Source organism: Leifsonia sp. KNZ13-11D (genome assembly GCF_056754895.1).
On record NZ_JBPGWU010000001.1, the window covers coordinates 727,420 to 839,190 of the forward strand.

Consider the following 111,771-nt stretch of genomic DNA (forward strand, 5'->3'; position numbering starts at 1 on the left):
GGACCGCCAGGTGCACGACTGGTCCGACCAGAGCCAGGTCGACTGGGTCGATGGAGCCGGCATCGCGCTCATCCGGGGTCACGGACGGCTCGACGGGGAGAAGCGCGTCATCGTCACCGCCTCGGACGGGTCGGAGACCATACTGGGCGCCCGCGTGGCCGTCGTCGTCTCGACTGGATCGGATGCCGTGATCCCCGACACCCCGGGGCTGCGAGCCAGCGAACCGTGGACGAGCCGCGATGCGACGAGCGTGAAGACGGTTCCGAAGAGCCTCGTGATCATCGGGGGCGGTGTCGTCGCCTGCGAAATGGCGACCGCGTACGCGGGGTTCGGCTGCACCGTCACCCTCGTCTCGCGTCACGGACTGCTGAGAGGCATGGAACCGTTCGCCAGTGAGCTGCTCGCGACATCGCTGCGCGCGATGGGCGTGACGTTGTTGACGGATACGACCGTCAGCGGGGTGGGACGCGATGAGGATGGTGTGCGGGTCGAGACCGACGGCGGGACCGTCGTCGCCGACGAGATCCTCGTCGCCACGGGACGTCGGCCGCGCACGGAGGCGATCGGATTGGAGACGATCGGGCTGACGCCAGGGTCATGGCTCCCGACCGACGACACGATGCGGCTGCCCGGCTTCGAGTGGCTTTACGCGGTCGGCGACGTGACCCACCGCGCCCTCCTCACGCACCAGGGCAAGTACCAGGCGCGCATCGCGGGAGACGTCATCGCCGCGCGGGCAGCGGGGGAAGAGATCTTCGACGAGCCGTGGGGCGCGCATGTCGCGACGGCCGACCATGAAGCGGTGCCGCAGGTGACGTTCACCGAACCGGAGATCGCGTCCGTGGGACTCACGGAGGCGGCCGCCCGGGATGCCGGCTATCGCGTCAGCGTCGCCGACTACGACATGGGCTGGGTCGCGGGCGCCTCGGTGCGGGCCGACGGCTATGCGGGTCGGGCGCGGATGGTCGTCGACGACGACCGCCGCGTCGTGCTCGGGGTGACCCTCGTCGGCCCGGACGTCGGCGACATGCTGCACGCGGCGACGACGGCCGTGGTCGGCCAGGTGCCGATCGACCGGCTCTGGCATGCCGTTCCCTCGTATCCCACCGTGAGCGAGATCTGGCTCCGGCTGCTCGAGACATACCGCCTCAACCAGCGCACCGCAGCGCGACAGAAAGGATGATCAGCATGTACATGAAACTGGAGGTCGTGCTCCTCCCCGTATCGGACGTCGACAGAGCGAAGGCGTTCTATCAGTCGCTCGGCTGGCGCGAGGACGCCGATTTCTCCGTGCAGGACGGGTACCGCATCGTGCAGTTCACTCCACCGGAGTCGGAGGCCTCGATCATCTTCGGCACGGGGCTCACGGACGCCCCTCCCGGCTCGACGCAGGGGCTGCAGTTGACGGTGTACGACATCGACGAAGCGCGCGACGCCCTCATGAAAGCCGGCGTCTCCGTCTCTGAGCTCTGGCACGACTCGACGGGCATCTTCCACCACGCCGGTGAGCGCGAGCGCGTCAGCGGTCCGCACCCCGAACGCGCCGACTACTCCACGTTCGCCTCCTTCGAGGACCCAGATGGCAACGGCTGGATCCTGCAGGAGATCAAGAAGCGGCTGCCGGGACGATGAGCGAGAACGCGGTCGAGTCCGACCAGGAGCAGACCCACATCATCCTCGATCACCTCCGGCAGGCGGCCGAGGCGCACGGGGTGCACGAGGCGGTCGACCTGGGCGGCGTCTACGACCAGCAGTGGCCGGAGTGGTACGCCCAGCATATGTCCGAGACCCTGCGGGCGGCCGGTTACCGGCTCGTCCGGTCGACGTGAACGATGCCCGTTCCGGCACAGGTCGGAACGGGCATCGGATTCGCTCGGTCGTCCGAGACGCCTCAGAACATCCCGCCGCCGGCGCCGATGGTCTGCCCTGTGACCCAACGGCCGTCGTCGGAGACGAGGAACGCGACGATGTCGGCGATGTCCTCAGGATGACCGACCCGGCCGAGGGGAGTGGCGGCCACTTCGCCTTCGATCACCGCCGGTCCGGCGTCGAGCAGGGCCTGGGTGAGGACCGCGCCGGGCATGACACTGTTCACCGTGATACCGCGGTGCCCCACTTCGCGCGCATGAACGCGCACGAGGTGATCGACGGCGGCCTTACTGGCGGCGTAGACGCCCGTCCCGGCGCGCGGCATCACGGTCAGCCCGGCGGAGATGACGACGATCCTGCCGCCGTCCTGCAGCCGCAGCCCGCCCTCTCGGAGCGCGACGAAACCGGCGCGCGCGTTCGTCGCGAAGACAGCGTCGAACGCCTCGACGGTCGTCTCCGCGATCGTGCCGTGGGTGGTGTTCGCGGCATTGTTGACCAGGATGTCGATCCGCCCGAAGTGCGCTTCAGCCAGGTCGAACAGTCCGCGGAGTTGCGTCTCGTCGGAAATGTCGGCCTGCGCGGCGATGGCGTCCGCGCCGTTCTGCCGGATCGTGCGTACGACGTCTTCCGCGGCGGCGAGCTCACCCGGGTAGTAGTTGACCACGACGTTCACGCCTGCGCGGCCGAGGCGCTCGGCGATCGCGCGACCGATTCCGCGGGATGCTCCCGTGACGATCGCGACCTTCTTCTGCTGTTCCATTTTCGTTTTCCTTAGTTGCTCAGAGTGTGGAGAGGCGCGAGGACTGCCGACCAGCGCTCCAGCTGGACGAACAGGTTCTCGAGTGCGGCGTCGTGCGCAGGCAGCGGACGGAAGACGGTGAAGTCCTCGAAGTCGGCGAAGACGGAGAGCGCGACCTGCGAGCGCACGGTCGCCATCTGGAGCTCCGCCGCGATGAGCCGGAGGTGCTCCACCGCTCTCGTTCCCCCGACGCTGCCGTAGCTGACGAACCCGGCGGCCTTGTTGTTCCATTCGCCGTAGAGGTAGTCGATGGCGTTCTTCAGCACGCCGGAGGTGGAGTGGTTGTACTCCGGGGTCACGAAGATGTATCCGTCGTACTGGGCGATGGTTGCCGCCCACTCCTTCGTGTGGTCGTTCTCGTACTGTCCCATCGCCGGCGGGAGCGCCTCGTCGAAGTGGGGTAGGGGGTATTCGGCCAGGTCTACGAGTTCGTAGCTCGCGCCGCTGCGGGCACGTGCGTTCTGCAGTACCCAGTCGGCGACATCGGCGGCCCGGCGTCCGGGACGCGTGCTGCCGACGATGATGGCGATCTTCGTCATGGTGTTTCTCAATCGGTAATTTCGTGTGGGAATCCAGCGAGCGTTCGCTGTCATCGAGCCGAACAGCACGTCCTGGTGCTCGCATTCCGGCCCTCTCATCAGCACTTTCAGGTGCGTATGCACGCACTTTGAGGTGCCGTGGAAGCCCGTCTGTCTGTTCCGTGGAACACCGCCCGCCCGTCGTGCGTTGTCATGCCCGGAAGGGATGGATGATGTCCGAGGAGAATCTCACCGCCGACCTGGACCGCACGTGCATCATGACCGCCGCCTCGCACCACGTGATGCGCGACCTGCTGCAACGGATCGGCGACAAGTGGTCGATGCATGCGATCGTCGCGCTGGCTGGAGGCGTGCGCCGGTTCACCGAGCTGCAGCAGATCATCGATGGCATCTCCCATCGGATGCTCGCCGTGACGCTCCGATCGCTGGAGGCGGACGGTCTCGTGTCTCGGGAGGATCTCGGGGGGATGCCGCGACACGTCGAATACCGCCTCACGCCGCTCGGGATCAGCTTCATCGAGCCGATGCTGGGACTGATGTCGTGGGCCGACGAGCACCGGCACGAGATTGAGGCCAACCGGTCGACGCTTCGGGAAGCGGCCGCCGCGGCTTGACCTGTGCGGCGGACGTGCCATAGCCTCCTCTATGCAAACTAGTTTGTTCAGGCTGGTGCAGAGGGGATGACCGTGGCGGAGGCGGGAGACGAGCGCGCTCGTGTGCGGCGCAATTCAGGCGCTGGGGTGACGATCGACGATGTCGCGGCGGCGGCCGGCGTGAGCAAGACGACGGTCTCGCATGTCCTCTCCAGCAAGCGTCCGGTGTCGCCGAGCACCCGTCGGCACGTCGAGAAGGTCATGGAGGAGATGGGCTTCCGCCCCAATTTCTTCGCCCGGGCGCTGAACCGCAATCGGAGCAACACGATCGCGCTCGTCGCCCAGGACATCACCAACCCGTTCTATCCCGCGCTCGCCCGGGGGGTTCAGAAGGCGGTCAGCGACAGCGGGCATGTCGTGATGCTGTTCGACGGAGATTCAGGACCGGCCGCGGTCGAGACCTTCATCAAGGAGGCGATCCAGCGCCGCGTCGATGGCATCGTCGTGGCGGTGGCCGACATCGACGAGCAGATCGAGTCCGTTCTCGACGAGCGCATCCCGGTGGTCGCCGTCGGCTCCTCCATCTCGAATCTCGCCATCGACTGGGTGACCTCGGACGATGTCCGGCTCGCGGAGGACGCCGTGGATCGGTTCGTCGCCACGGGCCACCATCGGATAGCCACGATCACCGGGCCTCAGGACAAGGCCCCCGGCCGGCCGAGGCTTCAGGGCTTCCGTTCCGCCTACGCGCGGCACGGTCTTCCGTCGGCACCGGAGCTCATCGTGGAGGGGGACTGGACGCGGGCGAGCGGTTTCGCCTGCATGGGGACGCTGCTGAGTCTGGAGGAGCCGCCGACCGCCGTCTTCTGCGCGAACGACATGATGGCGATCGGAGCGATCGACGCGGTTCGGCGGTCGGGCCGTGCCGCCGGGGAGATCGCGATCATCGGAGTCGATGACATCGACGCGGCCAGCCTCGTCGACCCCGCACTGACGACGGTCCGCATCCCCGCTGAGGAGATCGGGCGAGCTGCCGGCGAGCTCCTGCTCTACCGGATCGAGAGCACGAACGCCGCCGCCACTCCGCGCCATCTCCTCATTCAACACACACTCGTGATCCGCGAGTCGGCCTAAGGAGCCGCGATGAACGGACGACCAGCGTCGCCCTCCAAGACCTCCGTCGCGGTCGTCGGGTCGGCGAATCTCGACATCGTCGTCGGCGCCGATCGCATCCCGCGGCCCGGCGAGACCGTCCTCGGGGGCACGATCGCCCAATTTCCAGGCGGTAAGGGTCTGAATCAGGCGGTGGCCGCGGCGCGCGTTGCCCCGACCGCTTTCGTCGGCGCCGTGGGGAGGGACGCCGCCGCCGGAACGATGACCGATGCGCTTGAGCGAGCCCGAATCGACCTCCGTCATCTGGAACGGGTGGAGACGGCGTCGGGAACGGCTTTCATCGTCGTGTCCCGGGACGGCGAGAACAGCATCGTCGTCGTACCGGGCGCGAACGCGCGCGTCGTTCCTCGGGATGTCGCACGGGCGCTCGATCGGCTGCGTCCCGACATCGTCGTGTGCCAGCTCGAGACGCCAGTGGACGCGGTCGTCGCGGCGGCGGAGTGGGCGGAGTCGCAGGGTCGGCGCTGGGTGTTCAACCCGAGCCCGCTGGACCAGTGGCTCGCACTCCCCGTCGATCATCCTCTGCGCGGGTTGCTCACGACCGCCGACCCGGTGATCGTCAACGCGGGTGAAGCGCGCGGCCTCCTCGCCGCTACGTCGATGCCCGTCACGGCGCTGGCGCTGCAGCTCGGTGCCATCGCCCGGTCCGTGATCGTCACGGACGGCTCCCGGGGCGCGCACGTCGTCGAGGCGCGGCGTCATCACATCGTCCCCGCAGACGCCGTGTCGGCGCCGGTGGATACGACCGGCGCCGGCGACAGTTTCGCCGGGACGGTGGCCGCAGCCCTTTCTCAGGGCGCAGATCTGGTCTCGGCCGCACGGCGCGCCTCGACTGCAGCGGCCGAGGTTGTGGCCACGCGCCGACAAGACCGTTGAGGCCGTAGCGCGGAATAGTCCACGTGTGTTAGCGTCGATCTACGCAAATCGGTTTGCATCAAATGCGCCGCTTCCGAGGCGGCTCGCCCCGCTCGCAAGATAGTTCGGGGGCCGGCAGCTTAGCATTCCTGAGCAAACCGGTTTAGTTTTATAGCCCAAGGGAGAAGACATGCACGACGTTCTGGACGCCAGAGACCTCGTTCCCGACGAAGCGCAGCAGCGCGCTCACTCGGGCTACGACATCGGCTCCCTCGAGGCCGACGCGCGGCGCGCAGCGTCGTCGAACGACTTCGCCGAGCTCGAGCGAATCGACCGTGATCTCGCGGAGTTGCCCCTCAGCCGCGAGTGGGCGTACGACGAGCCCGACGACGAAGCGGTCCTCGAAGCGATCGCAGTCCGAGCGCCGCAACTCCCGCTCGACGGCATCGAGCTCGGTGACCGTCTCGTCGGCGCCTGGCAAGGGCGCACGGTCGGCAACACGATGGGCAAGCCGGTTGAGGGACTGAGCCGTTCGGAGATCGAGACCTACCTGCGGGCGACCGGGGACTGGCCGCAGACAGGTTACGTCCGGCTGCTCGACCGCCGGCCGGCCGGTGTCGGCCCGCTCCATCCCGATGCCGCCGTGTCATCACTCGGGAACTTCACCGACGTTCCGCGGGACGACGACATCGACTGGACCATCCTCGGGCTCTTCATGATGGAGAAGTACGGCGACGCCATCACGACCGCGGACATCGCCCGTGAGTGGCTCGACCGCCTGCCGTTCACGCAGACTTTCACTGCAGAGCGCGCGGCATACCGGAACCTGATCCTCGGCAAGCGTGGGCGCGACGTCGCCACGTACCGCAACCCGTACCGGGAGTGGATCGGTGCTCTCATTCGGGCCGACATCTTCGGCTACCTCAATCCCGGCGACCCGGCGGCCGCCGCATCGGCGGCTCTCATCGATGCGCGCCTCAGCCATGTGAAGAACGGCGTCTACGGAGAGATGTGGGCAGCGGCTCTGGTGGCAGCGGCGCTCGCCACGGAGGACGCCCGCTTCGCGATCGAGACAGCGCTTGCAGTCGTGCCCGACCGGTCACGTCTCCGTCATGCGGTGCAGGGGATCCTCGACGTTCACTCGGCAGGCGGGGACCACATCGAGGCGTTGGACTGGATCGAGGCGGCGCTGGGTCACTACAACTGGGTCCACACCGTGAACAACGCGGCGATCATTGCTGCGGGCCTGCTCTGGGGAGGATCGTTCACCGAGGCCCTCGCAATCACGGTGGCCGCGGGCAATGACACCGACTCGAATGGGGCGACCGTCGGAAGCGTCTTCGGCGCCCTGCACGGAGCGGCGGCCATTCCTACCGAGCTCATCGGCACCACCCACATCCACGTGCGCAGCGCGGTGCGCGGCTTTGACCGCATCACCGTGACCGAACTCGCCGACCGGACCGACGCCCTCCTCACCCGGCTGGGACGACGCCAATGAGTCGGTTGCCTGTGATCATCGACACCGACCCGGGTATCGGCGCTCCCGGGAGCGTGCTCGACGACGGTCTCGCGATCGCCCTGGCCCTGGCGTCGCCGGAGCTCGAGGTGCTCGGCTGCACGATCGTGAACGGCAACGTCCCGACCGCGACGGGCGTCGAGTCTGCTCGCGGTCTGCTGCGTCGGCTGGGCCGGGAGGACGTGCCCGTCCTCGAAGGGGCCGCCGCACCTCTGCGTCGCCGCATGAGCGATGTCTGGCAGCGGTTCGGCATGCCGACGCCTGCCGCGACGCAGCCCTCTCCGAAGCCGGATGAGGATGAGGCGGAGGCTGTCGCCTGGATGCGCCGGCAGGTCGCCGCCCGTCCGGGCGAGGTCACGATCCTCGCGATCGGCCCGCTGACCAACCTCGCGCAGGCGATCCAGTCGGACCAGTCGTTCGCGCGCGATGTGCGCGAGATCATCCTCATGGCGGGCAACGCCACCGGGGATACCGGCGACGTCGACATCCGCGGCGACTTCAACGTGTTCGTCGACCCGGAGGCGGCGAGCGTCGTCCTCGGCTCCGCCGCCGGCATCCGCATCGTGGGCATCGATCAGACGCTGAGGACGACGCTCGATCTCGGGGATGTCTCTTGGCTGCGCGAGCAGAGCCGGGATGCGGCCGTCGACTGGATCGCCGACTGCGTCGAGGCGTGGATCACCGGGCAGTCCCGCGAGCATAGCGCCGTCGGCTCATCGGCGGTCTGCCACCTCCATGACCCGCTCGTCATCGCCGCAGCGATTGCGGACGGCATCTGCCGCTTCATCCCCGCGAGGGTCGAGACCGACATCGATGACGGTTCGCTCCGGATCATCCCATGGGCAGCGGACCAGCCTAGCTCGCGAATCCGCGTAGCCATCGATACCGACGTCGCCGCGTTCCGCGACCTTTTTCTGAACCGCCTGGCCGCCGTGCGCCGGGCCCCCACCTCTTCACTCACACCAAAGGAGGCATTGTGAAGAAATCCATCTGGCGCGCCCTCTCGGCCGCCATCGCCGCGACCGCCATCGCCGTCGCGCTTGCCGCGTGCAGTGGGAGCGGCGGCGGCGGCGGAAAAGTGCAACTGGAGATCTTCCAGAACAAGCCCGAGGCGATCGCGACGGTGAACGAGCTCATCAAGGACTTCGAGAAGTCCCACCCGAACATCACGGTGAAGCAGACCGCGGTTCAGGATGCCGTCACGGTCCTGAAGTCCCGGCTGGCGAAGGGCAACGTCCCGGACCTGATCGCGCTCAACGTCAGCGCCTACTACGACCTGGCCCAGAGTGGCATCCTCAAGGATCTGAGCACCACCACGGGCTACAAGGCCGTCGACGATAAGGCCGCGCTCGCGTACCTTCGCGAAGCGGGTCAGACGGACAAGGACCTCGCCGTGCCGTGGGCGACCAACGCGCAGATCGTCTTTTACAACGTCGATCAGTACGACAAGTACGGCCTCAAACCGCCGACGACCTGGGACCAGTTCCTCGCCAACGCGAAGACGATCAAGGACGCGGGCGGTGAGCCGTTCAACTTCGGCTGGAAGGACTCCTGGAACTCGATGATGCTCGTCAACTCCGTCGTCGCCTCGTCGAAGCCGACGGATCTGCTGCAGCAGCTGCAGAAGGGCACGACCACCTTCGAGACGCAGCCACAGTGGAAGCAAGCCACCAAGGCGATGCTGGAGCTCAAGGATTACGCTCAGCCGGACGCCTGGGGCACCGACTATGACAACGCGGTCGCCGGTTTCGCGGACGGCAACGGCACGATGCTCGTCAACGGCACGTGGGCGCTTCCAGCCATCACCAAGGCAAACCCGGACCTGAAGCTCGGCGCGTTCGTCATGCCGAATCCGGTCGCCGGGGATGCGACGAAGGTCCCCGCCGGTCCCGACTCCTACCTGTCCCTCTACAAGGATTCCGCACATCCGAAAGAGGCGGAGCAGTTCTTCGACTTCCTCATGAGCAAGCCGGCACAGCAGAAGTACGCCGACGAGCAGTACCTGTTCTCCGTTCGGAACGACGTGACGTCGAATGACGCGATCATGGCCGAGCTGAAGACGGCGTGGATCGACCCTGCCAAGACCACGACGTACTCCGACGGATACTTCGCCGGCGGCACGCAGTACCAGGCGCTCTGCCAGGAGTACCTCAAGTCGGGCGATCAGACGGCGTGGTTGAAGGCGATCGACAAGGACTTCGCGCAGTACGGGCTGAAGCCGGGCAAATGACCTCCCTGCGCTCTCACACGTCGGCTCCGGACGGACAGTCATCGGCCCGTCCGGAGCCGGCACGCCCGGCACCCCCCCGGACGGCGCGCAGACGCGTCGCGTTCGCGCCGCTCCTCATGGCGGGGCCGGCCGTGATCCTGTTCTTCGTGTTCCACACCCTGCCGGCTCTGCAGGGCGTGTTCTACAGCTTCACCGACAGCCGAGGCTACGGCAGCTCGAATTTTGTCGGGTTCGCCAACTACATCCGCCTCTTCACCGATGAAGACGTCCTGCACAGCTACCTGTTCACGCTGCAGTTCGCCGTCGTCGCCACCATCCTCGCGAACGTCATCAGCCTCCTGCTTGCGCTAGGGCTCAGCGCGGGAATCCGCTTCCGCTCGTTCATGCGGAGCGTCTACTTCCTACCCGGAGTGCTGTCCGTGATCGTGGTCAGTTACATCTTCAGCACGATCTTCTCGACCGGCGTACCGCAGATCGGGCAGGCGCTCGAGATCCCCTGGCTGTCCAGCAACATCCTCGGCGATGAGTCGACCGCGTGGATCGGCATCGTCATCGTCACCGTGTGGCAGGCCTGCGCGACGACCACGGTGATCTACATCGCGGGGCTCCAGACGGTCGACGCGGACGTCGTGGAGGCATCGGTTATGGACGGCGCGTCGGCCTGGCGCCGCTTCTGGTCGATCACGTTCCCGCTCATCGCTCCGTTCTTCACGATCAACATCGTCTTGAGCTTCAAGAACTTCATGCAGGTCTTCGACGAGATCGTGGCGTTGACCCAGGGCGGACCGGGATCGGCGACGCAGTCCATCTCCTACCTGATCTACAAGGCGGGGTTCTCCGGCGGTGAGTTCGGCTATCAGTCGGCCAACGCCGTCCTGTACTTCGTCGTCCTCGGCACGCTCGCCATCATCCAGTTGCGCGTGCTTCGTAGGAGAGAGGCGCTCGCATGAACCCGACTACGACCGGCAACCGCATCTCCCGCTGGCTGCTCACCGGACTTCTGGCGGTGGGCGCTCTGACGATCGCCGTGCCGATGTACTTCACCGTCGTCACCGCCCTGAAGACTCCGAGCGAGATGCGCGGGAACCTCTGGGCGCTTCCGCAGCACTGGCAGTGGAGCAATTTCGCGGATGCCATCCAGCTGACAGACTTCTTCCGCGCTCTCGGAAACAGCCTCCTCGTCACCGGCTTCTCTGTCGCCTTCGTCATCGTGACCAACTCGCTGGTGGGTTACGCGATCGCGAGGAACTTGCATAAGCGCCTGTATAAGGGGATATTCGTCTACTTCCTGACCGCCCTGTTCATTCCTTTCCCGATCGTCATGCTGCCGCTCGTGAAAGAGATGGCGGCGATCCACCTGGACAACCTCGTCGGCTTGATCATCCTGTATGTCGTCTACAACCTCTCTTTCAACGTACTTCTGTACGTCGGGTATCTCAGCACGATTCCCACCACGTTCGAGGAGGCGGCGATGCTGGACGGCGCAGGCCCGTGGACCACGTTCTGGCGGGTGATCTTCCCTCTGCTGGCCCCAGTCAACGCGACGGTCGCCATCCTCACCGGGCTGTGGGTCTGGAACGACTTCCTGCTTCCACTCGTGCTGCTCAGCGACCAGAACCAGTTCACTCTGCCGCTCGTGCAGAACGTCTTCCAGAGCCAGTTCACGACGCAATACAACCTGGCCTTCGCGTCGTATATCTTGGCGCTCACTCCGATGGTGCTGATCTATCTCGTGTTCCAGCGCTGGATCATAGGGGGTGTTATGCGCGGCGCCATCAAGTAGGACGCACCCGCCTCATCGCATCCTCAGGCGTCGATGACCAGGTCGTCGACGGGACGGGAGCAGCACAGCAGGATCTGCTGCGCGTCCGGGCGCTCGAGCGGTTCCGGCGAATACATTACCTCTCCGCTGAGGACGCCGGTGATGCACGTGTGGCAGACACCTGTCCGGCACGACCACCGCGTCGGCACATCGCAGGCCTCTGCGAAGTCCAGTAGAGAGGCGAACCGGTCCGACCAGTTCACGGTAAGTCCGCTGCGCGTGAAGGAGACGGACGGGCCGGTTCCCGGTTCGCCGAGCGGCGGGTGGACGGGTACGGCCGGCTTGGCTGCGATTCCCGGGGTCGACGCCGCCAGGGCGCTGAACAGTTCGGAGTGGATTCGGGCGGGCTCGACCCCGACCGAGCGGAGTTCGTCCGTCATGGCATCGATGAAGCCCGTCGGACCGCAGACGTACGCGCTGGCGTCGCCTGGCAGGCCGAGGAGTCGGAGCTGCGCGGCGTCCAGGTGGCCTCGAACCGTGCCAGGGGCATCGGCAGCGTCGCCTGCCGCGGCGCGCGTCACGTAGATGGTCGAGTGCGCCTCCGGCAGCGCGTCGAGGAGTGTCTGCACCTCTGAGGCGAGACCGTAGTCGGCGGCGGTCCGGGCGACATGCAGCCACCAGACCCGTCGCGAGCTGGCGCTCTTCGCCAGAGAGCCGAGCATCGCGAGAACGGGTGTGATTCCGATGCCTGCAGAGACGAGGATGATCGGTTCCGCCCCGTCGCCGAGCACAAACTCCCCGCGTGGGGCCGCGACGTCGAGCGTGGCACCCTGCGTCACATGATCGTGGAGGTACCTGCTCACCGTGCCGAATTCCTCGCGTTTCACGCTGATCCGGTAGCTGCGATCGTCGGGCCGGCCGGAGATCGAGTAGCTGCGCACCGTCGGAATGCCGTCCACCCGCACCCGGACGGTCAGGTACTGTCCGGGACGAGGATCCGGCAGCGTAGAGCCTGAGGCGTCCGACAGATACAGCGAGAGCACCGACGGAGTGACACGCTCGGTCCGGGTGACGGTGAACGGGTGGAACCCGCTCCACGCCGGCTCCACGCCTGCGTCGGGTCGGGGCGCTTCTGCTCCGGCGTCGGAGGCCGCGACGAGCTCGCGGAAGGACTGCTGCCACCCCGGGCTCATGGCGGGGACGTCGACGGCGAGCTTCAACATCGTCCGCGACCGGTCGGGAAGGTAGAGCAGGGCGTCGATGGCTGCGACCGTGAGCCGGTGCCGCCCGGTCTTCAGTTTGTAGATCGGCTCGCCCGCTTCGACCATCCCCTCCTCGATGACCCGGAAGTGGAACCCGGGACGGTGGTGAGAGACGAGGAGGGCCGCCATCTCGGGAACGCCCAGTCGCAGGCCCACGCGATAGCACGTGACGCGGGGTTGGGTGACTTCGAAGACGGCGCTGCCGATGCGATAGCGGTCGCCGATGCACACGCTGTCGTCGGGGAGGCCGTCCACCGTGAAGTTCTCGCCGAAGTTGCCGGGCACCAGATCGTCGCGACCGAGTTCCGTCGCCCAGTGACCATACGAGGCCTGCTGGTAGACCATGACCGCTCGCATCTCGCCACCGTGGCCGGCGAGGTCGCCCTGTCCGTCACCGTCGACGTCGAGCCGGCGGACGAGCCGGGGGCCGCTCACGGGCTGCTTGTAGATGCCGGTATGGACGGTCGTCCCGTTCCACGCGACGTCCTTGGGCAGTCCGACGTTGACGGAGAGCAGAGTGCCGACGGGCTGAAGGGGCGTCTGCATCATGGCTGGGCCCGCCGTATCTCCCGCCCCGGCATGGGTTCCGCCAACGCGAGCCGAGAATCCGGTGCGCCGAACGGGTCCGCGAAGTACTGGGTCTCGTGTGCGACCCGTCCCTCGGCGAACTCCATGATGGACACCGAGAAACTCGGTACTCCGTCGTAGCTGATGATGCATTCGCTCACCCACAACGATCCCTCGCCCTGGATGCGCAGGACCGTGAAGTGGCGCTGGGCCGGATGTCCACCGCGCTGGGCGGCGATCGTCGTGCGCCCCCGGAAGCGTTCGCCGGACTGGGGATAGTCGAGCACCGCATCATCGGCGTAGATCGCGTGCTCCGTGGTGATGTCGCCGAGCTCCGATGCTCTCCAGTGCTCTTCGATCGCTGCCGTGATCGAGTCCATCACGTCGTCCCTTCCCGGTGAAAGCCGTCGTGTCAAGCGTCAGGCTATGCCCGTCGGGCGGCGCATGTCACTGGCATGCTGACGGGGCGGTCGCATGCGCGGCCGCCCTCGTCAGCTGCTAGGCCCTCCCCAGGCCTGGGTCGCTCGGGTGTGGGCTGAGCGGTGTCACCGAGTCTTGTCGCCACGCGCGCAGCGGCATGGTGGCGAGCATTCGTTCGAGGGCGTCCGCGTCGGGCGCCGAGAAGATGCCCCAGCTGCGCCACTCGCCGGGTGTGAGCGGCGGACGCCACAGGCGCCGGAGGCTTCCGTTCTCGGCCAGCTGCGCAGAGCGGGCCGCTTCTCGCTCGCGCATGGCGGCGACCTCTTCGGGCGATGTACCGCCCGGGACGGTCGTGACCATCTCTACGAAGAACTCCATTGCGTCCTCCCTGCCGATCGGTCGCAGCCTACGCGCCGATCTTCGACACGTGGTACTGGCGGATGCGCCACGCGTCGCCGACCCGGGTGAGGGCCAGTGTCAGGTGCGTGGGGATGACCTCGCCCAACGGCAGAACGAAGTCGACGTCGACGAAGGCCAGCAGCGCGTCCTCACCGAACGAGCGGACCTCCTGCACGCGGTACTGCGGGTTCAGACCGACGGGCTGCTTGTCGTAGTAGGCGGCGACGCCGGGGCGGCCCACCGTGTGGCGCGGATCGAAGCCCTGGAAGACGGCGTCCTCGGTGAACAGTGAGGCGACCAGCTCCGGCTGGTGGTCCCGGATGCGCTCGGCCCAGGCGGTCAGTAGGCCCTCGAGGGCGGCGGTGTTTTCGGTCATCGTCAGTTCCCCGCGCTCTGTCCGCCGTCGATGTGCAGCCACTCGCCGGTCACGAACGGCGACTGCTCCAGGTAGAGCACGCCGCGCACGATGTCGTCGACGGTGCCCATCTGCTGCATCGGGTGCAGGGCGGCCATGAACTCGTGCGTCTCCTCGGCGTGCATCGGGGTCTTGATGATGCCGGGGGAGACGGCGTTCACCCGGATCCCGCGGCCCGCATACTCGACCGCGAGGGACTTCACCGCGGTGGCCAGGCCGCCCTTGGTCAGCGACGCGAGCGCAGACGGAACGTTGGAGTTCGCGTTCTCGAGCAGCGTCGTCGTGATGTTGACGACGTGGCCGGCGCCGCGCGGCAGCATGTCGGCGATGGCCTTCTGGGTGATGTGGAAGAAGCCGCCGAGATTGATCGCAAGGGCGGTGTCGTAGTCCTCCTGGGTGTACTCCGTGAACGGCTTCGCGATGAAGATGCCGGCGTTGTTCACCAGCGAGTCGACGCGACCGAACCGGCTGACCGCCGTCTCGATGATGCGAGCGGCGACCTCGGAGTCGGCGATGTCTCCGGCGACGGTGACGAGGTTCTCCTCATCACGCGGCTCGATCGAGCGAGAGTTTGCGACGACCGCGTAACCGAGGCCGAGGTAGCCCTCGACCAGACCAGCGCCGATGCCCTGCGATGCGCCGGTGATGACGGCGACCTTGCGTGTGTTCATGGGGTGTGGATCCTTACTAGATGGTCGGTCAACTATTGACCGATAACAGTTATAGACGACTGGTCGTATAATTGCAAGCATGGGACGCACATCAGACGCACGCGAGCGCATCCTCGCCGCAGGGGCCGAGCTGTTCGGACGCCGCTCGTACTCGAGCATCGGCGTCGCGGAGATCTGCGCCGCGGCCGGGGTGCCGAAGGGGAGCTTCTACTACTTCTTCCCCTCCAAGCAGGCTCTCGCGCTCGAAGTCGTCAATCGGCACTGGGACTGGCAGCGGGGGGTGTGGACCGGCATCCTGACGGCCGGAGATCCGATCGTCGAGCGGCTGCGGGCGCTGTTCGTCGCGACGGCCGCGATGCAGAGCGAGGCGCTCGCCGGGAGCGGGGCGGTGGTCGGCTGCCTGTTCGGCAACCTGGCGTTGGAGTTGAGCGCCGCCGACGACCCCGTACGGGACCGGCTGCAGGAGATCTTCGAGGAGCAGATCGACATCGTCGAGGCCGCCCTCATGGACGCCCGCGAGGAGGGGGAGCTGAGCGTCCCCGACCTCCGCGAGGCGGCCAAGGCGATCGTCGCGCAGATCGAGGGCCTGGTCCTCCTGGCCAAGCTGTACAACGACCCCGGGCAGCTCGACAGCCTCTGGCGCAACAGCATGCGCCTCCTCGGGCTGCCGGAGGAGCAGGCTTCGGCCGCCTGATCGCGCGTGGCGGCTCGGGGCCCGCTCGGAGGTCAGCCTCCGATGCCGGTCAAGGCGGTGGAGAGCTCCCAAAGACGCCTGGCGTTCTCGGGATCGAGCGCGTAGTCGGCGACGCCGCGCCGGACACCCGGGGTGAACGGCTCCGCTTGTTGCGCATCCTCGAAGTAGAGGCCGCTCACGCCCTCCACGAGGGGTGATGCCGCCAGCAGCACCGAGGTCGCCGCCCCTTGCTCCACCGTCTTCTCCGACACGCCGGTCTTTCCGGACGGGTCGAACGAGGCAGGCGGAGCCTCGATGTGCCGCCCGAGCCCGGTGCCCCAGATGCGGCCAGGGTTCAATGCGTTCACGGCGATCCCGTCCGCCGCCCACCGTCTGCTCGCCTCCACCGCGAAGAGGATGTTCGCCGTCTTCGACTGCGCGTAGGCCAGCCAGGGGTCGTACGGCTCGGCCGTGAAGTCCGGGTCGTCGAAGCGCACGGGGCCGTTGACGTGCCCGACCGAGCTGACGACGACGACGCGCGCGTCGCCTGCGGCTGCCAATGCGTCATGCAGGCCGACGGTCAGCGCGAAGTGGCCGAGGTGGTTGGTGGCGAACTGCAGTTCGCGGCCCTCCGGAGTCCGCTGCTCGGGTGTCGCCATGACGCCCGCGTTGTCGACCAGGATGTGGAGCGGTCCCTGCCACTCCGCCACGAACCGTCGAACGGATTCGAGGTCCGCGAGGTCCAGAACGGCAGCATGGACGGCCGGGTTCCCGGTGGATCGCGCGATCTCCTGCGCGGCCTTCTCCGCGGCGTCGCGTCGCCGTGCAGCGATGGTGACGTCGGCTCCCGCTGTGGCGAGTGCGCGGGCCGTCTCGTATCCCAGCCCTGCGGCGCCCCCGGTGACGATGGCTCGGCGGCCGCTCAGGTCGACGCCGGCGATGACGTCGTCCGCGGTGGACTGCGCATCGAACGGTGTGGTCACTCGTTCCGTCATGATGGTTCTCCTGTTCCGAGCCCTCAAACTTGACTCAGTGATATAAACGGAGTTGGGTCCGCTTAAATTCCACTGTAACCGGAGTCGGATCCGTTTGGCAAGGAGGGGTAGATGCCCGAAAAGATGCGCGCGGACGCGCGAGCGAATCAGAACCGACTCCTGGAAGTCGCGGCTGCCGCGTTCGCCACCGACGGGCCGGAGACGTCTCTCAAGGCGATCGCCGCCGAAGCCGGCGTGGGGATCGGCACGCTGTATCGCCGGTTCCCCTCGCGAGAGGACCTGATCGAAGCCGTCTACCGGAGTGAGACCGACCGGTTGGCGGACTCCGCCGAGCGCCTGGCCCAGGAGCGGTCACCGGTCGACGCCCTCCGAGCCTGGATGGAGGCCTTCGTCGACTACATGCTGACCAAGCGCGGGATGTCGGAGGCGCTCCCGGCCATCCTGGCGTCTCGCGAAGGACTCCGGGCTCACAGCCGCGACGCCCTGACGGCAGCGGTCAGGCGTCTGGTCGACGCGGGCCTCTCGTCAGGCGAACTCCGCTATGAGATCGACCCGGTCGACGTGCTGATGGCGCTCGGCGGCATAACCCTCATCACCGGACACGAGAACCAGCGGGAACTGGCCACACGGCTCATCGACCTTCTGCTCAGAGGACTGTTGGCCCACGGATGACCCGGAAGGCCACGGCAGCGCGGGCTCAGAGCGGCGCGGGTGTCAGATCCCGGTCGGTGTCGGATGCGCGGATGAGTGCGCGCAACTCGTCGGCCGGCACGTCCGCGCCGAAGGTTGGACGGCCCGGCTGCAGAAGGGCGCCGGCGGCGAGGGGCCCGGCGACGACCGGGTCGAAGCCCAGGTCGTCGATGAAGGTCGCGACCCGGTCGAGGTCGGCCGCCCGGTCGCCGGCGACCGCGATGGCCTTGCGTCCCGGCGCGCCGGCCGGGCGGCTCTCCTCCTCGAGGTCGTGGTATCCCATGTGGTTCAGGGCTTTCACGACGCGGGAGCCGGAGAGGAACTCCTGGACGATCTCGCTCGTGGAGGTCAGCGGGTCGTTCAGGTCGTCGCGGATGCCGTCGGTCTCCCACCAGTAGTTCATCGCGTCGATCACGAGCCGGCCGCGCAACTGCTCGACCGGGAGCTGGCGGTATTTCCCCAGCGGCAGGGCGAGGATCACGACGTCGGCGCCTTCGGCCGCCTCCTCGGGGCGTGTCGCCGTGGCGCCCGGGGCGAGGACGTCGATGGTGAGCGCGATGCGGTCGGGGTCGCCGGAACCGGCGATCAGCACACGATAGCCCGCCGCGAGGGCGAGTCTGGCGAGGACGGTGCCGACCTTGCCAGCCCCCAGGATTCCGACTGTGCGGATGCCGACAGTGCTGATGCCGGTTGTGTGGATGATGTCGTCCATGTCCGTCCCTCCTTCAGCGCCGGAACGCGGCGCCGGTCGCGGGCTTTGAAACCTCAGCCAGCAGGTCGCGTACCATCGGGATGACCTTCGTCCCGTAAAGCTCGACGGCCCGCATCCGGTCGCTGGCCCGCATGGCGCCGCCGGCGGTGTAGATGAGGTCGAAGCGGCCGACGTCGAGGGTGCGGATCGCGTCGGCCATTTTGCGGGCGACAGTCTCGGGCGAGCCGATGTAGAGGGAGCCGTGTGCGACATCCGCCTCGAACTCGTGCCGCTGCAGTGGCGGCCAGCCGCGCAGGGCGCCGATCCGGTCGCGGATCACCTTGTATCCGGGGTAGAACAGCTCCTTCGCCTCCTCGTCGGTCTCGGCGATGAACCCCGGGGAGTGCATCCCCACCGGGAGGGCCTCTGTGCCGAACTGCTCGGCCGCCCGGCGGTACAGGTCGATGTACGGCGTGAAGCGGGAGGGTGCGCCGCCGATGATCGCGAGCATGAGCCGGAACCCGTAGTGCGCGGTGCGCAGCACCGACTGCGGCGTGCCGCCGACGCCGACCCAGGTGCGGAGGCGCCCGGAGTCGGTCTTCGGGAACACGTCGGCCTCGTGCAGGGCCGCCCGGGTGGTTCCCTCCCAGCTGACCGGCTTCTCGTCGAGGAGTTTGTGGAAGAGGTCGATCTTCTCCTCGAAGAGGAGGTCGTAGTCCTTCAGGTCGTATCCGAACAGCGGGAACGACTCGGTGAAGGATCCGCGACCGAGGATGACCTCGGCCCGCCCGTTCGAGAGGGCGTCGACCGTCGCGAAGCGCTGGAAGACGCGCACGGGGTCGTCCGAGGACAGCACGGTCACCCCGGAGCCGAGCCGGATTTTCTCGGTCGCGGTGGCGATGCCGGCGAGCACCGTCTCCGGTGTCGAGATCGCGAACTCGGGGCGGTGGTGCTCGCCCACGGCGAAGGCGTCGACACCGATGTCGTCGGCGAGGATCGCCTCGTCCCGGGTGACGCGGATCGCCTCGGCGTGACTGGTGATCTCGCCCCGGTCGTCCCTGGGCAGGTCGCCGAAGGTGTCGAGGCCGAATTCGAGGCCGGTGATGTCGGTCATGGTGTTTCTCCTGTCGGAATGGATGATGAAGGGATGGTGGGGGAGGTCACTGCGCGGCGTTCGCCCGGGCGGTGACGATCTGGGCCGTGTGGCGGCCGGTGAGGCGCCAGTCGCCCGGGTCTTCGGCGATGAGCTCGCGGACGCGGGGGACGACCTGTTCGCCGAAGAGGCGGATGCTGCGCTCGCGGGCCTGCACCGGCAAGTGTCGGATGTCGTACTTCAGGTCGAACCGGGAGAGGTGGTTGATGCGCACGATCGCGGCCAGCTTCTGAGCCACGGTCTCGGGGGAGCCGACGTACAGCGCGCCCGTCGCGACCTCCTGTGCGTACCGCTCCGCGGTGGGCGGGTAGAACCCGCGCTCCTGGCTCAGCGCGGTGACGACCGGGCGCCAGTACTGCCAGTGCTCGTTCTTCGCCTCGTCGTCGGTCTCCGCGATGAGCCCGAGCGAGTGCTGTCCGATCGGCAGCTCCGGCTGCCCGAACTGGGCGAGGGCTCGCAGGTAGAGTTCGGCGTGGCCGGCGAACCGTTCGGGTCTGCCGCCGATGATCGCCATCATTAGGGGGAGGCCGTGCCGGGCGGCGCGGACGACGGAGTCGGGGCTGCCGCCGATGCCGATCCAGGTGGGGATGCCACCCTCTGGCATCCGCGGTCGCAGCCGCACCGACTCGAGAGGGGTGCGGTACCGGCCGGACCAGGTCACCCGGTCCTCGCGCATGAGGCGGAGGAAGAGGTCGAGCTTCTCGTCGAAGATGTTCTTGTACTCCGCGATGTCGTAGCCGAACAGCGGGAACGACTCGATCGCCGAGGCGCGGCCGAGCACGAGCTGCGCGCGTCCGCCGGAGATCCCGTCGACCGTGGCGAACTGCTGGTACAGCCGCACAGGGTCCTGTGTCGACAGCACCGTGACGGACGTGCCGAGCCGGATCGTGGACGTCGCCTGAGCGGCCGCCGCGAGCACCACGGGAGTGGCGGAGTCGACCATGTCCTCGCGGTAATGCTCGCCGACGCTGTAGACATCCAGGCCCACGGATTCGGCGAGCTGTGCCTCCTCGACCATCAGCCGCAACGTCTCGGCGTCCGACAGAACCCGTCCGCCGTCGGTCGCGACCTCCCCGAAGGAGTCCAATCCGAACTCGAGCTCTTCCATGTCGATCACGACCTCTCTCGCCGCCGGACCCTCCGGATTGACGTGTCAATGCTGTAACAATGGACTTGACGCGTCAATTCCCGGAGGAGACCAGATGAGCGAGGACAATCCGCGCCATGCGCCGACGCGGGAGCAACTCCGCAGCTGGCGCGACTACATCGAGACGGCCGAGGCGCTCCGCAACCGCCTGGGCAGCAGGCTGCAGAGCGAGTCGGAGCTGACCCCCGGCGACTACCAGGTGCTGCTCGCGCTGGCGGAGGCCGAGGACCGCACGCTCCGCTCCTCCGAGCTGGCGGACCTGATCGGCTGGGAGCGCAGCAGGCTCTCCCACCACCTTGGCCGCATGGAGAAACGTGGACTGATCAGCCGCCAGGCGTGCGCGGATGACGTCCACGGAATCGACGTGATCGCAACATACGCGGGCTTGGCGGCGTTCCGAGCCGGCTCCGTGCCCCATCTTCGCGCGGTGCGAGAACTGTTCCTCGACGCTCTCACGCCTGCCCAGCTGGCGGAGGTCGACGACGTGACCCGCGCGCTGCGCCGGCACTTGGGGTTGGAATCTCCTTTGGAACACTGAGCGCAAAGACCGAGTTCTAGAGATCCCGCCTTTATTTCGGTGTCCCGGCTACGTAAAGGGCAGTCGATCTCGCACGGGATAAGCCGCACGCAGGCGTCGGAGATCGACTGAACGGCGGACCGTGCACAAATGCCAGGTTGGACCTTGAGGAGCCGCCTACGGCGGCGCTCGACCTGCTGACTTGTTTGTCTTTCCGCCCGCCGATCGTAACTCGTTCCCGGTTCTCCGTTCCGGGCTTTCGCGGCATATCCTCTCTCCGCTTCGCTTCGCTTCGTTGCGGTATTCCACGGTCCCGGCACTGCGCCCCTCCCACTCGCTCTAGATCTCTCCGGCGGAAGGCAAACAAGAACGGGGGACAGGGGAGTGATTGTGATGCGGATATTCATCATCGACACCGGAAACATGGGTCCGGAACTGCAGGGTGGGCTGATCGGGGTGGTCGGGTCGGTCTTCCCGACCGCAGCGGAGAAGAAGGAGTGTGTGGAGACGGTGAGCCGGTGCGCGGGGGATGGGTGGGCGATAGCTGCTGACCCGCGCACGCTGATCGGCCGGCTGGCGGCATTGATCGCGGAGACGGCATGCGTGCCATTCGTGAATCTCGGCAAGCTGCGGGAGGCACAGGACCCTCTCGTCAGTGGTCCGGCGGACAATTGCCTCATCGGCTCAGGGGGGTGTCGGACATGGGATCGATTGAGTCCTACGAGACGGCAGCAGGCAGGCGATATCGAGTTCAGTACCGGACGCCTGATCATCGCAACACGATGAAGCGCGGCTTCGCGACGAAGCGCGCGGCGGAGCTCTTCCTCTCGTCGGTCAACGTCTCGCAAGCAAAGGGAGAGTGGGTTGACCCGACGAAAGCGAGAACGCCAGTTTCGCACGTCGCCGAAGAGTGGTTTCGTGCCCAGGTGCAGGTGAAACCGACGACTCGCTCGGGCTACCGATTTCACCTCGATAAGTACGTACTCCCGCGCTGGGGCAACACCCGATTGGTCGACGTGCGGCACAGCGACGTCCAGGCGTGGGTCGGGGAACTCTCGACCCACCTCGGCCCCTCAATGGTGCGGCAGATACATCTCGTCCTGGCGGGTGTCCTGAAGTACGCGATCCGTGATGGGCGCATCAGCCTCAACCCGTCCGACGGGATTCAGCTGCCAAGGCTGTCATCGCGCGGGCACGGTTATCTGACGCACGCGCAAGTGCGTGCACTGGCCACCGAGTGCGGTGATCAGGGTGATGTCGTCCTACTCCTCGCATACACGGGTCTCCGGTGGGGCGAGATGGCCGGACTCTTGATCAATCGCGTCGACTTCACTAAGCGGCGGCTAGACGTGGCCCGAGCGGTCTCCGAGCCACGGGGAGTGATCGTGTGGGGCACACCCAAGAGTCATGAACGGCGCTCCGTTCCCTTTCCCGACCTCCTCACAGTTCCGCTTGAAGCGCGGTGCGCCGGTCGGGACCCGGAGGAGCCAGTGTTCACGGGCGCCGACGGAGGTGTCCTCCGGGCAGGCAACTTCCGCAACCGCGTCTTCAATGCGGCCGTCGCCCGGTGCATGGAGAAGGACGATACGTTCCCGCGACTGACTCCCCACGACCTCAGACACACGGCCGCATCGCTCGCCGTCTCGGCCGGCGCGAACGTCAAATCCGTGCAACGGATGCTCGGACACGCGTCCGCCGCGATGACGCTCGACGTCTACGCGGACCTCTTCGACGATGACCTTGATGACGTTGCGAACGCACTCGATGCCCAAGCCGCGAAATCAGTTGTAGTCAAAATGTAGTCAAACGGCGACTTGACTGCCTCTACGGGCCCGACAAAAAACCCCCGGATTCCGCCTGGACCGGGGGTTTTTCTTGGTGGCTCCGACCGGCATCGATCCGGTGACCTTTCGATTTTCAGTCGAACGCTCTACCAACTGAGCTACAGAGCCAGAGGATGCTGAGGCATCCACCTAGACGGAAGCCCTTCCGTTCGGAAGGGCTTGTCGCCGTGGCGACCCTGACGGGACTTGAACCCGCGACCTCCGCCGTGACAGGGCGGCACGCTAACCAACTGCGCTACAGGGCCTTACTGTGTTGCTTTTTGAATTGTTCTGTATCGATATCTGCTGCTCATCGATACTAGTGGACGCCGTTGGACGTGACCCCAACGGGATTCGAACCCGTGCTACCGCCGTGAAAGGGCGGCGTCCTAGGCCGCTAAACGATGGGGCCGGATCGTCCCGAATCGCTTTCGCGCTCCGATGACCACCGACGAACAAGCATACGGAAAGCTCGCCGAGAATGCGAATCGCCTCCGGATCCCGGGCGGGTCGGGGGTTCGCGGCCGCCGCCGGGTTCGCGCAACGCCCCACGGAAATCCCGGCGCCGCCGTATGCGGACGCATAGTCTGCGGGCCAGGCGGTCCCCCCGGCCCGCTCGTGCGAACGCACGCCCCGAACCGGCATTGAGGCCACCGACCTGGGCTCACGGGCATCGCGTTGATAAAGTTGCGCGTGTTGGCCGTGTTACCGAAGTGACGGATGTGACTCCTGCCGACGCGAGAAGTGAGCGGGTCGAAAACACACATGAAACGCCAGACGACGAGCCGAACGGTTCCCCCGACCATCCCCGGCGGCCCCCGCCGGGCGGTTCGTGCTGCGCTGGCGGCCCTCGCTGTCGCCGCCGTCACGGCGGTGGGAGCCGTCGCCGCCCCGGCCTACGCCGACAACTACCCGTCATGGCAGGACGTGCAGAACGCCAAGGCGAACGAGTCGGCGGCCACTGCCCAGGTCGACCGCATCAACGGTCTGATCTCGTCGCTCAAGCAGGAGGTCGCGGACACGCAGGCCCTCGCGGTCAAGCGTGGGGCGGAGCTCGAGGTCGCCCAGACGAACTACGACACGGCGACGATGAAGGCGCTCGATCTGGAGTCGCAGGCGGTCGCGAGCCAGAAGAAGGCCGACGAAGCGAGCGAGCAGGCAGGCAAGCTGGCCGCCCAGCTCTACCGCACGGGTGGCCGCAACCTGACCGCCAACCTCTTCCTCAGCGGAAACAACGCGAGCACCACGAGCCCCGACAAGCTCCTCGCCGGCCTGGGCAGCATGTCGAAGCTCGTCGAGCAGTCCAACAAGGTCTATACCGACGCCAAGGCCGCTCAGAACACGGCGAAGTCCCTGTCGGCCCAGGCGGATGTGGCCAAGGCCGAGCGCGAGCGCCTGCGCGTCGTCGCCGAAGCGGCGATGCAGGCCGCGATCGAGGCGGCCAAGGCGGCGCAGGACAAGCTGGCCGAGCAGCAGAAGCAGATCGTCGTCATGCAGGCGCAGCTCGCCGCCCTCAAGGACACCACCGCGAAGACCGTCGCCGGCTACCAGGCCGGCGTGGCGGCCGCCGCAGCGGCCGCGGCCGCGCGCGGATCGGCCGGCCTCCCCGGCGGCTACGTCGGACCGCAGGGCTGGGCGGTGCCCGCCGCAGGCCCGATCACCGACGGCTTCGGCGCACGTCCGTCGCCGGGCGGCATCGGGAGCACCTACCACATGGGCATCGACATCGGCGCCTCGTGCAACTCGCCCATCTATGCTGCGCACGACGGTACGGTCATCTACGCCGGACCGAACGGCTCGTACGGCAACTTCGTGCTGGTCGACAACGGCGGCGGCGTCGACACCGGCTATGCGCACATCCGCGACGGCGGCATCCTCGTCGGCATCGGCCAGCATGTCGGCGCCGGTCAGCCCATCGCCCGCGTCGGCACCACCGGCGCATCCACCGGCTGCCACCTCCACTTCGAGGTGCGCATCAACGGGACGAAGATCGACGGCATCCCGTTCATGAGAGACAGGCAGGCACCCCTTGGCTAACGAGAACGAGAAGATCAGCCGGGTACGCCCGGGCCTCGCGATCGGCGCGGGCGTGATGGGCGCGGTCACCGCATCCATCGGCATCGTGACCCCGGCGCAGGCGGTCGACTACCCGTCGTGGAACGACGTGCAGCAGGCCAAGAACAACGTCGCGAACCAGCAGGCGATGATCGACAACATCACGAACCTCATCAGCGGTCTGCAGTCGAGCGTGGATGCGGCACGCATCGCCTCCGAGAAGGCGGCGGAAGCGTATTTCCAGGCGAAGGATGCGCTGACGGCTGCGACGGCGAAGGCCGACGATCTGCAGAAGCAGGCGACGGCCGCGGCCGAGAAGGCCAAGACCTCCAAGATGCGCGCAGGCCTCCTCGCCTCCCACCTGGCGAAGTCCGGCGGCGGCGACGTGACCACCGACCTCATGCTGAAAGGGGGCGGCTCCGGCTCCGCTGCCGACAAGCTGCTGTTCCAGCTCGGCACGATGAGCAAGCTGACGGAGCAGTCGAAGGCGGTCTACGACCAGGCCACCACGGACAAGAACACGGCCGACGCCCTCACCGCGCAGGCCAAGGCGGCCAAGACGGAGCGCGAGTCGCTCGCCGCCGAGGCCGACAAGGCGCTCGCCGCCGCGCAGTCGGCTCAGGCGCAGGCGCAGGCCGCACTGGCGACGCAGCAGCAGAAGTCGACGGAGCTCGTCGCGCAGCTCGCGACCCTCAAGAACACGTCTGCGCAGACCGAGGCCGCCTACCTCCAGGGCGAGCAGGTCAAGGCGCAGCAGGAGGCGGCCCGCAAGGCGCAGGAGGAGGCCCTCCGTCAGCAGCAGTTGCAGCAACAGCAGCAACAGCAGCAGCAGGCGTCCGCACCGAGACCGCCGGCGTCCTCCGGGGGCGGAGGCGGCGCGGCGCCCTCGGCTCCGGCGGCCCCGAACGGGAACGTCGTACAGACGGCCATCGCCTACGCCCGGGCGCAGCTCGGCAAGCCGTACATCTTCGGCGGCGAGGGCCCGGTCGGCTACGACTGCTCCGGTCTGACGATGAAGGCCTATGCGTACGCCGGCGTCTACATCGGCTCGCACTCGGTCAACAACCAGTACTACACCGCCGCGGGTCGCGGGCAGCTGGTGTCGTACAGCGCCAAGCAGGCGGGCGACCTGATCTTCTGGGGATCCGGTCCCGGCGACTTCTACCACGTGGGCATCTACATCGGCGGCGGCATGATGATCGCCGCTCCCACCGAGGGCGACGTCGTCAAGATCCAGTCCGTCTGGGGCTCCCCCTACCGCCTGGTCGCGCGCCCCAGCGCCTGAGTCCCGCCCTGTCGCGCCCCACCCGCGCCCGCCGTCGAGTACACGAAAACTGCACGCCATCCGACCGGTTGGCGTGCAGTTTTCGTGTACTCGACGGTGGGGGTGAGCCCGAGAGGGTCAGTGGGCCTCGGCGGCGAGCTTGGCGATCGCCTTCTGGACGAGAGCGTCGGCCTCGGCGGCGTCGCCCCAGCCCTCGATGTTGACGAACTTGCCCGGCTCCAGGTCCTTGTAGCGGGCGAAGAAGTGCTCGATCTCCTTGCGCGTCTGCTCCGGGATGTCGTTCACATCCTGGATGTGCTGCCAGCGCGGGTCCTTGTACGGCACGGCGATGATCTTCGCGTCGCCGCCGGCCTCGTCGCTCATGTTCAGGACGGCGACCGGGCGCACCTTCACGCCGACACCCGGGAAGACCGGGTACTCGAGCAGCACGAGCGCGTCCAGCGGGTCACCGTCGTCGCCCAGCGTGTTCTCGAAGAAGCCGTAATCGGTCGGGTACACGAAGCTGGTGAAGAGCACGCGGTCGAGGAAGACGCGACCGGTCTCGTGGTCTACCTCGTACTTGTTGCGGCTCCCCTTGGGGATCTCGATGACGACGTCGTATTCGGCCATGCCGTGCTCCTTTGTGGTCGTGATTCGGCACTAACGTTACTAGGTGCCCCTCCACGGTTCCGCGGCCCCGGACCGCCGCCCGCGGCTCACGCCCGCCATCGCCGACGCCCGCCGCGCCGTCCGCTCGGCGCTCGCCGCAGCGGCCGCGCTGCCGCCGGTCGACCCGCACGACGACCACGGTCCCGCCCGCCCCTCTCCGCTGACACCGGGCGCTCTCGTCCTCGTGGGTCTGAGTGGGGGAGCGGACTCCCTGGCTCTCGCCGCGGCGACGGCATTCGAGGCGCCGCGGGCAGGGTTCCGGGCCGGCGCCGTGGTGGTCGACCACGGCCTCCAGCCCGGGTCGGATGCGATCGCCGCGCGCGCCGCCGGGCAGGCGTCGGCGCTCGGGCTCGGCCCCGTGGTGGTCCGCCGGGTCGAGGTGGATGCGGTGGGCGGCCCGGAGGGGGCGGCGCGCGCCGCCCGGCACGCGGCGTTCGATGCCGCGCTCGCGGAGACGGGAGCAGAGCGCATCCTGCTCGCCCACACCCTCGACGACCAGGCCGAGACGGTGCTGCTCGGCCTCGCCCGCGGCTCCGGCCCGTCGAGCCTGCAGGGGATGCTGCCGGACACCGGCCGGCTGCTGCGTCCCTTCCTCGGGCTCCGCCGTGCACAGACCCGCGCGTTCTGCGCCGACAGTCGCCTGGAGCCGTGGGACGACCCCCACAACGACGACCCCTCTTACACGCGCGTGCGCGTGAGGAACGCGGTGCTGCCGGTGCTGGAGCGCGAGCTCGGCCCCGGCGTCGCCGAAGCGCTCGCGCGGACGGCCGAACAGCTGCGCGAGGACGACCAGGCCCTCGACGGCCTCGCCCTCGAGTGGGCGCAGGAGCTCGTGACCCAGGCCGACGACGGATCGGTCGCGCTGGACGTCCGCGGGCTCGCGTCGGATCCGGCCGCACTCCGCCAGCGGATCATCCGCCTCGTGGTCTCCGCGGAGTTCGGCGTCTCCCTCACACGGACCCACACGCTCGCCGTCGCCGCCCTCATCACCGACTGGCACGGGCAGGGACCGGTCGACCTGCCAGGCGTTAGAGTGGTCAGGCAGAACGGGCTGCTCACGTTTCACTCCACCACGTAAGGACAGCACCTCCCCCATGGAACTCACGGACGTTCAGGACGACCTCACCGAGATTCTGATCACCGAGGAGCAGATCCGCTCCCGCGTCGCCGAGCTCGCCCGCGAGGTCGAACGCGACTACGCGGGCAAGGACGTGCTGCTGATCGGCGTCCTGAAGGGCGCCGTGATGGTGATGGCCGACCTGTCCCGCGAGCTGCGCATCCCCGTCACCATGGACTGGATGGCCGTCAGCTCCTACGGCAGCGGAACGCAGTCGAGCGGCGTCGTCCGCATCCTGAAAGACCTGGACACCGACCTCAGCGGCAAGACCGTCCTCATCGTCGAGGACATCATCGACTCGGGCCTCACCCTGTCGTGGCTGCTGTCGAACCTGCGCAGCCGCGGGCCGGAGTCGATCGAGATCTTCGCGCTGCTGCGCAAGCCCGAGGCGGCGCGCGTCGAGATCGACGTGAAGTACGTTGGCTTCGACATCCCGAACCAGTTCGTGGTGGGCTACGGCCTCGACTACGACGAGCGCTACCGCACCCTGCGCGGGGTGGGCATCCTGGCGCCCGCCGTCTACAGCTGACGCGGCCCGCCGCACGCAGACCGCCCAGAGCGAACACGCAGGCGACCCACAGCGCCCAGGCGGTACTGTGGTCGCACCATGAACGTCAAGAAGATCTTCCGCGGCCCGATCCTGTACGTCGTGCTCGCGATCATCGCGGTGTGGATCGGCTCGAGCCTGATCACGATGTCGGGATTCAAGAGCGTCTCCACCCAGAAGGGCCTGGAATACCTCTCCGAGGACAAGGTGGCCAGCGCGAAGATCGTCGACGGTGAGAACCGCGTCGACCTGACGCTGAAGGAGCCGGACGGCAACCTCGGCGACCAGGTGCAGTTCTACTACGTGACGCCGCGCGGCGAGGATGTCGTGAAGGCGGTCGACGCCGCCGACCTCCCCAAGGGCTACGACGATGAGGTCCCGCAGCCGAACTGGTTCGTCAACATCCTCGGGTTCCTCATCCCGGCGCTGCTGATCGGCGTGTTCTTCTGGATCATGATCTCCGGCATGCAGGGCGGCGGCAACAAGGTCATGCAGTTCGGAAAGTCGCGGGCCAAGCTCGTGACCAAGGAGACGCCGAAGGTCACCTTCGACGACGTCGCCGGGTCCGATGAGGCGATCGAGGAGCTGCAGGAGATCAAGGACTTCCTGAAGGAGCCCGCCAAGTTCCAGGCGGTCGGCGCCCGCATCCCGAAGGGCGTGCTGCTGTACGGCCCTCCCGGAACGGGCAAGACCCTGCTCGCCCGGGCCGTCGCGGGTGAGGCCGGCGTTCCGTTCTACTCGATCTCCGGGTCGGACTTCGTCGAGATGTTCGTCGGTGTCGGCGCCAGCCGCGTGCGCGATCTGTTCCAGCAGGCGAAAGAGAACTCGCCCGCCATCATCTTCATCGACGAGATCGATGCGGTCGGCCGTCACCGCGGGGCCGGGCTCGGCGGCGGTCACGACGAGCGCGAGCAGACGCTGAACCAGCTCCTCGTGGAGATGGACGGCTTCGACCCGAAGACCAACGTCATCCTGATCGCGGCGACGAACCGCCCCGACATCCTCGACCCCGCGCTGCTGCGCCCGGGCCGCTTCGACCGCCAGATCGGCGTGGATGCGCCCGACATGCTCGGCCGCAAGAAGATCCTCGAGGTGCACGGCCGCGGCAAGCCCCTGGCCGCCTCCGTCGACCTCGAAGTGCTGGCCCGCAAGACGCCGGGCTTCACCGGAGCCGACCTGGCGAACGTCCTGAACGAGGCCGCTCTGCTGACCGCCCGCTCCAACGCGCAGCTGATCGACAACCGCGCACTGGACGAGGCCGTCGACCGCGTCATCGCCGGTCCGCAGAAGCGCACCCGGGTCATGAAGGACCAGGAGAAGCTGATCACCGCGTACCACGAAGGCGGCCACGCGCTCGCCGCCGCGGCGATGCGCCACACCGACCCCGTGACGAAGATCACCATCCTGCCGCGCGGTCGCGCCCTCGGGTACACCATGGTGTTGCCGCTGGAGGACAAGTACTCCGTCACACGCAACGAGCTGCTCGACCAGCTGGCCTACGCCATGGGCGGTCGCGTCGCCGAGGAGATCGTGTTCCACGACCCGACCACCGGCGCGTCGAACGACATCGAGAAGGCCACCTCCATCGCCCGCAAGATGGTCACCGAGTACGGCATGAGCGCCGACATCGGCTCGGTCAAGCTGGGCCAGGCGAACGGCGAGATGTTCCTCGGCCGCGACATGGGTCACCAGCGCGACTACTCCGAGCGGATCGCCGAGCGCGTCGACGCCGAGGTGCGTGCCCTCATCGAGAAGGCGCACGACGAGGCGTGGGAGGTGCTCAACGACAACCGCGCGACGCTCGACCGTCTGGCCGCCGCGCTTCTCGAGCACGAGACCCTCGACCACAACCAGATCGCCGAGATCTTCGCCGAGGTGAAGAAGCTGCCGGAGCGCCCGCAGTGGCTCTCCAGCGACAAGCGCCCCATCTCGGACGTGCCGCCCATCCCGTTCCCGAAGGCGCCGATCGACGCCGGGGCGGTGGACGGCGGAGTGGACTCCGAGCCTCCGGCGGCCAAGCCGAAGCGCTCGCCCGCCATCAAGCCGCGGCCGGCCACCGCCTAGGGCCGCCGCGCGCATGACCGGCATCGACCGTCCGCGCATCGAAGCGGCCGTCGCCGAGATCCTCGCCGCCATCGGCGAGGATCCGGCGCGTCCGGGGCTCGAGAGCACCCCGTCCCGGGTCGCCGACGCGTATGCGGAGTTCTTCGCCGGCATCGGACGTGATGCTGCCGCCGACCTCGGAGAGCCGGTCCCACTCGAAGAAGGGCGCACGGCCGAGACTGTGCTGCTGCGCGACATCGAGTTCCGCTCGATCTGCGAGCACCACCTGCTCCCGTTCCTCGGCGTCGCGCACGTCGCGTACCTGCCGGGCGACACGGTGGTCGGTCTGGGGCGCATCCCGCGCGTCATCGAGACGCTCGCTGCGCGCCCGACGCTGCAGGAGCGGCTGACCGAGCAGATCGCCGACACGATCGAGGAGGGCGCCGCCGCGCGCGGCGTGCTCGTGGTGCTCGACGCGGCGCACTCCTGCGTGACCGCTCGCGGGCCGCGCCAGACACGCAGCACGACGGTGACCGTCGCGGCACGCGGTGCGTTCGCCGAACCGACGGCGCGTGCGGAGCTGATGGCACTAATCGGGCGTGGCGTCGCGTGACCCTCATCATGGGCGTCCTCAACGTGACGCCGGACTCCTTCAGCGACGGCGGCCTCTGGCTCGAGCCGGACGCCGCCATCGAGCACGGCCTCGACCTGGTCGCACAGGGTGCGGACGTGGTGGATGTGGGGGGCGAGTCGACGCGTCCCGGCGCCGTGCGCGTGGACCCGGTCGAGGAGCAGAACCGAGTCGTCCCGGTCATCAAGGAGCTCGCGTCACGCGGGGTGCTCGTGAGCGTGGACACGCTCAACGCGTCGACGGCGCGGGCGGCCGTCGCGGCCGGCGCCGCGATCATCAACGACGTGTCCGGGGGACTGGCCGACGCCGGGATGCCGGACGTGGTGCTCGAGACGGGTGCGCAGTACGTCGTCATGCACTGGCGCGGCCGTCTCGACGCCGCCGATTCACGGGCCGTGTACCAGCACACCGTCGCCGAGGTGCGCAGTGAGCTGTCGGCCCGTGTCACCGACCTGATCGGACGCGGTGTCGACCCGGCCAAGCTCATCCTCGACCCGGGTATCGGCTTCTCGAAGAACGCCACCCACAACTGGCAGGTGCTCGCCGGGCTGCACGAGATCGAGACGCTCGGCTACCCGGTGCTGATCGGCGCATCGCGCAAGCGGTTCCTCGCCGCGCTGGTGCCGGAGGGTGCGCCACCCCAGCATCGGGACGTCCCGACAGCCGTCATCTCGGCGCTGGCCGCCCAGGCGGGCGCGTGGGCGGTGCGCGTGCACGACGTGCCGTCGACACGGATCGCCCTCGACGTGGTGCGGGCGTGGCAAGCTGGACGCGATGACTGACATCCACTCCCGGAGGGCCGATTCGATCGTCCTCACCGGCTTGCGCATCCGCGCGAACCACGGCGTCTTCGACTTCGAGCGCGCCGACGGGCAGGACTTCGTCGTCGACGTCACCGCGTGGCTCGACCTCTCGCCGGCCGCCGCCGGTGACGACCTGGCCGCGACCGTCCACTACGGCGAGCTGGCCGAGGAGGTCGTCGCGGCGGTGGAGCGCGACCCCGTCGATCTCATCGAGACCCTGGCCGAGCGGGTCGCCGCGACCGTGCTCGCGCACGAGCCGGTCGACGCCGTCGAGGTGACGGTGCACAAGCCGCAGGCGCCGATCAGCGTGCCCTTCGGGGATGTCGCGGTCCGCATCACGCGGAGTCGGCCGTGAACGCGGCGCCGATCGGCAAGCCGGTGCGGATGCGCGTCGGCGTGCCCGCCGTGCTCGCACTCGGGAGCAATCTCGGCGACCGCGCCGCGACCATCCAGGCCGCCGTCGATCTGCTGCGCGTGGAGCCGGGCGTCGACGTGCGCGCGGTCTCACGGCTGTACGAGACGCCGGCGCTCAGGCCCGACGGGATCGACGAGGAGGCGCCCGCGTACCTGAACGCGGTCGCCCTCGTGCACAGCCTGCTCGAACCCATCGGCCTGCTCGGCGTGGTCAACCGCGTCGAGGATGCGCTGGGCCGTGTCCGCGAGGAGCGCTGGGGCGACCGCACGATCGACATCGACATCGTCGACTATGACGGGATCGTGTCCGACGACGACCCGCGGATCGTCCTCCCGCACCCCCGGGCGCACGAGCGCGCCTTCGTGCTGGTGCCGTGGCTCGACGTCGACCCGGGGGCGCGTCTGGCGGGTCACGGGCCCGTCGCGGAGCTGGCCCGGCAGGCCGGCGATCCGGTCGAGCTGTGGGAGGACCGCTCGTGAACCGCACGCGCCCCGCCTCACTCATCGGACTCGCGGTTGTCGGTCTGGCGATCGGCTTCCTCGCGGAGCTCGCCGCCGCGTCGATGGGCGCCGCGATATTCATCCCGCCGCTGACGCTGCCGATCACACTGCTCGCGGTCGCAGTGATCGTCGTCGCCTTCGCGGTGCCCATCCGGCGCGCGGTGCGCGGACGCACCGTGCGGCGCATCGACCCGTTCCAGGCGACGCGCATCGTGGTTCTCGCGAAGGCGTGCAGCCTGAGCGGCGCCCTGCTCGTGGGCGCAGGCGTGGGCGTCGGCGCCTATCTGCTCACGCGGGATGTGCTGCCCGGCGGCAACGCCATCCTGCTGACCGCCCTCGCCACGGCCGGCGCGGTGGTCTTGCTCGTGGCCGGGCTGGTGGCCGAACTGTTCTGCACCCTCCCTCCCGGCGACGACGACGAGCGCACGGAGAACGTCCATGTCCGATCGGATTGATCTCGACGTCGGCGAATGGCGTCGCGTCTCGCCCAAATACGTACTCGTCGTCGTCGCCAGCACCGTGCTGACGGGCCTGGTGCTCTCCGCAGCGAGCCTGTTCCTGTGGCTGATCGGGGGGTGGAGCTTCGGCTGGCTGCTCCTCGCCGTCGTCGTGGTGGTGAGCGCCGTCGCGCTCGTGATCGCGCCCCGTCGCGCTCGCTCGATCGGGTACATCCTGCGCGGGGACGATCTGCTGTTCCGCCGCGGGATCATGTTCCAGCGGTTCGTCTCGGTGCCGTACGGACGGATGCAGCTGATCGACATCAACCGCGGGCCCGTGAGCAGGCTCCTCGGCCTGGCCGACCTCAAGTTCGTCACAGCCGCCGCCTCCACCGGCGTGATGGTGCCCGGGCTTCCGGAGGCGGACGCCGCCGAGCTGCGCGACCGGCTGGTCGAGCTGGCGGAGAGCAGACGGGCCGGACTGTGACCGCGCCCCAGCTCCCGGGGAACGGCTCCGCGCCGGCGCTGTCGCCGGCGGAGCGCGCAGCCGAGCGGTACACCGACGGCGAGTGGCACCGCCTCCACCCGGCGACGCCTGTGCTGCGCGGCGGGATCGTGTTTATCGCGGTGTTCGGCTTTGTGCTCTCCAACCTGCGCGAGCGGTTGATCAGCTTCTTCGTGGGCGCGCCGCAGTACGGAGGCGACCCGCTCGACGCGATCTACGATCACGGCTGGGAGGGCTGGGCGCTGCTCGGAGTGGCCGTTGTGCTGCTCGCCTGCCTCGGCGTGTTCTACCTGTCGTGGCGCATGCACAGTTTCCGCATCACCGGGGATGCGGTCGAGGTGCGCAGCGGCATGCTGTTCCGCACCCAGCGCAAGGCGCGGCTCGACCGCATCCAGGGAATCAACGTGGTGCGGCCGCTCCTCGCCCGGCTGGTCGGCGCGGCGAAGCTGGACATCTCCGTCGCCGGCCACGATGCGAACGTGCAGCTCGCCTACCTCGGGTCGTCCTTGGCGGACGGTCTGCGCGGCGACGTGCTGCGGCTCGCGTCGGGGGTGCGCGCGGCGGAGGCGGCGGAGGCCGCCGCCGAAACGGCGGAGCAGGCCGGCGAGGCGGCGCAGGCCGGCGAGGCGGCGCAGGCCGGCGACGCGGCGCAGGGCGGCGTAGCAGCAGTGCGGAACCCGGATGGGGTGCTTCGGCCGTCTCGCGCCGGCGCGGTGAGCGACCTGGTGGGTAGGCGCGTGAACGAGTTCCTCGCACCTGAGCTCGATCCGAACGCCGCTCCGCCCGAGTCCGTCGTGAAGATCCCGCCGTTGCGACTGTTCGGTTCGCTGCTGCTGAGCGGCTTCACGATCTTCGTGCTGGTCGTGGTCGCCTTCCTCGTCTGGGGTGCGGTGAGCGGCGCGCTGTGGCTGCTCATCGTGGTGCTGCCCGGACTGCTCGGCTCGGCGAGCTTCTACATCAACCGCTTCACCAAGTCGCTCCGCTACTCCATCGCCGGGACGCCGGACGGCGTGCGCGTCGGCTTCGGCCTCCTGAGCACCAGCAACGAGACGCTCCCGCCCGGGCGCATCCATGCCGTCGAGGTGCTGCAGCCGCTGCTGTGGCGGCCGTTCGGGTGGTGGCAGATCCGGATCGACACCGCCGGGCACTCGCGCGAGAAGGGCGCTGCCGGCCAGCCCAATACGACCATGCTCCCGGTGGGCGACGCCGCCGACGTGTCCCGCGTGCTGTCTCTCGTCCTGCCCGGTTTCGCGACTGAGGAGCACCGTGCGCTGGTCGAGGCGGGGATGGTGTCGTCCGGTCATGACGACTTCACCGGGAGTCCCCGCCGGGCCGCCTGGATCCGCCCGATCTCCTGGCAGCGCACCGGCTTCCGGCTGGTCGGCGATGCGATCGTCCTGCGCCGGGGGTTCGTCTGGCGGAGCCTGGCCATCGTCCCGCTCGCCCGGCTGCAGAGCCTCGAACTGCAGCAGGGTCCGTTGGATGCGGCACTCCGGCTGGCGGAGGCGCGGTTCCACACGGTCTCCGGTCCGGTCCGCCCGCGCCTGGCTGCGATCGACGGCCAAGCGGCCGTCACACTGTTCGAGGAGGTCGCCGCGCACGCCGTCGCCGCCGCGACGGTCGACCGCAGCCACCGTTGGCGGCACGACCCGATCCGTCCTGAGGAGGACCACTGATGCTCCCGTCCGCTCGTCCACCGTCGCAGCGTTCCGGGCGGTTGGGGCTCGGGATCGTGGGCGCCGGCCGCGTCGGACCGGTGCTCGGCCTCGCGCTCGCCGGTGCGGGTCACGCCATCGTCGGGATCTCCGCGGTGTCGGAGCGCAGCCGCGAGCGCGCGGAGAGCATGCTGCCGCACGTTCCCATCCTCGACGTGCCGACGGTCGTGGAGCGCAGCGAGCTCGTCGTTCTGGCCGTCCCGGACGCCGAGCTCCCCGGGCTCGTCGCCGGCCTCGCCTCGACGGGCACCTGGCAGCCGGGCCAGATCGTGCTGCACACCGCGCCCGGATACGGGATCGACGTCCTCCAGCCCGCTGCCGCCGCGGGCGCCATCCCGCTCGCGGTTCATCCCGCCCTCGAGTTCACCGGGACGAGCCTGGACCTCACCCGGCTCGCGGAGAGCTACTTCGCGGTGACCGCGCCGGCGGCCGTGCTGCCCATCGCCCAGGCGCTCGTCGTCGAGATGGGCGGAGAGCCGGTCGTGGTCGCCGAAGCGGACCGGCCCGCCTACGCCGAGGCCATCGCGACGGCGACGTCGTTCTCCCGTTCGATCGTGGAGCAGTCCACCGGGCTGCTGCGCGATATCGGCGTCGACAACCCCGGCTCGTACCTCAGTTCGCTGATCCGCTCGGCCGTGGACAACGCCCTCACCCGCGCCGGAGCGCCCTCGCGGTTGGCGGTCGAGGACGTGATCGACGCGCTCGGCCCGGAGCCGGGGGACGGGGACCCCGGCGACGACGGACGCGGCTGGTACCTCCGCGGCGAGTAGCCTTGTTCCGGCTGGTGAGGACCGGCCGGAGGGACGCGAATGCCAGAGATCATCACCACCATCGCCGAGCTGCGGGCACGGGTCGCCGAGGCCCGTCGTGCCGCGCGTCTGGACGGACCCGCCGACGCGCCCGTCGGCCGCGTCGTCCTGGTGCCGACGATGGGGGCCCTGCACGACGGTCACCTGCGGCTCGTGTCGAGCGCGCGGGATCTCGGCGGCTTCGTGGTCGTGTCGATCTTCGTCAACCCGCTCCAGTTCGGCCCGGGTGAGGACCTCGACCGTTACCCGCGCACGCTGGACGCCGACGTGGCGGCCCTCGAAGGGCTCGCCGACATCGTCTTCGCGCCGACGGCGTCCGAGATGTACCCGCACGGACCGTCGGAGACGCGTGTGACTGCGGGTGCCTCGGGTGCGCTCTTCGAGGGTTCGTCGCGTCCCGGGCACTTCGACGGTGTCCTGACGGTCGTCAGCAAGCTCTTCAACATCGTGCAGCCCGACGTGGCGGTGTTCGGCCAGAAGGACGCACAGCAGGTGCACGTCATCGGGCGCATGGTCGACGACCTGAACCTGCCGGTATCGATCGCCGTGGTCGACACCGTCCGCGAGCCCGACGGGCTGGCGCTGTCGAGCCGCAACCGCTACCTGGAGGAAGGCGACCGGCTCGCCGCGCTGACGCTCTCGCGCGCGCTGGCCGAGGCGGCGGCCGCGGCGGTGGCCGGTGTGGGCGAGGCGCTCGCCGCGGCGCACGCGCGAGTGGCCGCCGAGCCAGCGGTTAAGCTTGACTATCTGGCGGTCGTCGACCCGGAGACCTTCCGGGAGGCGTCGCCCGACCACCACGGTCCCGCCCTGATGCTGATCGCCGCCCGGGTCGGAACCACCCGGCTGATCGACAACGCACGCCTCACGACGTGACCTGAGCGACCACCCACCGCCCCTTCGAACGGAAAGACACCGATGACCGACGCGCAGACCACCGCGGCCGACCTGGGCGACGACCAGCTCGGCGAGGACGAGATCAGCGAGCAGAAGGCGGTCCGGCTCAGTAAGCGGGACCGCCTGCTGGCCGAGTCGACGGACGCGGGCGCTGGAGCGTATCCGGTGCAGGTCCCGGTGACCACGACCATCCCGGCGGTCCGCGAGAAGTGGGGTCACCTTGTGGCCGACCAGGCCTCCGGCGAGATCGTCGGAATCGCCGGCCGTGTCGTGCACCTGCGCAACACCGGCAAGCTCTGCTTCGCGGTGCTGCAGGCCGGTGACGGCTCGCGCATCCAGGTCATGGTCTCGCTCGCGGCGGTCGGCGAGGAGTCGCTCGTGGCGTGGAAGGAGCTCGTCGACCTGGGCGACCACGTGTTCGTCTCGGGAGAGGTCCTGTCGAGCCGTCGCGGGGAGCTCTCGGTGATGGCGCAGGAGTGGCGCATCGCCGCCAAGGCCCTGCTGCCGCTGCCCAACCTGCACAACGAGCTGAGCGAGGAGACGCGGGTCCGCGCGCGCTACCTGGACCTCATCGCCCGGGAGCAGGCGCGCAAGACCGTCATCGACCGCGCGACGGCGGTCGCCAGCCTGCGTCGCACCTTCGCGGAGCGCGACTTCGTCGAGGTCGAGACGCCGATGCTGCAGGTCATGCACGGCGGCGCCTCCGCCCGTCCGTTCGTCACGCACTCGAACGCTTTCGACACGGACCTCTACCTGCGCATCGCGCCGGAGCTGTACCTGAAGCGCGCGGTCGTCGGCGGCATCGACCGGGTGTTCGAGATCAACCGCAACTTCCGCAACGAGGGCGCGGACTCCACGCACTCTCCCGAGTTCGCCATGCTCGAGGCGTATCAGGCCTACGGCGACTACAACTCCATCGCCGACCTCACCCAGACTCTGATCCAGGACGCGGCCGTCGCGATCTCCGGATCGCACGTCGTCACGTGGGCGGATGGCACCGAATACGACCTGGGCGGCGAGTGGGACCGCATCCGTATGTACGACAGCCTGTCCGAGGCGATCGGTGAGGAGATCGTGCCGGAGACTCCGATCGAGCGCCTGCGCGAGCTCGCCGCGGAGGGCGGTATCGAGATCGAGCACCCGCTGGCCGGCAAGTACGTCGAGGAACTGTGGGAGCACCACGTGAAGACGGACCTCGTGCGCCCGACCTTCGTCATGGACTTCCCTGTCGACACGAGCCCGCTCGTGCGCGCCCACCGTTCGCGCGAGGGCGTCGTGGAGAAGTGGGATCTGTATACGCGCGGTTTCGAGCTGGCCACCGGGTACTCCGAGCTCGTCGACCCCGTCGTGCAGCGCGAGCGTTTCATCGAGCAGGCGAAGCTCGCGGCCGCCGGCGACAACGAGGCGATGCGCCTCGACGAGGAGTTCCTGCGGGCGCTGGAGTTCGGCATGCCGCCCACGGGAGGCATGGGCATGGGCATCGACCGCCTGCTCATGGCTCTCACGGGGTTGGGCATCCGCGAGACGATCCTCTTCCCGCTCGTCAAGTAACACCGGCGTGGCGCGGAGGACGCGCCTCCCAGCCTCCCGGGTTAGCATGGAGCCGTTATGAACGACGTCATCAGCGGTATCGTCTGGGCTCTCGCACCGACCGTGCTGGTCGGTCTGCTGTTCTGGGCGATCATGCGCGCGATCGTCCGTGCCGACCGCAATGAGCGCAAGGCGTACGCCCGCCTCGAGGCGGAAGAGCGCGCCCGTCGCGGTCTCGCACCGAAGGCCTGAACCGGCCGACCTCCACCGGTCCGCTACGGTAGCTCTGGGGACGCCGCCGCGTCCTTCTGCGCTCGTAGGAGGGACGTCGGGATGGAGACGGGTTTCTGGGTCTCGGTCTCGATCTGGCTGGCCCTGCTCCTCGACTTCGTGATCCGCGTCCTGGCGATCATCATCGTGCCGCGCAACCGGAAGCCCACGTCTGCCACGGCGTGGTTGCTGGCGATCTTCCTCATCCCGTACATCGGCATCCTCTTCTTCCTGCTGATCGGCAGCTACAAGCTGCCGAAGCGGCGCCGGCGGAAGCAGGAGGAGATCAACCGCTTCATCATCGACAGCACGGAGGGCATCGAGCGCGTGCGTCGCGATCACCCGTGGCCGCCGTGGCTGGAGGGCGTCGTCGAGCTCAACCGCAAGCTGGGCGCCATGCCCTTGGTCGGCGGCAACAGGGCGACGCTGAACGGCGACTATCAGGGGTCGCTCGACTCGATGGCGGATGAGATCCGCACCGCACGCCGGTACGTGCACGTCGAGTTCTACATCCTGACGCTCGACAAGACGACGGGCCCGTTCTTCGACGCCCTCGAGGATGCGGTCAAGCGCGGTGTGACCGTCCGCGTCCTCCTCGACCACATCGCCTCGCTCCGCACTCCGGATTACAAGCGCACGCTGAGGCGGCTGACCGCCATCGGCGCCAAGTGGCAGCTCATGCTCCCCGTCCAGCCACTCCGGGGCCGGTATCAGCGTCCGGACCTGCGCAACCACCGCAAGCTCCTGATCGTGGACGGCCGGGTCGCGTTCATGGGCTCGCAGAACGTGATCGATCGCAGCTACAACAAGAAGTCGAACATCCGGCGCGGGCTCAAGTGGAAAGAGCTCATCGTCCGCCTCGAAGGGCCCATCGTCGCGGGTCTCAACGCGATCTTCATCACCGACTGGTACAGCGAGACGGACGAGCTGTTGCGCCGGGAGACAGAGCCGATCACAGACGAGATCGAGGAAAACGAGCTCGACGCCCAGGTCGTGCCCTCCGGTCCCGGGTTCGCCGGCGAGAACAACCTGCGGCTGTTCCTCGCGCTCCTGTACTACGCGCAGGAGCGGATCGTGATCACCTCGCCGTACTTCGTCCCGGACGAGTCGATGCTGATGGCGATCACCTCCGCCGTGCAGCGGGGCATCCACGTCGAGCTCTTCGTCTCGGAGATCGGCGACCAGGCTCTCGTCTATCACGCGCAGCGGTCGTACTACGAGGCACTGCTGCGCGCCGGGGTGAAGATCTGGATGTACAAGGCTCCGTACATCCTTCATGCGAAGCACTTCACGATCGACGACGATGTCGCCGTCATCGGGTCGAGCAACATGGATATGCGCTCCTTCCAGCTGAACATGGAGGTCTCGCTCATGGTGCGAGGCCGTTCCTTCGTCGAGGAGATGCGTCGGGTCGAAGCCGGCTACCGTCGAGACAGCCGCCAGCTCACGTTGGACGAGTGGATGAGGCAGCCGCTGCGCAGCACCGTGCTCGACAATCTCGCACGGTTGACGTCCGCCCTGCAGTGAGGTCAGGGGGCTCGCAGCTCGCTGAGCCGACGTACCTCGCACCATTCGTCGGCCGCCGCCGCCAGACGGTCGTCGGCCGTGACGAGCGGGAGCTCGAGCAGCCGAGCAAGAGCGACGTACATGGCATCGTAAGAGCTCAGGTTGTCGCGCCAACGCCATGCCCCGGACCACAACGGCTCGTGTTCGACGCGCATGATGTGGAGCCGGTAGAAGTCGAGCACGACGCGCTCGAAACCGGGGGCATGTTCGGGATGCCGCAGCGCGAGCCGCCGGACGGCACTCAGGAATTCGGGGTCGACCAGATGCGGTGCCACGAACAGGCAGTCTTCGAACTCGGGTTCCTGCTGCAGCGCCTCCGGCCCTCCGTCGAGGAGGAGTCTGACCAGAGCGCTGCAGTCCATCACGGCGGCGATCACCGGTCGTTCCGCTCGTCGCGGATGACCTGGAGGATCTCCTCCGTACCGATCGAAGGCCGAGGGGCGACCGACAGTGCCGGTGCCCGCGTCTCCGCCTGTTCCCGCTGCTCGGCGGTCAGCTCGCGCCAGCGCTCCTCCAGCCGCAGCTTCTCGGCGATCCGGGTGAGCTCTCGACGCAGGTACTCCGAGTACGACAGCCCCTTGGCGGCGGCTGCGTTCTTCAGGCGGTCGTTGACGACCGGATCAAGGTCTCTGACTTGCACGGTGACTCCCATAGGTCGAGGGTAATGAATTGTGCATGCAGAAGCAACGGATTCGCATGCATGTGCCCTAGTGTGAGGCCCGGACGACCTGGAGCGTGCGAGACGGTCGAAATCTGTGGAGAGGTCGGCAGGGGTCGACGCTGTGGAGGAAAGACGGTCAGCCGCGCGGACGCAAGCGGACGGTGGGAAGTTCGGGCGCGGGAAGCGCCGACCCGTCGTAGCCCGCCACCGTGCCGAAGCGGCCATCGCCGTCGTCGCCGGCGATGACGTCCGCCTGCCAGTCCGCGCGGAAGGCGACGATCTCGTCGTGCGACCGGCCGATGAAGTTCCACCACATGACGATCTGCTCGCCGAGCGGCTCGCCGCCCAGGAGGACAAGGCGAGCATCCGTCTCCGCCTCCACAGAGATGGTCGACCGGCCGGGACGCAGGTAGGCGAGATGCGAGATCGGCACCTCGACGCCCTCGACCGTGACGGCGCCCGCGTCGACGAGCAGACCGTGCTCGAAGCCCGCGTCGACCGGGATCTCGACCGCTGTCCCGCCGGGCACGGTGAGCTCGGCGCCCACCAACGGAGAGAACACCGTCGCTGTGGTGCCGCTGCCTGCGAGGGAGCCGACGAAGGTTCTCACGCTCGTCGCGCCGATGCGCCCCTCGACGGGGGTGTGGTGCTCGAAGAACGGCGCGACGTCACGGGACGCCGTCGGGAGCGCGACCCAGAGCTGCACACCGTGCAGCCGCGAGGTGCGCTCCGTCGAGACCTCTGAGTGGCTGATGCCGTGCCCTGCCGTCATCAGGTTCAGCTCGCCCGGGCGCACGAGCGCATGACTTCCCACGCTGTCGCGGTGGTCGATCTCGCCCTCGAACAGCCAGCTGACCGTCTGCAGGCCGGTGTGAGGATGCGGCGGCACGCGCATCCCACCGCTGACCGAGACGTCGTCCGGGCCGTAATGGTCGATGAAGCACCAGCCGCCGATCAGCGATCGCCGACGCTGCGGCAGCGTGCGGCGCACCGTCATCGCCCGCGGGCCCCCGAGCGGAACATCGCGGGGCTCGAGGACCTCGACTGCGTCGTCGGTGAGCACGGAGCCGCCGACCGATTCCGCCGGATCGCGCTCCAGATTGCTCATAGCGACATTTTAGGCGCGGATCGTCGTGGAGCAGGAGGTGGGGCTTCTTATGATGATGGGGTGCCGCAGTCCAGGAGCCGCTTTCTCGCCGTCGTATCTGCCGCCGTCCTCGTCCTCACGGTGCTGGTCGCGTGCTCGCGAGTGTCGGGAGGACCCGTCGAGGACTATGCGGGCGAGCCGAGAGGAGTGCGGCCGCCGGAGAGCAGTGCGGGCGGAGCGGCCTGGGCCACCTGGCTCGACGGCGGCGCGCAGGTCGCCATCGTCCTGTACGGAAGTTCGAGCTGCCCTCCGAAGATCGCGACGATCGCACGGGTCTCGCCCCACGAGCTCGAAGCCACGCCGGCGCCGGCGCCGGGCGGAGTGTGCACGAGGGACTTCGTGCCTCATACGACAGTCATGGCCACTCCGAGTGGCGTCGTGCGCGGGGCGGAAGCAACCGTTCGGCTGCCGGACGCCCGGGTGCCTCTCGCCGCTGTCAGGTAAATAACCTCTTTTCCGAGAAACCCGCGTCATGGTCGGCGCGCGCCTGCGTCTTCACTTATGCAGGCATCGAACGAGGTGCGCTGCATCATCCAGCTCACATCGTTTAGAGGTTCTCCGTGTCACAAGGCCGCTTTCTCGGCTCACAGCGCGCGCGTCATCGGCTGTCGCGTTGGAATGTCGTCCGCAGTGCGGTCGCGACGACGTCCCTGGCTCTCGCTGCCGCGCTCGTTGCGTTCCAGTTCACCCCGCCGAGCGCATCGGCAGCCGGCGCAGCGGATCAAGCACAGGACGGCGGCGTCTCGGCGACCTCCGACCCCACGGGCCTCGATCCGCTCGGGATCACCCCTCTTTCGGCGACGAGCGGCTTCACTCCACAGCTCGGAACCTGGTCGAACGCGAATGCCTTCACCGGAACCGCCCCCATGCCGGGCACGTTCGCTCAGTTCGGCTCGATCGCGACGACATCCCAGACCGCCGGGTTCGAGACTCAGACAGCCAACTACCCGGCCGCGCCCACGTATTCCCGGGTCCAAGAGGTCAATAACTGTCTGTACGGAAAGACGGTCGCCAAGACGATCGCGGACTGCGCCACGTCGACGTACACGGTGACCTTCCCCCATCCGGTGGCCAACCCGCAGCTGCTGCTCAGCTCCGGATCAAGTCGATGGGTGTGGTGGCAGGGAGCGTCCTTCCTCTCCTGCTCGATCTTCTGGAACGACTTCACGATCACCCAGGTGAACGGAATCGCCACGGGGGCCAGCCAGATCACCCCTGTTTCGATCGGCTCTGCCACGACGCTCTCCGGGAACACGCTGAAGGCCGACACCAACTACCTGTATACGAACGCACAGGCAGGTTGCACGTCGACGACCTCCTCACCGGCGACGCCGGTTCCCGGCAGCAACACCGTTCAGGTCGGTGGCCTGGTCAGCAGCGTCACCTTCACATCCACCTACAAGGGCATGCTGCGCGACTATGTGTCGGGCAACGTCCTACCGCCGGGCACTCAGCGCGGTCCCGCATTCTCCGTCAGCACGCTGATCCCGGTCGCCGACCTCGCCATCGCCAAAACCGGTCCTGCCACAGTGCCCGCGGGCGCGGATATCACCTGGACCCTGAACGTCACCAACCGCGGAGACGCGGACTCCCACGGATTCGTGATCGAGGATGCCCTCCCGGCCGGGATGACCAACGCCCGCCTGGTCAGCGCGCCCCCGGGCTGCAGCCTCGGCGGCACCACGTTGACGTGCGCGAAGGCACCGCCGGGGTTCTCGATCGCCCGGAACGGCACGACGTGGGTGGCCGATCCGGCCGGGGGCGGCACTCAAGTCCTCCTTCCATCGGTCCTGGACGCCGGATCGACGTTCGGTCCCATCGTCCTGGCGGCGACGGCACCGACTCAGCACGGGGTCAACGTCACGAATAAGGCCAGCGTCTACGGCGCCGACACCGACCCCAGCACCGCCAACAACCAATCCCAAGCGACGACGGACCTCACCGCCGCCCCGTCGTTCACCTATTCCAAGGCTGCGGACGCTGCCGCCGCGGTCCCCGGACAGCGCGTCACTTACACGCTCACGGTGCAGAACACCGGCCAGGTCGACTTCCCTCCCGGGCAGGCGATCGTCCGCGACGATCTCACGGACGTGCTCGACGATGCCGTGTACGGCAACGACGCAACGGGAGGGGCGTTCCTCGAGAACCCGACCACGCTTCGATGGGATGGCGCCCTTCCAGCAGGGCAGACCGTGACGATCCGCTACTCCGTGACGGTCAAGAGCCCGCCGACGGGAAACCTCCGGCTGGTGAACACAGTCGCCTCGACGTCCGCGGGTGGTTCGTGCGCGGACGCCTGCACCACGACGACGCCCATCACAGTCGTCGAACTGGTGGTTCGCAAGCTGGGGTGGCGCGACGGTGAGAGCCTGCCCCTCGATGGTGCGGCCTTCAGGCTCCTCACGGACGCCGGAGGCAGCGCCGGCGCACCCCTCGCAAACGGTGCCTTGACCCCGGTCGCGGGTGACATCGGAGCCAGTTCCATCGGCGGTCTCTCCGCAGGAACGTACTGGTTGGAGGAAACGAAGGCGCCCGCCGCGCATACCCTCCTCGCCGCGCCCATTCGGTTCACCGTGGCAGTGGACGGCACGCTCACCCTCGATCCGCAGACGCTCCGGCCACAGGTGTCGGCGGCCGGCACGACGATCACGATCCAGGACGGGCAGCCGCTGACCCTGCCCTTCGCCGGGTCGCGTTCGATCTCTCCGCTGTCGTTGGCCGCGATCCTCACCCTCCTGGCCGTCGCAGCCGCCTGCGTGCTGCTGCGACGCCCCCTCAGACGCCCCGGCATCAGCCGGGCCGACCTTGCACACCAGAACAGAAAGTAGGAAAACGGTGCGATTCATCCCCCATCGCAGGGCGACGCAGGCCGCGTCCGCGCTGCTCGTCGGCGCGGTTCTCGCGCTCGGCTTCGCAGGAGCGGCCTCGGCCGCCGGCTCACCGTCGACGGTCGACCCTTCGGCGACCGGGTCGATCACGATCCACAAGTACGAGCAGCCGGCGACACCGACCAACCTCCCGAACAACGGCACGCAGCAGACGGTGACCGGGCTCACCCCGCTCGCCGGCGTCGGATTCTCGCTCAAGCAGATCGACCCTGCGACGTACGACCTCACCACCAATGCCGGCTGGTCCGCACTCAAGTCGCTCACCCCCGCCGCAGCGGCCACCGCCGCCGGCGGATACACCACCACTGTGACGACCGCGGCGGACGGTTCCGCCACCGCCTCGACCCTTCCGCTCGGCGTGTACCTCGTCACGGAGACGGTCTACCCTGCGGGCGCGACGCCGGCTGCGCCGTTCCTCATCACGGTTCCGCTGACCGATCCGACCGCGCTGGACAAGTGGCTCTACAACGTTCACGTCTATCCGAAGAACGCGATCACGCGTGGTGACAAGACGGTCGAGGACACGGCGGCCATCAAGCTCGGCGACACCGTCACCTGGACGATCCTGGCGGATATCCCCGACCTGCCCGCCATCGACGGCTACCGCATCGTCGACCCTCTCGACGCGAAGCTCTCGCACAAGGCCACGAAGGTGTCCTTCGATGACGGGACCGCGCTCGTCGCCGGCACCGACTACACCCTCACCGTCACGGGATCGCCCGAGACCGTGACGGTGGACTTCCTCCCCGCCGGCCTCACCAAGCTCGCTGCCAACAGCGGCAAGAAGGTCAAGGTCGACATCGACACGGCGGTCAACGCTGTCGGCGTCATCGACAACAAGGCCTACATCTACCCCAATCAGGCCAGCTTCTCGCTCACTCCCGGCCAGCCCGGCGGCCCGACCGTCACGACCGACCCGGAGACCAAGTGGGGCAACGTGACCCTGAAGAAGGTCTCGTCGGCGAACGCCTCGACGACGCTCGCGGGCGCGACGTTCCAGGTCTTCGCGACCCAGGCCGACGCCAAGGCCGGCACCAACCCGATCTCGATCGCCGGGGTCTCCAGCTGGACGACCGACAGCAACGGACTGCTGACCATCTCCGGTCTGCGTCAGTCCGACTGGATGGACGGCGCGGCCGTTGCTCCGACCGACCCGGCGTTCCAGTACTACTGGATCGCCGAGACCAAGGCGCCCACCGGGTACAGCCTGCTGGCTGAGCCGGTCCGCGTCTCCGTCGGCGCCGCCGACACCGTCCTCGACCTGACGGTGGAGAACTCCCCGCACAACGGCGGCTTCACCCTGCCCTTCACGGGATCGGTCTGGAGCGCCGGCCTCTTCTACGGCGGCGGAGCACTGATCCTGCTCGGCGTGGTGTTCTTCGTCTTCCGCGCACGCCGGACGGCGGACGCCGCAGCGTAATCCGCTCGAGCACCGCTCCCGAACGGGGCGAGCCGGCATCCCGGCTCGCCCCGTTCTTCCAACCTTCAGAACAGATCGCGAGCGACAGGAGACTCGTGGCCACAACGACCTCCCTTCGGACGGGCGCCCGCCATGCTGCGCCGCCGAGGCCGAAGGCCGGCTCCGGCCGAGGCAGCCGGGGCGCCCGCGCGTCCGCGCGACGAGTGACCGAGCGTGCACCGCGACGGCCGCGACGGGCTCTGCTCCTGGCGATCGCCGCCGCTGCTGTCGTGGTCATGCTCTATCCCGCCGCGGCCACATGGTTGAGCGACCGCGCCCAGTCGGCGGCGCTCGACGCCCACATCGACGAGGTCGCGCGAACGCCGACGAACGTCAAAGCAGAGCTGCTCCGTCGGGCCGAGGCCTACAACGCTGCGCTCCCGCCGGGCGCACTCTGGGATCCGTACTCCATCGCCCCGAGCACCGCGGACTCCCGGATCACCGCCGACTATGAAAGCCAGTTGCGCCTCGACGACGACGTGATCGGGCGCCTGCACATTCCCGCGATGAACTCCGATCTTCCGATCTACCACGGAACGGGGCCGAGCGCCCTGGACAACGGTGTCGGGCACCTCATGGGTTCGTCGCTCCCCGTCGGGGGCGCCGGGACGCACGCGGTACTGTCCGCGCATTCCGGATTGCCCACCGCCGGCCTCTTCACCGATCTCAGCCGGCTTCGGCGCGGAGACACGTTCACCATCACCGTCCTCGACCGGGTACTGACGTACCGGGTCGCCACGATCTCGACAGTGCTCCCCGAAGACATGAGTTCGATCCGGATCGAGCCGGGGCGCGATCAGGTGACTCTGGTGACGTGTACGCCGATCAACGTCAACACCCACCGTCTGCTGGTCCAGGCGGAGCGGGTCGACGGTCCCGCTGCGGACGCCGATCAGCGCATAGCTCGCGCCTCGACCCCTTTCCCGTGGTGGCTCCCCGCCGGTCTGGGGGCGGTCGCGGTCGTCGCGCTGCTCCTCTACGGTCCCTCGCCGTTCCGGCGTCGTTCCGGGAAGAGGTCGGCCCGGGTCGTCCCGGGCAGGCGGTCTGGCCGCCGCCGGCCTCGCAGGCGAGCGGAGACCCTGCGCGCCCGTCAAGGCTGATCGGCTGCGATCCGCCCGGTCCCGCGAACGCCGTCACGCCCACGGCGAACAGGGCCACGCAGGCGGGGGAGCGGTGGTTACTCTCTTTGTATCGACGCCGAACCTGCAACGGTGTCGCCGAGGAGTAGACATGTTCGAGAGATTCACCGACCGCGCCCGCCGTGTCGTCGTCCTGGCCCAGGAAGAGGCCAAGATGCTCAACCACAACTACATCGGGACGGAGCACATCCTGCTCGGCCTGATCCACGAGGGCGAGGGCGTCGCAGCCAAGGCCCTCGAGTCGCTCGGCATCTCGCTCGACGCCGTGCGCGAGCAGGTCCAGGACATCATCGGCCAGGGCCAGCAGCAGCCGACCGGCCACATCCCGTTCACGCCGCGCGCCAAGAAGGTTCTCGAGCTCAGCCTCCGTGAGGCCCTCCAGCTCGGCCACAACTACATCGGCACGGAGCACATCCTGCTCGGCCTCATCCGCGAGGGCGAGGGCGTCGCCGCCCAGGTTCTCGTGAAGCTGGGCGCCGACCTCAACCGGGTGCGCCAGCAGGTCATCCAGCTGCTCTCGGGCTACCAGGGCAAGGAGCAGGTCCAGGTCGGGGGCAACGATCAGAACACCGCGCAGGCCGGTAGCCAGATCCTCGACCAGTTCGGCCGCAACCTCACCCAGGCCGCGCGCGACAACAAGCTCGACCCGGTCATCGGGCGCGAGAAGGAGATCGAGCGCGTCATGCAGATCCTGTCGCGCCGCTCCAAGAACAACCCGGTGCTGATCGGCGAGCCCGGCGTCGGCAAGACCGCCGTCGTCGAGGGACTCGCCCAGGCGATCGTCCGCGGCGACGTGCCGGAGACGCTGAAGGACAAGCAGCTCTACACGCTCGACCTCGGTTCGCTGATCGCCGGCTCCCGCTACCGCGGTGACTTCGAGGAGCGCCTCAAGAAGGTGACCAAGGAGATCCGCACGCGCGGCGACATCATCACGTTCATCGACGAGATCCACACCCTCGTCGGTGCGGGCGCTGCCGAGGGCGCGATCGACGCGGCCAGCATCCTGAAGCCGCTCCTCGCCCGTGGCGAGCTGCAGACCATCGGTGCGACCACGCTCGACGAGTACCGCAAGCACTTCGAGAAGGATGCCGCGCTCGAGCGCCGCTTCCAGCCCATCCAGGTGGCCGAGCCGTCGCTGCCCCACGCGATCAACATCCTCAAGGGGCTGCGCGACCGGTACGAGGCGCACCACAAGGTGTCCATCACCGACGGCGCGATCGTCGCGGCGGCCAACCTGGCCGACCGCTACATCCAGGACCGCTTCCTCCCGGACAAGGCCATCGACCTGATCGACGAGGCCGGCGCCCGCCTGCGCCTGTCGATCCTGTCGGCCCCGCCGGAGCTGCGCGAGTTCGACGACAAGATCGCCGCCGTGCGCTCCCAGAAGGAGGCCGCGATCGAGGACCAGGACTTCGAGAAGGCCGCGAGCCTCCGCGACGAGGAGAAGAACCTCCTCGGCGAGCGGTTGCGCCTCGAGAAGCAGTGGCGCTCGGGCGAGGTCAAGACCACGGCGGAGGTCGACGAGGGCCTCATCGCCGAGGTGCTGGCCCAGGCGACCGGCATCCCGGTGTTCAAGCTCACCGAGGAGGAGTCGGCACGACTGGTCTACATGGAGCAGGCGCTGCACCAGCGGGTCATCGGTCAGGAGGAGGCCATCGCGGCGCTCTCCAAGACCATCCGCCGCACTCGCGCCGGCCTGAAGGACCCGAAGCGTCCCTCCGGTTCGTTCATCTTCGCCGGCCCCACCGGTGTCGGTAAGACCGAGCTGGCGAAGGCGCTCGCCGAGTTCCTGTTCGACGACGAGTCGGCGATGATCTCCCTCGACATGTCGGAGTACGGCGAGAAGCACACCGTCTCCCGACTGTTCGGCGCCCCTCCCGGGTTCGTCGGCTTCGAGGAGGGCGGCCAGCTGACCGAGAAGGTCCGCCGCAAGCCGTTCAGCGTGGTGCTGTTCGACGAGATCGAGAAGGCGCACCCGGACATCTTCAACTCGCTGCTCCAGATCCTGGAGGAGGGACGTCTGACTGATGGCCAGGGACGCGTGGTCGACTTCAAGAACACCGTCATCATCATGACCACCAACCTCGGTACGAAGGACATCTCCGGCGGTCCCGTCGGGTTCCAGATCGAGGGCGACCCGCAGACCGGCTACGACCGGATGCGCGGCAAGGTCTACGAGGAGCTGAAGAAGAACTTCAAGCCCGAGTTCCTGAACCGGGTCGACGAGATCATCGTCTTCCCGCAGCTGGACAAGAGCGAGCTCCTGCAGATCGTCGACCTGTTCATCAAGCGCCTGTCGACCCGTCTGCTCGACCGTGACATGACCATCGAGCTGACCGTCCCGGCGAAGGAGCGGCTGATCGACGTCGGGTTCGACCCGACGCTCGGCGCCCGCCCGCTCCGCCGCGCGGTTCAGCACGAGATCGAGGACCGGCTGAGCGAGAAGATCCTGCACGGCGAGCTGAACGCGGGCGACCACGTCCACGTCGACTTCGCGGACGGCGACTTCGTCTTCACGACGACCGCCCGCAAGGAGCCGATCGGCGCCGGCATCAACTCGGCGGCCGCGATCGGCACCGGCCCGGCGACGCCGGACCTGGCGGCGAACGACTGATCCGTCACGATCCACGACCTGAGAGGGCCGGTCTTCTTCGGAAGGCCGGCCCTCTCGGCGTTCGCGCGGCGGACGCCCGGGGGTGCCGACGGCGACCGCCGTCCGGTCGATGTTCGCGCACTCGGTAGGGTGGTTGCGTGGGCGAGAGCGAACCAGAGTTCAGGATCCGACGGGCGCGCACGGGAGACGTGCAGCGCATCCAGGAGCTGGTGGAGCCGCTGGTGCAACGACGCATCCTGCTCGGCAAGGAGACGGTCACGTTCTACGAGGCGGTCCAGGAGTTCCGGGTGGCGGAGGATGCGGAGGGGCGGCTGATCGGCTGCGGAGCCCTGCACGTCATGTGGAGCGACCTGGCCGAGGTGCGCACGCTCGCGGTGTCGGACGAGTGGCTCGGCAAGGGCGTGGGCCGCGCACTCCTGGCGAGGCTGGAGGCGGACGCCCGCGAGCTGGGGCTCAGCCGGCTGTTCTGCCTCACGTTCGAGGTCGGTTTCTTCGCCCGGAACGGGTTCGAGGACATGGGTGAGGAGACCGTCGATCCTCAGCTGTACGCCGAGCTCGTGCGGTCGCACGACGAGGGGGTCGCAGAGTTCCTCGACCTCGCCCGCGTGAAGCCCAACACGCTGGGCAATACGCGGATGCTGAAGCGTCTCTGAGCGCTGCTCGGGGGCCGGGCGCGCCTGCCGGTCCGCCCCGCAGCGGCTGGCTATAGTGCGGGCATGTCGACGTTCAAGAACCCGGTCGGCCCCCAGCCGAGCAACGTGTACTGGCGTCGTCGGCTCATCGTCCTTCTCGGCGTGATCGCTGTCGTGGTGGTCATCGTGCTCATCGTCGCTCGTCCCGGCGCCTCGAACGGCGAGCTCGCGAAGAAGGCTCCCGCGACGACCGGCACCACGGCGCCGACGCCCGCGGCGACCACCATCCCGACCAGCAGCGCATCCGCATCCGGTCAGCCCTGCAAGCCGACCGATGTGACGGTGGAGGCGGTCACCGACAAGGACGTCTACGCGGCGGGGGAGCTGCCGCAGCTCTCGGTGGCCTTGACGAACACGGGGTCGTCGGCGTGCACCATCGACGCGGGGACGGCGCAGCAGGTGTTCACGATCACCAGCGGCACGGAGGTCTATTGGAAGTCCACCGACTGTCAAAGCGACAAGGTGGATGCGGAGGTGCTGCTGCAACCGGGCAAGACGATCTCCTCGCAGGCGCCGATCACCTGGGACCGGACGCGGTCGGACCCGTCCACGTGTGCGGCGAAGCGGGAGCAGGTGCCTGCCGCGGGCGCGTCGTACCACCTGGAGACGAGCGTCTCGGGCATCAAGAGTTCCGAGACGAAGCAGTTCATCCTGCAGTGAACGCGCTGTCGCTCCGATCGTAGCTGGCGACGACTTCGCGGACTTCGACGCCGGAGCCGTGCCGGGTCGCCGGGTTCTGCCGCGCCCAGGCGAGTGCGGCATCCAGGTCGGGCGCCTCGATGATGCCGATTCCGGCGATGAGCTCTTTGCTCTCCGTGTACGGGCCGTCGGTGACCCCGTCGCCGCGGACGGACTTGGCGGTGTCGGGTGTCGAGAGTGCGTACGCGGCGGTGAGTGCCCCGCCCGCGATCAGGTCGGCGGAGTGCCGGTCGTGCTCGGCGAGTTCGGCGGCGTCGTGCTCGGCGGTGGTGTCGGAGTAGATGAGGATGGCGTAGTGCGGCATGGTGGGTCCCTCCTGTCGACGGATGTCGTCACCAGTGCGTCGAACGGCGCGGTGCCGGTTCGACGTTCCGGTCAGAATGCGGCATCGAGTTCTCGCTCGCGGTCGGTGGATGCGGCGGTGAAGGCGAGTCGCAGCGCTTCGCGGATCGAGGCGCTCCGGTCGTCCACCCGGGTGGCGAAGCCGAGCCGTGCCGCTTCCGCCGTGCGCTGTTTGCCGCTCACCACCGGGCGGATCTCGCCCGCCAGGCTGATCTCGCCGAAGGCGGCGAGGGTGTGCGGGATGGCACGGTCGGTCGCCGCCGACGCGATGGCGAGCGCGATCGCGAGGTCGGCGCCCGGTTCCGTGAGCCGCACGCCGCCGACCGTGGAGACGTAGACGTCTTTGTCGCCGAGCTTGATGCCGGCTCGGCGTTCGAGCACCGCGAGCAGCATGGCGACCCGGGACGAGTCGACCCCGTTGGTCACCCGGCGCGGGTTCGGCGCCGTCGTGCCCACGACGAGGGCCTGGACCTCGACCGGCAACGGCCGCCGTCCCTCCATCGCCACCGTGACGCAGGTGCCGGACACCGGGGTGGTGTTGCGGCTGAGGAACAGTCCGCTCGGGTCGGGCACTTCTGCGATGCCATCGCCCGCCATCTCGAAGCAGCCCACCTCGTCGGTCGGCCCGAATCGGTTCTTGAGCGCCCGGATGAAGCGGAGTGCGGTCTGGCGGTCGCCCTCGAACTGGCACACCACATCCACCAGGTGCTCGAGCAGCCGGGGGCCGGCGATCGAGCCGTCTTTGGTGACGTGACCGACGATCAGCACCGGCAGGTCGCGCTCCTTGGCGATGCGGATCAGCGTGCTGGCGACCTCCCGCACCTGGCTCGGGCCGCCGGCCATGCCCTCGCCGGCCGAGCTGGACACCGTCTGCACGGAGTCGACGATCACGAGCGAGGGGTCGACCGCGTCGATCTGCGCGATGATCGTGCTGAGGTCGGTCTCGGAGGCCAGGAACAGGTCGTCGTGGACGGCGCCGGTGCGCTCGGCGCGCATCCTGACCTGGCTCACGGACTCTTCGGCGCTCACATAGAGCACGCGGTTGCGGGCTCGCGCGGCCCGGGATGCGACCTCGAGCAGCAGGGTCGACTTGCCGACCCCGGGCTCGCCGCTGAGCAGGATGGCCGCCCCGGGCACGATGCCTCCGCCCAGCACCCGGTCGAACTCTCCGATGCCGCTGGGGCGCCGCGGCGTGCCCTCTGCGCGGATGTCCGTGATGGCGCGCGCCTCACGGCCGGCGGCGATGGTCACGGGTTTCAGCGCCCGCAGCACGCCGGTCGGCTGCGCCGTCTCGGCGAGCGTTCCCCACGCGTCGCACTCCGGGCAGCGGCCCACCCACTTGGCAGTGGACCAGCCACAGTCGGAGCAGCGGTAGTTGACTGACGCCTTCGGCACGGCACCTCCTCGATCGGGCTCAACACTACGGGGAGCCACCGTCATCGCAGGAAGGATCGCGGCGACCTGTGGACATCTCATGATGCGCTGTGGATGTGAGCACTTCTGCGAGGCACTGGCCGCGTGCACAATGGGCCGCATGGCTGACCGCACGTTCGCACTCCGCTCCGGCCGCACCGTCGGCGTCTCCACCTTCGGGGATCCCGACGCCGAACGTCTGGTGGTGTTCTGCCACCCCGCCCCGGGCGCCTCCGTGTTCGACCCGGACCCGGACGCCTCGGCGGAACGGAATGCGCACATCGTCGCGATCGACCGTCCCGGGTACGGCGCCAGCGACCCGTGGCCGTTCGGGAGCTGGCCCAGCATCGCGCAGGCCGCCGACGACATCGCCGAGTACCTGCGGTCTGTCGTCGTGGCCGAGGCGGTCATCGGGGTGACGCGTCCGCGCACGGTCGGCGTCGTCGGCTGGTCCGCCGGCGGCCGGGTCGCGCTCGCGGTCGCCGCACGGCATCCACACCTCGTCGACCGGGTCGCGATCGTCGGGACCCCAGCGCCCAACGAAGCGGTGCCGTGGATCGACCCGAAGCTCCAGGCGCTGTCCGATGAGCTCGGCGCGATGGCGCCCGGCGAGGCGATGAGCCGGCTGAGCGGGATGCTGCAGCCGCAGGCGGATGCCGTGGCGTCGGCGGCCGAACCGGGCGAGGTTCCGCTGGACATGCTCGGGGTCGGACCGCTGGACCAGCAGGCGCTGTCAGGCCGGGGCGTCCACGACCGCCTGGGGCGGATGCTGAAGGAGGCGTTCCGCCAGGGGACCGGCGGAGTCGCGGGCGACATCCTGAGCTACACGGCGCGGCCGTGGGGTTTCGAGCTGGGCGATGTCGCGGCGAAGACGTTGATCGTCGCCGGGCAGGCGGATGCGATCGCCGGCCATGCGCACGCCGCCTGGTACCAGAAGGCGCTACCGGACTCGCGGATGGAGACAATGCCCGGCGTGGGTCACCTGGCGATCGTGCCGGCCTGGGGGCGCGTCCTGTCGCACGTCGCGCCGGCGCAGCTCACGCGCTGAGCGACTCCGGAGACGCGGCCACCTGCTCGCCGTGGCGCGGGTACAGTTCGCGCGCCCGCGCGGTCACCGCCGGGAGGAACGCGGACGCCCAGGTGCGGTAGCCGTGGTCGTTGGGGTGGAAGAGGTCCTCCGCGAACTGCGTGAAGGCGCCGCGGAGGCCCTGGCGGCGCATGGTGGAGTGCAACGGAGCCACCGGTAGTCCGCGTGACGCTGCCTCCTCGCGCAGGATCTGGTTCGCCTCGGCGACGATCCGCTCGTTCCAGGGCAGGTAGAAGTAGGGGAGGTCGGCGACGATCGCGTGATCGGGCACGGCCGCGAACACGGCCCGCAACCCTTCGCGGAAGCGGACCGGGTCGAACGCCGCGATGTCGTTGGCGCCGATCGAGACGGTCACGATGTCGGGCTCCGGCTCGAGCGCGAGGAACCGCGGGAGCTGGTCGGCCACCGCGAGCGAGACGGTCGCGCCCGACACCGACAGGTTGACGACCCGCACGGAGCGGCCGGTGACCGCGCGCAGGTGGTCGGCGATGATCCCGACGTAGCTGTTCTTGGGCGCGGACGCGCCGATGCCCTGGGCGGCGCTGTCCCCGATGGCCACGTACAGCAGCTCGCCCGGGTCGTGCGCCACATCCCGCCACCACTTGGAGTGCACCGGCAGCAACTCGTTGAGCCGGACCCGACCCTCCGCGACGGCGGCCCGCTTCGCCCGGACGCGCTCCCACCCCACGAGAGCCAGGATGCCGGTGACGACGAGGCCTGCTGCGGCGGCGAGGATGCGACGGACTGCACTCATGGACCGAAGAGTACCCCGAGCCACCGACCCCGGCACTGCCCCGCTCGATTGGAGACGGCCGCCCGAATCGCGTACGATGGTCCGCGGTACCGTGTCCGAGCGGCCGAAGGTGCAACTCTCGAAAAGTTGTGTGGGTGAAAGCCCACCGTGGGTTCAAATCCCACCGGTACCGCCATGAAAATGCCCCGGAATTCCTTGAAAATACAGGGATCCGGGGCGTTTTGCATGTAGGCCAAGAGCCGGTTGACTACATTTTGACTACATCTCGTTCGGGGCCGGCCGGACGGCGGACCCCCGAACAGCCGATTCACTTCAATCTCGGTTCGGGAATGACATATCAGCAGCCCCGCTCGTGCCGGTTCAGACGGGCAGGATCTTGTTCGACTTGGTCCGGTTGCATCGCCAGCACAGTGTCTGCAGATTGTCCTCGGTCGTCATTCCGCCCTTCGACACGGGAATGACATGGTCGACTTCGAGCAATAGGTGAGGTTCAGTCGCGAGCGAGACCGAACAGTTTCGACAAGTGTGCTGATCCCTCGTCTTTATGAAGGTTCGGAGCCGCGCCGTCATCAACGCTCGCTGGCCGGCCGCGGACTTGTTGAACTTTATCTTCTGCGACATCGTCTCAACGAGGCGTCGATGGTCTGGGTATTCAGCGTGACCGTGCTTCGCTGGGAGCTGTTGCCGCCGGCGCTGACGTACTCGAAGGCGTAGACCGTGTACGGAACGGTGATTGGAGAAAGTTCCACTCCAACGTGTCCCATGAACTCGTCGGAGTAGTGCTTGAGAATGAACGCGGGTGGCTCGATTGATGCGGTGATGCCAGCCTCACGCTGATGAAGGTTGGCAACGGCGTCTTCGAGTCGTGCAATAGCGTCGCCGAGGTTCTCGACTTCCGTGAGGTTGGTCTCGTCGGCCTTGATGTCGAAGTACTTCATCAGGTACTTGATGGGGTCGGCGCTGGCGTTCCGGACTACTTGCAGTGAACAGTTGTGGACGTTCGGAGCTTGGTAGCTCGCCACGTTGCGGTCGCGGCGGTACTTGTGCGCGCTCGTGTTCTCGAATGAAGCGAGGTGCGAATTCGTTCCGGTCGAAGAGGTTCCGAGCTGAAACTTCGCTCCTTCGCGGATCTCGGAAGTGTACGCGGCAACCTCATTGTGTTCGGCGACGACTGAGGCAATCTCGGCCTTCTTCGCTAGAAACTCTTCGCTTGCGAAGTATCGGTTCTTTCGGATGGTTCGGATTATCCGAGGCAACACGAACACCAAGACGACAATCAACGCAACTGGCACCGCTATGTACCAGAACGTAATCAGGAGAGCGACTACGACGATCACGGCCCCGATTGCCAAGAGGTATGGCACAGTGTTTCCCCATTTCAAGAATCTTCAAATGGGGAGCAGCGATTGTCTGTTTCATCTCACCGACTGCGGCTGACGTGTCCGCCTACCGGGGCCTGTCTCACTATCGCAACCGGTTAGACCTCGCCCAGTGGCTGTCCATCGGGCCAAGGCTGCTCCCAGTTCCACTCTGGCGGGAGTATTGCTTCGGCTTGTAGCCCTCAATCGGGTGGCGCGGAGCGCGAGCCTGCGATCCCGCCGTGCGCCCTCGTACGAGCCGCGTCAAGAGCAACAGCAACGGCATCCAGGTCGTCATCGAAAAGGTCGGCGTACGTGTCAAGAGTCATAGCGGCAGACGAGTGGCCAAGCATGCGCTGCACAGCTTTCACGTTCGCGCCAGCGCTGATCGCGAGGCTCGCTGCAGTGTGTCGAAGGTCATGGATAGTGACACGGGGAAAGGTGCCGTCAGCGGCCTGAGATCGCGCAATCGCCGAGACGTACCAGCCCCGGCGTCGATCTGGTTGGTGCAGGTAGCTGTCACCATCGCCAAAGAGCAACTGTGACGAGACCTTGTTCGCGCTCATGCTCGCCAGGAGCGGTGCGAGGAACGGCGGAAAGGGAACGCTACGAGCTTCGCCTGTTTTCGCAACGGATCAAAGTTCACAGCGTCTCTCGGGCACCTCAGCCGATGTGGAGTGGCTTCTCAGCAATTGGAAGTCTGAGGTGTTGTCTGCGCGCCTAGAGTGCGAGGGCACGACCTCGGAGTCTTTTGCAACGCTGGGGTTGCGGACGCATTGTTGTGGACAATGGGTTGAGCTAGTTCGAAGGCAAAGTGTTCGGCTAGTCAGGCAGACGGCGGCATCCGCCGCCCCACGCCGCCGACGTACGCCAGAGCCGTCGCCACCAAGACGATGGCCGCTCCTGCCGCGAGGCTGATCACGCTGCCGTCCGCTCCCGGGGTACCTGGCACTCGGCCTCCCAGGCCGGCAAGGGCGATCGCGCTGGCGGTTCCGGTGGCGGCGGCGAGCTGCTGCGTGATCCCGAGGAGAGCGCTGGCGTGTGCGTGCTGCGGCTCGGGAACGTGGGCGAGCGCCCGGGAGTAGAGCGGCGTCATCAGCAGTCCGAATGCGAATCCGATCAGAAGATGGACGCCGAACCAGACCGGCCATTCTGCGCTCTCGTTCGCGGCGACCGCGCACCCGGTCAGCCCGCACGCCAGCAGTATGAGGGCCGACACGATGACCACCCGCCCCAGGCCGCGATCGGCCGCGCGACCGGCCGATGGTGCGACCGCTCCCATCAGCAGGCCGCCGGGCAGCATCAGGAGACCGGCTTGCAGCGGCGTGAGATGCGCAGTGCCCAGGAGAAGCAACGGGAAGAGCGCGAACGCACCGAACAGTGCGACGAGGACGAGGGCGAGGGTGAGCGCTGAGGGCGCGAACCCGCGGCGTCGGAATGTGCCGAGGTCGAGCGTCGCCCGTGAGGGGCCGAGCGCCCGCTGACGCCACGCGAAGGCGGAGATCCCGAGCAGGCCGCAGGCGAGCGCGGGGAGTCCAACCGGAGCGCCGACGGAGGCCGCGGCGACGACGACTCCGCCGAATCCGGGAACGGATAAAGCGATCGACGGCAGATCGAAGCCGCCGTCGGGCTGGCCCGTGCGGAGGTCGCGGCGGAGCAGAGGGGCCGCGATGAACAGGCCGAGATAGAGCGGCAGCTGCAGGAGGAAGAGACCCCGCCATCCGGTGAGAGCCAGGACCATGCCGGCGGCCGCCGGCCCGAGCGCCGGCGCGACGGCGGTGGTCAGCCCGGCGATGCTCAGAGCGCGGCCGCGACCGCCCGGGGTCGAGGTCCTCAAGATGGTCGTCAGGAGCATCGGGATGACCGCCACGCTTCCGGCCGCTTGGATGACCCTGCCGGCGACCAGCCAGGCGATCGTCGGCGCCGTCGCGCTGATGACGACTCCGACGGCCAGGAGTCCGCACGACCAGCGGAAGATGGTGCGGGTCCTGTGCCTGTTCAGGAGGTAGCCCGTGAGTGGAAGGAGGACGGCGAGGGTGAGCATGTACGCGGAGGTCGCCCACTGGCTGTCGCCGACGTGGGTGCCGAGTTCGTGGGCGATAACGGTCAGTGAGACGCCGGTGAGCGTCTCGTTGAGCAGGATGACGAAGACCGCGCAGGTAAGGGTGGTCAGCATTGTGAGCTCGTCGCGTCGCATGGCGTCTCCGTCCGCGGGCGACCAGCCCTTCGGCTGGGTCATGAGCGCCGCGATCCGCCATGACGGGGTGTGACCCGCCGGGGCGGAGTCACTGCACAAGTATGTAAAGACGTAAGCACATAAACCATAGGAGGTCAACGATGGATAGACGTACCCCCGACATCTCCGTCGCCGGTGCCCCGGTCAGCTTCGGCGTCTTCGAGTTGACGCCGGAGGACAGTCCCGCCGCCCTCCCGAACGGCGCCGCCGTGCTGGCCGCCCTCGCTGAGACCGGATATGACGGTGTCGACCTCGGGCCGCGGGGGTTCCTCGACGGCGTCGGCGAGGACGGCGACCTGGGCACACGTCTCCGGGCGGCGGGCCTGCACCTCGCGGGTGGCTGGATCGAGCTGCCCTTAAGCGATGACGCGCGATACGCCGCTGCAGTCCCCGAACTCGAGGCGGCGCTCGACGTCTTCGCCGCGGCCGGCTCAGGGCCGATCGCGCCCCGTCCGACGCTCGCGGACTCCGGCGACGACTACCGTCGCGCGCATCCGGGCGCCGGTGAGGGCCACGGTTTGGATGCACACGGCTGGGAGCGGGTCGGCCGCAATCTCGCGGACGCGGCCCGTCGGGTGAGTGACAGGGGCCTGGAGCCCACGTTCCACCACCACGCGGGCACGTTCGTCGAGACCCCCGACGAGATAGACGAGCTGCTCGACCGCATCGATATCGGCCTCACTCTCGACACGGGGCACCTGCTGATCGGCGGGGGAGACCCGGCCGAGGCGTGGGCCCGCTGGGGCTCGCGCATCAACCACGTGCACCTCAAGGACGTCGACCGCGATCGCCTCCGCTCGATCGTCGGGGCAGGAGGTGGGATGGTGGAGGTCTGGTCCGGCGGCACCTTCGTGCCGCTTGGCGACGGTGACCTCGATGTGGCCGGCTTCCTCGACGGTCTGGTGGCCGCGGGCTATGCCGGATGGGTCGTAATCGAGCAGGATGTGATCGCGGTCGACCACTACGACTTAAATGCGATCCTGCAGGAGCACCGGCGCAATCGAGACGTCCTGCGTCCGTGGTTCTGAGCGGGTGCGCGGTCGCCTCGTCGGCGGACCGCGCCGCGCTCACGGCAGAGGAGCGGTGGTCGCTCGCACCACGAGGGTCGGCTCGACCAGCGTCAGCCGACCGTCGGCATCGGGCTCCTCGAGCCGCCTGACGAGCGCTTCGGCGGCGGTGGCGCCGACGGCGGTGCTGGCGTTGTCGACAGACGTGAGGTTCACCAGCCGCATCGCGGCGAGGGACGTGTTGTCGTATCCGACGACGGAGAGGTCCCGCGGGACGGTGAACCCGCTCTCGCCCGCAGCGGCGAGCACACCCGTCGCCACCACGTCGTTGAACGCGAAGATCGCCGTCGGCCGCTGCTCCATGGCGAGTAGGCGCAGCGCAGCCGCGTAGCCGTCGCCCTCTGTCGTGCCACCGGCCTCCACAGCGGGATCGTGCACCCCGCGCTCGGCGAGGAAGCCGCGAAAGGTGTCGCGGCGGATGGCGGGGATCGCCCCGCGACCCCCGCCGATGTGGGCGATCCGCCGATGACCGAGCTCCCAGAGATGTGTGAGGGCGAGCCTGGTGCCCACGACGTCGTCGTTCGCCACCACGTCCAGTCCGGCACCGGCGAAGTCCCGGCTGGCGGCGACGACTGTCGGCCGCCGACGCGCCGCGTCTCGCAGGACCGCGGACGGATCCATCGTGCCCATCAGCACCAGTCCGTCGACGTGGAGCCGGAGGACGCTCTCCACGAGGCCCCCGCCGGCGTCATCCAGCCGTTCGTCGGCGAGCACCGTCCGGTAACCGGCTTTGCCGGCGGCACCGGCGAATCCCTCCAGGCAGTTCACGAACCACGGATTGCGCAGATCGTTCATCACTACGCCGAAGACCCCGGTGCGGCGGGCGCTGAGGCTCTGGGCGACCAGGCTCGGCTGGTAGCCGAGGTCCGCCATCGCGGCCTCCACGGCTGCGCGACGCTCCGGGCTGACCTTCGGCGACCCCTGCAGCACCAGGGAGACCAGCGACTTCGACACCCCCGCGCGGGCGGCCACCGTGCGGATGGTCGGCTGAGCGTTGGGGGACTCCATGCTGCAACTCTAGCCGCGTATGCGGCGTTGACAGACGGCCGCGGGTGCGGCATGCTGGCAGCGTTGGACCGGTCCAATGGTCGCAGAACCGGACGCACGATGGAGTGGAGAACGAGTGCAGAGCAAACGCACGAACCCGGGCGAACTACGGGTCGCCGTCGTCGGATTCGGATGGATGGGCCGGGTGCACACGCTCGCCTACCGCCGGGTCTCGGAGCATTTCCCCGGTCTTCCGCTCCGGCCGAGACTCGTCGCCGTGGCCGACGAGGTCCCCGGTCGCGCCGAGGAAGCGGCAGCGCTCTTCGGATTCGAGCGCGCCGCCACCGACTGGCGCGCGCTCGTCGACGCACCGGACATCGACGCGGTCAGCATCACGGCCCCGAACTTCATGCACCGCGAGATCGGCGAGGCCTTCGCGCGGGCGGGCAAGCACATCTGGATTGAGAAGCCGGTCGGCGTGGACGCTGCCGATGCGCGAGCGGTCGAGGCCGCGGCGTCGGAGTCGGGCGTCACCGCCAGGGTCGGCTTCAACTACCGCAACGCTCCAGCGGTCCGCCGCGCGAAGCGGCTCATCGCCGAGGGGGCGATCGGCACTCCGACGCATGCGTCCTTCCGGCTGCTCGGGGACTACGCCGCCGACCCTGCTGGCGCGTTCACCTGGCGTTACGAACTCGAGCGGGCCGGCCACGGTGTCGTCGGGGACCTGGCGGCTCACGGCGTGGACCTCATCCGCTACCTCCTCGGAGAGGTCGTCGACGTGACCTCGGCAGGCGCGATCTTCATCGGCGAGCGGCGTCGGCCGACGGGCGCGACGACCGGCCACGTCCGCGCCGAGGAGGGCGACCTCGTCACTGTTGAGAACGAGGACTGGTCGGCGTCGCTGCTGACTCTGGACTCGGGCGCCAAGGTCACCCTCGAGGCCAGCCGCGTCGCGGTCGGGCACCAGAACGACTACGGCTTCCGCATCCACGGGACCCACGGCGCCCTCGAGTGGGACTTCCGCCGGATGGGCGAGCTCCTGCAGGCGGGAGGCGAGCACGCGCAGGACCTGCCGATGGCCACCGTCTTCACGGGGCCGGGTGACGGCGCGTCCGCAGCGTTCCAGCCGGGCTCGGCGCTCAGCCTCAGCTACGACGACCTCAAGGTGATCGAGGCCGAGGGCTTCCTCCAGGCGGTCGCCGGTGTTCCCGACGCCGATGGCGCGGGCCTCGCCGACGCGGTCGCGGCGGCGGAGGTCCTGGACGCGATCGCCGCGAGCTCCGAGAGCGGTACCCGCGTCACGGTTGCGCAGCGCATCGCCATTGCGGAGGCGGCACGATGACGGTCCGGGTCGGCGTCATCGGAGCCGGGATCATGGGCTCGGACCACGCCGCGATCGCCGATGGACGCATCTCCGGCGCGACGGTGACAGCCGTGGCCGATCTCGACGCCGTACGCGCGGCATCCGTCGCCGGCGGCTTGCGGAACGCACGCGTGGCGGAGTCGCCGTTCGAGCTGATCGCCGCGGAGGACGTGGATGCGGTCGTCGTCGCATCCGCCGATGCAAGCCATGCCGAGTTCACCCTCGCCGCGATCGCCGCCGGCAAGCCGGTGCTCTGCGAGAAGCCGCTCGCGCCCGATGTCGCATCCTGCGACGCCATCGTCGCAGCCGACGATCGTACGAGGGAGCGCTTTGGCCGCGGGTTGGTGTCCGTCGGCTTCATGCGGCGGTTCGACCCCGCATACGTGTCCCTCAAGCGCGCGATCGCCGAGCAGTCGATCGGGCGAACGGTCCTGCTCAACTGCGAGAGCCGCGGAGTGACGAGCGCTCCGGGAACGACGAGCGAACGCGCCGTCACCGGTTCGACCATCCACGAGCTGGACATCGTTCCGTGGCTCCTGGACTCGCCCGTCGTCGAGGTGCGATGGGATGCGCCCGACTCGGCCGTGGAGGGGCTGCTCGACCCGCAGGTCGTGACTCTGCGCACGGCGAGCGGGGTCCTCGCTGTCGTCGAGACGTTCCTCAACGCCCGCTACGGCTACGACATCCGCTGCGAGGCCGTCGGCACCACGGGAACGGCGGCCATCCACACTACCGACGATGCCCGGCTGACGACCACCGGCGAGCTGCACCGCGCCGAGAGCTATGGTGCCGATTGGCGCCGCCGCTTCGCTGAGGCGTACCGCATCGAGGTGCAGGCGTGGGTCGACTCGCTCCGCGACGAACGGCCGAGCCCGCTCGCGGACGCCCGCGCGGGCCGTGCGGCGACGGTCCTCGCCCAGGCGGTCATCGACTCGATGCACGAGCGCCGATCCGTCGACGTGCCGCGATGAGCGGCGTGCCGACGCTGACCTCCACCGTGCCGGATTCGCGCGACGCCCCGTCACTCGGCTGGGGCGTGATCGGGACCGGGTGGATCGCCGAGCGCTTCGTCGACGCGCTCCTCGCGTACACGGGTCAGCGCGTCGTCGCGGTCGCGGCCAGGCGTCACGAACGCGCACGGGCGTTCGCCGCCGAGCGCGGCGTCCACACCGCGCACCCGGACGTCAGCGCGCTCCTCGCCGACCCGTCCGTCGACGTGGTGTACATCGCCACCCCGCACCCGTCGCACGCAGAGCTGGCGATCGCCGCCATCGAAGCGGGCATGCACGTCCTCATCGAGAAGCCGCTCGCCCTCGACGCGGCGGAGGCGCGCGAGGTCGCCGCACGAGCCCGCGAGGCGGGGGTGTACTGCGCGGAGGCGCTCTGGACATTCTTCCTGCCGCGCTTCGACGTCGTCCGCCGCCTCATCGAGGGCGGCGAGATCGGCGACGTGCGCACGGTGCTGGCCGAGTACGGCGAGTACCTCCCGGACGACCATAGGGCGATGGATCCGGCGCTGGCCGGCGGCAGCCTCCTCGACCTGGGGACCTACCCGATCGCTCTGGCCGCCCGCTGGACCGGCCGTCCGGTGGCCGTCCACGCGGTGGGAGAGAGCAACCGGTTCGGAGTCAACGCCCAGACCGGCGCACTGGTGCAGGACGAGGGCGGACGCATGGCGGTCGTGCACACCTCCCTCGTCGCCGGCAGCGGGACCACCGCGACAATCCTCGGCACGCAGGGCTCCATTGAGCTTCCCGGCCCGTTCTATCAGCCGGGCAGCGTGCTCCTCCGCACGCGGGAGGGACGGGTGCGCGCCGCCTTCGATGAGGCGCGCATCGGGCACGCCGGACTGCACTTCGAGGCGGCGGCCGTCGCTCGCGACATCGCGTCCGGGCGCACCGAGTCGGCCGTTCGGCCCCTCGACGACACGATCACGTTCCTCGAACTGATGGATGCGATCCGGGCCGAGGCGAGCGTCGACTTCGATGCAGCGAAGGAGCCGGTCCGATGAGCGTGGACATCCTTCCGGTGGACCAGGAACGCTCGACCCTGGTCGGACGCGCGTGGATACCGGACGTCGGACCCTCGGTCGTCGCCGTCCGCGAGGGCGAGCTGCGGGATGTGACCGCCGACTTCCCCACGGTCAGCAGTCTCATCGAGACCGGCTGTGCCGCAGAGGCGCTGGAAAGCGCACGAGGTACGGTCATCGGAACCGTCGAGGACATCGCGGCCAACACCGGTCCGGAGCCCGCACACCCTTCGCAGCCCTCGCTGCTCGCGCCCGTCGACCTCCAGGTCCTCAAGGCCGCGGGCGTGACGTTCGCCGTGTCGATGATCGAGCGGGTCATCGAGGAACGCGCCCGAGGCGATGTCGCCGAGGCCGCCGCGATCCGACGCGAGCTCACCAGCCGTATCGGCGAAGACCTGGCCGGCCTCACGCCCGGCTCGGAGGCCGCCGGTGTTCTGAAGGAGTACTTGATCGAACAGGGCTGGTGGAGCCAATACCTCGAGGTCGGGATCGGCCCCGACGCGGAGATCTTCACGAAGGCCGCCACGCTGTCCGCCGTCGGATTCGGCTCCGACATCGGCGTGCTGAGATCGTCGGAGTGGAACAACCCCGAACCGGAGGTGGCGCTCATCGTCGACTCCCGCGGTCACGCCGCCGGGGCGACGCTGGCCAACGACGTGAACCTCCGGGACGTGGAAGGGCGGTCGGCGCTCCTGCTGCCGCGAGCGAAGGACAACAACGCGTCCTGCGCCCTCGGCCCGTTCGTGCGGCTGTTCGACGACGAGTTCGCCATCGACGACGTGCGCCGGGCCCGGGTCCGGCTCGACGTGACCGGTGAGGACGGGTTCGAACTCGAGGGCTGGTCCGACATGAGCCTCATCAGCCGGGACCCGCTCGACCTGGTCGGTCAGCTCATGGGAGCTCATCACCAGTACCCCGATGGCGCCGTGTTGATGCTCGGCACCCTGTTCGCCCCGACCGCCGACCGAAAGGGGCCCGGGCTCGGGTTCTCGCACGAACCGGGCGACATCGTGCGCATCTCGTCGCCCGCGCTCGGCACGCTCACGAACCGCGTACAGCACAGCGAAGACTGTCCGCCGTGGACGTTCGGCCTGGCGGCGCTGTTCCAGAACCTGGCCGCGCGCGAGCTCACCGCGCCGGCCGCACCGATCCCTGCAACGGAAGGACGGTCATGATCCTCAGCCACGATCCGAGAACAGGCGAAGCGGAGGACACCGGCATCGCGCCGTCCTCGGCAGAGGATGTCGAGCGCACGGTCGCACGTGCGGCACAAGCCGCCCGTGAGCTGGCCGCGTTGGATCGCCATCGCCGAGCGGACCTGCTGGAGACGATCGCAGAGTCCGCCGAAGCGTCCGCCGCCGATCTCGTCGCCGTCGCCGCGCGCGAGACGGGGCTCGGCGTCGAGCGGCTGGAGGGGGAGGTGCGTCGCAGCGTCTTCCAATTCCGGCTCTTCGCAGAAGCCGTCCGGGAGGGCGGCTTCCTCGAGGCCGCCATCGACCATGCCGGGCCCACACCCCTCGGGCCTGCTCCGGATGTCCGGCGGATGCTCATCCCGATCGGCCCGGTCGCGGTGTTCGGGTCGAGCAACTTCCCGTTCGCGTTCTCGGTGCTCGGCGGGGACACGGCGTCCGCACTCGCGGCCGGCGGCCCCGTGGTCCTGAAGGCGCACAGCTCGCACCCGCAGACGTCGGCGCTGTCGCACAGCGTGCTGCGCGCAGCAGTGCTGATCGCGGGCTTACCCGAGGGAACCGTCGGCATCGTGTTCGGTCAGGAGGCCGGCCGCGCCCTGGTGCAGGCGCCCGACATCGCAGCCGTCGGCTTCACCGGATCCCTGGGGGCCGCGGAGGCCCTGCAGTCGGCCATCGCGGAGCGGCCCAAGCCGATCCCGTTCTACGGCGAGCTCAGCAGCATCAATCCGCTGATCGTCACGCCCGCCGCCGCCCGACGTCGCGGCGCCGAGATCGCGCGCGGCCTGCACGGCTCCGTCACGGGGTCCGGTGGCCAGCTCTGCACGAAGCCGGGGATCGCCTTCATCCCCGCCGACACTGCGGGGGATGCCCTGGTCAGCGAGCTGGCCGACTCCGTCCGCCAGAGCCCGGCCGCCGTGCTCCTGAATGCCCGCATCGCCGCCTCGTACGGCGAGATCCGCGCCCGCCTGTCCGAGGGCGCACCGGTCATCGCCACGGGAGCCGAGGCCTCCGACCCGGGGTATCGCGTCGCCCCTGCTCTGCTCGAGCTCGACGCGGCGGACTTCCGGGAGGCACACGCGGAGGAGTGCTTCGGCCCCTTGGTCGTCGTCGTCCGCTACCGGGATGAGACGGACCTCATTGCCGCGTTCGAACGCATCCCCGCCTCGCTGACGGCGACCATCCACAGCGAACCCGGCGACGCCCTCGGGACGCTGATCGCCCGGGTGCAGGCGAGTTCGGGGCGCCTCGTCTTCGATGGCTACCCCACCGGAGTGCGCGTGTCGTGGGCGCAGAACCACGGTGGTCCGTGGCCGGCGACGAACACGCAGCACACCTCCGTGGGCGTGACGGCGGTGCGCCGATTCCTGCGGCCGTTCGCGTGGCAGGACGCGCCGCAGTCCGTGCTCCCCGTCGAGCTGCGGGACGGCGATGCGGACATCCCGCGTCGCGTCGATGGCGTGTTGACGATGCCCGCGCTGAGCGCTGTCGCCGGACGCGTCGCGTGAAGGCCGCGCGCTGGCACGCCCGCGGAGATGTGCGCGTGGAGGAGGTGCCCGAACCGACGCGCGCTCCGGACGAACTGATCGTCCGCGTCGAATGGTGCGGCATCTGCGGCACAGATCTCGAGGAGTACCGGGAGGGACCGATCACCATCCCGGTGGCCCGGCCCCATCCGCGACGTAACACCCTGGCGCCGATCGCGCTCGGTCACGAGGTCGTCGGCCGTGTGGCTGTCGCGGCCGAAGACGGCAGTGGGCCGCCGGTCGGCACCCGGGTCGTTCCGGATGTGGTGATCGGCTGCGGCGAATGCCGGTGGTGCTTGCGCCATCAGGAGGGGCTGTGCCCCGAGCTCGCCGTGCGCGGGCAGACGGAGGACGGCGGCCTCGCCACGTTCATGGCCGCGCGTGCGCGTACCTGCCTGGTCGTTCCCGACGGCGTCAGCGCCGAGGAGGCCGCGCTGGTCGAGCCGGCCTCGGTGGCGGTGCGAGCGCTCGCCAAGGCCGGATCGGTCGCGGGTGCCTCGGTCGCAGTCGTCGGCGGCGGGACGATCGGCCAGCTCGTCGCGCGCGTGGCGACCGCCCTCGGGGCCGCCCGCGTCACGGTGATCGACCCGGTCGCCGACAGGCTCGACCTCGCACGTCGCCACGGTGCCATCGGACTCACCCCGGCCGAAGCCGAGAGCAGCCAGGACGAGGCCGACGTCGCCGTGGAGGCGAGCGGTTCGCCCACCGCACTCCCGCTCGCGGTCCGGCTCACCCGCCGGGGAGGGACCACGGTCGCCCTCGGGATCGCCCGCGAGCCGGTGATGGTCGACCGCATCGACCTCGTCCTGAAGGAGAAGCACCTCGTCGGCTCCGCCGCCCACCTCTGGGACGACGACAGCGCCGTGGCCCTCGACCTCATCGCGCGCGGCCGCGTCCCGGTCGCCGACCTGATCAGCCACCGCATCCGCCTCGACGACGTCGTCGGAGGGATCCGGCTCCTCGACAGTGCGGATCTCGGAGTGCTGAAGGTGCTGGTCGACTGTGCTTGAATCCACCACACGGATCTCGGCGATCGACACCTTCTCGACGTTCGGCGGGGTCCGCAACTGGCTCTTCGTCCGCGTCTCCACGTCGGACGGCCTGCACGGCTGGGGCGAAGCGTCCACCGAACTGTGGGAGTCCACGGTCGAGTCCGCCGTGCACGAGCTCGGCAGACGATTGCTCGGGGACGACGCCCTCGCCACCGAGCCGCTGTGGCAACGCGCGAACCGCCACGGCTTCTGGCGCGGCGGCGTGGTGCTCACAACCGCGCTCTCCGCCATCGACCAGGCGTTGTGGGACATCCGCGGACGCTTCCACGGAGTGCCCGTCTACCGTCTGCTGGGCGGCCCGGCACGATCGTGGATCGAGACCTACCGCCACGTCGGGATCTACGACGCCGAGCAACTCGCAGATGAAGCGAGAGCCCTGGTCGCCGCCGGCGCCCGCACACTCAAGACCGGAGCGTGGGTAGCGGACAGCGTCGCACCGGAACGCGAGCGCCTCCGGCGCGCCGAGAGACGCCTCCGAACCCTTCGCGACGCGGTCGGCGACGACGTCGAAATCCTGATCGACAACCACGGCCGGGCCCGCCCCGACGAGGCGATCCGGCTGATCGAGACCGCCGCCGCCTCCCGTCCGCGCTGGATCGAGGAGCCCATCCCCCCGGAAGCGCCCGAACTCGTCGCACCCGTCGCGGAGGCCGCGCGCCGCCACGGAATCTCTGTCGCACTCGGGGAGAGGCTGTTCTCGCGCTGGGAGTTCCGCCCGGTGCTCGAACGCCAGCTCGTCGATGTCGTCCAGCCCGATCTCTGCCATGCCGGCGGTATCACCGAAGTGGTGAAGATCGCGGCGCTCGCCGAGGTGTACCGGGCCACGGTCGCGCCGCATAATCCCGCCGGCCCGGTCTCGACCGCGGCCGCCGCGCACGTCGGCATGGCCATCCCGAACTTCGACATCCTCGAGCTCTGCCTCGACGGCCCGCGCGCCGCGGAGATCGTGGACGACCCGTGGACGCTCGACGGACACCGCCTGCTCGTTCCGGATCGGCCGGGCCTCGGCGTCGACCTCGATGTCGACGCCATCCTCGACCGGCCGGTGCAACCCATCGCCGTCCCCAGCGAAGCGTACGCGGCCGACGGCAGCGTCCGAGACGTTTAGAACACGGACGTCCAGAACACGAAAGAAGGTACGAGATGGCACGAGCCGTCACCATGTGGGAGTTCTCCTGGCTATTGCGCCGGCAAGGGCAGCAGCGCGAGTACGCCGATACCGAGCGGGTGCTCGACGAACTGGCGGAGCGCGGGTACGACTGCGTCCGGATCGACGCATTCCCGCATCTCATAGCCGCCGATCGGACGGGGCGCACCAGCACGACGTTCGTCGTCCATCCGCAGCCCGATCACTTCATGTGGGGGCCGCACGGCGGCAACGTGGTCGTGGAGGATCCGGCCGGTGCGCTCGCGGTCTTCGTCGCCGGCTGCCGAGAGCGTGGGATCACCGTCGCCCTCTCCAGCTGGTTCAACGACGACGACGAGCACCGGCGGCTCGGGATTCGAACCCCTGCCGACCTCGCACGGGTGTGGCAGGAGACGCTCGCCGTGCTCGACGACCGCGGCCTTCTCGACGCCATCGAATACGTCGACCTCTGCAACGAGTTCCCGCTGGACGACTGGCTCCCCGAAGCGCACGAAGCAATCTTCGGTCGCCCGGAGAACACACAACCCAGCATCCCCGGCCAGGCGGTCGAAGGCGGCTGGACCTGGAATGCGGAGCAGCGCGAGCGCATCCGCGAGTACTTCACCGCGGTCGACGGACTGCGGTCACGGTGGCCGCAGCTCCGCTTCACCGTCTCGGTCGCACCGGTCTCCGACTCCGTCTACGACCTCGACTATCGCGACCTGGACCTGATCGAGACGCACATCTGGCTCTCCAGCAACGTCGCCGAGTTCGCCGCCCTGACGAACTTCTCGCTGGAGGAGCACGGGTTCCCCGGAGCCTGGCAGAAGCAGGTCGACAGCCTCGACGAGGTCTACTGGCCCGATCCGGAGCGCTGGCACCGCCTGCTGGGCAAGCAGCTGACGCGATGGGCACAGCTCGCGCACACGCAGCAGCGACCGCTGTGGACCACCGAAGGCTGGTCGCACATCCTGCTCGACGATTTCACCTCCCCGTCCGGACGGCACGCCTGGGACTACGTAAAGGCCGTCGCCGAATACGCCGTGCCGAAGGCACTCGCGCTCGGCTGGGAAGGCGTGTGCACCTCGAACTTCGCCGAGCCGCACTTCCCGGCACTGTGGGCGGACGTGGACTGGCATCGGACGATGACGGACCTGATCCGCAACCACCCGCAGCCATGAAAGCGGAGCAGCTCACCGCACCCCTCTGCGAACATGGAGAAGGGCCGGCCTGGTCAGACCGGTGGGCGGGACCCCGCTGGGTGGACATGCTCGCCGGCGACCTCCTCGAGCTGCAGCCCGACGGTTCGGTCCGTCGGCGACGGGCGGGGGACGTGGCCGCAATGACCCGTCCGCGCCGTGGCAGCGGCTGGGTGGTGGCAGACCGGGCCCGCCTGCGCGCGACCACCGCCGATGACCTCGAGGCTCCTCTGCAGGCCGGCCCGGAACTGTGGGCGGTCGCCAGCATCCGCAGCAACGAGGGGGCCTGCGCACCCGACGGCACCCTGCTGCTCGGCACGATGGACAACGACGCAGCGCAGGGACGCGGGTTCCTCGCGGCGGTCGAGGGCGACAGCATCCGCACCGTCTGCCCTGCCACCATCTCCAACGGCCTCGGGTTCGCCCCGGACGAGAGCGCGTTCTACATCGACAGCACGCTGCGCCGGATCGACCGGTTCGACTGGGATCCGGTGCACGGTCTGACCGGGAGGCGCCCCTGGGTCGACGTCTCGGATGCCCCAGGCATCCCGGACGGGCTCGCCGTCGCCGCGGACGGCGGCGTCTGGGTTGCCTTCTTCGGCGGCGGAACCGTTCGCAGGTACGGGCCCGACGGACAAGAGGATGCCGTAGTGCCCGTCCCCGTCCTGCAGCCGACGGCCGTCGCGTTCGTGGGCGCAGGGGAGCTCGCCGGCAGCCTCGTCGTGACCACCTCCCGATACGCTCTCGGCTCCGCGGTCGAGAAGAGCGCGGGCGCGCTGTTCGTCATCGCGGGCGCCGGCGAGGGTGCCCCGGTCCACGAGTGGAGCGGGGCGCCCTGAACTGACCCGCGGTCAGCCCTTCGACCCCGCGAACGAAAGGCGGTCCTGGATCTGACGGCTGAGGCCGACGTAGACGAGCAGCGGCGGCCACACCGAGACGAAGATCGCCCCGACGAGGTACCCCCAGAAGGTCGTGAACGTGCCCTGGAACTGCGCGAGCCCCAGCGGGACGGTGAAGTTCTCCGCCGACCGCTCGTACACCAGAGGGAAGAGGAAGTCGTTCCAGATCCACAGCGCGTAGACCGTGCCCACCGTCGCGAACGCCGAGCGCGTCATGGGAAGGACGACCCGCCAGACCGTCGTGAGCAGACCTGCTCCATCGATCCGGGCGGCCTCCTCCAGCTCGTTCGGCACCGCCATGAACGCGGCGCGCAGGAACAGGATCGCGAACGGGGCCCAGCTCAGGTACTGTAGGATCAGCGCTACGAGCGTGTCGCTGAGCCCGAACGCCGACATCTGCAGCGCCGACGGGAGCACGATCGTCTGGGCAGGGATCAGCTGCCCGGCGACGAAGACCGCGAACAGGATGGCCATGCCGGCGAACTTCATCCGCGCGAACGCGTAGGCCGCCAGCCCCTCGATGATCAGAATGCCGGTCACGGAGACGATCGTGATCAGGGCGCTATTGATGTACAGCGTCCCGAACGCGCCCTGATTCCAGGCGTTCACGATGTTGTCGAAGTTCAGCGAGGTCGGCAGCGAGAACGGGTTCCCGATGATGTCCGAGGACTTCTTGAATGCGCTCGTCGTCACCCAGAGGAGCGGGAACAGCACGACGATCGCGAGCGCGCAGAGCCAGACGTAGGAGCCGACCCGCGCCGGCAGGGAGAAGCGTGCGAATTTCATGGCGGTCCTAACGGGGGGCTTTCTCGCCGCGGGTGATCCGGAGCTGGACGACCGCGATGATGCAGAGGATCACGAACAGGGCGACGCCGATCGCGTTGCCGTAGCCGACGTCGTTGCCGCCGAAGGAGACGCTGTAGAGGTAGGTGACGAGCGTGTCGGAGGCATGGAAGGGACCACCGGCCGTCATCACGTAGACGGTGTCGAAGAGCCGGAACGAGTTGATGAAACCGAGCAGCACCACCACCGACGCGACCGGCTTGATCGTCGGCAGGACGATCTGCCAGAGGATGCGGCCCTGAGAGGCGCCGTCGACCTCCGCAGCCTCGCAGATCTCGTCGTTCACCTGCGTCAGCGCGCTGAGGAAGAGCACCACCGAGAAGCCAAAGTTCTGCAGGATGTACGTGGCGGTCACCGACGGCAGGGCCCACTTGGCATCGCCGAGCCACGGCTGCGCCCACGCGCCGAGGCCGATGGCGCGCAGCCCCTCGTTGATCAGGCCCTGCGACGGGCTGAAGAAGAAGATCGCCAGCATCGCCATCGCGACGGTCGAGATGACGACGGGAGCGAAGAACACGATCCGGAAGAACGCGCCGCCCCGGATGCCCGCATGAATGATCGCAGCCAGGACGAAGCTCCCCACGGACATGAAGAAGAACACCATGACGGCGACGAACACGTTGTGCCCGAAGCTGCTCCAGAACAGTCCGTCGCTGAGCAGCCGCTGGTAGTTGGCGACTCCGACGAACTTGATGTCCGCCAGATTGATGCCGTTCCACGAGGTGAAGCTGAGTACCACCGCGCTGACGATCGGGACCAGCTGGAACACCGCATAGAGGATGCCCGCCGGCGCGATCATGGCGTAGGCCTTCCACGACGGCTCCGCGCCGGCGCGTGACACGCGCCGGACGCGGAGCTTCGCAGTCGAGATCACTGCTGTTGCCATGAGGTTCTCAGCCGTTCGCCTTCTGTGCGGCTTCGGTGGCCGACTCCAGCTGCTGCGCGAGCTCCTGGGGCGTGATGTCGCCCGACATGAGGCCGACGCTGCCCTGCCAGATGTACTTCGTGTAGATGTTCACGTCGATGCCCTGGTCGTTGTAGAGGGCCGAGCCGTCCGAACCGGTGTCCTTCACGAAGCCGGAGATGGTGTTCCACTGAGTTTTGATGGACTTGTCGACGTCCAGTGCGCTGCTGTTCGTCTTATACGGCATGAAGGAGAGCGACTCCTTCTGATAGGTGCTTGCGACCTCTGGCCGGCTGAAGTACTCGAGGAACTTCTCGACCGACTTGGTGTCGGCCTTCTTGCTGACCATCAGGACCGAGTTGGCGATGGTGATGTCGGTGCCCTTGCCCTTGCCGTCCTTGAACGGCGGGAACAGCATGACGCCCGGCGTGAAGGAGGGCTGCTGCGCCTGGATGGTGTTCAGGAACCAGGAGCCCATCTCGTAGAATCCGACGTCGCCCTTCAGGAAGAGCGAGTCGGCGGTGGCCTGGGCCTCGCCGAGGAAGCCGTCCTGGAAGTAGGGCTTCATGTCGACGTACGACTGCAGGGCGTTCACCACCTCGGGGTCCGTCCACTTGGGGGTGTCCGGCTGGCCGGCGCTCACGCTGCGGTCGTACAGCTGCTGGGTCTCCTTGGAGCCGAGCGCGCGCTGGACGAGGTCGTTCAGGTAGTGGCCGCCGGGCCACTGGTCTTTCGCGCCGATGACGGCGGCATTGCCTCCGGCCGACTTGATCTTCTTCATCGCGGCGAGCATGTCCTCGAAGGTGTGGATCGAGGAGGCCTCGATGCCGAACTTTTTGAGGTAGTCCGGGTTGAACCAGATCAGGTTGCCGACGTTGTAGCCGGTGCTGATGCCGTAGACCTTGTCTTTGTAGGTGTTTCCGGTGACGGCTCCGCCCAGCGCCCGCGACTTGATGGTGCTGTCGTAGAACGAGGTGATGTCCTGGATGACGCCCGACTTCGCGAAGTTGTAGACCTCGGGCCCGGAGATGTCGCTGGCGAGCGACGGCGGGTTGCTGGACGACAGCGCGGTGCGCACGGCCGGCTGGTAGGTGGATCCGCTGTTTGGCTGGACCTGGTTCTGCACCTTGATGCCCGTGGCCTTGGTGAAACCGTCGAATAGGTGCTGAGCGGCGACCTTGCCGACGGGATCGGACCAGCGGTTCATGATGCTGATGCTGCCGGAGCCGTTCGAGCCGGAGCCGGAGCAGCCGGCGAGTGCGATCCCGACGACCGCGGCTCCTGCGATCAGTGTCGCCAGGCGGCGGCGGACGCGGCGACCCTCGCGCCGTTGTGTTGACTTCATCGTCTCTCCTCTTGGTGGGGGACCGGACACGAAAGGACCGGTCGGATGGGGGTTCCCCCTCTCAGCCGACGGGATCGGGCTGAAGTTCGAGCGCGTCCGTGACGGGGGCGTCGGACGCGTGGTGTCGCTGGCGGTAGGAGTGGGACGTCTGGTACTCCGACCGGTAGTCGGTCGGCGTCATCCCTCGGCTGCGGCGGAGTTCGTGGGTGAGATGGCTGGTGTCGTAGAAGCCGGTGCGGAGGCTGATCTCGCCGATCGACAGCGAGGTGGTGGCGAGCAGGTCGCACGCGGCCATCAACCTGACTCGGAGCAGGTATTTGTAGGGGGTGACCCCGAAGTGCTGCTTGAACAGCCGGCTGAAGTTGCTCGGCGACATGAGCACGCTACCGGCCAGGTCGCCGACGGTCAGCGCTCGTGCGTAGTCCCGGGTGATCAGCTCGATGGCCGGTGTGAGCGTGCGCAGGCCGTCGGAGGCCGACTCCTTGATGGTGAGGCTCCGGGTCACGCCGAGCAGCCCGGTGATGGCGCCCTCGGCATCGCGGATCGCGGTCTTCGTGCTGACGAACCAGTCGTAGGAGCCGTCGCGGTTGCGGACGAGTTCGACCAGATCGATCAGCGGCTCGCCGGTCTCGAGCACCGCGTTGTCGTAGTTGCGGTAGTGCTCCACGAGGTACTCGGGTGAGAAGTCCTCGTCGCGTTTCCCGATGATCTGCGCCTTGTTGCGGCAGCCCATCAGGGACACAAAGGGCTCCGAGCAGTCGACGAAGATGCGCTCGGCGTTCTTCACGAAGATGAACAGGTCGGGCACGTGGTCGAAGGCGCTTATCAGAGCCTTGCCGGTTTGTTCCAAACCGGCCAACGGAAGGCCGCTGCCCCGAGACGGGGCCGCAGACCGTGCGTGGCTTTCCATTGCACCTCCTCGTGCGTTGCGATCATTGGGTAGAGCCCGGGATGGGCCGCCCGTTAATGTCAGGACAAGCATCACTCTGGGGCGGACGGCAGCACAACAGTCCCGGGGTCGACTCGGCCGGAATTTACAAGGATCAAATCGGAATTTCCAACGGCGGCCGACGGCGCGCTCCTTATCGTCGAAGAAGGCAATGAGGAAGGACTCGTGACACATGGACAATGACGCCCGAACAGAGAGGCCGATGGTCTCGATCGGAAGTTGGGCATTCAGCTTCGGTCCCTACGAGTCGCATCCCTGGAGTTTCGACCGGTTCGCCGACTTCGCGGCGGACGCCGGATACGACGGGGTCGAGATCAACGGATTCCGTCCGCATCCGCACGAGGACGACTACACCGCGGCGGAGGCTGAGGGCCTTCGCGTCCGGCTCGCCGACAAGGGCCTCGGCATCTCCGGGTTCGCCCCCGATCTGCGGTCGACGCCGCCGGCGGAGGTCGATGAGGCCGTCTATCTGGCGCGAATCGACAGGATCGCCGACTTCGTCCGCGCTGCGGAGATCCGGACGGTGCGGGTCGATACGATCACGCCGCCGACCGGTCCCGTCTCCGTCGACGACTCCGAGGCGCGTGTACGCCTGGTCACGACGTGGCGCGCGTCCGCGCAGCGCCTGGCCGACGCCGGCGCCCAGCTGGTGTGGGAGTTCGAGCCCGGCTTCTGGATCAACCGCCCCAGCGACATCCTGCGGATCGTGGAGGAGGTCGACCACGCTAACTTCGGGCTGCTGTTCGACACCTCGCACGCCCACACGCTCGGCCGCTACGGCCGCCGCCAGAGTCCCGCTCCCGAACTGCTCGCCGGCGGCGCGGCGGAGTTCGCCTCGCTGGTCGCGCCATGGGTGCGTCACCTGCACCTGATCGACAGCGACGGCAGCCTCCACGACGACGACACCAGCGTCCACCTCCCGTTCGGACTCGGGGAGCTCGACTTCCAGGAGGTGCTGGACGGGCTTGGCCCGGTCGCCGCAGGGTTGGAGTGGTGGACGGCCGACTATTGTTTCTGGCCGGAGACGGAGGTGGATGCGCTCCGTGGAGCGAGCGAGCTACGCGCGATCCGCGACACTTTCCTCAGCCGCCAGCAGAGCATCCGGGAGCACGCATGAGAGCAGCAGCGATCACAGGCAAGGGCGCCGTCGAGATCGTCGACCGCCCGCAGCCACACGGCCTGGTCGACCTTGTCGTCGTGCAGATCCTCGTCGCCCCGATGTGCACGGAGTTCAAGTCCCGCCAGGCCGGCGACGTCTCCGACTCCATCGGTCACGAGGCCGCCGGTGTCGTCGTGGACGCGGGGAGTTCGACCCGCGTCGCGGTCGGCGACCGGGTCGTGGTGATGCCGGGCTACGCCTGCGGGACGTGCCGCTACTGTATCGCGGGCGAGCACATCCACTGCCCGTTCCAGCGCGACGTGCTGGCCGAGTCAGAGCAGCCGTACGGCACGGCGACCTACGCCGAGTACGTGCTCAAGCCCGACTGGCTCCTCGTCCCGGTGCCCGACGACGTCTCGCTGGTCCACGCCTCTGCCGCGTGCTGCCTGCTGGGCCCGAGCTTCAATGCGAGTCAGCGGATGAACGTGGCCGCCAGCGACACCCTGCTCGTCGCCGGGTGCGGGCCGGTCGGCCTCGGCGCCATCATCAACGGGGTCACCCGCAACGCGACCGTGCTCGCGCTCGAGGTCAACTTGTGGCGGGCGGACCTCGCCCGGCAGCTCGGAGCGACCGTCTTCGATCCGACCGCTCCCGACATCGTCGACCAGGTGCTCGACGCGACGGACGGCTGGGGCGTCACGGCCTCCATCGAGACCAGCGGTGTGCCCTCCAATCCGGCGCTCCTGGCCTCCGTGTCCGCGCGTCGTGCCGGCCTGAGCGTCGTGGCGTGGGGCCTGGACATCGCACTGCCGCCGATCGTGCCGCTCGGCCTCGACGTGCACGGCGTCTGGCACTGGAAGCACCAGACCGACGGCTGGCGCATGATCGAGACCATCCGCAAGGCCAGCGGCCTCATCGACACGGCGATCACCCACCGTTTCCCGCTCGATCGGGTGTCGGAGGCGATGGACGTGCAGGACTCCGGCCGCTGCGGCAAGGTGCTCCTCTTCCCCAAGGAGGTGCAGGACCTGTGACCACCATCGTCACCCTCGCCGGCGAGGGCGAGTATGAGTCCGACGTCACCATGCGCCCGGTCGCCGAGACCATCGCGCGCGAACTCGGGGCGACGCTGGACTACAGCACGCCGAGCATCATCGAGGACACCCCGGACTTCCCGGAGTCGAGCTTCGGCGGGCTGGACGTGCTCGCCGATGCCGACCTGCTCATCCTCTACACCCGGTTCCGGGTGCTGCCAGACGACGAAGTCGCCGCGCTTGCCGCCTACCTGGAGCGAGGGGGCGCCGTCGTCGCGCTGCGCACTTCCAACCACGCGTTCCATCCGGTCGCCGCGTCGCCGTGGGAGGACTGGACCGCGGGATTCGCCGACCGCTACCTCGGTTCGGCGTGGTCCACCCACCACGGCCACAGCTCGCGCACGCGGGTGGAGGTCGTGGCCCCGGACGACCCGATCACCGAGGGTCTCCCTCCGGTGTTCGAGGTGGACTCGTGGCTCTACGTCAACGAGCCGCCCGCCGCCGCGCGGGTGCTCCTCGCCGGTGATCCGATCGACCCGGAGATCCCGCCGCAGCCGTCCCCGGTGGCCTGGAGCTGGGATGACGACGGCCGCCGTGTCTTCTACACGAGCCTGGGGAGTCAGTCCGATCTCGAGCGGTCGGAAGTGGTGCGCCTGCTCACCCAGGCCGCCCGCTGGGCCATCGGCGAGGACCGATGAAGGCCTCGACGCTCGGTCACCTCGAGGAGGGTTCCGGCCCGCCGCTCGTCCTGCTGATGGGTCTGGGCGCGCGCGCCGAGGCCTGGCGTCCGCACCTGGACGCGTGGTCGAGGACGTTCCGCTGCATCGCGGTCGACAACCCCGGCGCGGGCGAGTCCGACCTCGGCGACGCACCGCTGACCGTCGCCGGAATCGCCGCTCAGGTTGCGGACCTGCTCGACGAGCTGGGAGTGCAGCAGGTCGCCGTCGCAGGGATCTCAATGGGCGCGTGCACCGCGCAGGAGCTGGCGTTGCAGCGACCGGATCTGGTCGCCCGGCTCGTGCTGGTCGCCCCTTGGGCGGCCAGCGACCCGTACACCGACGGCGTGCTCGAATCCCTGACCGCGTCGCGGACCGATTCGTCGGCCCGGCACTTCAACCTGCTCCTGCGCAACACGGTGTGGACGCCAGAGTGGATCAACGACCACGCCCACGAGTTCGAGGCCCAGCTCGGCGCGGAGCCGCCGATCGGCGTGGACGCGTTCGCAGCGCAGGCTCGCGCGTGCGCCGGCCATGACACCCGGGATCGGCTCTCGGCGATCGGGGTTCCGACGCTGGTGACGGTCGGAGCGGACGACGTCTTCATCCGGCCGGCGCGCTCGTACGAGGTCGCCGACGGCGTCCCCGGAGCACGACTCCAGATGTTCGGGGGCACCGGGCATGTGCACCACTGGGAGCGGCTGGACGAGTTCAACACGATCGTGGAGGAGTGGCTGACGTGAGTCTTCCCAGTGCTCGTTTCGCCTGCCAGACCTACAGCTGGCAGATGTCCGCCGACCGCTTCCGCGGAAGCACCCGGCATATGGCGCAGGTCGCCGCCGACGCGGGCTTCGCGGGATTCGAACCCGAGGTCTTCATGCTCGGTGCCGATTGGAACGCCCGTCGGCTCGACGCGGATCTCGCCTCCGTCCCCATCCAGCTCGCCGCCCTCTGCCTGGTGCAGGATTGGCGCGGCCCGTCCGAGAGCGACGAGGAGCGGCGCGAGGCCGACGCAGCCATCGACGCCGTCGCGGGCCACCCGGGCGCGGTGCTGAACCTGGTGGTGATGCCGGGAGCGGACCGTGAAGACCTGCGTGAGCGGCAGCACAACGCGCTCGCGTGCATGCGGGAGGTCGCACAGCGCGCTGCCGACCGCGGCGTAGTCGCCACGTTCCACCCGAACTCACCGGCCGGGTCCGTATTCCGCACCCCGGACGACTACGAGCTGCTGCTGGACGAACTGCCGGAGCCGCTGGGGTTCACCCCGGACGTCGGGCACATCGCAAAGGGTGGGATGGATCCGATCGCGCTCATCCGCCGGACCTCGGACCGCATCCGGCACGTCCACATCAAGGACATCCACTCCGACGACGGCTGGGCTGCGACGGGCGAAGGCGTCCTCGACATCCCCGCGATCGTCGCGACCTTGGACGACGTCGGCTATCGCGGGTGGATCGCGTTCGAGGACGAATCGCCGCTGGCCGAGCGCGATCCTGACGAGGCGGTGCGGCGCACCGGCGCCTACGTCCGCCGATCTCTCATAACCGTCACGGAGGAGACCCCATGACCTGGCTGCTCGCAGCGAACACGTTCATCTGGCATTCGCCGCTGACCGACGCCATCCTCGCCGACCGGCTGCCCCGGCTGGCGGAGTGGGGGTTCGACGCCGTCGAGCTTCCGCTGGAGAACCCGGGCGACTGGGACCCTGAGCGCACCCGCGACCTGCTGGAGCAGACGAGGCTCACCGCCGTGGTCGGGGCGGTGTTCGCGCCGGGGCGGGAGCTGGCCGCCGCCGACAGCGCGACGCAGGAGTCGACGCTCGAGTACATGCGCACGGCCATCGACGCCGCACAGCGGCAGGGGTCGTCGATGGTCATCGGCCCGGCGTACACCTCGGTGGGTCGCACCTGGCGCATCAGTCCGGCCGAACGCGACGAGGTGCTGGGCGAGCTGGCGGAGAACTACCGTCGCCTGGCCGACTACGCGGGCGAGCGCGGCGTGCGGATCGCACTCGAGCCGCTGAACCGCTATGAGACGAGCCTGTTCAACACCACGTCGCAGCTGCTGGATTTCATCGAGCCGTTCGACCCTGCGGTCATCGGTCTCAACCTCGACACATATCACATGAACATCGAGGAGCGGTCGTTCACCGAACCTCTTCGCGCGGCCGGGGACCGCCTGTTGCACCTGCAGGTCTGCGGCAACGATCGCGGCGCTCCTGGCGGAGACCTCACGCCGTGGGACGACGTCTTCGGCGCGCTCGACGAGATCGGGTACTCCGGGCTCCTCGGCATCGAGTCGTTCACCGCCGACAACGCGTCCATCGCAACCGCCGCATCCATCTGGCGCCCGCTCGCTCCCACGCAGGATCAGCTGGCGGTCGACGGGTTGCGCTTCCTCCGCGAACAGCGGGAACGGTATGGGGCCGGTCGCTGACCGACCCCATACCGTGGCTGCCCTAGATGCGGTCGGTGCGAAGCGGGACCCAGTCGGGATGCCGGTCGAGCCGGCCCTCGATCTCGCGTACGGCGGCGAGCGAGCGCCCGAAGTGCACGTACGGGTCGCCTCCGATGCCGTATGACTGCACGCCGAGCGGTCCGGTGTAGCCGACGTCGCGGAGGAGCCCGAGCAGGTGGAAGTTGTCGAACTCGCCGTCGCCGATGGGCTCGATGGTCGCCGGGAAGTACGAGCCTGCGACCGGCCTGCTCCCGTTGGTGTTGACCATGCCGAGGAACGGTGCGAGTGCGGCGAGCGTGCCGGGGAGGTCGTCGCCGTCGGCGGCGTACCAGTGGAACGCCGCGAACGTGATGCCCAGATCGGCGGTGTCGTAGGCGGACGCGAGGCGCAGCGCATCGCCGGGCCGCTCCATCCAGGCGAACGTGTGCGGGTAGAGCAGGAGGCGAACACCGTTCGACCGCGCCCGCTCCAGCGCGGCGTCGAGGAACCGGCGCGCGTCGGCGTCGAATGCGGCGTCCGAACGCTCCCCCGACTCGTTCAGCAGGGCGAGTTCCACGGTCCGGGTCGCGTCGACGGAGCCGATGGTGTCGAGCGCACGGTTCCACTCGGCGCTTCCCGGCGCGGAGAGGTCGATCGTGAGATAGATCGAGGCGACGTCGAGGCCGTGTCGTCTCGCCATCTCGCCGAGTGCGGGGAGGTCGGCCCATGCCGGCTCGCTCCACAGGGTGAGGTTCGTCGCGTCGTAGCCGAGCTCGGCCAGGATCTCGAATCGGGTATTCAGCGGATAGGCGCCGCAGCGGCTGTAGAAGCCGACGTCCATCCCGACCAGGTCGTGCGCCATCAGAGGGCCCCGGCCGTCGCGGTTTCGAACCGGACGGGCCGAGGAACCGCGGGGTACTCGACCAGCACCGGCTGCCCCGTCGTCGCGGACTCCACGACGGCGCGCAGCCACTGGAACGAGAACAGCGTGCGGGCGGTCCGCGTGCGCGGGTCTTCGCCCGCCCGCAGCACCGCGTGGAACTCGGCGAGCGGACGCGCGTGGAACACCGGCCCAGTGGTCGGGTGGTGTTCCGCCTGGGTGACGACGGCGCCGCCACGGTCAGAGCTCACGCGGACCTCGTCGCCCTCCCAGTCCAGCCAATCCCAGGAGACGGCGCCTGCGGCACCGGTGATCTCCACGGAGGAGTGCTCCGACCCGTGCGTGGCGGCCGCGCGCTCATACGAGACATCGACGATCGATCGATCGGCCAGGGTCAGCCGGAAGGTCGCCCCGATGTGCTGCTCGGCGCGGTCGGAGTCCGCTTCGAACGGGCCGCCGGTGTGCGGACGCCCCGCCCACGCGTCGCGGATCTCGACGGCGACCGGCTCGAAGACCTCGTCGAGCACGGCGATGTCGTACGGACCCCAGTCCATCATCACCCCCCCGCCGCTGAGGGACGGGTCGCGGAACCAGCTCGATTCGCTCTGGAACTCGAAGCCGCTCCGCCCGCGCCGGGACCGATTGACGAACTCCGCGTGATAGATCTCTCCGAGAGCCCCGTCGCGCAACAGGCTCCGAACGCGTTGCGTGGTGGCGAGGGAGCGGAAGCGGGAGTCGCATCCCTCCAGCGCCCGACCTGCGGCGTTCGCCTGGGCGGCCAGAAGAGCCGCGTCGCCGGCGGTGAGCACGAGGGGCTTCTCGCACAGGACGTGGAAGCCGGCGGCGATCGCGGCGGATGCCAGGTCGAAGTGGGTGAACGGGGGAGTGGCGACCACGGCGATGTCGTCCGGCTCCCGCCGGCCGCTGAGGAGCGCGGTGATGTCGTCGTGGACGATCGCGTCCGGGAACTGCTCGACGAACGCTCGAAGGGTTTCGGCGTTCGTGTCTGTGACGTGCACCTCCACCGGTTCGTCGATGACGCTGCGGTCGTAGGCCGCGGCGGCGTGATGCCTGGAGATCGCTCCCGCACCGATGAGGAAGACTCGTGCCATTGGTAACCCTTTCGCGAAACTTTCTTCGCCAGGTTACGAGCCGAACTCATCCCGCGTCAACGCGTTCTTCGTATCAAACTTCTCCAACCGGCACATCATGGCCCAAGGGAGAGTGGCCAGAAATGCATGCCAGAGGATCCGTGACAAGAAAGTTATGCGAGCAACTTTCAAGAAAGTCTTGACAAAGTCCTGCTCGCCGGTCACGCTCATTGCGAAGAGAACGAGCTCTTCCCTATTCGGAGGTCTGTATCCATGAAGGCACCTAAGAGAGCTGCCTTGATCGCCATCGTGTCCGCGGGCCTCTTGGTCCTCAGCGGATGCTCCGGGAGCGGCGGGACGTCGTCCGGCCCGATCACGCTCAACGTCTGGGGATTCTCGTCCCTGTACAAGCCGCAGGTCGAGCAGTACGAGAAGCTTCACCCGAACATCAAGATCCAGCAGAAGATCGGCGACTACGACGCCGCGCACCAGACCCTCCTCACCGCGCTCAGCGCGGGCAAGGGTCCGGACATCGGCCAGATCGCCATCGACTACATGGCGGAGTTCACCGCGACCCCGCAGGCGTTCACCGACCTGCGGACGTTCGGCGCCAACGACATCAAGAGCGACTACCTCGACTGGCGCTGGAGCGGCGGTGTCGCCAAGGACGGCACGGTCGTGGGCATCCCCACCGACGTTGGCGGCATGGCCGTCGCGTATCGCACGGATCTGTTCCAGGCGGCCGGGCTCCCGACGGACCCGAAGGCCGTGAGCGCGCTGTGGCCGACCTGGGACGACTACATCAGCACCGGCAAGAAGTACGTGGCGGCGACCGGTAAGAAGTTCATCGACAGCGGCAAGGCCATCTTCCGCGCCGCATCCAACCAGGCCGACCTGAAGTACACCGACAAGGACGGCAAGCTCGTCTACGCCACGAATCCCGCCATCAAGCAGTCGTGGCAGTACGGCGTCGACGCCATCGGCGCCGGCCTCTCGGCGAACGTGCCGACCTACTCGCCGCAGTGGAACGCCGCTCTCGCGGACGGGGGGATCTCGACGCTGATCGCTCCGGCCTGGATGCTGCTGTCGATCAAGCAGCAGGCCCCCGCCACCGCCGGCAAGTGGAACATCGCCAGCCTCCCGGGCGCGGCGGGCAACGACGGCGGATCCTTCCTCGTCGTGCCCAAGCACGCCGCCCACCCGAAGGAGGCGTACGAGTTCATCAAGTGGCTGGAGGCGCCGGAGCAGCAGCTGTCGCTGTTCAAAGAGACTGCGGACTTCCCGGCCGTTCCCTCGCTCTACTCGAACCCCGCCGTGACCGGCTACAAGGACTCGTTCTTCAGTGACGCTCCCGCCGGCCAGATCTACGTCGACAGTGTGAAGGCCTACCACGGCCACCCCGTCGGACCGAAGGACCGGGCGATCGAGAACCAGTTCGAGAACGGCCTCGGCCGAGTCGATCAGGGGCAGCAGAGCGCTGACGCGTCCTGGCAGCAGACGCTATCCGACGCCAAACGCGAAGCGGCGAACGGTTAGCACCATTCGGTGATCGACCTCCCGGCCGCGGTTCCCCCGACCGCGGCCGGGAGGCTTTTCGAAAGCCCGCGAGCGCCTCGCGAAAGTTTCTCGAACGCTCTAAGGTGATGTGTGTCCCGCACCGGGGATGCCCGTGAGGGGAGCGCAATGAGCACCGTACCGACCGATCGGGTCACGATAGCCGACATCGCGGAAGTCGCGGGAGTCTCGGTCCCGACGGTGTCGAAGGTGCTGAACGACAGGCCCGGCGTCTCCGCGGCCACGCGGGCGCGGATCACCGCCCTGCTCGAGCAGCACGAGTACACCCCGCGCCGGTCGCCCACGACGGGCATGATCGCCGTGGTCCTCGGCGAGTTGACCAGCCCCTGGTCTGTGGCGCTCATCGGTGCCCTCGAGGAAGCGGCTCACGCCAGCGGCCTGGGGGTCATCCTCACCCGTATGCGCGGGAGCGCGGACGAGAGCTGGATCGACCTCATCGCCGCCCGGGCGGTCGACGGCGTCGTCTTCGCCGTCGTCGAGATGTCCGCTGCCCAGAGGGACCGGATGCAGGAGCTGGGGCTTCCCTACGTCGTCATCGACCCGCGCGTGATGCAGTCGACCGACGTCCCGACGGTGGGCATCACCCACTGGCGAGGCGCGTGGGCGGCCACTGCGCACCTCCTGGAGCTGGGTCACCGCCGGATCGCGATGGTCAGCGGGCCGCTCGACCTCGTGTTCAGTCGCGCCCGCGTCGACGGGTACCGCGCCTCCCTCTCCTCGGCCGGCATCACCGTGCCAGACGAATACCTGGTCGAGACGGAGTTCGGCTATGAGGGCGGCCGGGACGGAGCCGAGCGACTGCTCGCTCTCCCGGTGCCGCCGTCGGCCATCTTCGCAGCCTCCGACGAGCAGGCCCTCGGCGTCTACGAGGCGGCCCGCATCAGGGGCCTCCGCATCCCGCAGGACCTCAGCGTCGTCGGGTTCAACGATGTGCCCATCGCCCAGTGGGCGTCGCCGCCGCTGACCACGGTGCACGAGCCGATCGACGACACGGCACGCGAGTCCGTGCGAATCCTCCGCCAACTGACCGACGGAGTGAGGACGGCGACCGCCGTGGAACTCGCGACCGAGATCGTCGTGCGTCAGAGCACCGCGCCCTTCGACGAGAAACTCGGCTAAGCAACTTTCGCGAAAGTCTTGACAAGGCGTTCCGGATTTGGAACTCTCGTTGAGTCGGCACAGTCGCGCCGGCCACGAAAGGACTTGCCGTGTCAACGATGACCGTTGCCCGCCCCGCCCTTCTCCGAGGGCGCCGGGTCACCTTCCGGGAGCGGATGGCGCCGTACGTGTACATCGCCCCGTTCTTCCTGCTCTTCCTCGCCTTCGGGCTCGGGCCACTGATCTACACCGCGTGGGTGTCACTCCACAACTGGGCGCCCCTGGAGACCGACCACCCGTTCGTCGGCATCGGAAACTATCAGGCGATGCTGGCCGACCCGCGGTTCTGGAAGGCGCTCGGAAACACCTTCACGATCTTCCTGCTCTCCACCATCCCCGGACTCGTCCTCGCGTTGCTGATCGCCACCGCCCTCAACAACCGCAGCCTGAAGGTCAAGACGTTCTGGCGGATGGCCCTGCTCGTACCGAACGTCACGCCGCTCGTCGCGGTCACGCTGGTCTTCAGCTCCATCTTCGGTCGTGACTACGGCCCGATCGCCTGGGGCCTTCACGTGCTGGGCCTGCCTCCCATCGACTGGGGAGCCAATCCCTGGACGACGCAGTCGGTGATCGCGCTCATGGTGATCTGGCGCTGGACCGGCTACAACGCCCTCATCTACCTCGCGGCGATGCAGGCCGTTCCCGACTCGCTGTACGAGTCCGCCGAGATCGACGGAGCGGGCCGCTGGCAGACCTTCACGCAGGTCACGCTTCCCATGATCCGCCCCACGGTGCTGTTCACGGTCGTGACCTCCACCGTCGGCGGGCTCCAGATCTTCACCGAGCCGCTGCTGTTCACGTCGCCGACCGGAGGCAGCAACGGACAGGGGCTCACGATGACGCTGCTCCTCTACGGGCAGGCGTTCAACTCGTTCAAGTTCGGATACGCGTCGGCCATCGCCATGGCGCTGCTGTTCGTGGTGCTGATGCTCGCACTGGTGAACTTCGCCCTCGCGCGGCTAATTAGGAGCTCCTGATGACGACAACCTCCACCCGACCCGAGGCCGAATCCCGCGACGACCGCCTGTCCCCGAAGCGCCCCGTTTCGCGGGCCGCCGCGAAGTCGAACCGCACCGCGCGCGACCGCCCGCTCGGCTCGCTCCGCAAGCGGCGGCGCGTCTCCTGGTTCACGTACACCGTGCTGACCGTCGCCGTCCTGCTGGCACTCGCGCCGCTGTACTGGATGTTCGTGGTTGGCTCGAACAGCAGCTCGGCCGTGTCGCAGTTCCCGCCGGTGTTCACGCCGGGCGGAAACTTCTTCAAGAACCTCGACATCATCAACGGCACCGTCCCGTTCGGACGATCCTTGATCAACAGCGCCATCGTGGCCGTGAGCGTCGCGCTGCTGCAGATCTTCTTCTGCAGCCTGGCCGGCTTCGCCTTCGCCAAGCTGCAGTTCCGCGGGCGCAACTGGCTTTTCATCGCCGTGGTGGCGACCATGGCCATCCCCGGTCAGCTCGGTCTGGTGCCGATGTACATGATCATGTCCAGCCTCGGCTGGGTCGACACCCTGCAGGCGTTGATCGTCCCGGGGGCCGTGTCGGCGTTCGGTGTGTTCTGGATGCGGCAGGTCATCGTCGGCTCCATCCCCGACGAGCTGGTCGAGGCCGGCCGGGTCGACGGCGCGTCGACGTTCCGGATCTTCCGCTCCCTCGTCCTCCCGAACATCCGCGGCTCTGCGGCGGTATTCGGTCTGTTCGCCGCGATGTCGGCCTGGAACGACTTCCTGTGGCCTCTCGTCATCCTGAACACGCCCGACAACTTCACCTCGCAGGTGGCCATCCAGCAACTGCGAACCCAGTACACGATCGACTACTCGACCGTGATGACCGGATCGGTGCTCGCCACCATCCCGCTGCTGCTCCTGTTCCTGCTCGCCGGGCGTCAGCTCGTCGCCGGGATCATGGAGGGCGCGGTCAAGGGCTGAACTCCGGTCGACAACTTTTTCACCCCACGAACCATCCGAGGAGAGCCGTGACCGATCACGACCAGCGCCAGCCTGCCCACGAGCCCGCAGACCAGGACGTCGACATCGAGCGGATCATCGCCGACATGACGCTCGACGAGAAGCTCGCCCAGCTCGTGGGGCTCTGGCTTCAGCTCGACGACTCCGCCGGCGAGGGTGGCGACATCGCCCCGATGCAGCACGAGATGATCGCCAAGGTCGACGACTTCGGCACCTTCGCGCGCCACGGCGTCGGTCAGCTCACCCGACCCCTCGGCAGCCAGGTCACGGGAATCGAAAGGATGCTGCGGTCGGTGGAGCGGGTGCAGCAGGAGATCGAGTCCAACAGCCGCTTCGCCATCCCCGCACTCGTCCACGAGGAGATCCTCACCGGCCTGCAGCTCTACGGCGCGACGACATATCCGACGCCGCTGGCCTGGGGAGCATCCTGGAACCCCGAGCTGGTCGACCGGATGGGCCAGCAGATCGGGCGGTCGATGCGCGAGCTCGGCATCCACCTGGGCCTCGCTCCCGTGCTGGACGTGGTCCGGGACCCGCGGTGGGGTCGCGTCGAGGAGTGCATCGGCGAAGACCCGTACCTCATCGGCGCGATCGGCAGCCGCTACGTGCAGGGCGTCCAGTCCGCCGGGGTGGGGGCGACCCTGAAGCACTTCCTCGGCTATTCGGGATCACAGGCCGGCCGCAACCTCGCGCCCGTGCACGCGGGGCGCCGCGAGGTCCTCGAAACGTTCTCGGTTCCGTTCGAGATGGCCGTCCGGCTGGCGCATCCGGAAGCCGTCATGCACTCCTACGCCGAGATCGACGGTGTCCCCGTCGCCGCCGAACCCGAACTCCTCACCGGACTGCTCCGGGACACCTGGGGATTCGGCGGCACCGTCGTCGCCGACTACTTCGGTGTGGCGTTCCTCCACAACCTGCACGACATCGCCGCCGACGACGTCGAAGCGGCGATCCTCGCCCTCCAGGCCGGCGTCGACGTCGAGTTGCCGACCGGCAACGACTATCTGGAACCGCTCGCCGAGGCGGTCCGCGCCGGACGGATCCCCGAAGCAGTGGTTGATCGCGCGGTCCGGCGCGTCCTGCAGCAGAAGCTCCGGCTCGGAGTGTTCGGACCGCGCGTCGAGCCTCGTCCGGTCGAGCTCGACCCCGCGGAGGCCCGTGCCGTGGCGGCCGAACTGGCCGAGCAGTCGCTCGTCCTGCTGACGAACCGCGGGGAGACCCTGCCGCTGACCGCTTCCGCGTCGATCGCGGTCGTTGGCCCCAACGCGGACGCGGGGGAGGCGCTCCTGGGCAACTACTCGTTCACGAACCATGTCGAGGTGCAGGACGGGACCCCGCTGGGGATCGCGCTGCCGACCGTGCTCGAGCGAATCCGTCAGGAGTTCCCCGAGGGCAGGGTCACCTTCGCCCCGGGCACGACGGTCCGGGCGGAGGACCAGACCGACGAGGCTGCGGCCCTGAGCATCGCGGCAGCGGTGGCAGCTGCCCGGGCGGCGGAGGTCTGCGTCGCCGTCGTCGGCGACCGGGCCGGGCTGTTCGGCCGCGGCACGGTCGGCGAGGGCAGCGACACCGAGGAGCTCGAGCTCCCCGGCCGTCAGCGGGACCTGGTGGATGCGCTCATCGCGACCGGGACACCGGTCGTCGTCGTGCTCCTCGCCGGCCGCCCCTATCCGGTCGCTCGGTGGGAGTCGTCGGCTGCCGCGATCGTCCAGGCCTTCTTCCCGGGTGAGGAAGGCGCCGCGGCGATCGCCGGCGTGCTCAGCGGACGGGTCAACCCGAGCGGGCGACTCCCGGTCAGCATGCCGAAGAGCGCGGGTGGCCAGCCGTACACGTACCGGCACCCGCGGCTCGGCGGGGCCAACCCGGTCTCGAACATCGACCCCGCTCCGGCGTTCCCGTTCGGCCATGGACTGTCCTACACGACGTTCCGGCACAGCGACTTGCAGGTCCAGGTCGCCGCTCCGGCCGACACGTCGTCGACGATCACGGTCTCGTGCACGGTCCAGAACACCGGCGACCGGGCGGGCGCGGACGTCGTCCAGCTCTACGTGCGCGACGTCGCCGCGTCCGTCACCCGGCCGCTCCGCCAGCTCGTCGGATGGGCGCGGGTGCAGCTGGAGCCGGGCGAGGCCGCCGCGATCCGCTTCACCGTGCCAGCGGACAGGCTGGCACTGGTCGGGCGCGGCCTGCGCTGGCAGGTCGAGCCGGGGGAGTTCGTCTTCACCGTCGCGCCGTCGGCCACCACCTCCGGTGTCGCCGCCTCCGTCGTGCTGGGAGGCGACGTGCGCGAGACCGGCCCCGCACGGGAGCTGGTCACCGGCGTCGAGCTCGAGCGCATCCCGAGCGCCTTCCCCGCGGCGGTGTGACGTGCGATTCGGAGCGAGCTACTACCACGAATACCAGCCGTACGAACGGCTGACGACCGACCTCGACCTGATGGTCGAGGCGGGATTCACCACGATCCGCGTCGGCGAGTCCACATGGGCGTCCTACGAACCGGCTGACGGCGAGATCTCCTTCGCTGCGCTGGAGCGGGTGGTCGACGCGGCGCACCAAAGAGGCCTGGAGGTCATCGTCGGGACGCCGACGTACGCAATCCCGCCGTGGCTCTTCCGCGCCCACCCGGAGGTCATGGCCGTCCTCGCCGACGGGCGCCCGGTCGCATACGGCGGCCGGCAGAACGTCGACTTCACCCATCCGACGTTCCGCCGATACGCCGAGCGGATCATCCGCGCGATGGGCGACACCTTCGGCAACCGCCCGGGCGTGATCGGCTTCCAGGTGGACAACGAGATCGGCGTGTACCGCCTCGCCGGCGACGCCGTCGTGGAGCGGTTCCGCCGGCACGTCCTCGAACACGTCGGCGACGTCGAAAGCATCAACGAGAAGTGGGGCCTCACCTACTGGAGTCAGCGGCTGAGCAGCATCGATGAGCTCTGGGGTCCCGAGGGGAACACCAACCCGGGGTACGCCCTCGAGTGGATGCGGTTCCAGGCCGCACTCACAGTGGAGTTCCTCGGCTGGCAGCGGGACATCCTGCGTGAGCATGTCGCCGACGACCGGTTCATCGTCCACGACACGGTGGGCGGCGACAGCCTGGGGAGCACGGCGCTCCGCCCGATCGCTGAGGCGCTCGACCATACGGCCGTCAACGTCTACCTTCCGATGCAGCGGGCTCTCGAGCGGCCGCAGGCGCCCGACGCGGCTACCACCGGTCTTGCACCCTTCTGGCTGCTCGACGCCGGACCCTCCGTGCCGGAGTGGAAGGCCGACCTCGCGTACAGCCTGCGCGGACCGCGCGGGTCGTCGTTCGCCATCACCGAGGCGCAGGCGGGATCGATCGGAGCACAGGCGACCCACGTGCCGCCCTTCCCAGGCCAGCTGCGTCAGCTCGCCCACCTGTTCGCCTCTCGAGGCGCCGACCTCCTCGCCTACTGGCACTGGCACACCCTCCATTACGGAGCGGAGACATACTGGGGTGGGGTCATCGGCCACGACCTCGAGCCGGGAAGGATCTACCGGGAGGTCGCAGAACTGGGGCAAGAGCTCCGGAAGCTCGCTCCCGCGTTGGAGGGCGCTGTCCCCGACGCGGACGTCGCTCTGCTCTATTCACGCGACTCGCTGCAGGCGCTCGAGTTCGATCCCATGCTGCTCGTGCCGGGGACGGCGCAGCCGGACGTTCACAGCTACCATCGAGTGTTCATGCGGATGTACGACGCTGCGGTGGACGAGGGGGTTCAGGTCCGGGTCGTCCACCCCGACTCCGACTGGAGGGGCGAGAAGGTCCTCCTGGTACCGGCGCTCTATGTCGCGGACGACGTCCTCCTGCAGCGTCTCATCGAGCACGCCGAGAACGGCGCCCACGTGGTCCTGACGTTCCGTTCCGGCTACACCGACGAATGGGTGCGAGCCCGCTGGGCCACTGCGCCCGGAGCGCTTCGACCGGCCGTCGGGGCGTCGTATCAGGAGTCGTCGACGCTGATCGGGACCCGTCGGCTGCTCGCGGCGTCCGACACTGCTGTGGGCCCGAGCCTGTCGGCGGACGCTGTCGCGGAGGGCTGGATGGACCTCCTGGTGCCCGAGGACGCCGAGGTGCTCGCCACCGTCGACGACCCCTTCCTCGGCGGCTACGCGGCGATCACCAGCAACACGGTGGGCCGAGGTCGCATGACCTGGCTCGGCGTGCTCCCCGATCAGGGCTCCGTGTCTGCGGTGGTGCGCTGGGCGCTCGCGGAGCGAGACGTCGAGCCTGTCACCGACGTTTGGTCCGGCCGACCGGAGAGCGTGCACGTGACGAGCATGCGCCGCCTTGACGGGACACGGGTCTGGTTCGTCTCGAACAATGGATGGCAGGCCGTGGAGGTCGCGCTGCCGCGGTGTGAGGCCCTCACCGACGCCGCGACCGGGGAGCGCATCGCCGGGACGATCTCCCTGGACGCGTGGGGCAGCGTCGTGCTCGCCCGGGAGTAGGTCCGGCGGCTAGCCGATCGCGAAGGTCGCGCCGAGGCCGCAGTCCACGGGGAACACCGCGCCGGTGACGGCGCGGGCCAGGGGACTCGCCAGGAAGGCGATCACGGCGGCGACGTCGGCCGGTTCGGCGATGTAGCCGAGTGGATGGGCGTCGAGGATGTCCTGACGCGCCTTGTCCGGGTCGGCCTGCCGGTCGAGCCATTCGTCGACGAGCTGCGTGCGCGTCCAACCGGGGGCGACTGCGTTGACGCGGACACCGCTGCGGGCGTAGTCGACGGCCAGGCTCCGGGTGAGTCCCTCGACCGCCGCCTTTGCGGCGGCATAGGGGAACATGCCCGGAGTCGTCAGCCGGGCGTGGATGGAGGAGACGTTGACGATGGCGCCCCGCGTCCGCTGCAACGCGGGCAGGCACGCGCGTGCCGCGAGCCAGGCGGATTTCAGGTCGACAGCGAAGACCTCGTCCCATTCGTCCTCGGTCATTGCGACCGCGTCGTGATAGCTGTTGCGGCCGGCGTTGTTGACGAGCACGTCGAGCCGGCCCCAGTCTTCGAGGATGCCGTCGACGGCCGCACGCAGCTCGGCGTCCATGCGGACGTCCCCGCGGTGGAACCGGACGTCGTGCCCCTCCGTCGACCGCACTTCGGCCAGCTGCGTTCCGCGAGCCTCCGCGAGATCGATGAAGCAGACCCGGTACCCGTCATCGGCGAGGCGCTGGACGACGGCGGCGCCGATGCCCTGCGAGCCGCCCGTCACAAGGGCGGTGCGCGCGCTCACCAGTCCGCCACCGATCCGTCGCGGTTGCGCGTGGTGATCTGCAGCTCCGGGACATACGGGTGCAGGGCCGCCGCCTCCTCGTCGACCTCGATGCCCCACCCTGGGCCGTCCGGAATCCCGATCTCGCCGCCGACGATCGGGAACGTGCCGGTGACGACGTCGTCGCGCCACGGGACGTCGGAGCGCATCACCTCCTGGATGATGACCCCCGGAGTCGCGAACGCGACGTGCTGGTTTACGGCGGTCGCGATCGGACCGAGCGGATTGTGCGGCGCGAGCGGAATCTCGTGGCTCTCGGCGAACGCGGCGATCTTCTTGAGACCGGTGGGGCCGCCGACATGGCACATGTCCGGTTGCAGCACCGCGCAGGCTCCCTGTGCGAGGTGCTCGCGGAACTCGGTCAGCGCGATGAGGCGTTCGCCGGTCGCGACCGGGAACGGGAGCGCGCGTGCGACCTCCGCCAGCTCGCGAGGGTTCCCTGGCGCGCACGGTTCTTCGAAGAACCACGGCCGGAACTCGGCGAGGGCGCGGCCGTACGCCAGCGCGCCGGCCGCGGTCGTGCGGCCGTGCAGGTCGACCATGATGTCGACGTCATCTCCGACCGCCTCGCGCACTGTCGCCATGAGCGCCGCTGCGCCGGCGAGGTCGGCGTTCGAGGGCAGTCCGCCGCCGCTTGGTACGGCGAGGATCTTCAAGGCCGTGAACCCGTCGTCGACGGCACGACGCGCTGCCGCGCCGAACCCCTCGATGCTCGCATCGCCGTAGACCGCCGTGCTGTCGCCACCGCCCAGGTGGTCGTACATCCTCAGCGTGTCCCGCACCGCTCCGCCGAGCAATTCGTAGGCCGGTACGCCCAGGTGGCGCGCCTTGAGGTCCCACAGCGCCTGGTCGACCCCCGAGATGGCGCTCATGGTGACCACCCCGCCCTTGAAGAAGTGGTCGCGGTACATCGACTGCCACAGGTGCTCGATGCGACGCGGGTCCTGACCGAGCAGGATCGGCGTCAGGTCGGCGACCGCGCCCGCTACCGCCCGGGCCTGCCATTCGAGGGAGGCCTCGCCCCACCCGATCGTGCCGTCGTCGGCGGTGACCTTGACGAAGACCCAATTGCGGAGCTTCGCATTGACCACGACGGTCTGGACCGACTCGATCTTCACAGCGTGCCCTCCTGCCGGCGAACGGCGCTCAGGTTCGCGGCGGATGCGTCGATCAGCTCGAGCGCGAGGACCGCTGCGCGATCGGCGTCGCGGTGCGCGACGGCCTCCGCGATCCCGGCGTGGATGGGCAGACTGGCCGCGATGGCGCCTTCCGCTCCTGACGTGGTCTCGAACGACGTGTGGAGCGCGACGTCCCACGAGGCGCTGAGGGCAGCCAGCATCGGATTGTGGCTGATCCGGGAGAGCACCTGGTGGAAGCGGACATCGGCATCCGCGTAGGCATCGACGGTGCCCGTCTCGCCGGCTACGGCCATCGTCCGGTACGCCGACAAGAGCTCCGCGGCCTCCGCCTCGGTGGCCCGTTCGGCGGCCAAGGCGGCAGAGCCGGGTTCCACCAAGCGGCGCATCTCGGTGAGATGCCCGATTAGCGCATCCCGGTCGCTGGCTGCCAGCCAGGTCAGCACGTCCCGGTCCAGGAGGTTCCACCGTTCGCGCGGGAGGACGGCGGTTCCCGTCCGCGGCCGCGGCTCGAGCATGCCCTTAGCGGCGAGTGCCTTCACGGCCTCGCGGAGCGCGCCGCGGCTCACGCCGAGCGCGTCGCATAGCACTGGTTCGGCCGGAAGGGTCGCGCCCGCGGGGAACGCACCTCCCGCGATCTTCAGTCCGAGGACGTTGACGACCTGGGCGTGCAGTGTGCCTGCGCGCGACAGGGACACGTCGAAAGCGCCTGTGCTCATGAGCGCAATCATTATATGATTCGATGAATCGGTCAACTCCGCGATGCAAAGGTGCTCATGAACGACCAGGTACTCACCGGCATCCTGCCGGTCGCCCCCACGGTGTTCCGCGACGACGAAGAGCTGGACCTCGACGGTCAGCAGCGCATCGTCGACTTCCTGGTGGATGCTCGGGCCGACGGGGTGTGCGTCCTCGCGAACTACTCCGAGCAGTTCTCGCTGACGGACGAGGAGCGGGTCCGGGTGGTCGACGCGACGCTCGCGCGCGCCGAGGGGCGGCTCCCCGTTGTGGTCGCCGCCAGTCACTTCAGTGCGCGGGTGGCCGCCGAGCGTGCCCGGCAGGCGGAGGCGGCCGGCGCGAGCATGGTCATGCTGATGCCACCGTTCTTCGGCGTGACGATGAGCGTCCCCGAGGGCCTCGTCCTCGAATACTTCAAGCGCGTCGCTGACGGTCTCTCGATCGACATCATGATCCAGGACGCCCCTCTCAGCACGACACTCCTGTCGGTGCACACGCTCGCTGCGATCGCGCGCGCGGTTCCCCAGGTGCGCTACGCCAAGGTCGAAGTCCCCCGCGCCGCCGAGAAGATCCGCCAGGTGATCGCCGCGGCCGGATCCGATCTGCCCGGGGTCTTCGACGGCGAGGAGGGCGTGACGGCCATCCCCGACCTCGAGGCGGGAGCCGTCGGGACCATGAGCAGCTGTCTCGTCCCGGAGGTCCTCGGCGAGGTGGTGCGCCTCGCCCGCTCCGGAGAACTCCGTGCGGCGACGGCCAGGTGGGAGGAGATCCTGCCGCTCATCCACTACGAGAACCGCCAGGCCGGGCTGGTGGCGGCCAAGGCGGTCCTCCAGGCCGGTGGCGTGATCCGGAGCGACCGCGTGAGGGCGCCGCTTGCGCCGCTTCCGGAGGCGACCCGGGCCGCACTCCTGGAGCTGGCCGCGCGCCACCAGCCCTTGGCCTTCACCTGGGGCGCTGAGAACTGAGTTTGTAAGTTTGTTAAGACATAACTATGCTGGCCGGAGAGAGAATCACGGTCTCTGAACCGTCGGGGTCGGGTTGCTCGTACTAGAGCCTAGACTTTTAATTCCGCGTCCCAGAGGTGTTCGCGTTTGACTACATTTTGACTACAACCGGATGAGTTCCAATGAGATCTCCTGAGATCACAAGAGCTCCACTTCGTTGACTTTCCGCGGGTTTGACCCATGTACCAGGGGACATAGGGTCCCGAACTAGAGTTCAATCCCACCGGTACCGCCAGCGCGAAGCCCCTGCGATCCCAGTGTTTACAAGGGATCCGGGGGTTTTGGCTTACTCGGGACGACGTGGGCTCCCTCGTCCCGAGGCCGACTGGACTCAGGTCAATCGAGATCTTGAGACCGCAGCAAACCTTCGAGCACAGGCTTCGGCATAGCGGCGTGGCGGCCGTGCAAGAAGCTCATCGCTGTCCCTCGGGGAACGCTGAAGTGCGCGGAGACCGACGTTCACGATCTGATTGCTGCCGGATGGACACACGGCTGAGTCCTTCTGGCGGACGAACGTCCAGCTTCACCCGACCTCCAACTGGTGACCGGTACACGGTTGTCTCGCACCCATGCGAGGTGGCATCTCCGAATTTCGAGCGCGATCCACTTGTCGAACTGCCGCAGGTCGCGGAGTGCGACGAGGACGACTTCAGCTCGTTTGCAGACGGAAAGGTTCTTGGGGTCAGCTTCGCGCAGCGCGTCACGATCGACCGCGGGCGTAGGGGTATTGCAAAGCTGCGCGCGTTTTGTGCACAACCGACATCGATCGAGGGACGTCGCAGAGGGTCGGGACAGCTCGCAGTTCTACAGTGATCGCGGGGTCTTCGCTTCCCGGCGCCGGGCCTTTGCCCACACTTGCCAACGCGATCCTGTGGCGTCGCACCGATTCGGCCGCGTGGTTCGCGCCTCACAATCGCGATACCCAATTGGTGGAGTGAGCATCGACAGAGTCACAAGCCGCCGCCGGTCTCGACAGTCGGCAGGGGCCGGGGAGACAACGGAGGCAGGTCGACCATCACCGTCCTGTCGCGCTTCCCGTCGCTCAGCGTGATGGTGAAGCGGGTCTCGTTCGGAAGCAGCACGACAGCCGCGTCGCGACCGCCCGCCGAAACATCCTCGAGCGCTGGTCCGATGGCCAACCGGGAAAGGGTCGTTCCGCAAACGACAAGCGGCGGTGCGCCACTGCTGCCCGTGGTGCCACATCCTGAAAGCACCACGACGATCGCGGCGAGTGAGGCTGCAGTTGTCAGCGAGCGGGTGGCGGCTCGCCCGGCGCTTCGATCTCGCATGGCATCAACCTAGGGCGACGTCTCGGTCGCCGGGCTACTGCCAGCCGCGGCGGTGGGCGAGCCAGCCGAGGGCATCGACCGCGAACCCCCGTTGCGCCTCGCGCAGGCCGACGACTCCGGGCAGCGGGGGCCGAAGGCTCGCGCGGAGCCGGCTGCTGAACAGGCCGGCGAGAACAGCATCGACATGGTCGGCGACCGCTGCGGCAAGCGGGCTCGCCTTCGCGATGCTCCACCGCTCGACGTTCTCGACTCCCGCGCGCGGCAGCCACGACGCGAGGAGGCAGAGAGTGTCGAACCAGGGTGCGCCGGTCGCAGCCCACGACCAGTCGACGAGCCACGCCCTGCCCGTCCGGTCGATGATCATATTGTCGGCGTGGGCATCGACGTGTTGCAAACGGGTGCCGTCGGAGGCGTCGGCTGAGGCGCGCACCAGGTCGCCGATCGTCGCGGAGTGCGCCGCTGCGAACCGCGGAAGCACGTCGAGCGCACCGACGGCGACCGCCTCGTCCCACGATTCCGCCCAGCCGGCCGCGATGCCGCGCACCGTACGCTGCGTCCCCTCCGGAAGGGTGAGGCCGGAAGGGAGGTCCGGCAGCGCCGAGAGGGCAGCGAGCACGGCGGCGGCATCCGCGTCGACCGGCTCCGGCTCGTGACCGTCGATGTCGTCGAAGGCCAGGGCGATCCAGTCGCCGAAGTCATGTCGTCCGAGGAACCGTGGCGCGGGCAGCCGGACATCGCTCAACGCCTCCAGCACCGCGCTCTCGGCGTGGAAGAGCCGGAACGAGCCGGCATTCAACTCCCGCGAGACGGCCTTCATGAACAGGCGCGCACCGTCGTCTCCCAGGAGTCTGTCGGCCGTGCCCGGCGAGAAGCCGCCCGGCTGCGGCTCGACGGCGACCACCGGGGAGCCCAGGGTGCGTTCCGCGAACGCGACCAGGTCGCGCGGAAGCTGTTCGAACCTCAGGCGGCTGTTCAGCGTCTCGACCACTCCTGCACCCTAATCGCGTCGATACGGACCAGCGACCCGTGTTACACGGGTCCCATTTCCGGGAGGCGCGACGGAGTCGGGGATCCCGTCTCTCCGATCAGCCGGCGGAAACGGGCGATCGGGGGCAAGCCGGTTCGCTGATCCGCTTGCCCAGGTCGAGTGCCAGCGCCGCCGTCCAGCTGAAGCGCGTCGTTCCGCGCGGCTCGGCGGTGTAGGGGTCGAGGTATTCGGGGAAGTCGTGCTCGAGGGCGGCCTGATCCATCTCACGCGAGAGCACGCGCGCGTCGTCATCGTGCCCGCGCTCGTAGAGGGCCTCGGCGACGAGCCACGCGGTGTTGAACCATGACGGCCCGCGCCAATATCGGTCGGGGTCGAACGTCGGGGCCGTGAGGTCGTGGCTGGGCACCATCGCGACCTCACCGAGGCGGAAGTGCGGGCCGGCGAGCTCGGCGATGAGCTCGCTCGTGTGGGCGAGTTCAGGCAGGAGCAGGGGGAGCAGCCCTGAGACAGTGCGGTACGGCTGCCGTTCCCCGGTGATCACGTCGCGGGCGACGTAGGCGTCGAGGTCGGGCGACCACAGGCTCTCGAGTGCCGTTGTGATGCGCTCGGCTTCGGCGAGATGGCGGTCGGCATCCGCTCCGATCAGGTCGGCGATCGTCGCCAGCGCCAGCTCGGAACGGGCCCAGAGCGCGTTGAAGCCCGGATCCTCGAACTGGAACGGGTACCCGGCGTCGGCGTCGTCGCAGTCGTGATCGCGGTAGCGCGCGGCCAGGTACAGGTACTTGCCGTACTCGGTGTTCGAGGGGCGGTGGCCGGCGTCCGCATGCAGCAGGTCGGGGCGCGGGATGTCCTCGTCGTACGTCTCGGAGATCGACGCGAGCGCCGCATCCCAGTACGGCGAGTTGTCCATGCCGCTCTCCCAGGGGTGCACGATGCGGGCGAGTCCCGTCTCGCCCCCGCGGCGGGTGCGGAGGTAGTCGTGCCAGCGGACCAGCCGCGGGTAGGCGCGCTCGAGGAAGCCGCGTCGCGCCGACTCGGCGGGATCGGCCTGGTGCACCATGAGCGCGGCCAGTGCGTGGTTGGGAGCCTGGATCAGGCCGGCGGTCGGCACCGCGGGGGAACCGGGGATGGTCTCACTGCGCCAGAACGTCGCGCCGGGCGAGTACCCGTCGTCGCGGCCCGTGTGGAACACGATCTGGGGGAGGCGCCCGTCGGCCCACTGGGCGCTGAGGATGGTGTCGAGCTCCAGCTGGGCGCGGCGAGGGGACAGGTGGCGCAGGCCGATGGCGATGAAGGCCGAGTCCCAGCTCCACTGATGGGGGTAGAGCCCGCTCGCCGGAACGGTGTAGCTGCCGCGCCAGTTGCCCAGGAGGACCCGGGCGGCAGCCGCCTCGAGCGCGTTCACAGGTAGCGCCGGAGGAACGGGGGAACGGCGGGCAGCACCTCGTCGGCGGGTCCGGAGAGCCGGCTCTCCACCGCGATGGACCGCTCGTACCCGATCGCGGCGACGGTCGCGCCGAAGAGCGCCCAGTCGACGTGGCCCGCGCCCGGCTCGAGGCGGTTGGAGTCGCTCGCCTGAAGGTGGCCGATGAGCGGCGCGACCTCGAGCAGGGCGGCCGCCGGGTCTGATTCCTCGATGTTCATGTGGTAGGTATCGGCGACGATCCGCACCGCAGGCGACCCGATCTCGCCGATGAGCGCGGCTGCCGCCGACAGTGTGTTGACGAGGTAGTCCTCGTAGCGGTTCAGGGGCTCGAGGAACAGCTCGACCCCCTCCTTCTGAGCGTGCTCGCCGAGCCGGCCGAGCGCGTCCACCAGGATGTCGTGATCCTCTTCCGGGGTGCGGGGCGGCTCGAACGGCGGGAGGCGGCGGGAGAACATCCCATACGATCCCGGGGTCATGACACCGACCCCGCCGATCTCGGCCATGACCGTGAGCTGGGAGCTGAGCTGCGCGATGGCGTCCTCACGGAGGTCGCGGTCGAACGCGCCGATGAAGTGCGACATCTCGACGCAGGTCGTCGGCATGACGACACCGGCGTCGCGGGCCCGGAGGAGCTCCGGCAGCCTGTCAGCGAACTGGAAATCTCCTTTGCTCCGCAGCTCGATGCCGTCGAAGCCCCAGGCGAGCGCCGTCTCGAACTTCTCCTCGAGGGACCGGCCGGGGAGGTGCTGTTCCTGCACGGTGATCTGGTTCATCAGAACTCCAGCACGATCTGGAGGGCCGCCGAGGGGTCGGTGTCGAGCAGCTTGTAGGCGGCGGCCGCATCCTCGATGGCGTAGCGGTGGGTGACGAGGTGCACGGGGTCCAGGCGACCGTCGGCGAGAGCGTCCACCACGGTGCGCTGCAGGCGGGCGACATCCCAGCGGGCCCGCAGCCGGTTCGGCACGGAGCCGATCTGCGACGCGATCAGCTGGATGCGGTTGTGGTGGAACTCCTCGCCCAGGTGCAGCGGCGTCGCCTCGCCCTGGTAGAAACCGGAGGCGACGACCGTGGCGTCCGCGCCGACCGCCCTCATGGCGGCGTGGAGGGCGTGATAGTTGCCGCTCAGCTCGATGGCGACGTCGGCGCCGGCCCCTCCGGTGAGGTCCCGGATGGTGTACGCCAGCTGTTCGCCGGGCTCGAGCGCATGGGCGGCGCCCTGCTGCAGGGCCGCCTCGCGACGTGACGGAATGTTGTCGACGGCGATGACGGTGGCCCCGTTGAGTGCGGCGAGGCGCGTGGCGAGCAGGCCGATCACGCCCTGACCGAAGATCACGACGGTGGTGCCGACACCGAGGTCTGCGGCGAGCACGCCGTTGAGGGCGATGGCGCCGACGCGCACGAACGCGGCAGCAAGCGGGTCGACGCCCTCGGGCAGCACGTGGCCGCGGAGCGCGTCGATGCTGAGAACGCCTTCGGCCCGGTGCCCCCAGATGCCCCAGACCCGATCTCCGACGCGGGGAGCGTCATCCGGGAGCTCGCCGTCGGGCGCGACCTCGACCACTTCACCGACCTCGGAGTACCCCCACCCGTCGAGCGGGTAGGCGAGTCCGGCCTGCTGGTCGGCACCGCGGAAGAGGCGGATGTCCGGGTCCCACGCGGAGGTGAGGTAAGGGTTCGTGCCGCGATAGGCGGTGAGTTCGGTGCCGGCGGAGATCCCCGAATACAGGGTGCGCACGCGCGCCTGGCCGGGCCGGAGTTCCTGCGTGGGGGCGTCGACCACTTCGACGACACCCGGGGCGGAGAACCTGAGAAGTCTGTTCACGTTGTTTCTTCCTCGAGACGGCGTGCTGGACACATTAGCACCATCGATAAGCTAGTTCTGTATAGACACTATGCATAAGATGGGATACTGTCCACTCCACACCCTTCAGAGAGGAGTCGCGATAATGAAGTCGCGCACTGCATTGGCCGCGGCCACCATCGTCGTCGCAACCACCGCGCTGCTGGCCGGATGTTCGACCAGCTCAAACACAACAGACACCAAAGGACAGACCATCACGGTCTGGTCGTTGGAGAACCAGCCCGACCGGGTCAACACCACCAAGGCGATCATCGCCGACTTCACCAAGGCGACAGGGGTCAAGGTGAACCTGGTCGCAGTGGACGAGGGCCAGTTCCCCCAGCTGATCGCCTCATCCGCTCTGTCCGGCAAGCTCCCGGATGTGATGGGAGCGATCTCGCTCTCCAGCGTCCGCCAGCTCAACGACCAGAAACTGGTGAACACCGACGCCGCGGCCGCGATCGTCAAGAACCTCGACGAGAAGACGTTCGACGCCTCGGCGATCAAGCTCGACCAGGACAACGGGACGCAGCTCGCCGTGCCCGACTCCGCGTACGCCCAGATCCTGGTCTACCGCAAGGACATGTTCGAGAAGGCCGGGCTCAAGCCGCCGACGAGCTACGACGCCATCGAGAAGGCCGCGCAGACACTCACCAGCAAGGGGTCGTACGGCATCACGCTCGCCACCGATCCGGCGGACGTCTTCACCTCGCAGACCTTCGAGAGCCTCGCCCTGGCCAACAACTGCCAGCTCGTCGACAAGAGCGGCAAGGTCACCCTCGATTCGTCGAACTGCCAGAAGACGTGGAACCTCTACGGCAACCTCGCCCAGAAGTACTCGCCGAAGGGCACGCAGACGGTCGACACCACCCGGGCCAGCTACTTCGCCGGCCAGGCAGCGATGGTCGACTGGTCGACCTACATCCTGGACGAACTCGGCGGCCTGCGGAACGACGCGCTTCCCACCTGCCCGCAGTGCCAGAGCGACCCGACCTTCCTGGCGAAGAACAGCGGGATCGTGACCAGCATCGCCGGCCCCGACGGCGGGTCGGGCGGCACCTACGGCGAGATCTCGTCGTGGGTGGTCAGCAAGAAGGCCAAGGCAGCCGCCTCGGAGAAGTTCGTCGAGTACATGATGTCGACGGGTTACCTCGACTGGCTGGGAATGGCTCCGGAAGGCAAGGTGCCGGTGCGTACCGGCGACGCCGCGCACCCGCAGAAGTTCACGGACGGCTGGAAGAACCTCAAGGCGGGCGTCGACACCAAGAAGCCCCTCAGCGACATCTACGACGCTGCGACCATGACGGCGCTCGAGAACGTCCCGAAGAACATCGACCGCTGGGCGATCCCGCAGGGTCAGGGCGCCCTCCTCGGTCCGGTGAACACCCAGCTCGTCATCCCCAAGGTGATCGGCGATCTCGGCAGCGGCTCCATCGACGCCTCCGAGGCGGCCAAGCAGGCCACCGATCAGGTCACCCAGCTCCAGGCAAAGAGTAAATGACAGTCTCCACCCGTCCCGACCCGGTGAAGGCGGCCCCCTCAGGGGGCCGCCCCACCCGCTCCATCACGGCCCGGCGTGACAACCGGGCCGGGCTCACGCTCGTCCTGCCGGTGACGATCATCGTCGTCGTGGTGATCGTCATCCCGGTCATCTGGAACGTCATCCTGGCCTTCCAGAGCACCGACTTCACCACCATCGCCGAGAACGGCATCTTCAACCCGTTCACGCTCGACAACTTCGTGAGCGTGCTGACCGACCCGGGGTTCTGGAGCTCGCTCTGGACCACGGTCGTGTACTCGGTCTTCTCCACGGCGGGGTCGATCGCCCTCGGACTCGTGGCCGCCCTGGCGTTCCGCAAGCCGTTCCGCGGGCGCGGTCTGTTCCGGTCCTTCATGCTGCTGCCCTATGTGGCCCCGGTCGTCGCGGTGGCATTCGTCTGGGAGATCATGCTGAACCCGCAGTTCGGCATCGTGAACGCGTTCGGGACGAAGATCCTCGGCTGGTCCGAGCCTGTCGACTTCCTCGGCCGGGCACCCTTCGCCCTCATGACGGTCATCGCGTTCGAGATCTGGCGGTACTTCCCGTTCGCCTTCCTCTTCATCACAGCCCGTCTCGTCGGGTTGCCGAAGGATGTCGAGGAGGCGGCGACGGTCGACGGCGCGACTCCCTGGCAGAACTTCCGGTTCATCGTCTTCCCGCAGCTGCTCCCCGTGATCGCGCTGCTCTCCGTGCTCCGGCTGATCATGACGTTCAACAAGTTCGACGACGTGTTCCTCCTCACCGGCGGTGGCGCCGGAACGGAGGTCGCAGCGGTGCGCGTCTACGACACGCTGCTCGGCAGCTTCGACATCGGCGGCGCCGCCGCGAACGCCCTCATCCTCTCGGCGTTCATGGCCGTCGCCCTGTTCGTCTACATCAGATTCTTCGCAAGCCGATCGGAGGAGGACTGATGAGCCGCATCGTCGTCCAGAAGCGCGTCTTCGGCACGCTCCGGTGGATCGTGATCGTCCTCCTCGTGGTGGCCACGGTCTTCCCCTTCTACTACATGGTCGAACTCAGCTTCGTTCCCATCGAGCAGCTGCTGCTGCATCCGGACCGCCTCTGGGTGCCGCTGCAGGACATCACGCTGACGACCTATCAGAACGTGCTGAAGTCGGTCGACGAAGGCGGTCAGGGTTTCGCCCACTTCATGGCGAACTCCGCGATCGTGGCGATCTCGACGGCCGTCGTCACCCTCCTGGTCGCCATCCCCGGCGCCTACGCCCTGTCGCGCCTGAACTTCTTCGGCAAGCGGCAGGTCAGCTCGCTGTTCCTCGCGGTCTACCTGTTCCCGAGCATCATCATCGCCATCCCGCTGTTCGTCGGGTTCTCGGCGATCGGCATCCGGGAGTCGCTGTTCGGGCTGGTGATCGTGTACATCGCGCAGACCATCCCCGTGTCGATCGTGATGCTGCGCACCTACGTGCGCACGATCCCGGTGAGCATCGAAGAGGCGGCCATGGTCGACGGCGCCACCCGGTTCCGCATCCTGCGGAGCGTCATCGTGCCGCTCTCGCTGCCGACGATCCTCTCGACCGGTCTCTACGTGTTCATGATCGCGTGGAACGAGTTCCTCTTCGCGCTGTTGTTCCTCACCGCGAACCGGGACCTGTGGACGGTCTCCCTGGGACTGTCGCAGCTCTCGAACGGGATCGAGGTGTCCAAGACCGTGCTCATGGCGGGCTCGGTGCTGCTGACGATCCCGATCATCGTCCTCTACGGAATCGCCGAACGCTCGCTCACCGAGGGACTCACGAGCGGCGCGGACAAGGGTTGAGAAATGGACGACCATACGATGGGAGCCGTCAGCAGTCCCGGCACCGAAAGGCGGCACATGAGCTCCGGACCAGGCGACGTGCTCCAGTTGATCCGCCGCGGCGAAGCGACGACCCGGCGTGAAATCCAGGACGTCACCGGCCTGAGTCGCATGACCGTCGCCCAGCGCGTCGACTCGCTCATCGAGGCGAACATGATCCGGGAGGCCGGGGACGGTCATGCGACCGGCGGCCGCAGGCCGCATCGGCTCGAATTCAACGTCGAGAGTTCGGTGCTGGCCGTCGCGACGGTCGACACCACGCACGTGCGCACCGCCCTCACCCGGCTCGACGGCACCATCCTGACCGACGAGCGGCTCGACATCGCGGTGCTGGACGGACCGAAGAGGTTGCTGACGGCGCTGGCGGAGTCGTTCCTCCGCCTCCTCGACGACGCGGGCGTCGCACGGGAGACCCTCTGCGGGATCGGTGTCTCCATACCCGGTCCCGTCGACCCTCACACCGGCCGGCCCAGTCAGCCTCCGATCATGCCCGGCTGGGACGCGTACCCGATCATCGAGCACCTGCAGGAGACCATCGACGTCCCGGTCTTCGTCGAGAACGACGCCGATGCGATGGCGCTCGGCGAGCAATCCGTCAACTATCCCGAGAGCCGCTCGCTGTGCCTGGTCAAGGTCTCCACGGGCATCGGCACGGGCATGATCATCAACGGCGCGGTCTACCACGGGATCGACGGCGGCGCCGGTGACATCGGCCACATCCGCCTCGCGGGCGAGACCGCGCTCTGCCAGTGCGGGTCCTCCGGATGCCTGGCGGCGGTCGCCAGCGGCCGTGCCGTCGCGCATGCCCTCGGCGCCCAGTCGGGGAGCGACGTCAAGCGGATGATCGCGGAGGGCAACGTCGATGCGCTCCGTCTGACGCACGAAGCGGGCAGCCGGCTGGGCGAGGTGATGGCGACCGTCGTCTCGATGGTCAACCCGGGGGTGCTGGTGGTCGGGGGAGACCTGGCATCCAGCGCGCTCATCGGCGGGATCCGCGAGACGCTGTATCCGCGCTCGCTGGCCCGGGCCACCCGCAACCTCGACGTGCGGCTGAGCACTCTGGGAGCGGATGCCGGGCTGATCGGCATGGCGAGGACCGCCGTCGACAGCCTGTTCTCGGCGGAGGCGGTCAATGCCACCATCGCGGGTCAGCCCTCGCGGGTGCTCGTGGCGGCCGCGGACGGACAGGCCTCATGACAGACACAGGGACACGCCTCTCCGTCGGTTTCGGGGAGCAGACCTTCTTCGACTACTGGCCGGATGCCGAGCCCCGGCCGCACATCGGTGCGCTGTACTCCTCCGACGGCGTCCGGATCACCCGGGAGATCGCGACGGCCCCGGCCGAGTCGGACGACCATCTGCATCACAAGGGCGTCTGGTGGGGCCATCGCGACGTGAACGGCGCCGACGTGTGGACCGAGTTCGACGGTCACGGCCGGATCGTCTCCGTCCGTCCCGCCGAGCTGGCCGAGCACGGCCGCCTGGCCCAGGTCACGCACACCACTCGGTGGGTGGACGCGGGCGGCACGCCGCTGTTCGACGACACCCGTGTACTCAGGGCATCCGCGCCGCGCGCCGACGGATCGCAGACGCTCGACATCGAGAGCACGGTGCGCGCGGCCTACGGCCGGGTCGTCCTGGGCGACACCAAGGAGGCCGGGCTCGTCGCCGTTCGCGTCGCCCCCGCGCTGGAGGAGCGCCGCGGCGGCCGTATCGAACTGTCGTCTGGGGAGGTCGGGGAAGCGGCCTCCTGGGGTGTCGGTTCGGGCTGGTGCGACTACTCGGGAACGATCGACGGCATCCCGGTCGGCATCGCGATCTTCGATCACCCCGGCAACCCCCGCGCTGCCCGCTGGCACGTACGCGACTACGGCCTGATGGCGGCGAACCCGTTCGGGCTCTCCGACTTCACCGGCGACAGCGCCGTGAACGGGGCTCTGATCCTGGAGCCGGGAGAATCCCTCGCCTTCCGCTACCGCCTGCTCGTGCACCGGGGCGATGCGCACGCAGCAGGGGTCGCCGGTCACTATGCGCTCTACCTCGACGAACAGGGACACTGACCGGCCATGCGCTTCGCCATGTGCAACGAGTTGTTCGACGACCGCTCGCTCGCCGACGGGTTCCGCGCCATCGCCCAGGCGGGCTACCAGGCGGTCGAGCTCGCCCCCTTCACCCTCGGCGCTCCGGCCGAAGATCTCGGTGCATCCGAGCGCTCCCGGATCCGGCGCAGCGCGGCACGCCTCGGGCTGGAGTTCACCGGCCTCCACTGGCTGCTCGCCCGTACGGAGGGGATGCACATCGCCGCCGCCGAGCCGGCCGTGCGACGGCGCACGCTCGACCACCTCAACGCGCTGACCGACCTCTGCGCCGACCTCGGCGGCCGCGTGCTCGTGTTCGGCTCGCCGGGCCAGCGGTCGACGCCGGAGCACATGGCGGCTCAGGATGCCCGGATGCGGTCGATCGACCTGTTCCGCGCCTGGGCGACGCGCGCCGAGCAGACCGGTACGACCATCTGCCTCGAGGCTCTGCCACCCGACGAGACCGACTTCATGAACACGACCGCGGAGGTCGTCGAGATCGTGCGTGCCGTCGGTTCGAGCGCGGTGCGGCTCGTCCTCGACGTCAAGAGCATGAGCTCCGAGTCCACCCCGATCCCTGACCAGATCGCGAGCGCCGCCCCGTATCTGGCGTACGTCCAGGCGAACGACGCCGACCGCGGCGGCCCGGGGTTCGGCGAGACCGATTTCGTCCCGATCTTCCGTGCTCTGGCGGCGGCCGGTTACGACGGAGACGTCTCCGTCGAGGCCTTCGAAGTCGCCACCGACGTCGACGACCTCGCGCGCAGAAGCTACGACTATCTGCGCCGCTGCGCCGCCGCCTGAGGCCATCGAACCCACACGAAGGAGCAGATCCGTGCAAGCCCACCGTCTCGTCTCGCCCCGAATCGGCGAAATGGAACTCGAGCCTTTCGACCTTCCGGACGAGCCGCCGCCCGGCAGCATCCTCGTGCGGGCCGGGGTGACGATGATCAGCGCCGGCACCGAGGTGGCCAACTACCTGGGCCGCACGACGGAGCGGCCGCCGGAGCGCACCGAGCCGTACTATCCCGGATACTCGTTCGCCGGGGAAGTGATCGCGGTCGGCGATGGGGTCGAGCGCTTCGCGCCGGGCGATCGCATCTCCGGCCCTCTTCCGCACGCGTCGATGGCGGTGGAGGGGCGTCCCGAGCGGCTCGCCCGCATCACGCACATCCCGGAAGGCGTCAGCGACCGTTCCGCGGCGTTCAGCCAGCTCTCGTGCATCGCGCTGAACGGGGTCCGCAAGGCGGGCATCCAGCTCGGCGAGCGGGTCGCGGTGGTCGGCGCCGGGCTGGTCGGGCTTCTGGCCTCGCGGCTCTCGCAGCTGTCCGGCGGCAATCCTGTCGTCTCGTTCGATCTCGTCGCCGAGCGCCGTCGGAAGGCGCTGGAATTCGGCGCGAGCGCGTCGTTCGATCCCTCAGCCGACACCACGGCTGCGGAGGTGGCCGCGATCGCCCCGGACGGGTTCGACGTCGTCATCGAGGCGACCGGCGCTGCACCGGCATTCGTTCCGGCGCTCAAGCTCGCAGCCCGCGGCGGGCGCGTCGTCCTCCTCGGCAGCACCCGCGGAGTCGTCCAGGGCTTCAGCCCGTACGAGGACGCCCATCTCAAAGGCCTCACCCTCATCGGCGCTCACGTCTCGACGGCGCCGACGGTCGCGACCGCTCACGACAAATGGACGGAACCGGCGAACCGCCGGGTTCTGCTGTCGCTCATGCGCGAAGGCAGCCTCGACGTCGAGCAGCTCATCTCGCACGTGGTGCGCCCCGACGAGGCGGGTGCGGCGTTCGCCGGGCTGGCGAACGAACCGGAGAAGTATCTCGCCGTCGAGATCGACTGGAGCGCACTGCGATGAGCCGGGGTGACGCGCCCACACTCTTTCCGGGCGGGACGAGCGTGTCCAGGCTTCGGGTCTACCCGTGGACGGCGCCGGATGGGCTGGCCGGCGGAACCCCGCACCTGCACACGGCGTGCAGTGAGGCCTACGTCGTGCTCGAGGGTCGCGGCCGCGTGCAGACGCTGAGCGCCGACGGGTTCCGCGAGACTCCCCTCACGCCGTCCTCGATCGTGTGGTTCGACCCGGGTGTCATCCATCGCCTGGTGAACGACGGAGGTCTCCGGCTGCTCGTGGTGATGCAGAACAGTGGTCTGCCGGAGGCAGGAGACGCGGTGATGACGTTCCCGGTGGACGACCTCCACGACCCCGATCGCTACCGTGCGCTCGCGACCCTGCCCACTGCTCGCGACGGCGCCCCGGGCGGATCGATCGAGAGCGCAGCCCGGGAGCGCCAGGCACGGGCCGTCGACGGCTTCAGCCGGTTGCGCACGGCCGTCGAGGAGCGCGGACCCGACGCGCTCGAACCGGTCTACACCGCAGCCCGTGCCATCGTCGCTCCGCGCCTCGATGCCTGGAGGCGGATCTGGGCGGCGGGCGCTGCCGGCGCGGCCGATCGCACCGGCGCGATCATGTCGGCGATGGCCGCGGGCGGTTCGGACCACCTGAGCGCGGGCAGGCTCGAAACGCGGGAGACGCCGGATGCTGCGCGGTACGGAATGTGCGGCTTCCTCGACGTCTACGACCTCGCGCCCCACGCGGCGCCGTCGAGCGCCGGCGACTCCGCGAGGTGATGGAGGACGCTGGTGTCCGCGGTCGGCCGTGTTCGTGCCCGGCTCACTCACGCCGCGACGTAGATTGATTCGGATGACGGATATCAGCGGACGGGCGCCCGGAACGTGGCAGCTCGGTGATCGGACGGTCAACCGGATCGGTTTCGGCGCAATGCGGCTCACCGGGAGTGCCGCATTCGATCTGGGCGAAGCGAGTGATCGTTCGCGGTCGATCGCGGTGCTCCACCGGGCGGTCGAGCTGGGCGTGAACTGCATCGACACAGCCGCCTTCTACTTCTCGGCCACGCGGTCGGCCAACGAGCTGATCGCGACCGCGCTCATCCCGTACGCCGAGGATCTCCTGATCGGCACGAAGGTCGGACCGGGGAGGAGTCCGTCGGGACGGTGGCTCGACTGGGCCAGGCCCGATCAGTTGCAGGGGCAGGTGGAGGAGAACATTCGGCAGCTCGGCTTGGATTCGCTCGATCTCGTGACGCTCCGCGTGTACGGCACCGGCTCCATCGCCGACCATGTCGGAGCACTCGCCGACCTTCAGCGAAGCGGTCTCATCCGGCATCTCGGCCTCTCGACCGTGACGGTGCAGCAGCTCGATGAAGCGCAGCGGATCGCCACGATCGTCTCGGTTCAGCAGCGCTACGCGGTCGACTTCCGGCCGCCGAACGCCGAAGCGATGCTCACTGCGTGCTCAGAACGGGGGATCGCGTTCATCCCGTACTTCTCGATCGCGGGAGCCGGCAAGGAGAAGGGTGCGGGCAGCGCGGAGCATCCGGTGGTGGCGGCCGTGGCCGAAGCGCACGGCACGAGTCCAGCGCAGGTGCGGCTGGCATGGTCGCTGAACCGGAGCACGAATGTCGTCGCCATCCCCGGCACGGGCAGCCTGGAGCATCTCGAGGAGAACATGAGGGCCGGCGAGCTGGAGTTCACGTCGGCAGAGCTCACGGCCCTGGACGCCGTCTGCTCCGAGGCTTCGCCGCCCCGCGAGTGACCCCTGCCGGCGCCGGCGCCGGCTCGTGGTGCGGGTAGGCGCGGGCCGGGCGCGCGTGCGCCGGCGGTCGGCGGGGTGATAGGAGCGAGGCTGCCTTCACCCCTCCATCAGCGGCCCGTCGCCGCGGTATTCGAGTGGTCGGCGCCCGCTTGGTGGAACAGCACGACGGCGAGCTGGGCTTCTTCGGCGTGCTCTCCCGTCTCGGGCTCGAACTCGTCGACCAGCGCGAGAAGTCGCGAAGAGAACTCGTGGTATCGAGCGGCGCTGACCCGTGCTCGGCGGCGAGCGACCAATTGATCCGGTGAAGCGGGAACGGCTCCGAGGTCATCGATCACGGCCCGGAGCACGCTCGACGCCGCACCCGGCAACGGGTCTGGCCAGAGGAACCGCTCGGCGGTGAGGGTGTAGAAGCGCTGGTGCACTCCGCGGACCTTCTGTGTGCGCGTCACAGTGACCAGGCCCGCGCGTTCGAGCAACCGCAGGTGATAGCTCGCGCTGCCCTTCTGCAGTCCGAGTTCCGCCGCGATGCCGGAGATGCTGACCTCGCCGTGCCGGAGTCGATCGATGATGCGGTGGCGAGTCAGATTGCTCAGGGCCCGGAGCTGTTCCTGGGTGCGCAATTCGACTGTCCGGCGTGCTCGGGCGGGGCTCGGGATGTCGTCCACATCGAATGGTAAACATATCTAGACCATTGGATCAACCTGCGGCTACGGTGGGACGACGCGCACGCCCCGGGGTCGTCTGTGAGGGCTCCTGAGCTCATCGGCACGCGCGGAGCCCAGCTATCCAGCCATAAGGAGCAGTGATGGACACTCATCTGGCAGATTCGGAGCGGACCCGAATCGTCGAGACCGCGAGCCGGGAGATCGAGGACGGATACGTGTTCCCCGACGTGGGGGAGCGGATCGCACGCCGGCTGCTCGACGACCTCTCCGGCGGAGCGTTCGATGATGCCTTCGACTGCGCGACCCTCGCGGTGCGCGTCACGCAATCTCTGCAACGCGAGGACACCGACCTGCACCTGCGGTTCATTTTCCACGAGTCCCCGCTCTCCGATGGGCCCGACGATCAAGGCTTGCGCGATCACCTGGCGGCACGGGCCGCCCAGAGCCTGAACGGCATCCACAGGATCGAGCGTCTCGTCGGCAATGCGGCCCTCCTCGCTTTCGGCCCCATCCTTTTCGAACCCGCCGTCGCCGGTGACTCCATCAGTGCGGCACTACGGGTCGTCGCGCCGGCGTCCGCACTCATCCTCGACCTGCGAGAGCTGGTCGGGGGAAGCCCGGAAACGGTGGCCCTGGTGTGCGGATACCTCTTCGATGCACCAACGCACCTGATCACAGTGCACGAACGGGGGGAGCAGCAGATGACGCAGAGCTGGAGTCTTCCCTGGGTTCCCGGGCCCAGATTCGGCGGCACGAAACCGCTCGCAGTCATCATCGGGCCCCGGACCTTCTCCGGCGGAGAAGAGCTCGCCTACGACCTCCAACAGCATCAGCGTGCGATCATCGTCGGCGAACGCAGTCGCGGTGGGGCCCACCCTCGCACGGGCATCCGTTTGCATCCGCACC

The 111,771-nt window shown here is 68.6% G+C and carries 111 protein-coding genes, 4 tRNA genes and 1 pseudogene (2 of these 116 cut by a window edge); 74 read left to right on the forward strand and 42 right to left on the reverse strand.

The window, feature by feature from the left end; all coding sequences use genetic code 11:
* The 3 genes in view from ACR9Y5_RS03630 to ACR9Y5_RS03640 are tightly spaced (at most 5 nt apart) and all read left to right on the forward strand, a layout consistent with a single transcriptional unit that may run on beyond the window.
* Positions 1-1,183, forward strand: the 3' portion of a protein-coding gene (locus ACR9Y5_RS03630) for a dihydrolipoyl dehydrogenase family protein (protein WP_481296693.1). It extends 266 nt beyond the left edge of the window; the window shows 1,183 of its 1,449 coding nt (coding positions 267-1,449); its start codon lies off the left edge, out of view; it ends in the stop codon at positions 1,181-1,183.
* A gap of 5 nt (positions 1,184-1,188) precedes the next feature.
* Positions 1,189-1,632, forward strand: a complete 444-nt coding sequence (locus ACR9Y5_RS03635; RefSeq protein ID WP_481296694.1) for a VOC family protein — start codon at positions 1,189-1,191, stop codon at positions 1,630-1,632.
* Positions 1,629-1,829 (forward strand): hypothetical protein, encoded by a 201-nt coding sequence (locus ACR9Y5_RS03640; protein WP_481296695.1) that lies wholly within the window; start codon positions 1,629-1,631, stop codon positions 1,827-1,829. Before ACR9Y5_RS03635 ends, ACR9Y5_RS03640 begins: the two co-directional genes overlap by 4 nt.
* Before the next feature lie 62 nt (positions 1,830-1,891).
* On the opposite strand, the gene ACR9Y5_RS03645 is transcribed toward ACR9Y5_RS03640, so the two are convergent.
* Both ACR9Y5_RS03645 and ACR9Y5_RS03650 read right to left on the reverse strand, forming a co-directional pair.
* Positions 1,892-2,629, reverse strand: coding sequence for an SDR family oxidoreductase (locus tag ACR9Y5_RS03645; protein WP_481296696.1), 738 nt, complete (start codon positions 2,627-2,629; stop codon positions 1,892-1,894).
* 11 nt (positions 2,630-2,640) lie between these two features.
* A complete protein-coding gene (locus ACR9Y5_RS03650; RefSeq protein WP_481296697.1) occupies positions 2,641-3,207 on the reverse strand; it encodes an NADPH-dependent FMN reductase in 567 nt (188 codons plus the stop codon).
* Positions 3,208-3,464: 257 nt separating this feature from the next.
* Between ACR9Y5_RS03650 and ACR9Y5_RS03655 the strand changes: the two genes are divergently transcribed.
* From ACR9Y5_RS03655 to ACR9Y5_RS03690, 8 genes are all read left to right on the forward strand, one after another.
* Positions 3,465-3,821, forward strand: coding sequence for a winged helix-turn-helix transcriptional regulator (locus ACR9Y5_RS03655; RefSeq protein WP_481296698.1), 357 nt, complete (start codon positions 3,465-3,467; stop codon positions 3,819-3,821).
* A 126-nt stretch (positions 3,822-3,947) separates the two neighbouring features.
* The gene (locus ACR9Y5_RS03660; protein WP_481296699.1) at positions 3,948-4,934 is read left to right on the forward strand and encodes a LacI family DNA-binding transcriptional regulator; all 987 of its coding nucleotides are present in this window, start codon (positions 3,948-3,950) and stop codon (positions 4,932-4,934) included.
* 9 nt (positions 4,935-4,943) lie between these two features.
* The gene (locus tag ACR9Y5_RS03665; protein WP_481296700.1) at positions 4,944-5,849 is read left to right on the forward strand and encodes a ribokinase; all 906 of its coding nucleotides are present in this window, start codon (positions 4,944-4,946) and stop codon (positions 5,847-5,849) included.
* 169 nt (positions 5,850-6,018) lie between these two features.
* Complete coding sequence (locus tag ACR9Y5_RS03670; protein ID WP_481296701.1) at positions 6,019-7,326, forward strand: ADP-ribosylglycohydrolase family protein; 1,308 nt, start codon at positions 6,019-6,021, stop codon at positions 7,324-7,326.
* A gap of 11 nt (positions 7,327-7,337) precedes the next feature.
* Positions 7,338-8,324: a nucleoside hydrolase gene (locus ACR9Y5_RS03675; protein WP_481296702.1), complete on the forward strand. Its 987-nt coding sequence runs from the start codon at positions 7,338-7,340 to the stop codon at positions 8,322-8,324.
* A complete protein-coding gene (locus tag ACR9Y5_RS03680; RefSeq protein WP_481296703.1) occupies positions 8,321-9,574 on the forward strand; it encodes an ABC transporter substrate-binding protein in 1,254 nt (417 codons plus the stop codon). Before ACR9Y5_RS03675 ends, ACR9Y5_RS03680 begins: the two co-directional genes overlap by 4 nt.
* A gap of 131 nt (positions 9,575-9,705) precedes the next feature.
* Positions 9,706-10,524: a carbohydrate ABC transporter permease gene (locus ACR9Y5_RS03685; protein ID WP_481296704.1), complete on the forward strand. Its 819-nt coding sequence runs from the start codon at positions 9,706-9,708 to the stop codon at positions 10,522-10,524.
* Positions 10,521-11,357, forward strand: a complete 837-nt coding sequence (locus ACR9Y5_RS03690) for a carbohydrate ABC transporter permease (protein WP_481296705.1) — start codon at positions 10,521-10,523, stop codon at positions 11,355-11,357. The genes ACR9Y5_RS03685 and ACR9Y5_RS03690 overlap by 4 nt, the downstream gene beginning before the upstream one ends.
* Positions 11,358-11,380: 23 nt before the next feature.
* On the opposite strand, the gene ACR9Y5_RS03695 is transcribed toward ACR9Y5_RS03690, so the two are convergent.
* From ACR9Y5_RS03695 to ACR9Y5_RS03715, 5 genes are all read right to left on the reverse strand, one after another.
* Positions 11,381-13,147 (reverse strand): MOSC domain-containing protein, encoded by a 1,767-nt coding sequence (locus ACR9Y5_RS03695; protein WP_481296706.1) that lies wholly within the window; start codon positions 13,145-13,147, stop codon positions 11,381-11,383.
* Positions 13,144-13,545: a nuclear transport factor 2 family protein gene (locus tag ACR9Y5_RS03700; RefSeq protein WP_481296707.1), complete on the reverse strand. Its 402-nt coding sequence runs from the start codon at positions 13,543-13,545 to the stop codon at positions 13,144-13,146. Before ACR9Y5_RS03700 ends, ACR9Y5_RS03695 begins: the two co-directional genes overlap by 4 nt.
* Before the next feature lie 118 nt (positions 13,546-13,663).
* Complete coding sequence (locus tag ACR9Y5_RS03705; RefSeq protein WP_481296708.1) at positions 13,664-13,963, reverse strand: muconolactone Delta-isomerase family protein; 300 nt, start codon at positions 13,961-13,963, stop codon at positions 13,664-13,666.
* A 28-nt stretch (positions 13,964-13,991) separates the two neighbouring features.
* Positions 13,992-14,360, reverse strand: coding sequence for an SgcJ/EcaC family oxidoreductase (locus ACR9Y5_RS03710; RefSeq protein WP_481296709.1), 369 nt, complete (start codon positions 14,358-14,360; stop codon positions 13,992-13,994).
* 2 nt (positions 14,361-14,362) lie between these two features.
* A complete protein-coding gene (locus ACR9Y5_RS03715) occupies positions 14,363-15,070 on the reverse strand; it encodes an SDR family NAD(P)-dependent oxidoreductase (RefSeq protein ID WP_481296710.1) in 708 nt (235 codons plus the stop codon).
* Positions 15,071-15,149: 79 nt separating this feature from the next.
* Here ACR9Y5_RS03715 and ACR9Y5_RS03720 point away from each other — a divergent pair, with 79 nt between their 5' ends.
* Positions 15,150-15,764: a TetR/AcrR family transcriptional regulator gene (locus ACR9Y5_RS03720; RefSeq protein WP_481296711.1), complete on the forward strand. Its 615-nt coding sequence runs from the start codon at positions 15,150-15,152 to the stop codon at positions 15,762-15,764.
* A gap of 32 nt (positions 15,765-15,796) precedes the next feature.
* Here the strand turns inward: ACR9Y5_RS03720 and ACR9Y5_RS03725 are convergent, their stop codons facing one another.
* Positions 15,797-16,738 carry an SDR family NAD(P)-dependent oxidoreductase gene (locus ACR9Y5_RS03725; protein WP_481296712.1) on the reverse strand — a complete coding sequence of 314 codons (942 nt, stop codon included), beginning with the start codon at positions 16,736-16,738 and terminating at the stop codon, positions 15,797-15,799.
* Positions 16,739-16,849: 111 nt separating this feature from the next.
* On the opposite strand from ACR9Y5_RS03725, the gene ACR9Y5_RS03730 reads away from it, so the two are divergent.
* Positions 16,850-17,410, forward strand: a complete 561-nt coding sequence (locus tag ACR9Y5_RS03730) for a TetR/AcrR family transcriptional regulator (RefSeq protein WP_481296713.1) — start codon at positions 16,850-16,852, stop codon at positions 17,408-17,410.
* 25 nt (positions 17,411-17,435) lie between these two features.
* Here the strand turns inward: ACR9Y5_RS03730 and ACR9Y5_RS03735 are convergent, their stop codons facing one another.
* The 3 genes from ACR9Y5_RS03735 to ACR9Y5_RS03745 are packed head-to-tail and all read right to left on the reverse strand — an operon-like array spanning position 17,436 to position 20,380.
* The gene (locus ACR9Y5_RS03735) at positions 17,436-18,140 is read right to left on the reverse strand and encodes an NADPH-dependent F420 reductase (protein ID WP_481296714.1); all 705 of its coding nucleotides are present in this window, start codon (positions 18,138-18,140) and stop codon (positions 17,436-17,438) included.
* 13 nt (positions 18,141-18,153) lie between these two features.
* Positions 18,154-19,233 carry an LLM class flavin-dependent oxidoreductase gene (locus ACR9Y5_RS03740; protein WP_481296715.1) on the reverse strand — a complete coding sequence of 360 codons (1,080 nt, stop codon included), beginning with the start codon at positions 19,231-19,233 and terminating at the stop codon, positions 18,154-18,156.
* Positions 19,234-19,279: 46 nt separating this feature from the next.
* Entirely contained in the window at positions 19,280-20,380 is a 1,101-nt protein-coding gene (locus tag ACR9Y5_RS03745; protein ID WP_481299513.1) for an LLM class flavin-dependent oxidoreductase, read from the reverse strand.
* Positions 20,381-20,474: 94 nt separating this feature from the next.
* Between ACR9Y5_RS03745 and ACR9Y5_RS03750 the strand changes: the two genes are divergently transcribed.
* The 3 genes from ACR9Y5_RS03750 (at position 20,475) to ACR9Y5_RS03760 (ending at position 22,738) form a co-directional block, all read left to right on the forward strand.
* Positions 20,475-20,957 (forward strand): MarR family winged helix-turn-helix transcriptional regulator, encoded by a 483-nt coding sequence (locus ACR9Y5_RS03750; RefSeq protein WP_481296716.1) that lies wholly within the window; start codon positions 20,475-20,477, stop codon positions 20,955-20,957.
* A 372-nt stretch (positions 20,958-21,329) separates the two neighbouring features.
* Complete coding sequence (locus tag ACR9Y5_RS03755) at positions 21,330-21,722, forward strand: hypothetical protein (RefSeq protein ID WP_481296717.1); 393 nt, start codon at positions 21,330-21,332, stop codon at positions 21,720-21,722.
* On the forward strand, positions 21,719-22,738 hold the full coding sequence (locus ACR9Y5_RS03760; protein WP_481296718.1) for a tyrosine-type recombinase/integrase: 1,020 nt from the start codon (positions 21,719-21,721) through the stop codon (positions 22,736-22,738). Before ACR9Y5_RS03755 ends, ACR9Y5_RS03760 begins: the two co-directional genes overlap by 4 nt.
* Positions 22,739-22,812: 74 nt before the next feature.
* Here the strand turns inward: ACR9Y5_RS03760 and ACR9Y5_RS03765 are convergent.
* The 3 genes from ACR9Y5_RS03765 to ACR9Y5_RS03775 all read right to left on the reverse strand — a co-directional run bounded on the left by ACR9Y5_RS03765 (position 22,813) and on the right by ACR9Y5_RS03775 (position 23,171).
* Positions 22,813-22,888 (reverse strand) — tRNA-Phe (locus ACR9Y5_RS03765).
* Between the two features lie 60 nt (positions 22,889-22,948).
* Positions 22,949-23,025 (reverse strand) — tRNA-Asp (locus ACR9Y5_RS03770).
* A gap of 73 nt (positions 23,026-23,098) precedes the next feature.
* Positions 23,099-23,171: transfer RNA gene (locus ACR9Y5_RS03775), tRNA-Glu, on the reverse strand.
* 353 nt (positions 23,172-23,524) lie between these two features.
* Between ACR9Y5_RS03775 and ACR9Y5_RS03780 the strand changes: the two genes are divergently transcribed.
* Both ACR9Y5_RS03780 and ACR9Y5_RS03785 read left to right on the forward strand, forming a co-directional pair.
* Positions 23,525-24,796: a M23 family metallopeptidase gene (locus ACR9Y5_RS03780; protein WP_481296719.1), complete on the forward strand. Its 1,272-nt coding sequence runs from the start codon at positions 23,525-23,527 to the stop codon at positions 24,794-24,796.
* The gene (locus ACR9Y5_RS03785) at positions 24,789-26,099 is read left to right on the forward strand and encodes a C40 family peptidase (RefSeq protein ID WP_481296720.1); all 1,311 of its coding nucleotides are present in this window, start codon (positions 24,789-24,791) and stop codon (positions 26,097-26,099) included. The genes ACR9Y5_RS03780 and ACR9Y5_RS03785 overlap by 8 nt, the downstream gene beginning before the upstream one ends.
* Before the next feature lie 117 nt (positions 26,100-26,216).
* On the opposite strand, the gene ACR9Y5_RS03790 is transcribed toward ACR9Y5_RS03785, so the two are convergent.
* Positions 26,217-26,708: an inorganic diphosphatase gene (locus ACR9Y5_RS03790; protein ID WP_481296721.1), complete on the reverse strand. Its 492-nt coding sequence runs from the start codon at positions 26,706-26,708 to the stop codon at positions 26,217-26,219.
* A gap of 43 nt (positions 26,709-26,751) precedes the next feature.
* Between ACR9Y5_RS03790 and tilS the strand changes: the two genes are divergently transcribed.
* From tilS to cls, 15 genes are all read left to right on the forward strand, one after another.
* Positions 26,752-27,825, forward strand: coding sequence for a tRNA lysidine(34) synthetase TilS (gene tilS, locus ACR9Y5_RS03795; RefSeq protein WP_481296722.1), 1,074 nt, complete (start codon positions 26,752-26,754; stop codon positions 27,823-27,825).
* Positions 27,826-27,841: 16 nt separating this feature from the next.
* Positions 27,842-28,393 (forward strand): hypoxanthine phosphoribosyltransferase, encoded by a 552-nt coding sequence (gene hpt, locus ACR9Y5_RS03800; protein ID WP_481296723.1) that lies wholly within the window; start codon positions 27,842-27,844, stop codon positions 28,391-28,393.
* A 78-nt stretch (positions 28,394-28,471) separates the two neighbouring features.
* Positions 28,472-30,475: an ATP-dependent zinc metalloprotease FtsH gene (ftsH, locus tag ACR9Y5_RS03805; RefSeq protein ID WP_481296724.1), complete on the forward strand. Its 2,004-nt coding sequence runs from the start codon at positions 28,472-28,474 to the stop codon at positions 30,473-30,475.
* A 13-nt stretch (positions 30,476-30,488) separates the two neighbouring features.
* Positions 30,489-31,067, forward strand: a complete 579-nt coding sequence (folE, locus tag ACR9Y5_RS03810) for a GTP cyclohydrolase I (RefSeq protein ID WP_481296725.1) — start codon at positions 30,489-30,491, stop codon at positions 31,065-31,067.
* The gene (gene folP / locus ACR9Y5_RS03815; RefSeq protein ID WP_481296726.1) at positions 31,064-31,867 is read left to right on the forward strand and encodes a dihydropteroate synthase; all 804 of its coding nucleotides are present in this window, start codon (positions 31,064-31,066) and stop codon (positions 31,865-31,867) included. Before folE ends, folP begins: the two co-directional genes overlap by 4 nt.
* Positions 31,860-32,243: a dihydroneopterin aldolase gene (folB, locus tag ACR9Y5_RS03820; RefSeq protein ID WP_481296727.1), complete on the forward strand. Its 384-nt coding sequence runs from the start codon at positions 31,860-31,862 to the stop codon at positions 32,241-32,243. The genes folP and folB overlap by 8 nt, the downstream gene beginning before the upstream one ends.
* Positions 32,240-32,782, forward strand: a complete 543-nt coding sequence (gene folK, locus ACR9Y5_RS03825) for a 2-amino-4-hydroxy-6-hydroxymethyldihydropteridine diphosphokinase (RefSeq protein ID WP_481296728.1) — start codon at positions 32,240-32,242, stop codon at positions 32,780-32,782. The genes folB and folK overlap by 4 nt, the downstream gene beginning before the upstream one ends.
* Positions 32,779-33,258, forward strand: a complete 480-nt coding sequence (locus ACR9Y5_RS03830; protein ID WP_481296729.1) for a DUF3180 domain-containing protein — start codon at positions 32,779-32,781, stop codon at positions 33,256-33,258. The genes folK and ACR9Y5_RS03830 overlap by 4 nt, the downstream gene beginning before the upstream one ends.
* Entirely contained in the window at positions 33,242-33,727 is a 486-nt protein-coding gene (locus ACR9Y5_RS03835) for a PH domain-containing protein (RefSeq protein WP_481296730.1), read from the forward strand. The genes ACR9Y5_RS03830 and ACR9Y5_RS03835 overlap by 17 nt, the downstream gene beginning before the upstream one ends.
* The gene (locus tag ACR9Y5_RS03840; protein WP_481296731.1) at positions 33,724-35,421 is read left to right on the forward strand and encodes a PH domain-containing protein; all 1,698 of its coding nucleotides are present in this window, start codon (positions 33,724-33,726) and stop codon (positions 35,419-35,421) included. The genes ACR9Y5_RS03835 and ACR9Y5_RS03840 overlap by 4 nt, the downstream gene beginning before the upstream one ends.
* Positions 35,421-36,230: a Rossmann-like and DUF2520 domain-containing protein gene (locus ACR9Y5_RS03845; protein WP_481296732.1), complete on the forward strand. Its 810-nt coding sequence runs from the start codon at positions 35,421-35,423 to the stop codon at positions 36,228-36,230. Before ACR9Y5_RS03840 ends, ACR9Y5_RS03845 begins: the two co-directional genes overlap by 1 nt.
* A 39-nt stretch (positions 36,231-36,269) precedes the next feature.
* A complete protein-coding gene (gene panC, locus ACR9Y5_RS03850) occupies positions 36,270-37,142 on the forward strand; it encodes a pantoate--beta-alanine ligase (RefSeq protein WP_481296733.1) in 873 nt (290 codons plus the stop codon).
* Positions 37,143-37,184: 42 nt separating this feature from the next.
* Positions 37,185-38,714: a lysine--tRNA ligase gene (lysS, locus tag ACR9Y5_RS03855; RefSeq protein WP_481296734.1), complete on the forward strand. Its 1,530-nt coding sequence runs from the start codon at positions 37,185-37,187 to the stop codon at positions 38,712-38,714.
* A gap of 57 nt (positions 38,715-38,771) precedes the next feature.
* The gene (locus ACR9Y5_RS03860) at positions 38,772-38,945 is read left to right on the forward strand and encodes a hypothetical protein (RefSeq protein WP_310131373.1); all 174 of its coding nucleotides are present in this window, start codon (positions 38,772-38,774) and stop codon (positions 38,943-38,945) included.
* 81 nt (positions 38,946-39,026) lie between these two features.
* Positions 39,027-40,490, forward strand: a complete 1,464-nt coding sequence (gene cls / locus ACR9Y5_RS03865; RefSeq protein WP_481296735.1) for a cardiolipin synthase — start codon at positions 39,027-39,029, stop codon at positions 40,488-40,490.
* Positions 40,491-40,492: 2 nt separating this feature from the next.
* Here cls and ACR9Y5_RS03870 read toward each other — a convergent pair whose 3' ends face one another.
* The 4 genes from ACR9Y5_RS03870 to ACR9Y5_RS03885 all read right to left on the reverse strand — a co-directional run bounded on the left by ACR9Y5_RS03870 (position 40,493) and on the right by ACR9Y5_RS03885 (position 42,666).
* The gene (locus tag ACR9Y5_RS03870; protein ID WP_481296736.1) at positions 40,493-40,906 is read right to left on the reverse strand and encodes a type II toxin-antitoxin system VapC family toxin; all 414 of its coding nucleotides are present in this window, start codon (positions 40,904-40,906) and stop codon (positions 40,493-40,495) included.
* Positions 40,903-41,181 carry a FitA-like ribbon-helix-helix domain-containing protein gene (locus ACR9Y5_RS03875; protein WP_481296737.1) on the reverse strand — a complete coding sequence of 93 codons (279 nt, stop codon included), beginning with the start codon at positions 41,179-41,181 and terminating at the stop codon, positions 40,903-40,905. Before ACR9Y5_RS03875 ends, ACR9Y5_RS03870 begins: the two co-directional genes overlap by 4 nt.
* Before the next feature lie 145 nt (positions 41,182-41,326).
* Positions 41,327-42,298 carry a pirin family protein gene (locus ACR9Y5_RS03880; RefSeq protein WP_481296738.1) on the reverse strand — a complete coding sequence of 324 codons (972 nt, stop codon included), beginning with the start codon at positions 42,296-42,298 and terminating at the stop codon, positions 41,327-41,329.
* Positions 42,299-42,462: 164 nt separating this feature from the next.
* Entirely contained in the window at positions 42,463-42,666 is a 204-nt protein-coding gene (locus ACR9Y5_RS03885; protein ID WP_481296739.1) for a hypothetical protein, read from the reverse strand.
* Positions 42,667-43,203: 537 nt separating this feature from the next.
* On the opposite strand from ACR9Y5_RS03885, the gene ACR9Y5_RS03890 reads away from it, so the two are divergent.
* From ACR9Y5_RS03890 to ACR9Y5_RS03915, 6 genes are all read left to right on the forward strand, one after another.
* The gene (locus ACR9Y5_RS03890; RefSeq protein ID WP_481296740.1) at positions 43,204-45,165 is read left to right on the forward strand and encodes a DUF7927 domain-containing protein; all 1,962 of its coding nucleotides are present in this window, start codon (positions 43,204-43,206) and stop codon (positions 45,163-45,165) included.
* Positions 45,166-45,172: 7 nt separating this feature from the next.
* Entirely contained in the window at positions 45,173-46,645 is a 1,473-nt protein-coding gene (locus ACR9Y5_RS03895; protein ID WP_481296741.1) for a SpaH/EbpB family LPXTG-anchored major pilin, read from the forward strand.
* Between the two features lie 203 nt (positions 46,646-46,848).
* The gene (locus ACR9Y5_RS03900; RefSeq protein ID WP_481296742.1) at positions 46,849-47,784 is read left to right on the forward strand and encodes a class C sortase; all 936 of its coding nucleotides are present in this window, start codon (positions 46,849-46,851) and stop codon (positions 47,782-47,784) included.
* Between the two features lie 130 nt (positions 47,785-47,914).
* Positions 47,915-50,437 carry an ATP-dependent Clp protease ATP-binding subunit gene (locus ACR9Y5_RS03905; RefSeq protein WP_481296743.1) on the forward strand — a complete coding sequence of 841 codons (2,523 nt, stop codon included), beginning with the start codon at positions 47,915-47,917 and terminating at the stop codon, positions 50,435-50,437.
* Positions 50,438-50,574: 137 nt separating this feature from the next.
* The gene (locus ACR9Y5_RS03910) at positions 50,575-51,090 is read left to right on the forward strand and encodes an amino-acid N-acetyltransferase (protein ID WP_481296744.1); all 516 of its coding nucleotides are present in this window, start codon (positions 50,575-50,577) and stop codon (positions 51,088-51,090) included.
* Positions 51,091-51,153: 63 nt separating this feature from the next.
* Complete coding sequence (locus ACR9Y5_RS03915) at positions 51,154-51,789, forward strand: hypothetical protein (protein ID WP_481296745.1); 636 nt, start codon at positions 51,154-51,156, stop codon at positions 51,787-51,789.
* Here the strand turns inward: ACR9Y5_RS03915 and ACR9Y5_RS03920 are convergent.
* Positions 51,776-52,132, reverse strand: coding sequence for a YciI family protein (locus ACR9Y5_RS03920; protein ID WP_481296746.1), 357 nt, complete (start codon positions 52,130-52,132; stop codon positions 51,776-51,778). The two genes, ACR9Y5_RS03915 and ACR9Y5_RS03920, sit on opposite strands and share 14 nt — an antisense overlap.
* A gap of 71 nt (positions 52,133-52,203) precedes the next feature.
* Complete coding sequence (radA, locus tag ACR9Y5_RS03925) at positions 52,204-53,565, reverse strand: DNA repair protein RadA (RefSeq protein ID WP_481296747.1); 1,362 nt, start codon at positions 53,563-53,565, stop codon at positions 52,204-52,206.
* A 139-nt stretch (positions 53,566-53,704) separates the two neighbouring features.
* On the opposite strand from radA, the gene ACR9Y5_RS03930 reads away from it, so the two are divergent.
* Entirely contained in the window at positions 53,705-54,631 is a 927-nt protein-coding gene (locus ACR9Y5_RS03930; RefSeq protein WP_481296748.1) for an alpha/beta fold hydrolase, read from the forward strand.
* Here the strand turns inward: ACR9Y5_RS03930 and ACR9Y5_RS03935 are convergent.
* Positions 54,621-55,424, reverse strand: coding sequence for an SGNH/GDSL hydrolase family protein (locus ACR9Y5_RS03935; protein ID WP_481296749.1), 804 nt, complete (start codon positions 55,422-55,424; stop codon positions 54,621-54,623). The genes ACR9Y5_RS03930 and ACR9Y5_RS03935 overlap by 11 nt on opposite strands.
* Before the next feature lie 85 nt (positions 55,425-55,509).
* Here ACR9Y5_RS03935 and ACR9Y5_RS03940 point away from each other — a divergent pair.
* Positions 55,510-55,599, forward strand: a tRNA-Ser gene (locus ACR9Y5_RS03940).
* 185 nt (positions 55,600-55,784) lie between these two features.
* Here ACR9Y5_RS03940 and ACR9Y5_RS03945 read toward each other — a convergent pair.
* From ACR9Y5_RS03945 to ACR9Y5_RS03960, 4 genes and pseudogenes are all read right to left on the reverse strand, one after another.
* Positions 55,785-56,045, reverse strand: coding sequence for an HNH endonuclease (locus ACR9Y5_RS03945; protein ID WP_481296750.1), 261 nt, complete (start codon positions 56,043-56,045; stop codon positions 55,785-55,787).
* Entirely contained in the window at positions 56,030-56,761 is a 732-nt protein-coding gene (locus ACR9Y5_RS03950; protein WP_481296751.1) for an HNH endonuclease, read from the reverse strand. Before ACR9Y5_RS03950 ends, ACR9Y5_RS03945 begins: the two co-directional genes overlap by 16 nt.
* Before the next feature lie 224 nt (positions 56,762-56,985).
* Positions 56,986-57,408: pseudogene (locus ACR9Y5_RS03955) on the reverse strand (tyrosine-type recombinase/integrase); the annotation flags it as partial.
* Positions 57,409-57,608: 200 nt separating this feature from the next.
* Positions 57,609-58,958 (reverse strand): MFS transporter, encoded by a 1,350-nt coding sequence (locus ACR9Y5_RS03960; RefSeq protein ID WP_481296752.1) that lies wholly within the window; start codon positions 58,956-58,958, stop codon positions 57,609-57,611.
* A gap of 161 nt (positions 58,959-59,119) precedes the next feature.
* Between ACR9Y5_RS03960 and ACR9Y5_RS03965 the strand changes: the two genes are divergently transcribed.
* Positions 59,120-60,046, forward strand: coding sequence for a sugar phosphate isomerase/epimerase family protein (locus ACR9Y5_RS03965; RefSeq protein WP_481296753.1), 927 nt, complete (start codon positions 59,120-59,122; stop codon positions 60,044-60,046).
* A 39-nt stretch (positions 60,047-60,085) separates the two neighbouring features.
* Here the strand turns inward: ACR9Y5_RS03965 and ACR9Y5_RS03970 are convergent, their stop codons facing one another.
* Entirely contained in the window at positions 60,086-61,093 is a 1,008-nt protein-coding gene (locus ACR9Y5_RS03970) for a LacI family DNA-binding transcriptional regulator (RefSeq protein ID WP_481296754.1), read from the reverse strand.
* A gap of 115 nt (positions 61,094-61,208) precedes the next feature.
* Here ACR9Y5_RS03970 and ACR9Y5_RS03975 point away from each other — a divergent pair, with 115 nt between their 5' ends.
* From ACR9Y5_RS03975 to ACR9Y5_RS04015, 9 genes are read left to right on the forward strand one after another with little or no spacing between them, the layout of a single operon-like run.
* The gene (locus tag ACR9Y5_RS03975) at positions 61,209-62,414 is read left to right on the forward strand and encodes a Gfo/Idh/MocA family protein (protein WP_481296755.1); all 1,206 of its coding nucleotides are present in this window, start codon (positions 61,209-61,211) and stop codon (positions 62,412-62,414) included.
* Positions 62,411-63,406: a Gfo/Idh/MocA family protein gene (locus tag ACR9Y5_RS03980; RefSeq protein ID WP_481296756.1), complete on the forward strand. Its 996-nt coding sequence runs from the start codon at positions 62,411-62,413 to the stop codon at positions 63,404-63,406. The genes ACR9Y5_RS03975 and ACR9Y5_RS03980 overlap by 4 nt, the downstream gene beginning before the upstream one ends.
* Positions 63,403-64,446, forward strand: coding sequence for a Gfo/Idh/MocA family protein (locus ACR9Y5_RS03985; RefSeq protein ID WP_481296757.1), 1,044 nt, complete (start codon positions 63,403-63,405; stop codon positions 64,444-64,446). Before ACR9Y5_RS03980 ends, ACR9Y5_RS03985 begins: the two co-directional genes overlap by 4 nt.
* Entirely contained in the window at positions 64,443-65,639 is a 1,197-nt protein-coding gene (locus tag ACR9Y5_RS03990; protein WP_481296758.1) for a fumarylacetoacetate hydrolase family protein, read from the forward strand. Before ACR9Y5_RS03985 ends, ACR9Y5_RS03990 begins: the two co-directional genes overlap by 4 nt.
* A complete protein-coding gene (locus ACR9Y5_RS03995; protein ID WP_481296759.1) occupies positions 65,636-67,159 on the forward strand; it encodes an aldehyde dehydrogenase family protein in 1,524 nt (507 codons plus the stop codon). Before ACR9Y5_RS03990 ends, ACR9Y5_RS03995 begins: the two co-directional genes overlap by 4 nt.
* Positions 67,156-68,187 (forward strand): zinc-dependent alcohol dehydrogenase, encoded by a 1,032-nt coding sequence (locus tag ACR9Y5_RS04000; protein WP_481296760.1) that lies wholly within the window; start codon positions 67,156-67,158, stop codon positions 68,185-68,187. The genes ACR9Y5_RS03995 and ACR9Y5_RS04000 overlap by 4 nt, the downstream gene beginning before the upstream one ends.
* A complete protein-coding gene (dgoD, locus tag ACR9Y5_RS04005) occupies positions 68,180-69,337 on the forward strand; it encodes a galactonate dehydratase (protein WP_481296761.1) in 1,158 nt (385 codons plus the stop codon). Before ACR9Y5_RS04000 ends, dgoD (ACR9Y5_RS04005) begins: the two co-directional genes overlap by 8 nt.
* Before the next feature lie 35 nt (positions 69,338-69,372).
* Positions 69,373-70,536 (forward strand): cellulase-like family protein, encoded by a 1,164-nt coding sequence (locus ACR9Y5_RS04010; RefSeq protein WP_481296762.1) that lies wholly within the window; start codon positions 69,373-69,375, stop codon positions 70,534-70,536.
* Positions 70,533-71,393, forward strand: coding sequence for an SMP-30/gluconolactonase/LRE family protein (locus ACR9Y5_RS04015; protein WP_481296763.1), 861 nt, complete (start codon positions 70,533-70,535; stop codon positions 71,391-71,393). Before ACR9Y5_RS04010 ends, ACR9Y5_RS04015 begins: the two co-directional genes overlap by 4 nt.
* 12 nt (positions 71,394-71,405) lie before the next feature.
* Here ACR9Y5_RS04015 and ACR9Y5_RS04020 read toward each other — a convergent pair whose 3' ends face one another.
* The 4 genes from ACR9Y5_RS04020 to ACR9Y5_RS04035 all read right to left on the reverse strand — a co-directional run bounded on the left by ACR9Y5_RS04020 (position 71,406) and on the right by ACR9Y5_RS04035 (position 75,353).
* Positions 71,406-72,239, reverse strand: coding sequence for a carbohydrate ABC transporter permease (locus ACR9Y5_RS04020; RefSeq protein WP_481296764.1), 834 nt, complete (start codon positions 72,237-72,239; stop codon positions 71,406-71,408).
* Positions 72,240-72,246: 7 nt separating this feature from the next.
* Entirely contained in the window at positions 72,247-73,182 is a 936-nt protein-coding gene (locus ACR9Y5_RS04025; RefSeq protein ID WP_481296765.1) for a carbohydrate ABC transporter permease, read from the reverse strand.
* Between the two features lie 7 nt (positions 73,183-73,189).
* A complete protein-coding gene (locus tag ACR9Y5_RS04030; protein WP_481296766.1) occupies positions 73,190-74,545 on the reverse strand; it encodes an ABC transporter substrate-binding protein in 1,356 nt (451 codons plus the stop codon).
* A gap of 61 nt (positions 74,546-74,606) precedes the next feature.
* Positions 74,607-75,353: a PAS domain-containing protein gene (locus tag ACR9Y5_RS04035; RefSeq protein WP_481296767.1), complete on the reverse strand. Its 747-nt coding sequence runs from the start codon at positions 75,351-75,353 to the stop codon at positions 74,607-74,609.
* 343 nt (positions 75,354-75,696) lie between these two features.
* Between ACR9Y5_RS04035 and ACR9Y5_RS04040 the strand changes: the two genes are divergently transcribed.
* From ACR9Y5_RS04040 to ACR9Y5_RS04065, 6 genes are read left to right on the forward strand one after another with little or no spacing between them, the layout of a single operon-like run.
* Positions 75,697-76,611: a sugar phosphate isomerase/epimerase family protein gene (locus ACR9Y5_RS04040; RefSeq protein WP_481296768.1), complete on the forward strand. Its 915-nt coding sequence runs from the start codon at positions 75,697-75,699 to the stop codon at positions 76,609-76,611.
* Positions 76,608-77,627: a zinc-dependent alcohol dehydrogenase gene (locus ACR9Y5_RS04045; protein WP_481296769.1), complete on the forward strand. Its 1,020-nt coding sequence runs from the start codon at positions 76,608-76,610 to the stop codon at positions 77,625-77,627. Before ACR9Y5_RS04040 ends, ACR9Y5_RS04045 begins: the two co-directional genes overlap by 4 nt.
* Entirely contained in the window at positions 77,624-78,325 is a 702-nt protein-coding gene (locus tag ACR9Y5_RS04050) for a ThuA domain-containing protein (RefSeq protein ID WP_481296770.1), read from the forward strand. Before ACR9Y5_RS04045 ends, ACR9Y5_RS04050 begins: the two co-directional genes overlap by 4 nt.
* Positions 78,322-79,086, forward strand: a complete 765-nt coding sequence (locus tag ACR9Y5_RS04055) for an alpha/beta fold hydrolase (RefSeq protein WP_481296771.1) — start codon at positions 78,322-78,324, stop codon at positions 79,084-79,086. Before ACR9Y5_RS04050 ends, ACR9Y5_RS04055 begins: the two co-directional genes overlap by 4 nt.
* Positions 79,083-79,910, forward strand: coding sequence for a sugar phosphate isomerase/epimerase family protein (locus tag ACR9Y5_RS04060; protein WP_481296772.1), 828 nt, complete (start codon positions 79,083-79,085; stop codon positions 79,908-79,910). The genes ACR9Y5_RS04055 and ACR9Y5_RS04060 overlap by 4 nt, the downstream gene beginning before the upstream one ends.
* Complete coding sequence (locus tag ACR9Y5_RS04065) at positions 79,907-80,779, forward strand: sugar phosphate isomerase/epimerase family protein (protein ID WP_481296773.1); 873 nt, start codon at positions 79,907-79,909, stop codon at positions 80,777-80,779. Before ACR9Y5_RS04060 ends, ACR9Y5_RS04065 begins: the two co-directional genes overlap by 4 nt.
* A 22-nt stretch (positions 80,780-80,801) precedes the next feature.
* On the opposite strand, the gene ACR9Y5_RS04070 is transcribed toward ACR9Y5_RS04065, so the two are convergent.
* Complete coding sequence (locus ACR9Y5_RS04070; RefSeq protein ID WP_481296774.1) at positions 80,802-81,641, reverse strand: sugar phosphate isomerase/epimerase family protein; 840 nt, start codon at positions 81,639-81,641, stop codon at positions 80,802-80,804.
* A complete protein-coding gene (locus ACR9Y5_RS04075; RefSeq protein WP_481296775.1) occupies positions 81,641-82,771 on the reverse strand; it encodes a Gfo/Idh/MocA family protein in 1,131 nt (376 codons plus the stop codon). The genes ACR9Y5_RS04070 and ACR9Y5_RS04075 overlap by 1 nt, the downstream gene beginning before the upstream one ends.
* 276 nt (positions 82,772-83,047) lie before the next feature.
* On the opposite strand from ACR9Y5_RS04075, the gene ACR9Y5_RS04080 reads away from it, so the two are divergent.
* The 6 genes from ACR9Y5_RS04080 (at position 83,048) to ACR9Y5_RS04105 (ending at position 91,919) form a co-directional block, all read left to right on the forward strand.
* A complete protein-coding gene (locus tag ACR9Y5_RS04080; RefSeq protein WP_481296776.1) occupies positions 83,048-84,286 on the forward strand; it encodes an extracellular solute-binding protein in 1,239 nt (412 codons plus the stop codon).
* Between the two features lie 147 nt (positions 84,287-84,433).
* Positions 84,434-85,444, forward strand: a complete 1,011-nt coding sequence (locus ACR9Y5_RS04085; protein ID WP_481296777.1) for a LacI family DNA-binding transcriptional regulator — start codon at positions 84,434-84,436, stop codon at positions 85,442-85,444.
* A gap of 98 nt (positions 85,445-85,542) precedes the next feature.
* The gene (locus ACR9Y5_RS04090) at positions 85,543-86,460 is read left to right on the forward strand and encodes a carbohydrate ABC transporter permease (protein WP_285117473.1); all 918 of its coding nucleotides are present in this window, start codon (positions 85,543-85,545) and stop codon (positions 86,458-86,460) included.
* Complete coding sequence (locus ACR9Y5_RS04095) at positions 86,460-87,410, forward strand: carbohydrate ABC transporter permease (protein WP_481296778.1); 951 nt, start codon at positions 86,460-86,462, stop codon at positions 87,408-87,410. Before ACR9Y5_RS04090 ends, ACR9Y5_RS04095 begins: the two co-directional genes overlap by 1 nt.
* A gap of 47 nt (positions 87,411-87,457) precedes the next feature.
* On the forward strand, positions 87,458-89,815 hold the full coding sequence (locus ACR9Y5_RS04100) for a glycoside hydrolase family 3 N-terminal domain-containing protein (protein ID WP_481296779.1): 2,358 nt from the start codon (positions 87,458-87,460) through the stop codon (positions 89,813-89,815).
* Position 89,816: 1 nt separating this feature from the next.
* A complete protein-coding gene (locus ACR9Y5_RS04105) occupies positions 89,817-91,919 on the forward strand; it encodes a beta-galactosidase (RefSeq protein ID WP_481296780.1) in 2,103 nt (700 codons plus the stop codon).
* A gap of 9 nt (positions 91,920-91,928) precedes the next feature.
* Here ACR9Y5_RS04105 and ACR9Y5_RS04110 read toward each other — a convergent pair whose 3' ends face one another.
* Genes ACR9Y5_RS04110 through ACR9Y5_RS04120 form a run of 3 tightly spaced genes read right to left on the reverse strand, consistent with a single transcriptional unit; the run spans position 91,929 to position 94,587 of the window.
* Positions 91,929-92,693 carry an SDR family NAD(P)-dependent oxidoreductase gene (locus tag ACR9Y5_RS04110; protein ID WP_481296781.1) on the reverse strand — a complete coding sequence of 255 codons (765 nt, stop codon included), beginning with the start codon at positions 92,691-92,693 and terminating at the stop codon, positions 91,929-91,931.
* A complete protein-coding gene (gene dgoD / locus ACR9Y5_RS04115; RefSeq protein ID WP_481296782.1) occupies positions 92,690-93,850 on the reverse strand; it encodes a galactonate dehydratase in 1,161 nt (386 codons plus the stop codon). The genes ACR9Y5_RS04110 and dgoD (ACR9Y5_RS04115) overlap by 4 nt, the downstream gene beginning before the upstream one ends.
* Positions 93,847-94,587 carry a FadR/GntR family transcriptional regulator gene (locus ACR9Y5_RS04120; protein ID WP_481296783.1) on the reverse strand — a complete coding sequence of 247 codons (741 nt, stop codon included), beginning with the start codon at positions 94,585-94,587 and terminating at the stop codon, positions 93,847-93,849. Before ACR9Y5_RS04120 ends, dgoD (ACR9Y5_RS04115) begins: the two co-directional genes overlap by 4 nt.
* A gap of 57 nt (positions 94,588-94,644) precedes the next feature.
* Here ACR9Y5_RS04120 and ACR9Y5_RS04125 point away from each other — a divergent pair, with 57 nt between their 5' ends.
* Entirely contained in the window at positions 94,645-95,571 is a 927-nt protein-coding gene (locus ACR9Y5_RS04125) for a dihydrodipicolinate synthase family protein (protein ID WP_481296784.1), read from the forward strand.
* A gap of 989 nt (positions 95,572-96,560) precedes the next feature.
* Here the strand turns inward: ACR9Y5_RS04125 and ACR9Y5_RS04130 are convergent.
* From ACR9Y5_RS04130 to ACR9Y5_RS04150, 5 genes are all read right to left on the reverse strand, one after another.
* Entirely contained in the window at positions 96,561-96,749 is a 189-nt protein-coding gene (locus ACR9Y5_RS04130; protein WP_481296785.1) for a hypothetical protein, read from the reverse strand.
* A gap of 184 nt (positions 96,750-96,933) precedes the next feature.
* On the reverse strand, positions 96,934-97,887 hold the full coding sequence (locus tag ACR9Y5_RS04135; protein WP_481296786.1) for a phosphotransferase: 954 nt from the start codon (positions 97,885-97,887) through the stop codon (positions 96,934-96,936).
* Positions 97,888-97,984: 97 nt separating this feature from the next.
* A complete protein-coding gene (locus ACR9Y5_RS04140; protein ID WP_481296787.1) occupies positions 97,985-99,292 on the reverse strand; it encodes an MGH1-like glycoside hydrolase domain-containing protein in 1,308 nt (435 codons plus the stop codon).
* Positions 99,289-100,086: a sugar phosphate isomerase/epimerase family protein gene (locus ACR9Y5_RS04145; protein ID WP_481296788.1), complete on the reverse strand. Its 798-nt coding sequence runs from the start codon at positions 100,084-100,086 to the stop codon at positions 99,289-99,291. The genes ACR9Y5_RS04140 and ACR9Y5_RS04145 overlap by 4 nt, the downstream gene beginning before the upstream one ends.
* Positions 100,086-101,135 (reverse strand): zinc-dependent alcohol dehydrogenase, encoded by a 1,050-nt coding sequence (locus ACR9Y5_RS04150; protein ID WP_481296789.1) that lies wholly within the window; start codon positions 101,133-101,135, stop codon positions 100,086-100,088. Before ACR9Y5_RS04150 ends, ACR9Y5_RS04145 begins: the two co-directional genes overlap by 1 nt.
* 124 nt (positions 101,136-101,259) lie before the next feature.
* On the opposite strand from ACR9Y5_RS04150, the gene ACR9Y5_RS04155 reads away from it, so the two are divergent.
* The 9 genes from ACR9Y5_RS04155 to ACR9Y5_RS04195 all read left to right on the forward strand — a co-directional run bounded on the left by ACR9Y5_RS04155 (position 101,260) and on the right by ACR9Y5_RS04195 (position 110,200).
* Entirely contained in the window at positions 101,260-102,654 is a 1,395-nt protein-coding gene (locus ACR9Y5_RS04155) for an ABC transporter substrate-binding protein (RefSeq protein WP_481296790.1), read from the forward strand.
* Entirely contained in the window at positions 102,651-103,604 is a 954-nt protein-coding gene (locus ACR9Y5_RS04160) for a carbohydrate ABC transporter permease (protein WP_481296791.1), read from the forward strand. The genes ACR9Y5_RS04155 and ACR9Y5_RS04160 overlap by 4 nt, the downstream gene beginning before the upstream one ends.
* Positions 103,604-104,470 (forward strand): carbohydrate ABC transporter permease, encoded by an 867-nt coding sequence (locus ACR9Y5_RS04165; protein ID WP_481296792.1) that lies wholly within the window; start codon positions 103,604-103,606, stop codon positions 104,468-104,470. The genes ACR9Y5_RS04160 and ACR9Y5_RS04165 overlap by 1 nt, the downstream gene beginning before the upstream one ends.
* Positions 104,471-104,527: 57 nt before the next feature.
* Positions 104,528-105,706: an ROK family transcriptional regulator gene (locus tag ACR9Y5_RS04170; protein WP_481296793.1), complete on the forward strand. Its 1,179-nt coding sequence runs from the start codon at positions 104,528-104,530 to the stop codon at positions 105,704-105,706.
* The gene (locus ACR9Y5_RS04175; protein ID WP_481296794.1) at positions 105,703-106,569 is read left to right on the forward strand and encodes a DUF6807 domain-containing protein; all 867 of its coding nucleotides are present in this window, start codon (positions 105,703-105,705) and stop codon (positions 106,567-106,569) included. The genes ACR9Y5_RS04170 and ACR9Y5_RS04175 overlap by 4 nt, the downstream gene beginning before the upstream one ends.
* 6 nt (positions 106,570-106,575) lie before the next feature.
* Complete coding sequence (locus tag ACR9Y5_RS04180) at positions 106,576-107,391, forward strand: sugar phosphate isomerase/epimerase family protein (RefSeq protein WP_481296795.1); 816 nt, start codon at positions 106,576-106,578, stop codon at positions 107,389-107,391.
* 70 nt (positions 107,392-107,461) lie between these two features.
* On the forward strand, positions 107,462-108,442 hold the full coding sequence (locus ACR9Y5_RS04185; RefSeq protein ID WP_481296796.1) for a zinc-binding dehydrogenase: 981 nt from the start codon (positions 107,462-107,464) through the stop codon (positions 108,440-108,442).
* Between the two features lie 41 nt (positions 108,443-108,483).
* Positions 108,484-109,215, forward strand: a complete 732-nt coding sequence (locus ACR9Y5_RS04190; RefSeq protein ID WP_481296797.1) for a cupin domain-containing protein — start codon at positions 108,484-108,486, stop codon at positions 109,213-109,215.
* Positions 109,216-109,288: 73 nt separating this feature from the next.
* Entirely contained in the window at positions 109,289-110,200 is a 912-nt protein-coding gene (locus tag ACR9Y5_RS04195; protein WP_481296798.1) for an aldo/keto reductase, read from the forward strand.
* Positions 110,201-110,307: 107 nt separating this feature from the next.
* On the opposite strand, the gene ACR9Y5_RS04200 is transcribed toward ACR9Y5_RS04195, so the two are convergent.
* Positions 110,308-110,865, reverse strand: coding sequence for an ArsR/SmtB family transcription factor (locus ACR9Y5_RS04200; RefSeq protein WP_481296799.1), 558 nt, complete (start codon positions 110,863-110,865; stop codon positions 110,308-110,310).
* A gap of 215 nt (positions 110,866-111,080) precedes the next feature.
* On the opposite strand from ACR9Y5_RS04200, the gene ACR9Y5_RS04205 reads away from it, so the two are divergent.
* Positions 111,081-111,771 carry the 5' portion of a S41 family peptidase gene (locus tag ACR9Y5_RS04205; protein ID WP_481296800.1) on the forward strand. Its footprint extends 134 nt past the window's final position, so 691 of the gene's 825 nt are visible here — the first part of the coding sequence; its start codon is at positions 111,081-111,083; its stop codon lies off the right edge, out of view.

Bases quoted from the DNA above. Each gene is read 5' to 3' on its own strand.
- ACR9Y5_RS03635 (WP_481296694.1), top strand. From the start codon at position 1,189: ATGTACATGAAACTGGAGGTCGTGCTCCTCCCCGTATCGGACGTCGAC.
- ACR9Y5_RS03640 (WP_481296695.1), top strand. From the start codon at position 1,629: ATGAGCGAGAACGCGGTCGAGTCCGACCAGGAGCAGACCCACATCATC.
- ACR9Y5_RS03645 (WP_481296696.1), bottom strand. From the start codon at position 2,629: ATGGAACAGCAGAAGAAGGTCGCGATCGTCACGGGAGCATCCCGCGGA.
- ACR9Y5_RS03650 (WP_481296697.1), bottom strand. From the start codon at position 3,207: ATGACGAAGATCGCCATCATCGTCGGCAGCACGCGTCCCGGACGCCGG.
- ACR9Y5_RS03655 (WP_481296698.1), top strand. From the start codon at position 3,465: ATGACCGCCGCCTCGCACCACGTGATGCGCGACCTGCTGCAACGGATC.
- ACR9Y5_RS03665 (WP_481296700.1), top strand. From the start codon at position 4,944: ATGAACGGACGACCAGCGTCGCCCTCCAAGACCTCCGTCGCGGTCGTC.
- ACR9Y5_RS03670 (WP_481296701.1), top strand. From the start codon at position 6,019: ATGCACGACGTTCTGGACGCCAGAGACCTCGTTCCCGACGAAGCGCAG.
- ACR9Y5_RS03690 (WP_481296705.1), top strand. From the start codon at position 10,521: ATGAACCCGACTACGACCGGCAACCGCATCTCCCGCTGGCTGCTCACC.
- ACR9Y5_RS03695 (WP_481296706.1), bottom strand. From the start codon at position 13,147: ATGATGCAGACGCCCCTTCAGCCCGTCGGCACTCTGCTCTCCGTCAAC.
- ACR9Y5_RS03700 (WP_481296707.1), bottom strand. From the start codon at position 13,545: ATGGACTCGATCACGGCAGCGATCGAAGAGCACTGGAGAGCATCGGAG.
- ACR9Y5_RS03705 (WP_481296708.1), bottom strand. From the start codon at position 13,963: ATGGAGTTCTTCGTAGAGATGGTCACGACCGTCCCGGGCGGTACATCG.
- ACR9Y5_RS03710 (WP_481296709.1), bottom strand. From the start codon at position 14,360: ATGACCGAAAACACCGCCGCCCTCGAGGGCCTACTGACCGCCTGGGCC.
- ACR9Y5_RS03715 (WP_481296710.1), bottom strand. From the start codon at position 15,070: ATGAACACACGCAAGGTCGCCGTCATCACCGGCGCATCGCAGGGCATC.
- ACR9Y5_RS03720 (WP_481296711.1), top strand. From the start codon at position 15,150: ATGGGACGCACATCAGACGCACGCGAGCGCATCCTCGCCGCAGGGGCC.
- ACR9Y5_RS03725 (WP_481296712.1), bottom strand. From the start codon at position 16,738: ATGACGGAACGAGTGACCACACCGTTCGATGCGCAGTCCACCGCGGAC.
- ACR9Y5_RS03730 (WP_481296713.1), top strand. From the start codon at position 16,850: ATGCCCGAAAAGATGCGCGCGGACGCGCGAGCGAATCAGAACCGACTC.
- ACR9Y5_RS03735 (WP_481296714.1), bottom strand. From the start codon at position 18,140: ATGGACGACATCATCCACACAACCGGCATCAGCACTGTCGGCATCCGC.
- ACR9Y5_RS03740 (WP_481296715.1), bottom strand. From the start codon at position 19,233: ATGACCGACATCACCGGCCTCGAATTCGGCCTCGACACCTTCGGCGAC.
- ACR9Y5_RS03745 (WP_481299513.1), bottom strand. From the start codon at position 20,380: ATGGAAGAGCTCGAGTTCGGATTGGACTCCTTCGGGGAGGTCGCGACC.
- ACR9Y5_RS03750 (WP_481296716.1), top strand. From the start codon at position 20,475: ATGAGCGAGGACAATCCGCGCCATGCGCCGACGCGGGAGCAACTCCGC.
- ACR9Y5_RS03755 (WP_481296717.1), top strand. From the start codon at position 21,330: ATGCGGATATTCATCATCGACACCGGAAACATGGGTCCGGAACTGCAG.
- ACR9Y5_RS03760 (WP_481296718.1), top strand. From the start codon at position 21,719: ATGAAGCGCGGCTTCGCGACGAAGCGCGCGGCGGAGCTCTTCCTCTCG.
- ACR9Y5_RS03780 (WP_481296719.1), top strand. From the start codon at position 23,525: ATGAAACGCCAGACGACGAGCCGAACGGTTCCCCCGACCATCCCCGGC.
- ACR9Y5_RS03790 (WP_481296721.1), bottom strand. From the start codon at position 26,708: ATGGCCGAATACGACGTCGTCATCGAGATCCCCAAGGGGAGCCGCAAC.
- hpt (WP_481296723.1), top strand. From the start codon at position 27,842: ATGGAACTCACGGACGTTCAGGACGACCTCACCGAGATTCTGATCACC.
- ftsH (WP_481296724.1), top strand. From the start codon at position 28,472: ATGAACGTCAAGAAGATCTTCCGCGGCCCGATCCTGTACGTCGTGCTC.
- folE (WP_481296725.1), top strand. From the start codon at position 30,489: ATGACCGGCATCGACCGTCCGCGCATCGAAGCGGCCGTCGCCGAGATC.
- folB (WP_481296727.1), top strand. From the start codon at position 31,860: ATGACTGACATCCACTCCCGGAGGGCCGATTCGATCGTCCTCACCGGC.
- ACR9Y5_RS03835 (WP_481296730.1), top strand. From the start codon at position 33,242: ATGTCCGATCGGATTGATCTCGACGTCGGCGAATGGCGTCGCGTCTCG.
- ACR9Y5_RS03845 (WP_481296732.1), top strand. From the start codon at position 35,421: ATGCTCCCGTCCGCTCGTCCACCGTCGCAGCGTTCCGGGCGGTTGGGG.
- panC (WP_481296733.1), top strand. From the start codon at position 36,270: ATGCCAGAGATCATCACCACCATCGCCGAGCTGCGGGCACGGGTCGCC.
- lysS (WP_481296734.1), top strand. From the start codon at position 37,185: ATGACCGACGCGCAGACCACCGCGGCCGACCTGGGCGACGACCAGCTC.
- ACR9Y5_RS03860 (WP_310131373.1), top strand. From the start codon at position 38,772: ATGAACGACGTCATCAGCGGTATCGTCTGGGCTCTCGCACCGACCGTG.
- cls (WP_481296735.1), top strand. From the start codon at position 39,027: ATGGAGACGGGTTTCTGGGTCTCGGTCTCGATCTGGCTGGCCCTGCTC.
- ACR9Y5_RS03875 (WP_481296737.1), bottom strand. From the start codon at position 41,181: ATGGGAGTCACCGTGCAAGTCAGAGACCTTGATCCGGTCGTCAACGAC.
- ACR9Y5_RS03880 (WP_481296738.1), bottom strand. From the start codon at position 42,298: ATGAGCAATCTGGAGCGCGATCCGGCGGAATCGGTCGGCGGCTCCGTG.
- ACR9Y5_RS03890 (WP_481296740.1), top strand. From the start codon at position 43,204: ATGCCGGGCACGTTCGCTCAGTTCGGCTCGATCGCGACGACATCCCAG.
- ACR9Y5_RS03905 (WP_481296743.1), top strand. From the start codon at position 47,915: ATGTTCGAGAGATTCACCGACCGCGCCCGCCGTGTCGTCGTCCTGGCC.
- ACR9Y5_RS03915 (WP_481296745.1), top strand. From the start codon at position 51,154: ATGTCGACGTTCAAGAACCCGGTCGGCCCCCAGCCGAGCAACGTGTAC.
- ACR9Y5_RS03920 (WP_481296746.1), bottom strand. From the start codon at position 52,132: ATGCCGCACTACGCCATCCTCATCTACTCCGACACCACCGCCGAGCAC.
- ACR9Y5_RS03930 (WP_481296748.1), top strand. From the start codon at position 53,705: ATGGCTGACCGCACGTTCGCACTCCGCTCCGGCCGCACCGTCGGCGTC.
- ACR9Y5_RS03935 (WP_481296749.1), bottom strand. From the start codon at position 55,424: ATGAGTGCAGTCCGTCGCATCCTCGCCGCCGCAGCAGGCCTCGTCGTC.
- ACR9Y5_RS03945 (WP_481296750.1), bottom strand. From the start codon at position 56,045: ATGTCGCAGAAGATAAAGTTCAACAAGTCCGCGGCCGGCCAGCGAGCG.
- ACR9Y5_RS03960 (WP_481296752.1), bottom strand. From the start codon at position 58,958: ATGCTGACCACCCTTACCTGCGCGGTCTTCGTCATCCTGCTCAACGAG.
- ACR9Y5_RS03965 (WP_481296753.1), top strand. From the start codon at position 59,120: ATGGATAGACGTACCCCCGACATCTCCGTCGCCGGTGCCCCGGTCAGC.
- ACR9Y5_RS03970 (WP_481296754.1), bottom strand. From the start codon at position 61,093: ATGGAGTCCCCCAACGCTCAGCCGACCATCCGCACGGTGGCCGCCCGC.
- ACR9Y5_RS03980 (WP_481296756.1), top strand. From the start codon at position 62,411: ATGACGGTCCGGGTCGGCGTCATCGGAGCCGGGATCATGGGCTCGGAC.
- ACR9Y5_RS03985 (WP_481296757.1), top strand. From the start codon at position 63,403: ATGAGCGGCGTGCCGACGCTGACCTCCACCGTGCCGGATTCGCGCGAC.
- ACR9Y5_RS03990 (WP_481296758.1), top strand. From the start codon at position 64,443: ATGAGCGTGGACATCCTTCCGGTGGACCAGGAACGCTCGACCCTGGTC.
- ACR9Y5_RS03995 (WP_481296759.1), top strand. From the start codon at position 65,636: ATGATCCTCAGCCACGATCCGAGAACAGGCGAAGCGGAGGACACCGGC.
- ACR9Y5_RS04010 (WP_481296762.1), top strand. From the start codon at position 69,373: ATGGCACGAGCCGTCACCATGTGGGAGTTCTCCTGGCTATTGCGCCGG.
- ACR9Y5_RS04015 (WP_481296763.1), top strand. From the start codon at position 70,533: ATGAAAGCGGAGCAGCTCACCGCACCCCTCTGCGAACATGGAGAAGGG.
- ACR9Y5_RS04020 (WP_481296764.1), bottom strand. From the start codon at position 72,239: ATGAAATTCGCACGCTTCTCCCTGCCGGCGCGGGTCGGCTCCTACGTC.
- ACR9Y5_RS04025 (WP_481296765.1), bottom strand. From the start codon at position 73,182: ATGGCAACAGCAGTGATCTCGACTGCGAAGCTCCGCGTCCGGCGCGTG.
- ACR9Y5_RS04030 (WP_481296766.1), bottom strand. From the start codon at position 74,545: ATGAAGTCAACACAACGGCGCGAGGGTCGCCGCGTCCGCCGCCGCCTG.
- ACR9Y5_RS04040 (WP_481296768.1), top strand. From the start codon at position 75,697: ATGGTCTCGATCGGAAGTTGGGCATTCAGCTTCGGTCCCTACGAGTCG.
- ACR9Y5_RS04045 (WP_481296769.1), top strand. From the start codon at position 76,608: ATGAGAGCAGCAGCGATCACAGGCAAGGGCGCCGTCGAGATCGTCGAC.
- ACR9Y5_RS04055 (WP_481296771.1), top strand. From the start codon at position 78,322: ATGAAGGCCTCGACGCTCGGTCACCTCGAGGAGGGTTCCGGCCCGCCG.
- ACR9Y5_RS04065 (WP_481296773.1), top strand. From the start codon at position 79,907: ATGACCTGGCTGCTCGCAGCGAACACGTTCATCTGGCATTCGCCGCTG.
- ACR9Y5_RS04070 (WP_481296774.1), bottom strand. From the start codon at position 81,641: ATGGCGCACGACCTGGTCGGGATGGACGTCGGCTTCTACAGCCGCTGC.
- ACR9Y5_RS04075 (WP_481296775.1), bottom strand. From the start codon at position 82,771: ATGGCACGAGTCTTCCTCATCGGTGCGGGAGCGATCTCCAGGCATCAC.
- ACR9Y5_RS04085 (WP_481296777.1), top strand. From the start codon at position 84,434: ATGAGCACCGTACCGACCGATCGGGTCACGATAGCCGACATCGCGGAA.
- ACR9Y5_RS04090 (WP_285117473.1), top strand. From the start codon at position 85,543: ATGACCGTTGCCCGCCCCGCCCTTCTCCGAGGGCGCCGGGTCACCTTC.
- ACR9Y5_RS04095 (WP_481296778.1), top strand. From the start codon at position 86,460: ATGACGACAACCTCCACCCGACCCGAGGCCGAATCCCGCGACGACCGC.
- ACR9Y5_RS04120 (WP_481296783.1), bottom strand. From the start codon at position 94,587: ATGAGCACAGGCGCTTTCGACGTGTCCCTGTCGCGCGCAGGCACACTG.
- ACR9Y5_RS04125 (WP_481296784.1), top strand. From the start codon at position 94,645: ATGAACGACCAGGTACTCACCGGCATCCTGCCGGTCGCCCCCACGGTG.
- ACR9Y5_RS04145 (WP_481296788.1), bottom strand. From the start codon at position 100,086: ATGAACCAGATCACCGTGCAGGAACAGCACCTCCCCGGCCGGTCCCTC.
- ACR9Y5_RS04155 (WP_481296790.1), top strand. From the start codon at position 101,260: ATGAAGTCGCGCACTGCATTGGCCGCGGCCACCATCGTCGTCGCAACC.
- ACR9Y5_RS04160 (WP_481296791.1), top strand. From the start codon at position 102,651: ATGACAGTCTCCACCCGTCCCGACCCGGTGAAGGCGGCCCCCTCAGGG.
- ACR9Y5_RS04165 (WP_481296792.1), top strand. From the start codon at position 103,604: ATGAGCCGCATCGTCGTCCAGAAGCGCGTCTTCGGCACGCTCCGGTGG.
- ACR9Y5_RS04170 (WP_481296793.1), top strand. From the start codon at position 104,528: ATGAGCTCCGGACCAGGCGACGTGCTCCAGTTGATCCGCCGCGGCGAA.
- ACR9Y5_RS04175 (WP_481296794.1), top strand. From the start codon at position 105,703: ATGACAGACACAGGGACACGCCTCTCCGTCGGTTTCGGGGAGCAGACC.
- ACR9Y5_RS04180 (WP_481296795.1), top strand. From the start codon at position 106,576: ATGCGCTTCGCCATGTGCAACGAGTTGTTCGACGACCGCTCGCTCGCC.
- ACR9Y5_RS04185 (WP_481296796.1), top strand. From the start codon at position 107,462: ATGGAACTCGAGCCTTTCGACCTTCCGGACGAGCCGCCGCCCGGCAGC.
- ACR9Y5_RS04195 (WP_481296798.1), top strand. From the start codon at position 109,289: ATGACGGATATCAGCGGACGGGCGCCCGGAACGTGGCAGCTCGGTGAT.